The following is a 114,972-nucleotide window of genomic DNA, read 5'->3' on the forward strand; positions in this document are numbered from 1 at the left end:
GTAGACCACCACGGCGCCCAGCACGGGGCCGAGGATGGTGCGGTAGCCGCCGAAGATGGCCGCCACGATCGGCAACGTCACCCACAGGCTGTTGAAGGCGTAGTCCGGCTCCAGGAAGTTGATGTAGTGGGCGTTGAAGGCGCCGAACAGGCCTGCCATGAAGGCCGACACGAGCAGCATGGCGCCTTTCAGCAAGGTGCTGTTGACGCCGACGACGCGCGTGGCGTCTTCGCTGTCGTGCATGGCGCGCAGGGCGATGCCGTAGTGGCTGGCGCGGATGCGGCTGTAGGCAAACGCGCAGCACACCACCAGGGTCAGTACCACCTGGTAGGCGCCCGTCTTGCTGGCCAAGTCGAAGCCGAAGACGGTGGGCAAGGTCGGGATGTTGTTGATGCCGCCGGCGCCGCCCGTCACGGAACTCCATTCCGTGGCCAGGATGCGGAAGATGTGGGCGTAGGCGAGGATGGCCAGCGCAAAATACGGCCCGCGCAGGCGCAGCACGGGCAGCATGATGACGGCGGCGATGGCCGCCCCCGCGCCGCCCAGCAGCATGGCGGCAAACACTGGCAAGCCCAGTTTCACGGTAGCGAGGGCGGAGACATATGCGCCCACGCCGAAGAAGGCCGCATGGCCGAAGCTGACCATGCCGCCCAAATTGCCCAGCAGGGCCCAGGACATGGCCACGCCGCCGATGATCAGGGCCGCCACCACCATGCTCATCACATACTGGTTGCCGCCCAGGGCCAGCGGCACGGCGATATAGGCGGCCAGCAGCAGGCCCGCCGTGGACATCAGTGAAGTACGGCTCATCCGCGCCTCCGTTGTGCGCCGAACAGGCCGTTCGGCATGATGAACAGCACCAGCAGGAACAGCACCATGCCGGACAATTCCTGCAACGCGGAGCTGGCCAGGGTGACGGTCAGCGCTTCGGCCACGCCCAGCAGCACGGCGGCGAGCAGCACGCCGGGGATGGAGCCGATGCCGGCCAATACCGTGATGATGAAGGCTTTCACCGTCAGCGCGCCGCCGTAGGCGGGCTGGATCACGCCATAGCTGAACAGGGCCACGCCGGCAAAGGCGGCCAGGATGCCGGCGACTAAAAAGGAAACCAGTTCCGTGCGGCCCGGGTCGATGCCCATCAGCTTGGCCGCGTCGCGGTTGCTGGAGACGGCGCGCACGGCGCGGCCATACCAGCTGGTGGACAGCCAGCGCCACAGGGCCGCCATCAGCACCAGGCTGACGCCAAAGAAAATCACTTCGCTGCGCATGCTGAAAAACGGACCGATCTCGATGCCTTCCTGCAGCCAGCTCGACGAGGTCGAGCGGATGTCCGCCTTCCATACGAGCAGGATGAAATTGGTGAGGATGACGCCGATGCCATAGGTGAGGATCAGCGAATTGATTTCGCGGTCTTTCTTGATGCGGCTGACGATCAGGTACACGCCCACGGATGTGAGGCTGACGATCACCAGCGCGATGGGAATGGCGAACATGGGCCCCAGGCCCAGGCCGGATTCCACGCTGTAGGCGATGTAGGCGGCCAGCAGCACCAGTTCGCCGTGCGCCAGGTTGATCACTTTCATGGTGCCGAAGACCAGCGCCAGTCCCAGTGCGATCAGGGCGTAGGAGCCGCCCTGCAGCAAGCCAGAATACAAGGCTTGCAAGATTAATTCTGTCATGACGTCATCCCGTCAGGCTTTCCTGGCGCATCGCGAAGATGCACCAGGACCGCCGTTTATCGGTGCACGCCCGGCAGGCGTGCGCGTGTGCAGCGGGAGGCTGCCTACCAGGGCAGGGCTGGATAGGCCAGCTTGCCCGTGGCGTGTTCCTTCGGCCAGACGATCACCACTTTCTTGTCCTGGTGCTGCGCCATGCGGTGCACGAAATTCTGGTTGTCGCCATTGGCGGCGAACTGCACCCGGCCGATCAGGGTTTCGCGGTCCGTCTTGCGCATTTCCTCGGCCACGCCGCCTTTCTTGAGCGTGCCCTTGTCGGCCGCGCGCGCGATGGCTTCGAACAGCAGCATCGATTGCACATAGCCGAACTGGCCCAGGTAGTCCGGCTCCTTCTTGTACAGCTGCTTGTAGGCGTCGCTGAAGGCCTTGCCGTCGGCTGTCTTGAATTCCGTGGGGAAGGGTAGCAGGGCCGTGCCGAACACGTTCGGCATCAGGTCGGGGAAGTCGGCCGCCATTTTCGGCGTGGCCAGCGACCACACGCCCACCATGGCCTTGATCTTCGGCTTCAGGACGCGGGCGGCGCGGATGATGCCCACGTAATCGTTTTCGTAGCCGACCATGGCCACCACTTCCGATTTATCCTGCAGCTTGATCTTGTTGATGATGGGCTTGAAATCGGTAATGGCCGGGTCGAACGAGTGCGTCGTCACTTTCACGCCCTTGGCGGCCAGGGCCTTTTCCACGTCTTTCGCCAGGCCCGTGGTGGCGTCCTTGGTCGAATACACGATGGAGACGGACTTGGCGCCCACATCCTGCAGCAGTCCCAGCATGGCTTTTTCGTAGCCGGCCGTGTTATTGATGCGGAAAAAATTCTTGCGCCCGCTGGACACCAGGCTGTCGTCCACGCCGCCCGAGGTGATGTAGACGAGGCCCAGTTTATTCGCCGTGTCCGAGGCGGGCGAGATATTGTTCGAGCCATAGCCGCCCGTGATGGCCACCACGCCCTGGCTGGCCAGCTTTTCCACGGCGGCGATGGCCTTGGCGGGCGCCGATTCGTCGTCGACGGTGATGATCTTGATGGTGTGCTTACCGTTGGTCTTGTTGAATACCTCGGCCGCGACCATGATCCCTTCCTGCATGCCGGCGCCGACCCGCGCCAGGTTCCCCGTCAGCGGGATTTCCGCGCCGACCAGAAATTCGTCGGCGCTGGCCTGTGCCATCCAGGCGCTGGCAACCAGCGCTGCCATGGCGATGCGTGTATAGGTGCGTTTCATCGTGTCTCCTCCGGTGATGTGGCTTGGTTTTATTGTCTTGTCTGGTACAGCATGGTCAACTTATCGTGCATTCTGCGCCATTTGCCGCAGCTGCCCCTTTAAAATCTTGCCCGTGGCGGCCGCTGGCAGCGCTTCCATGACGATGATGGCGGATGGGCACTTGTACGGCGACAGGGTCTGTGCCAGCCAGGCCTGCAATTCTGCCACGCTGGCGGGCTGGCGCGGATCCAGTTCCACGTAGGCGATGACGTCCTCGTTGCCATCGGCGAGGGTGCGCCCCACTACGGCCGACTGCACCACGGAAGGGTGGGCGTTCAGCGCCGTTTCCACTTCCAGCGGATACACATTGAAGCCGGAGCGGATGATCAATTCCTTGGTGCGTCCGACAATGAACAGCGCGCCGTCCGCTTCTTGGCGCGCCATGTCGCCCGTATTGAGCCAGCCGCCGTCGCGCATGGTGGCCGCCGTCATGGCCGGTTCGCGGTAATAGCCTGCCATGACGTTCGGCCCGCGTATCCACAATTCTCCCGGCTCGCCCGGCGTCACATCCGTACCGGCCACGTCCACCACGCGCACTTCCACGCCCGGGATCGGCATGCCGACGGAATCGTCGCGGCGCGGCGCTTCCAGGCGGGTCTGGCTGATGGTGGGCGCGCTTTCCGTCATGCCGTAGCCATTGTGCAGCGCGGTACCCAGCAGCTTTTCCACGTCGCGCTTGAGCGATGGCGCCAGCGGCGAGCCGCCCGCATACGCAAAGCGCAGCCGCGTGGGCAGCGGCGTATCGGCTCCGCCCAGGGTTTGCAGCAGCTTGGCGTACATGGCGGGCACGCCCTGCACAATGGTCAAGCCGTCGTCTTTCAAGGCCGAGAGCAGGCCATCGACGGAAAAGCGCGGCACCAGATACAGCGCGGCGCCCGCATACAGGGTGCCCAGTGCCACCGAGGCCAGGCCGTACACGTGCGAAATCGGCAGCACGCCATACGCGCGGTCGCTGCGCGTCAGGCCCCGCAACGTGCTGGAGACGGCGGCGATGAACAGCAGGTTGCGGTGCGTGAGCATCACGCCTTTCGACTGGCCTGTCGTGCCCGTCGTGTAGATCAGCGCGGCCACCTGTTCGTTGCCGGGGACCGTGTCTTCCGCGATGGCGGCGTCGTTCAATTCGCCCGCCAGCAGCTCGCCCATGCCATCGACGGTGACAGGGCGGGCGCCGCGCCGCGCCGCATGCGCGGCCGCTTCCGGCGATGCGCCGGCCAGGAACAGCACGCGCCGCGCGGAACTGTGCGCGGCGATGGTATCGATCTCGCGCGCCGACAGCCGCGCATTGACGTTGACGATCCACGCGTCGATGCTGGCGGCCGCGAAGATCAGCGCCACCTGCAGCGCGCCATTTTCTCCCACCACCATCAGGCGGTCGCCGGCGCGCACGTCGAGGTTGCGCAGCAGCTGCGCTGCACTTTCCACACTGTGCTGCAGCTGCGCGTAGGTCCAGCTGTGGCCACCTTCATGCAGCGCCGGCGCGTCCGGCGCGCGCGCGGCCCAGTAGGCAGGGATGGCCGACAGGCGCGCCGGCAAGCCGGCCAGCAGGGTGGGGATGTCCATCGCGGCCTCCTTCACTTTTGCGCTGCCTTGATCATGTTGCGGGCGATGACGATCTGCTGGATCTGCGTCGTGCCTTCATAGATGCGGAACAGGCGCACGTCACGGTAGAAACGCTCGGCCGCGTATTCGCTGATGTAGCCGGCGCCGCCGTGGATCTGCACGGAGCGGTCAGCGACCCTGCCGCACATTTCGGAGGCGAACAGCTTGCAGCACGATGCTTCCGTCGAGATGTCTTCCTTGTTGTCGCGCCGGCGCGCCGCGTCGAGCACCATGCTGCGCGCCGCGTAAATCTCCGCCTTGCTGTCGGCCAGCATGGCCTGGATCAGCTGGAATTCCGCGATGGGCTGGCCGAACTGCTGGCGCTCCATCGCATACGCGAGGGCGTCGGCCAGCATGCGCTCGGCCGCACCCACGCAGACGGCGGCGATGTGCAGCCGGCCTTTGTCGAGCACTTTCATGGCCGTCTTGAAGCCCACGCCTTCCTTGCCGCCGATGATGTTCGCGGCCGGCACACGGCAGTTTTCAAAGATGACGTCGCAGGTATGTGCGCCTTGCTGGCCCATTTTTTTATCAATCTTGCCCAGCGAGAGGCCGGGCGTGTCCTTTTCCACGATGAAGGCGGAAATCGCCGAGGCGCCCCGCTTGACGGGATCCGTGCGGGCCATCACGGTAAAAATGCTCGCTTCGGGCGCGTTGGTGATATAGCGCTTGCTGCCGTTGAGGATATAGAAGTCGCCGTCGCGCACGGCCGTCGTGCGCAGGGACGCGGCGTCGGAGCCCGATCCCGCTTCCGTCAGGGCGAACGAGCCGATGATCTCGCCCGCCGCCAGCTTGGGCAGATAGTATTGTTTTTGCGCTTCCGTGCCGTCGATAACGATGCCTTGCGAGCCGATGCCGTTGTTCGTGCCGATCAGCGAGCGGAAGGCGGGCGAGGTGCGGGCGATTTCGAAAGCGACCCTGACTTCCTCTTCCATGCTCAGTTCCAGGCCGCCGTAGGCTTCCGGGATGGACAGGCCGAACAGGCCCAGTTCGCGCATCTGCGCCACGATGGTGGGCGGGATGGTGTCCGTTTCGGCCACCAGCGCCTCGTTCGGCACCAGCACTTCGCGCACGAAACGGGCGATGCTGTCGAGCAGGATGTTCAGGGTTTCTTCGTCGCGTATCATCGGTTTCCTCGGCGCTTTGATTTGAACTGTCGTTGAGAGGGGGCGCGCAGTCTAACCGCGGCCCAGGTTTTTTTCCACTGTCTTGACCAGGGCGACCAGGCGCGGTCCCAGATCCGATTCGAGTTTTTCGCGCGACAGCAGGAAGGCGGGGCCGCCGCAATTGAAGGCCATCACCTGTTCGCCATCGGCACCCAGCATGGGCACACCCACGGCGTGCACATCGTTCTGCCATTCGCCGGCCGAGATGCAAAAGCCCCGGTCCTGGTAATCCTTGAAGCCTTGTTCGATACCGGCCTTGATGCGCGGCCAGCGTTCCGTCTCGTGCACGCGCGCATGGTCCATCAGGTAGTCGCGTTCGGCCTGCGGCAGGATGCACAGCAGGGCCTTGCCCATGGCCGTCGTCATCAGGGGGATGCGCGAACCGACGTCGAGGCGCAGGGTGACGTTGGCGCTGCTGCGGCACGTTTCCACGTACACCATGCTGAGACGGTCGCGCGTGCCCAGCGAAACGGAGGCTTGCGCATGTTCGGCCAGTTCTTCCATCAGCGGGCGCGCCATCTTGCGCACATCGAGGTTCGACAGCATGCGGTAACCGAGAGCCAGCACGCCGGCGCCCAGCTGGTACTTGCCCAGGCTGTCCGAATAATTCAGGTAGCCGAGTTTGGTGAGGGTATAGGTGAGGCGCGAAATCGTCGGTTTCGGAATGCCCGTGCGCCTGGCCATGTCCGCATTCGACAGGAACACTTCGCCGGGGCGAAAGCAGCGCAGTACTTCCAGCCCGCGCGCCAGCGCGTTGACGAACTGGCGGTCCTTGCCTTCCTCGTCATCGCTGAAGACGATGAGTTCCGGATCTGCTGCGGTCTGAATATTTGTCATATTTGCATTCATTTTCAGGCTCCCTGGAAATCAGTTTGCCTAGCCAAAATCGACGTGTCAACCGTTTTGTGAAACATTCGTTCGCACAGCGAAATGCTGCGCTGCATGAATTTTTCTCGGAAAATTGACCTGCGCAGGCGTTTTGGCGCTTGTCGCTTGAGCCTCGTTATATACGTCTGTATATTGCGCTGTTGGGTGACGGCCGCCGCAAGAGTGGCCGCTTTTTTGAGTATCGCTATATGAGACTCTATATAACGACAGTGGAAAGATCGAAACGATGTTGAAACAGGTATTGGCAGGCGCCGTGATGCTGGCGCTGGCGCACATGGCACAGACGGCGCGGGCGCAGCAAATGGCGGGCAACGATGGCGTGGATGCTGCGGCGCCGTTCGTGCTGGGCACGGTGACGGTGATCGGCCAGCGCGAGCAGGCAGGGCAGATGGAACAGCAGGTGGGGTCGCAAGTGAGTCGCGCCGAGATGCGCCGGTTCAACCGCGACAACGTGGGCGATGCTCTGAATTTGCTGTCCGGCGTGTCGCTGTCGACCAATGCGCGCAATGAGAAGACTGTCGCCATCCGCGGCTTCGACTCTCGCCAGGTGCCGCTGTACATCGACGGCATTCCCGTCTACGTGCCGTATGACGGCTATGTCGATTTCAACCGCTTCACCACCAGCGACCTGGCCGCCATCCAGGTGGCCAAGGGCTACAGCTCCGTGGCCTACGGCGCCAATACCCTGGGCGGCGCCATCAACCTGGTGTCGCGCAAGCCGTCCGCGCGGCTGGAAGGCGATACGTCCATCGGTTTCGGCTCGGGCAGCGAACGCCAGGTGTCGGCCAACGTGGGCACGAACCAGGGCCTGTGGTATCTGCAGGCGGGCGTGTCGTACATCGACAGCGACGGCTTTCCCCTGTCGTCGGATTTCCGCCCGACGGCCACGGAAGACGGCGGCACGCGCAACAACGCCTACCGCAAGGATCATAAACTGTCGTTCAAGGTGGGCTACACGCCCGTGGGCGGCGGCGAATATGCACTCAGCTACTACAAGCAGCATGGCGAGAAGGGCCAGCCGCCATCGACGAATCCCGTCGGCGCGCGCTACTGGCAATGGCCGTACTGGAACAAGGAAAGCGTGTACTTCGTCTCGCAGACGCGCCTGGGCGACACCGAGCGCCTGAAACTGCGCCTGTACCACGACAGCTATGACAATGAAATCACCTCCTACACGAACGGCAGCTACGCGACCCTGAAAACCAGCGGCCAGGGCAGCGTCAGCGGCGGGCGCAGCATCTATAACGACCGCACGAACGGCGGCGCGGTGGAGCTCGAATCGTTCCGCCTGGCCGCACACAGCCTGCGCTTTGTCGCCAGCTACAAGGCCGACGAGCATCAGGAACTCGACGCCAAGGGCGTGCGCACCACCTGGTACAAGGATGCCCTGTGGACCCTGGGTGCGGAAGACAGCATTGCCCTCGATGCGGCGACGGAACTGTCGCTGGGCGTGTCGCGCAATGCACTGCGTCCGGACACTGTCTACAGCGCCGGCAACGCGTATACCTTGCCGGAGAATCAATCGGCCACGGACATGCAGGCGGGCCTGTTCCACAAGATCGGTACTGACGCGAGGGTGTACGCCACGGTGGCGCGCAAGTCGCGCCTGCCGACCCTGAAGGACCGCTACTCGCAGCGCCTGGGCACGTATATTGAAAACCCGAACCTGCGCGCCGAGGAAGCGATGAATTACGAGCTGGGTTACCAGGCCAGCATGCGCGGGCTGGCGCTCGATGCCGCCCTGTTCTACAGCGACGTGAAGGACAAGATACAGAGCGTGGCGAATGTGGCGGGCGTACGCGCGCAGATGCAGAACGCGGGCAGGGCGCATATCAGCGGCGCGGAGCTGGGCTTGCGCGGCAGCGCCGGCGCGTGGCTGGACTTCGGCGGCAACTACACCTACACGGAAATGAAGAACGTCAGCGACCGCGCCATCCGCCTGACGGACGTGCCGCGCCACAAGCTGACGGCGCACGCCGTGCTGCACGCGGCGCGCCAGCTCGATGTGGTGGCCATCGCGGAAGCGAATAGCGGGCGCTGGGTCTCGAACACCCTGGAACTGGGCGGCTTTGCCACCGTCAACCTGAAGGCCGTGTACCGCCCCTTGCCGGCCTTGACCCTGGAAGCGGGCGTGAGCAACCTGGCTGACCGCAACTACGCGCTGGCCGACGGTTTCCCCAGCGCGGGGCGCACCTGGTTGGCCAATGCGCAATACCAGTTCTGATTTTTTGATTGTTCCATGAAAGGACACAGCATGTTGAAGAAAATATTCCTTGGTTTTGCTTCGGCCGCCCTGCTGGCGACGGCGCCCGCATGGGCCGGCCCGGCGCCGGCGCGCGAGCATATGAGCCATGCGCTGACCGTGACGGGCAAGGTGGCAACGCCGTTGACCCTGACAGTGGCCGACCTGCGCCAGCTGCCGCCGGCGAATGGCGGCGAGCTTGCCGTCACGCGCCATAACGGCGACAAGGCCGAGACCATTACCAGTTACAAGGGCGTGCGCTTGCGCGATATCCTCGACAAGGCGGTGCTCGACGCGCCGGGCCACAACGACGTCAAGAAGCTCGCCATCATCGCCACGGCCACCGATGGTTACGCGGTGGTGTTTTCCTGGGCCGAGCTGTATAACGCGCCGGCCGGCGAGGGCGTGATCGTCTACTACGAGAAGAACGGCAAGGCGCTTGACGAAAGCGATGGCGAGATCGCCCTGATCTCGGCCAGGGATATCCGCACGGGTCCGCGCCACGTGAAGTGGTTGAACCACATCGAGGTGCGCAAGCTGGTGGAGTGACGCGCAGCTGATGGAAAAAACGCGCCGTGGAGCCATCCCCGGCGCGTTTTTTTTATGCCGCCAGCGCTTGCCGCATGGCTTGGCCCGCCACGTCGAACAGGCCGCGCGCCGCTGGCGTCAAGCCCAGCATGTGCATCGACGCATGGATCATGCCGTCGAGCTGCACGCATTGCGCCGCCACGCCGTCGTCGCGCAAATACCGCGCATAGGCTTCGCCTTCGTCATGCAGCGGGTCGTATTCGCACACGAGCACGGTCGCCGGCGGCAAGTCCTTCAGCGAGGCGGCCCGCAGGGGCGCCGCGTAGGGCTGCGCGCCATCAGCCGGCTCGTTCAGGTAGGCCGACCAGCAAAAGCGCATGGCTTCCCGTGTCAGCGAATGGCCTTCCGCATAGCGCTGGTAGGATGGCGTGTCGAAGGCGAAATCGAGCGCCGGGTACAGCAGCAGCTGGTGCGCCAGCGCGGGACCGGCCTGGTCGCGGGCCATCAGGGCCGCTGCCGCCGCCAGGTTGCCGCCCGCGCTGTCGCCGCCCACGGCCAGCCGTTTCACGTCGATGCCCAGCGCCTCGGCATGGTCCGCGACCCAGCAGAGCGCCCGATAAAAATCATCGAGCGGCACGGGGAACTTGTGCTCAGGCGCCAGCCGGTAGTCGACGGAAAAGACCACGCAGCCGGTGGCGTTGGCCAGCGCGCGGCACGGATTGTCGTACAGGTCCAGCGAGCACAGACACCATCCTCCCCCATGCGCAAAGACGATGGCGGGCAAGGGCTGGCCCGTGTCCGCGCCGGCCGGCACATAGGCGCGCACGGTCAGCGCATGCTCGCCGGGCAGCACGTAGTCCTTGATCGACGCGACGTCTTCCAATGGTCCGTGCAGCTGGCGCAAGCCCGTTTCCGTGGCGGCGCGCAAGTCCGCCAGCGAGGCGGGCTGCGGCGCATCCTTGCCCTCGTCCAGCCAGACGGCGATCAGCGGGTCGAGGCTCATGCGGGTGCTCCGGCCAGGAAGGGCAGCAGGTGGGCGATGAACGCTTCCGGCTGTTCTTCCATGATGAAGTGGCCGCATTCGGCGACGATGGCGCCCTGCAAAATATCGGCCTTGCCCTGCATGGTCAGCAGGGGCGCGTCATTCGTCGCATGGTCGGCGCCGATGGCCAGCACGGGCATGGCCAGGCTCTTTTTCGCCCGCTCCAGGTTTTGCCGGATGGTTTCCGGAATGGCGCGGTAGTAGGCGAAACCGGCGCGCAGGGCGCCCGGCGTGGCATAGGCGTCCGCATACACGTCGACGGCCACCTTGTCGCGGCGGTACGACCAGCGGTCCAGGATGAAGCGGATGTATTCGCGTTCCTTGCCGGCCGTGAGCATCTCCGGCAAATCGAGCACCTGGTTGAACATGAAGTGCCACAGGAAGATGTTGTCGGACGGCGCGACAAAAATCGGCGGCGCCGGCGCCAGGCCTGGAATGACGGCTTCCGTCAGCGCCAGTTTCGTCACGGCCTGCGGGAAATCGCTGGCCAGCGCATAGCCGACCCACATGCCGATATCGTGGCCGACGACGTCGTACTGCGCATGGCCCAGGGCCAGCATGGCGCGGTGCAGGGTGGCGGCAACGGCGCCCGTGTCATAGCCGCCGGCCGGGCGTTCCGAGTGGCCGCTGCCGGGCGGATCGATGGCGATCGCCTGGTAGCCGTTGGCCGCCAGGGCCGCCATCACATGGCGCCAGGCATACCAGGTTTGCGGCCAGCCGGGGATCAGCAGCACGGGTTTGCCTTCGCCGGCGATGACGCAATGCAGGCGCTGGCCGTCGATGCGGACGTAGTCGTGGGTGTAGCTGTCTTGATTCTGATGCATGGTGTTTCCTTGTTAGTTGTGCTCGATGCCGAGCAGGGTATTGATCTGCTGCGCGCTGACGGGGGCGCCGGCGAAGTCGTCGAAGATCTTGTCGGTCACGGGAATGATGTGGGCATTGATGAAGGCCACGCCTTCGCGCGCGCCCACTTCCTGGTCCTTCAGGCAGCATTCCCATTCCAGCGTGGCCCAGCCCGCGTAATCGTTTTGCGCCATCTTCGAGAAGATCGCCTTGAAGTCGACCTGGCCATCGCCCAGCGAACGGAAGCGCCCGGCGCGGTTTTCCCATGACTGGTAGCCGCCATAGATGCCTTGCCGCCCCGTCGGATTGAACTCCGCATCCTTCACATGGAACATGCGGATGTGGTCTTTATAAATGTCGATGAATTCCAGGTAGTTCAGCTGCTGCAGCACGAAGTGGCTGGGGTCGAACAGCATCTTGCAGCGCGGATGGCGGCCCACGCGCTCGTAGAACATCTCGAAGCTGATGCCGTCATGCAGGTCTTCGCTCGGGTGGATTTCGTAGCACAGGTTGACGCCCTGCTCTTCGCACACGTCGAGGATGGGCAGCCAGCGGCGCGCCAGTTCGTCGAAGGCCGCTTCGATCAGGCCGGGCGGGCGCTGCGGGAACGGGAACAGGTAGGGCCAGGCGAACGAGCCCGAAAACGTGCCCATGTCGGTCAGGCCCAGGCGCTTCGAGGCCATGGCCGCCAGTTTCACTTGCTCGATGGCCCACTCGGTGCGCGCCGCCGGCTGGCCGTGCAGGTGGGCCGGCGCAAAGCTGTCGCACAGCGCGTCATAGGCCGGGTGCACGGCCACCAGCTGGCCGAGGATGTGCGTCGTCAGTTCGCTGATGACCAGGCCATGGCTGGCCAGCATGGCAACGAGGTCGTCGCAGTATTGCTGGCTATGGGCCGCTTGCGCCACGTCGAACAGGCGTGCATCCCAGGCGGGGATCTGCAGGGCCTTGAAGCCCATGCCGGCCGCCCACTCGGCGATGGCGGGCAGGGTGTTGAAGGGCGCCGTGTCGGCGGCGAATTGTGCCAGGTGCAGGCTTGGTCCTTGGATGGTTTTCATATCGGCTCCTATTGTTTGTCGATCGACAAAGAATAGGCGAAATTTTCCCTTCGGTCAAGCCCGTGATGCAAAATAAATCGGGAACGCGCCGTGGGCGCCAGGCGTTATACTGGCCGCCACTTCGCAAGCAGAGGATCAAGATGGCAGGAAGACCGAGGGAATTTGACCGCGCGCTGGCGCTGGCAAAAGCGCGCGACGCGTTCTGGACGCGCGGCTATGAAGGCGTATCGATGGCTGACCTGGTGGCGGCGCTGGGCATCGCCTCGGCGCGCATCTATGCGGCGTTCGGCTCGAAGGAACAGTTGTTCCGCGAAGCCGTGGAATTGTATGAAACGGGCGAGGGCGCTTTTGCCGTGCATGCGCTGGCGGCCAGCCTGAATGTGCGCGACGCCGTGGCGCGCATGCTGGAAGAAGCGGTGCTGCTGTACACGCGTAGCGGCCAGCCGCAAGGCTGCATGGTGGTCACGGCCGCCACGAATACGAGCGCGGAAAACGCGGGCATCGCCGACTGGCTGGCGCAGCACCGCCGCGCACGCACGCAAGCCGTCATCGAACGCCTGCGCGCGGCGCAGCTGGCGGGAGAATTAAAAGGGGAGGCGGACGTGCAGGCGCTGGGCGACTATTATGCGGCCTTGCTGCATGGCCTGTCGGTGCAGGCGCGCGACGGCATTCCGGCCGAACGGCTGCTGGCGCTGATTGCGCCGGCGATGGCGCCTTTGGTGCTGGAAATGCAAAAACCAGACTAGCGTGTCGATAGTCGCCGTGGATGTTTGCTGCCTCAGGTCTTGACGTCGATCAGGCTGCCCAAAGCCTGGTCGGCTGCCTTGACGACATTCGCCGATAAATTAAAACCGGCCTTGTAGACGAGGTTATCCGTCAGCTCGGAAGCGAGGCCCACGCCGTTCGGCCGGCTTTCCGCCGCCTTGGCGGCATTCGCGTTGGCGCTGCTGACGCTTTCGCTGGCGGCCAGCTTGCGTCCTTCGACAGACAGGGTAACGCCAGTGCCGGCCGGGCTGGCTTCCTGGAACTCGGCTTGTTGCGGCTGGAAGCCCGGCGTGTTCGCATTGGCGATATTGTTGGCGGCCACATCCAGCGCGCGCTGGTTGGCGGTCAGCCCCGAGGTACCGGTGGTGAGGGCGGATATGGACATGGCAACTCCTTCAGAATGCACCCAGTTTACTCCCGCCAGCGGGAAAAGTGGTTGGTGCAAGGCAACATTTTTTCACGCGGGTGGTTGCCGCAAAAAATAGGTGCATCACGTAATTTTTTTATATTGTTCTGTGGCATTTCGCTGCCTAGACTGGCAGGGAAGTCATCCACGGAGTCCGCCATTTTTCACCTGTTTAGTCCTCTTTTCCTGGGTTTTCTGCTCAGTCTGCCTTGCCTGTCCCTGAAAGCCCAGCTTGCCCATTCGTCACTGCCGCTCGATGTGCGCCTGAACGAGCAGGTCATCATGGTGCCGGCCGGCGATGGCTTGCGCGAGATGCTGGAAACGACGGTGTTCCGTCCAGCCGGCCCCGGCCCGTTTCCCCTGCTGCTGATGAATCATGGCAAGCAGGCCGGCCCGGCCCGGCTGCAGGCGCGCGAGCGCTTCATCTATATGGCGACCGAATTCGTGCGCCGCGGCTATGCGGTGATGCTGCCCATGCGCGCCGGCTTTGCGCGTTCCACGGGCGCCTACCGCGATTTCGGCTGCGACATGCTGGGCAACGCCCAGAGCCAGGCGCGCGACATGCTGGCCGCGCTGGCCTATGCGCGCCGCCAGAGCTGGGTCGACCAGGAACGCATCGTCGTCGCGGGGCAGTCGTATGGCGGCATGGCGGCACTGGCGCTGGCCACCCGCGTGCTGCCCGGCGTGCGCGGCGTGCTCAATTTTTCCGGCGGCTTGCGCGTCGACATGCCCGGCTGCGACTGGCAAGGGGCGCTGGCCAAGTCCTTCGCCACCATGGGCGCCTACAACCACATTCCCAGCCTGTGGCTGTATGGCGCGAATGACTCGTATTTTTCGCCGGCCCTGGCGCGGCGGCTGTTCAATTCCTTTACCGGATCGGGCGGCCGGGCGCAATTGCTCGCCTATGGTCCGTTTAAGCGCGACGCGCACCTGACCCTGGGCAGCCGCGACGGCGTGGCCGTGTGGTTGCCCGCCACCGAGCGCTTCCTGCGGAAGATCGGCATGCCGGTGCGGCAGGTCTATCGCGTGGCCGAGGCGCCGTCGCCGCCCGCCACGCATTTCGCGCCGCAGGACGATATCGCCGCCGTGCCGTATCTGGAAGAGCAGGGGCGCGCCGCCTACCGCGTCTTCCTGGAGAAAACCGCGCCGCGCGCCTTTGCCCTGTCGGCCAGCGGCGCCTGGGGCTGGGCCGAGGAGGGTGAAAGCCCCGATGTGCGCGCGCTGGCCTCGTGCCAGCGCCGGAGCAGCCTGCCGTGCCAGCTGTATTCCGTCGATGAAAGCGTCGTTTGGCCGGTCGCCGGCGCCAGCGCGAGCGCCGCCGGCGGCGCGCAATAGGCGGGCTGCGCACGATAGTTGTCGCCGAAACGGGGGATGGGCGAATATACTAGGCGAAAAGGGAGGCGTTGCGCTTCCCGTCCGCCCTTATCATCAGCGAGAATTCACCCTTATGGCGTCATCCCCAGAAAACCTCAGCATGGCCGTGTTTTGCGACTTTGAAAACGTCGCGCTTGGCGTGCGAGATGCAAATTACGAAAAATTCGATATCAAGCCCATCCTCGAACGCTTGCTGCTCAAGGGCAGCATCGTTGTCAAGAAGGCCTATTGCGACTGGGACCGTTATAAAAGTTTCAAGGGCACCATGCATGAGGCAAACTTCGAGCTGATCGAAATTCCCCATGTGCGCCAGTCCGGCAAGAATTCGGCCGACATCCGCCTGGTGGTCGATGCGCTGGACCTGTGCTACACCAAGGCCCACGTCAACACCTTCGTCATCATCAGCGGCGACTCCGATTTTTCGCCGCTCGTGTCGAAACTGCGCGAAAACGCCAAGCAGGTGATCGGCGTGGGCGTCAAGCAGTCGACCTCCGACCTGCTGGTGGCCAACTGCGACGAGTTCATTTTCTACGATGACCTGGTGCGCGAGAGCCGCCGCACGGCCGCCAAGCGCGACGCGCGCGAAAGCCCGGCTGCTGCGGCCAAGCGTTCGCCTGACGAGGAAGTGCGCCGCAAGGAAAAGTACGAGTCGCGCAAGACGGAAGCGATCGAGATGGCTGTCGAAACCTTCGACGCGCTGGTGTCCGAACGGGGCGACAGCGGCAAGATCTGGGCCTCGATGCTGAAGGAAGCGATCAAGCGCCGCAAGCCCGATTTCAGCGAGTCGTATTACGGTTTCCGTACCTTCGGCAACCTGCTGGAAGAAGCGCAGACGCGCGGCTTGCTGGAATTTGGCCGCGATGAAAAATCGGGCGCCTATGTCTACCGCAGCAGCGGCCTGGTGGCCGTACCCGCTGCCGTGAACGGCGAAGCCGCCAGCGAGGCCATCGTCGCCGGCGAGACGGGCGTGACGGCGGAAGAGGGCAATCAGCGCGAAGGCGGCAGCCGCCGCGATTCGCGCCGCAATGGCCGTGGCGGCCGCAAGCAGAACGAACAACGCCGCGGCGAGTCCGCGCCACAGGCTTTCGTGCCGGTGGCCGACGCGGAAACAGTCGTCGTCGAGCAGTATGCGCCGGCGCCGCAGCCGCAAGCGCAGCACGAGGTAGCCGAGGTGGTGGAGCCGGTGGTCGAGCTGGCGACGGAAGAAGGCAACGCCAAGCGCGGTTCGCGCCGCAATGGCCGCGGTGGCCGCAAGAATGGCGATGGCGGGCGTGAAGCGCGTGCCGAAGTTGTCGCCGTCGAGGTGGCGCCGGTGGTCGAAACCATGCCGGAGCCTGTACCTGAGCCTGTACCTGAGCCGGTAGTGGAAGCGAAGCCGAAGGCCAAGCCGCGCACGCCGGCCCGCAAGGCGGCAGCGGCGAAGAAACCGGCCAAGAAGGCGGCTGACGTCGTGGTGGAAGCCGCACCTGTCGTTGAAGCGGCGCCGGTGGAAGTGGCCGTTGTGGCCGAGGACAAGCCAGCCAAGGCGCCGCGCAAGACGCCGGCGCGCCGTCCTGCACGCAAGAAGGCGGAAGAAGCTTGATTGACACCCCCCAAGCAGGTACTGGGGTCGGACCCTCAGGGTCCGACCCCGGCCTTTCTATTGGGGTGAAGTTGCGTCACCTGGTCCCCAAGCGTGTACGATGAGCCTGTCTTTAACGCGGCAGGCGGTGATGCATGTATTACGGTGAACGCTTCAACAGCATTTCCCATACGGTGGGCGCCGCGCTGGCGGCCATCGGCGGCGTCATCCTGATCGTCGTGGCGGCCCGCACGGGCGATGCCTGGAAAATCGTCAGCTGCAGCGTGTATGCGGCCATGCTGCTCACGCTCTACCTCACTTCCACCCTGTACCACAGCGTGCGCGGCAAGGCCAAGGCCGTGCTGCAGCGGCTCGACCACTGCGCCATCTACCTGCTCATCGCGGGGACCTACACGCCATTCATGCTGGTGACCCTGCGCGGGCCTTGGGGCTGGTCGCTGTTCGGCGTCGTGTGGGGCCTGGCTCTGCTTGGCATCGTGCAGGAATATGTGTACGCGAAAGGCGCGCGCATCCTGTCGCTGGTGATTTACGTGGCCATGGGCTGGCTGATCGTCATCGGCATCAAGCCGCTGCTGGCGGCGCTCGAGTGGAATGGCTTCCTGTGGCTGGTGGCAGGCGGCCTGTGCTACACGGGCGGCATCGCTTTCTATGCCACCGACCACAAGCTGCGCCATGGCCACGGCATCTGGCACCTGTTCGTGCTGGCCGGCAGTAGCTGCCATTTTATCGCCATTTTGTTCTACGTTGCCTGACGTTGGCTGCTGCCTTCACTGTTGCCATGATTCCATTATAATGGCGCGATATGTGAAAATAGCGCAACAATGCGGCAATAATAAGGCAACAATGGATATCAATTCGGACGACCTGAAAATTTTCGTCACCGTGATCGACAGCGGCACCCTGAGCGCGGCCGCCGTGCACCTGGGGCAAACCACCTCGGGCGTCAGCCGCGCCCTGTCGCGCCTGGAAGACAAGCTGTCCACCTCGCTGCTGACGCGCACCACGCGGCGCATGGAGCTGACGGAAGAGGGGCAGCTGTTCCTGGACAAGGCGCGCGCCATCCTCGCGTCGATGGAAGACGTGGAAGAGTCGATCCGCATCCGCCGCCAGAAGCCGGCCGGGCGCCTGTCCGTCGATGCCGCCTCGCCCTTCATGCTCCATTGCGTGGTGCCCCACGTGGCGGAATTTCGCGCCATGTACCCGGACATTCGCCTGGAGCTGACCAGCAACGACCAGATCGCCGACCTGCTCGAGCACCGCACCGACATCGCCATCCGCATCGGCGCCCTGGTCGACTCGACCCTGCATGCGCGCCCCCTCAGTGCCAGCCCGCTGCACGTGCTGGCCACGCCCGCCTACCTGGCGCGCCACGGCACCCCGGCCACGCCGGAAGCGCTGTCCGGCCATGCGCTGCTGGGCTTTGCGCAATATGAACTGGGCAATAGCTGGCCGCTGCGCCACGAAGCCGGCAACAGCCTGCAGATCGTGCCCGCGCTGGCCGCGTCCAGCGGCGAAACCCTGCGCCAGCTGGCCCTGCACGACCAGGGCATCGTCTGCCTGTCCGACTTCATGACGAAGGACGACATCGCGGCCGGCCGCCTGGTGCAGGTGCTGCAGCCGTTCTATACGGGCTACCGCCAGCAGATCCACGCCGTCTACTACCGCAACACGCAACTGGCGCAGCGCATCAGCTGCTTCCTCGAATTCCTGCAACAGAAGCTGTAAGGCCGGGCATGAAGGCCAAGAGCATGGAGTGCCCCACCTGCGGCGAATATGGCGACCTGCTGCACGCAACGGTCAAGAAGACGGGGCAGGCGGTGATCGTTTGCACGGAGTGCGACTTGCTGTGGATGCATCCGCAACAGGATATCGATCCGGCCCGCGCGCTCGACGTGGCGTCGTTTCTCGAGCAAGCGGGCATTGAGCCCGATTGGCAGGAACTGCAATTGGGTGCCAGGGTGCCGCCGCCGGCTACAGCATGACGTGCGTTTCTTCCGCCCGCAGCAGCGCTTCCACTTCGTGCGCGGGCAGTGGCCGGCTGAAGTAAAAACCTTGCGCCTCGTCGCAGCCATGGCGGCGCAGGTAATCGAGCTGCTCGGCCGTTTCCACGCCCTCGGCCACCACGCGCAGCTTCAAATTGTGCGCCAGGGCGATGATGGAAACGACGATGGCCGCATCGTCCGCGTCGCGCGCCACGTCGCCGACGAAGCTGCGGTCGATCTTCAGCACGTCGATGGGGAAGGTGCGCAGGTAGGCGAAGCTGGAATAGCCGGTGCCGAAGTCGTCGATCGACAGCTTCACCCCCAGCGCCTTCATGTCGTGCAGCTGGCTGACGGCCAGCGCCACGTCGTGCATGAACAGGCTTTCCGTCAGTTCCAGCTCCAGGCAGGCGGGTGGCAAGCCCGTTTCCAGCAGCACGTCGGCGATCGACGCCACCAGGTTCGGCTCGTTGAACTGGCGCGCCGACAGATTCACGGCCAGGCGCAAGGTGTCCAGTCCCGCCGCATGCCAGCGTTTTACCTGCGCGCACGCTTCGCGCATGACCCAGGCGCCGATCGGCACGATCAGGCCCGTGTCTTCCGCCAGCGCGATGAAGCGCTGCGGCGCCACCATGCCCAGGTCGGGGTGCTGCCAGCGCAGCAGCGCTTCCACGCCGACGATGCGGCCGCTGGCCAGGTCCACCTGCGGCTGGTAATGCAGCACGAACTGCTCGCGTTCCAGGGCGTTGCGCAGCGCCGTCTCGATGCGCAGGCGCTCCAGGGTGGCCTGGTTCATGGCCGTCGTGTAGAACTTGATGTTGTTGCGGCCCTGTTTCTTGGCGCAGTACATGGCGATGTCGGCCTGCTCGATCAGGTTCTGCGTCTCGCCATTCAGGGTCACGTCGCCGGGCGCGTCGTAGCGCGACATGTCGTAGACGGCCACGCCGATGCTGCAGGTGACGAAGAATTCCTTGCCATCCAATAGCACCGGCTGCGCCACGGCATCCATCACGCGCTGCACGATGGCGCCGCTGAGCACTTCGTCCGCCTGTTCGCACAGGATGGCGACGAATTCATCGCCCGACAGGCGCGCCACCGTATCGCTTTCGCGCAGGCTGGCCTGCAAGCGCGTGGCGATGGTTTTCAGCAGCAGGTCGCCAGCCTTGTGGCCCAGGCTGTCGTTGACGAACTTGAACCGGTCGAGGTCAATCAACAGCACCCACAATGCGCGGTTCTTGCGGCGCGACAGGGCCATCGCCTGCGCCAGGCGGTCGCGCAGCAGGGCGCGGTTGGGCAAGCCTGTCAGCACGTCGTGGTGGGCGATGTGCTGGATTTGCTGCTCGGCCAGCTTGCGTTCCGTGATTTCCGAACCCGTGCCCCGGTAGCCGCGAAATTCGCCCAGCTCGTTGAATAGCGGTTCGCCATTGATGCTGAACCAGCGCAGCTGGCCATCGCGGTCCTGCATCGCATATTCGAGGTTGGAAAAGGGCAGGTGCGCTTCCAGGTTGGCGATATGCTGCTTGCCCCAGCGCGAATTGCGCATCTCTGCATTGTTGTCCCAGCGGGTCAGGCCGATGAAGCGTTCCAGCGGCATGTTCGACTTGTCCGTGAAACCGCTGGTGATGTGGGTGAAGCAGAAGTTGGCATCCTGTTCCCAGTACCAGTCCGAGGACAGGGCCAGCAGGCGGCGGAAGCGCTTTTCGCTCTCCTGCAAGGCGCGCTCCGTGCGCTGGCGCGCCCGCACGTCGGCGCTGAGCAGCTCGTTGCTGCGTTTGAGGTCGGCCGTGCGCTGCTCCACCAGCAGTTGCACGCGGCGCGAACGCTGCGTCAGCGACTGCACGAAGGCGGCCGTCAATACGCTGAACAGCAAACCCGTGATCAGGGTAAACAGGGAGCCCAGATGGTCGGCCAGGAAGGGGCGGGGATGGGCCACCACGCGCACGTGCCAGGGCCGGCCGGCGGAAGCGAAGGCCCGGTCATAATGGCTGTGGTAGGCAAAGTGCAGCCAGCGGGGCAGCGACTCCCAGGCGCCGCCCGGTTCGTCGGCCGGCGCCTGGCCATGCCGGAAGATCAATTGGCGCGGGTCGGCGCCGGCATCGGCGTAGACGCTCAGTTCAAGCTGCGAGTCGCCCAGCAGGTCTGCGCCGGCGAGGATTTTCTGCACCAGTTCCCCGGCGCGCACGATGACCGCCGTATCGCCGATCAATGCCGTGCGCCGCTGCTGTACCGTCTGCAGGGGCACGCCGTGGCGGTACACGGGGCGCACGATGACGAAGCCCTGCTGCGGTCCCTGCGCCAGGGCCAGCAGGCCGGTGGCGGTGGTCTGGCCGCTGACGATCGCCTGTTCCAGCGCGCGCGCCAGCACGCCGTTCGGGCTGACGTTCAGGCCGAAGGCGGGGCGGTTGCCCTGCAACGGTTCGAGGTAGTCCACCACCAGGTAGCTGGCGCGCGTCGTGGCGGGCACGACTACGCCATCGCGCATTTCCGTCATGGCGTAGTCGGGCACGATGCGCCGCAGCTCGGCCTCGAATGCCGCGCGCTGCGCATGCGGCACGATGCGGTGGAAATTGAAGGCCTGGATGAACGGGTGGCGCTGCAGCAGCGGCGTGGTGAAGTCGTGGAACTGTTCCCGTGTGACGGGCACGACGGCGGCAAACAGCTGGTTCGTCGTGGTCAGCACCTCGACGGCATCGTCGAGTCCCTGCTCGATGGCGGCCACCCTGGCGCTGGCGCGCTGCTGCAGGCTCAGGCTCATCTTGTCGTATTCGAGCTGGCTGATGGCGGCGAACAGCACGGCCGTCACGCTGAGGCCGCAGGCAAAGGTCAGCGCGGCCGCGGCAGAAATCGACAATGGCAGGCGGCCACGCAGCATGGTTTTTCCTATCTCACTTCATGGATACATGGGTTCGGCGGCGCCTGCCGGCCCCACGCAGGCCGTAGTTTGTCATAAACCACATCCATCATGCTGATTTTGCACCAAATCACTGCTAATAAGCAACAATATCTATGACCGGGGAGGGCGACTTTCAGTCGCTGCCCGCGCCTGACTGGCGGCGCACACGCCACAATTGCCAGGCCGGCAGCCAGCGGTTCAGGAAAGCCAGGCCGGCCATCCGCCGCCAGCGCACCAGGCGCACCACGCGCACGGCGCGGCCGTCGGCGCCTTGGCCTTGCTCCGGCTTGGCGGCGAAGATGATGCGGTTATTGCCCGCGATGCCATCGAAGTGGCACACGGCACCGCGGAAGGTGAGCATCAGGCGCGCCAGCATGGCAGGGTAATGCTCGTCATAACTGAACAGATTGGCCACCAGCACGCCGCCGGGCAGCAGCGCGCGCAGGCAGTCCGCATAGAAGCGCGCGCTGCCCAGTGCCGGCGGCAAGCCCGTTTCGTCATAGCCGTCGAGCAGCAGCACGTCGGCGCAGCCCGGATGCTGGCGGATATAGCTGACGGCATCCGTCTCGATGATGCGCAGGCGCGCGTCGTCGGGCGGCAGCATGAACTGCTCGCGCAGGGCGATCACGTCGGCGCGCAATTCCAGCACGGTGATGCGGGTGTCGGGCAGGTGGCGGTGGCAGAATTTCAGCAGCGAGCCGCCACCCAGTCCCACCATCAGGATATGCCGCGGGCGCGGCACGAACAGGGTAAAGCACATCATGGCGCGCGCATAGCGCAGCAGCAGATGGTCGGGGCGCGACAGCAGCATTTCGCTCTGGATCATGCCGGGCTGGAATTCCAGGCGGCGCCGGTCGCCACAGGTATGCACCTGCGGGGCAAGTGGGGTGGTGCTTCTGTTTTCCGGCATGGGACGACTTCGCTGAGTGGACTGGGGGAGATGCTTTGTTGCATTCAGAGAAATCTGATAAGCTCCCGTGAGCATACCCGATTAATCCGCGCCGAGCATGCGTATATGTAGATGTATACGGCGCGCGGCGGCACGGCCGCGCAGTCGGGCACCATGGAGACAAGCATGTTTTTGGATCACCCCATTATTACGGCGACGAACAGTTTTACGGAGCCTGACCGCATCGAGCGGCTGACGCGCGTGTATGGCTACGCGGCGGCGCTGGCCGACCAGGCCGACAATGTCGGCTTCATTGAAAAAGTGGCGCAGATCCACGACCACAAGGGCACCCTCATCGTGTTCTGGCACGAGGCACCCAGCGACGTGGAAAAGCAGTATTTCGTGCAGGCGTGGGCCAGCAAGGTCGGCGACGGCAGCACCAATGTCGAGCACGAAATCTGACCTGGCGCGCCGCGCCTGCGCATCGATAGCCTAGCCCATGGATATCAAGACCCTGGTACTGGCCCTGGCGCTCGGCAACCTGAGCCTGTGCGCGGCCCTGTTCTTCTTCGAGTACGAACGCAAGAAGTCGCTCAGCATGTCCACCTGGGCGGTGGCCAAGCAATGCCAGGCCGTGGCCTGGTGCCTGCTGTACTTCCGCGGCGTGCTGCCCGATTTCCTCTCCATCTTGCTGGGTAACAGCCTGCTGTTTGCCGGCATGGCGCTCGATGCGGGCGCGCTGTGGCAGGCGGCCGGGCGCAGCGGCTGGCGCCGTTATGTCTTGCCGGCGCTGGGGCTGTCGGTGACCCTGTTTGCCGCCTGTTACCTGTTCGATGTGGCGCCGCTGCTGCGCAGCGCCGGCGGTTCGCTGATCGTGGCCGGTTTCTTCCTCGCCGGCGTGGCCGCCCTGTGCCTCAAGTGGCGCGAGGCGAGCATGCTGCGCCGTTTCCTCGTCGTCAGCATGGGCCTGCTGTCGCTGCTGATCGCCGCGCGCGGCGTGCTGGCCGCCGCCGTCCCCGATTTTGACGCGGAGCTGCTGCAGCTGGCCGGTTTTGGCGCCCTGTACCTGATGATGCTGACGAATGCTTTCGGCTATCTGCTGCTGTCGCGTGAAAAACTGGGCGGCGAGCTGGCGCGCCTGGAAGTGCTCGATGCGGCCACGGGCGTGCCGAACCGGCGCGGCTTTTACCAGGCGCTGGCGCCATGGATGGCACTGGCGCGCCGGCCTGGCTTGCCGACGGCGCTGGTGGTGCTCAATATCGATCACTTTAAAAGAGTCAACGACAGCTATGGCCATCCGGTGGGCGATGCGGTGCTGAAAACCATCGTCGACACGTGCCGCCAGCAGTTGCGCGACAGCGACCTGATGGGCCGCCTGGGCGGCGCCGAATTCGCCATCCAGCTGCCGCGCACGACCCTGGCCGATGCGCTGATGGTGGCCGAGCGCATCCGCGCCGCCGTCGAAGTGCTGCCCGTCAAGACGGAGCGCGCCGTGCTGCAGCTGACGGCCAGCCTGGGCGTGACGACCATCCGCGCCGAAGACAGCACCGTCAGCCTGTTCAAGCGCGCCGACGAGGCGCTGCAGGCGGCCAAGCAGGCGGGCCGCAACAGGGTGGTGGAAGCGCAGGGTGCCAGCACCCTGGACATTTAATTCATCCCAAGCCCGCTTACTTCTTGCGCGAGCCGAGCCAGCTGGGTTCCTTGCCGCATTCCTTGGGCAGGAACAAGGCATCGAGGCCGGGATCGCAGCGATGGTCAGGCGCCTTCATCGGTTCGACGGTCAGCCATTCGCTCTTGGGCAGGATCTTTTCTTCGCGTGGTTCCACGGGCGGCGCGGGCGGCAGGCTGTCTTGCCACCTTGGCTCTGCGGCAGGCGCGGGCGCGGTGGCCCAGTTCGCGTCGACCTGCGCTGGCGGTGTGTCCGCGTGTGCGGCGGCGCTCAGCAAGCTGCCCGCGAGGATGAATGCACGCATGGCGGCGCTGTGTACGGAAATCATGGTCTGTCCTTGGTCTGTGCCGCGAGGGCGGGCCTGGCATTATGAAGCCAGCTGGAAGCAAAAACACAAGAAAATTGCAACGGCATGTTACCAAAGGGACTATAGTTACTGGTATCAAGCAGGTGCATCACAGCAATGCGCTCGAACGATGAGCAAGGCGCGGGGCGCCGCTACCCGAACGTGTGCATTCCCTAACTTTCATTTAAGCTAAGCAAGTTATGCTATCGAGCGCACGCCAGGCTGCCCTGTGCCGTCCGCACCGCAGTTCCTCTTTCTTACTCTTGCCAGGCCCATAATGAAAATGCTCAAATCCCTGCCTGTATGGCCGCTTGCCGCCCCCGTTGCCGGCTGGCTGTTCCTGTTCGGTTCCACCTTCAATGTCGGCGGCGCCTACCAGATACTGCTGGTGGCTGGCCTGATCGGCAGCGTGCTGGCCGCCGTGTACCACGCGGAAGTGGTGGCCCACCGCATCGGCGAACCGTACGGCACGCTGGTGCTGGCGCTGGCCGTGACCTTGATCGAGGTGGCGCTGATCGTCTCGCTGATGCTGGCCGGCGGACCGGAAACGACAGGGCTGGCGCGCGACACCGTGTTTGCCGCCATCATGATCATCCTGAACGGCATCGTCGGCATCTGCCTGCTGCTGGGCGCCGGGCGCCACAAGGAGCAGACCTTCGGCCTGCTGGGCGTGAGCGCCTCGCTGGCCACCCTGGCGGCGATTGCCGTTTTGACCCTGGTGCTGCCGAACTACACCTCGAGCGCCGCCGGTCCCTTCTACAATTCCAGCCAGCTGATCTTCATCGCCGTCATTTCCCTGGTCCTGTACGGCACCTTCGTGCTGGTGCAGACGGTGCGCCACCGCGATTACTTCCTGCCCAAGGAAGCCGTCGGCGATGAAGAGGTGCATGCGGCGCCGCCCACGGCCACCGTCGCCTGGGTCAGTGCCGGCGCGCTGCTGGTGTGCCTGGGCGCCGTGGTGCTGCTGGCCAAGTCGCTGGCGCCCGCGCTGGAGACGGCGATTGCCGCCATGGGCGCGCCGAAAACCCTGGTAGGCATCGTCATCGCCGCCATCGTGCTGCTGCCCGAAGGCCTGGCCGCCGTGCGCGCCGCGCGCGCGAATCGCCTGCAAACGAGCTTGAACCTGGCGCTCGGTTCCGCGCTGGCCAGCATCGGCCTGACGATTCCCGCCGTGGTGGTGGTGTCGCTGGCCACGGGCCTGACGATTACCCTGGGACTCGACATCAAGTCGACGGTGCTGTTGCTGCTGTCGCTGATGGTGGCCACCCTGTCGCTGGGCACGGGCCGCACCACGGTCATGCAGGGCACGGTGCACCTGGTGATTTTTGCGGTCTATCTGTTTACCACTATCGTCCCATAAGCACCGCGGCTGGTCGCCGTTTTGTCACAATCCTGTCACGCCGCTGTCATACGATGAGGGTAGTGTGGTAGGATTTTTAAATCGTTTAAATGATTTATATAGTTTAGCAACTGAGTTTGCCAACTTTTTCAGTTGGCACAGTAATGACAAGACAAGAGGCCAGTATGTATGCAGCGGTGGACCTGGGGTCCAACAGTTTTCGTTTACACGTCGGCAAGCATGATGGCGACACGATCCGCGTGGTCAAGAGCGTGCGCGACCCGATACGCCTGGCCGCTGGCCTGGACGCCAATGGCGACCTGACCGAAGCGGCCATGCAGGGCGCCCTGGCTTGCCTGCAGCGCTTTCGCGCCATTCTCGCCGGCTTCGAACTCGATGCCGTGCGCGTGGTGGCCACATCGGCCATGCGCGTGGCGCGCAACGGCGCCGTCTTCCTGCCGCTGGCCGAACAAGCCATCGGCCATCCGATCGAGATCATCTCGGGCGAGGAAGAGGGGCGCTTGATCTACATGGGCGTGGCCAATGCGCTGGCCATTCCCGGCGAACGCCGGCTGGTGATGGATATCGGCGGCGGCTCGACCGAACTGATACTGGGGCGCGGCAACGATATCGAACGGGTCGAGTCGTTCAGCCTGGGCACGGTCAAGCAAAGCCTGTCGTTCTTCATCGGCGGGCGCATCGACGCGCCGTCGTTCGAGGCGGCCATCCTGTCGGCGCGCAGCCATTTCGAGGATGCCGCGCCGCCGTACCGTCCGCAGCACTGGAAGACGGCCTACGGCTCTTCCGGTACCATCCGCACCATCGCCGACATCATCGCCCGCAACAAGCTGGGCGACGGCTTGCTCACGAGCGCCAGCCTCGATGCGCTGGCGCGCCGTTTCATTGAACTCGGCCACACCAGCCGCATCGACATGCCCGGCTTGCGCCCCGACCGCGCCAGCACCATCGTCGGCGGCCTGGCCATCTTGATCGGCCTGTTCCGCGAACTGGCTATTCCCGCCATGACGCCGATCGAGGCGGGCTTGCGCATGGGCGTGATGTGGGATTTGTACCTGCGTTCGACCAAGCGCGACCGCCGCGAACAGTCGGTGCAGGGCTGCATGGAGAAATTCCATATCGACCAGCAGCGCGCCGGCAGGGTGGCGGAGCAGGCGCTGGCCATGTATGCGCAGCTCAAGCCCACGTCCGACGCCTTGGTGAAATGCCTGCGCTGGAGCAGCCTGCTGCACGAAGTGGGCCTGGCCGTGTCGCAGACGGGCTACCACAAGCACGCCTCCTACATCGTGGAAAACGCCGACTTGCCCGGCTTTACCACGCGCGAACAGAAGACCATGAGCCGGCTGATCCTGGCGCAGAAGGGCAACTTGCGCAAGATCGGCGAAGTGCTGTCCGACCCCGATTTCGCCAAGGCCGTGCTGGCGCTGCGCCTGTCGATCTTGCTCATGCATGCGCGCATCGAAGCCGATTTCAGCGAACTGCGCCTGCGCATGAAGAACCGCATCGAACTCGATATCAAGCGCGGCTGGGTCGCGCACCATCCCACCGTGTCGTTCTGGATCGAGAAGGAGCAGGAATTCTGGGATGAGGTCGGGGTCGATTTCACCATCCGCGCCAGTGTCTGATTGGTCATGCCGTGCGCATGACTTGATGTGCAGCAAGCAAGATTTTAAAAAACAGTATATATTGTTTATATTATTTATTAAATTGGAGAATCCATGACCAAAACTGCCCCAGCGAAAAAAGCCGACAGCGCGCCCGTATCGATGTTCCCTACCAGCGCCTCGATCAATGCGGCTGCGGCCAAGGCGGCACCGGCCGCGAAGCCCGCCGCTAAACCAGCTGCTAAACCAGCTGCGAAAGCAGCCGTCAAGCCAGTGGCAAAAGCCGCCGTCAAGCCGGCGGCAGCCAAGCCAGCGGCGGTCAAGCCAGCCGTGGCCAAGGCGCCAGCCGCCAAACCGGCAGCGAAGGCTGCCGTTGTCAAGCCTGCGGCCAAAGCCGTCGTTAAAGCCGCCGTCAAACCGGCAGCCAAGCCAGCCGTGAAAGCTGTCGCCAAGCCGGCGGCCAAACCTGCGGTGAAAACCGTCGCCAAGCCGGCCGCGAAAGCCGCCGCCAAACCGGTATCCAAGGCGGCCGCCAAGCCTGCGCCAGCGAAAAAAGCACCGGTCGCCAAGGTCGCCGCCGTCAAGGAAAAAGCCCGCAAGCCGAAACTGGTGCGCGACAGCTTCACCATGCCGGAAGCGGAATACGAAGTCCTGGGCCAGGTGAAAAAAGCCTGCCTGAAGGCCGGTTTCGAGATCAAGAAAAGTGAATTGCTGCGCATCGGCGTGGCGCTGATCAGCCAGATCGACCTGGCTACCCTGCAAAACGTGCTGGCCGGCTTGCCGCAGCTGAAAACGGGCCGTCCGAAGAAGGATTGATGGCGCGGGCAGGGGCCGCCCCCTGTCTGCCCGTTCTGGTTTACCATGGGGCCTGTGCTAGTTCCCCCATGGTTGCCATGTCAGAAGATACAGAGATCGAACGCGCCGGCTTTGTCGAGCGCGCCATTGTCCGCCACCAGGCGGGCATTTCTACCCCAGCCATCGACCACGTCGCCGAGGAAATTCCCGTCGCGCTGGTCTTCAATGGTATTTCCCATGTCGTCATGATGGCCACCCCGCGCGACCTGGAAGCGTTTGCCTACGGCTTCGCGCTGACGGAAGGCGTGGTCGCATCCGCTGGCGCCATCTTCGATTGCGAAGTGTTCCTGCGTCCTGATTCCGCCGAAGTGGCTTTGAGCATCGCCCAGGAAGATTTCGTGCGCCTGAAGGACCGGCGCCGCCAGCTCACGGGCCGCACGGGCTGCGGCGTGTGCGGCATCGACAGCATCGACATGCTCGATTTGCGGCCCGCAGCGCTGCCGCCGGCGCTGATCCACGTCGACCTGCCGGCCGCGCTGGCGCGCGCATCAAGCGGCTTGCGAGCACACCAGGCGCTGATGCGGGAAACGGGCGGCGTGCACGCGGCTGCGTGGTGCACGCCCGATGGCGATATCGCGCACGTATTCGAGGATGTCGGCCGTCACAATGGCCTGGATAAACTGATCGGCCATTTGGCACTGAGCGGGGCGGACATGCGGCGCGGCTTCGTCTTCCTGTCCAGCCGCGGCAGCTACGAGCTGGCGCGCAAGGCGGCGCGCATGCAGATACCGTTGCTGGCGACGATCTCCGCGCCCAGTTCGCTGGCCATTTCCATCGCCACGCAGGCGGGCATGAAGCTGGTGGGTTTCTGCCGCCAGGATGCGTACGTCGATTACACGCCCGGTATCAGTATTTAGGCAGCACTGCGCTGCAGCAGCACGGGGACGGACTTCGACGTGGGCGTGCCGGCGCCGTCGGCCGTGCTGGCCAGCGGCACCAGCGCGTTCGTCTCCGGGTAATACGCGCCCAGGCAGCCACGCGGGATGTCGTAGGCCACGAGCCGGAAGCCGTCGGCGCGGCGCGCCACGCCATCGTCCCAGGCGCTGACCAAGTCCACCAGGTCGCCATCGGCAAAGCCCAGCATGGCGATATCTTCCGCGTTGGCGAAGACGACCTTGCGCGTGCCGTACACGCCGCGGTAGCGGTCATCCATGCCGTAGATGGTGGTGTTGTACTGGTCGTGCGAGCGCGTGCTCATCAACACCATCAGGCGCGCGCCATGGCGCTGTTTCGCGCGGTGCAGCGGCGTGTCGAGGTCCAGCGGGGCGACGAGGAAGCTGGCCTTGCCGCTGGCCGTCTTCCACACGCGTTCGCGCGACGCCACCGTCAGATGAAAGCCGCCCGGCTGCGCCACCCTGGCGTTGTAGTCGTAAAAGTCGTCAAATACCTTCTCGATATCGTCGCGGATGCGCGCATAGTCTGCCGCATACGCGCGCCAGTCCACCAGGCTGCTCCCCACGGTCGCTTCGGCCATGCCGGCCACGATGGCCACTTCCGAGCGCAGCTGCGGCGAAGCGGGCGCATTGCGGCCGTACGAGATATGCACCATGCTCATCGAGTCTTCCACCGTCACGCCCTGCGCCACGCCGTGCTGCAGGTCGATCTCCGTGCGCCCCAGGGTGGGCAGCAGCAGCGCTTCCTTGCCGATGACCAGGTGGCTGCGATTGAGCTTGGTAGCCACCTGCACCGTCAGCGCGCACTGGCGCAGGGCGGCAAAAGTGAGCGGCGTGTCCGGCGTGGCCGCGGCAAAATTGCCGCCCAGCGCGATGAACACCTTGACCTCGCCGCGCTGCATGGCTTCGATGCTGGCCACCACATCGTGGCCATGCGCGCGCGGCGGCTCGAATCCATATACCTGGCCCAGGCGGTCGAGGAAGGCCTTGGTCGGCTTTTCCTCGATACCCACCGTGCGGTCGCCCTGCACGTTCGAGTGGCCGCGCACGGGGCACAGCCCGGCGCCCGGCTTGCCGATCTGGCCGCGCAACATCATCAGGTTCGACAGCATGCGGATGGCCGCCACGCTGTGCTTGTGCTGCGTCAGTCCCATGCCCCAGGTGGCGATGATGCGCTGACCCTTGACGAAGATGTCCGTCAATGCCTCGAGCTGCGCGCGCGCCACGCCCGATTCTTTCAGCAGCAAGTCCCAGCTTTCGGCCCGCAGGTCGGCGCGGAAGGCGTCGAAGCCGCTGCAGTGTTCCGCGATGAAAGCGTGATCGACGACGGCGGGCCTGCCTGCCGCCAGCGCCGCATCGTCATGCTCGACGACGCGCTTGGCGACGGCCTTGATCAGGGCGAAGTCGCCGCCCAGGGTCGGCTGCACGAACAGGCCGGCCAGGCGCGTGCTGCCCAGGGTCGCCATTTCCAGCGCGCTTTGCGGGTCCATGAAGCGCTGCAAGCCCCGTTCGCGCAGGGGATTGATGGAAACGATGCTGCCGCCGCGGCGCGCGCAGTCGCGCAGTTCGCCCAGCATGCGCGGGTGGTTGGTGGCGGGATTCTGGCCGAAGATGAGGATGGTGTCGGCCAGTTCGAAATCGGCCAGGGTCACCGTGCCCTTGCCGATGCCCACCGTGGCCGGCAAGCCGCGGCTGGTGGCCTCGTGGCACATGTTGGAGCAGTCGGGGAAGTTGTTGGTGCCGTACAGGCGCGCCATCAGCTGGTACAGAAAGGCCGCCTCGTTGCTGGCGCGCCCCGACGTGTAGAACGCGGCCTGGTCCGGATCGGGTAGGGCGCGCAGGTGGCGCCCCACGAGGGCGTAGGCTTCTTCCCAGGCGATCGGCACGTAGCGGTCGCTGGCGGCGTCGTACACCATCGGTTCGGTCAGGCGGCCATGCTGCTCGAGCGCGTAGTCCGACTGTTGCAGCAGCTGGGTGACGGTATGGCTGGCAAACAGTTCCGGGCCGGCGCGCCGGCTGGTCGCTTCGGCGGCGACGGCCTTGGCGCCGTTTTCGCAAAAGGCAAACGTGGAAGCGTGGTCGCGGTCGGGCCAGGCGCAGCCGGGGCAATCGAAACCGTCCGGCTGGTTTTGCGCCAGCAGCGCTTTCAGATTGCCGGGCGCGACCCGCTCCTGGCGCAGGCTGATGGCCACGTGTTTCAAGGCATCCCAGCCGGCTGCCGGCTTGGTGTAAGGCGTGATGTGTGGTGGGTCCTGGTCTTTCATCATGTCTTTCGGCTGGGCGAGTGTGGTAATTATGCACGATCCCCGAATGACATTGACTTGCGTCATGGAAATGACATTCGGCTGTCATTTTCCTGACATATTAGACAAGTACGCTGGAGTCGTCTTGATCACAGGGGGATGAAACCATGCAGAACATAATCGCATCAAACGAAGCCAAGGCCCGGCCGGTCCAACTGGTGCTGAGCCAGGCCACGACAGCGGCGGAAGTGCGCGAAGTCCAGCGTTTGCGCTACAAGGTGTTTATCGAGACCATGGGCTTGACGTCGCTGGCCAACGCCGATGGCCTCGACAGCGATGAATTCGACGCGCACTGCGACCACCTGATCGTGCGCGACGCCGATACCCTGAAAGTGGTGGGCACCTACCGCGTGCTGAGCGCGGCCAAGGCGGCCAAGATCGGCCGGCTGTATTCGGAAAACGAGTTCGACCTGAGCCGCCTGAAGAACCTGCGCGGACGCATGGTCGAAGCGGGCCGCGCCTGCATCCACCCGAAATACCGGGGCGGCAGCGTGATCATGCTGCTGTGGTCCGGTCTGGCCGAATACATGCGCCGCGAGCGCTGCGACTACCTGGTCGGCTGCGCCAGCATCAGCCTGGCCGATGGCGGCCATAACGCCGTCGCCGTGTACCAGGCGCTGGCCGAAAAGCACATGGCCCCAAGCGAGTACCGCGTCACGCCGCACCTGCCTTTCCCCATCCACCAGGTGGAAGCGGCGCACAAGCCGCAGGTGCCGCCGCTGATCAAGGGCTACCTGCGTTCGGGCGCCTGGATTTGCGGCGAACCGGCCTGGGACCCTGATTTCGAAAGCGCCGACATGTTCATGATGATGCCGCTGGCGAATCTGGACGAGCGCTATGCGCGCCATTATGGCGTGGTGCCTGGCTAAGGGCGGGAAGCGAGGACTGCAGCTGGCCGGCCAGCGCCTGCACGGCGCTGCGCAAGCCGGTGTCCGCGCTGTCGGGCGGCAGCAGTTCGAGCAGGAAGCGCAGCGGCGCCGTGATCGCTTCGGGTTCGCCGATGCTGCCGTGGCGCCGCACGGCGTCGTGATATAGCGCCAGGAAGGCGGCGCGCGCGGGCGCGTCGAAAGGCTGGCCGTCCGGCACCTGCCACAGGGCCGCCAGCAGGGCGGCGCGCACGGGGGCGCCGGCATCGATGGCGCGGTGTTCGTCCGCGTGGCGCTGGCGCGCATAGGCGATGGCGTCGTGCAGCAAGTCGCCCAGCTGGGGATCGAGCGCGCGCCAGGCGCTGTCGTCGGCATGGGCTTTCAGCAGCAGGGCGCCCGCCAGCACCTGGAAAATGAGGTCGCAGTCGGCCACGCCGCTGCGCCGCCGCGCTTCTTCCAGCGCGGCCAGGCAGGCCTCCGTCATGCCGCGCAGGGCCGGCGTGCCGGAGCTTCCTTCGCCGCAGGCCAGACGCGCCTGCAAGGCCCAGTAGCGTCCCAGCAGCGCCAGGCGTTGCGCCGTGGGCGCCAGCGCCACCAGCAGGTCGATATGCTGTTTTCCGTCCTGCAGCAACTGCCGGCCTTGTGGCATATCCGGCACGGCAGGCACTTCGATGCCGGCGCCCGCATCGAGGCCGCACAGGGCGGCGCCCTGGCGTATCTCCAGTTCCGCCCAGTGCGCCAGCGCGCGCAAGCCCACCTTGCCGTCGGCCGCGCTGTGCGCCGCCCGGTAGTGTTCGATGGCGCGCAGGGTGTTTTCCAGGCCACCGAGGCCGGCCCGCGTGGCGGCCATGTTTTCGCGGATGTCGGCGCAACCGAAGAAGCGCGCGCGCACGGCTTCCTCGATGCTGCCCAGCTTTTCCTCGATGGCCGCGCGGCGCGCAGGATCGGCGCCCGCCAGGCGCGCGTGCAGGGTTTCCAGGTCGGCCAGCAGGTGGCCGTGGTAGTGGTAGTCGGGCGCTTGCCAGGGCCGGCTCTGGGTGTTCGGGAAGCGGTAGCGGTCGTCGCCATACGCCTGGTAGGCGCCCCAGGTGTTCGATGCCGGGAACTGCAGGTACGCCGCTTCGCGCGCCAGGCGCACGGCGTCGCCGAAGTATTCGCCGCTCAGCATGGCGTGATAAAAGCTGTGCGCGAAGATGCTGGCCGCCTGGTCGTCGATGCGCCAGCCGGCAGCGATCACCGCCTGCGAGCCCATTTCAATGAAGGCCGTGGCCAGGCTGGCGGCCAGTTTCGACCATGGCGCGATGGCGTCGGGGCGCATGTCGCCCAGGTGGCAGCAATTGATGAAGACGAATTGCGGCACGCGTTTGAGCTTGCCCACCTGCGCCGCCGTCAGCCGCGTCTTCGGCCCCAGCACCAACCCTGTATGGGCGATGCCGGGGCCGGCCACTTCGCCGTGGCCGGCCAGGTGAATGGCGAAATAGCGCTCGTCGAACAGATGCACCAGCACGCGCTGCGCCTGCGGGCGCAGCAGCTCGCGCACCTGGTAGCCGTACGCGCCGAACATGCGCGCCACGTCCTGCGCCTCGGCTTGCGCGGCGGGCAGCTCGGGCAGGCCGGAATCGGTATCGCCGATCACCAGCACGCTGTTGCTGGGCGGGCTGACGGCGGACGGCTGCTCGCGCAGGCTGGCCAGCTGGCGCACCATGCCGATGCGTGTCGACAGCGGGCTTTCCTCGCTGCCCGCCTCGTCGCGCATCAGCTCCCACGGATAGATGGCGGCGCTCTGGTCGACAGCCAGGATCAGGCCGCGCATCTCGGGGATGGCCGCCTTCAGGCCATTGGGCAGCATCAGTTCGTACAGGGCGCGCGACAGGCCCGGCTGGTCGGTGGTGTTGTCGGTGGCGTCCATGATCAGGCCATCGACGGCTTGTCGCTGGTTCGGTTCCTCGTCGACGCTGTTGTGGGCGCGGTCCGTCAGCACGGTGAAGCGCAGGGCGCCGGAGAGATCCGCGGCGACGATCTGCACGCGGCGCCAGCCATTGTCGCCGCTCAGGCTGGGCAGGATGCGCCGGTAGCCGCCCGGGCTGTGGCGGATGCGCTGCTCGAACGTGAAGCTGCCCTGGTAGCGCGCCTCGGCCATGATCTGCTCGATGGCCATGGCGGCCGCGATGGCGCGCGCCTCCGACTGTTCGTAGATGGCGATATGGCCGATGCGGCAAGCCATGCCCGCGTCTTCCAGGCGCCGGTTGGCGCTGCGCGCGCCGTCGAGCAGGGCGCGGGCGCACAGGGCGATGCTCAAGCCGCCATAGCCGGAACCGGACAGCAGGCTGGCCACGCGCAAGCCGTGTTCGCCCATCGGCGGCGCGGCTACATGGCCGGCGGCGCGCACCTGCAGGCAGACGCACGCGTATTCGAGCAGGCCGCCGGCAAAGGCGCGCGCCAGTTCGCCCGGCGTCAGTTCGCCCAGCGCGCCCAGGCCGATGACGATGGCGCCGCCGGGCCGGCGCGCCGCATCGGGCTGCAGCACCACCAGGGCGGAGTCGGGGCGCTGCGGAAAGCGCCCCAGCGCGTGGATTTCCTGTAGCTTGCCGGCCAGCAGGCGGTCCAGGAAGCTCATGCTGCCGCGCAGCGATTCGGACGCGTAGCAGCCGCTCATGACGGGCGCGTCGGCCGAAGCCATGCTGCCGTGGATGACGGATAGGCTCAGCTGCGGCGCGCGGCTCTCCGGTGCGCTGGCGGGGCCGGCGGCGCCGATGGCCGCGTCGAGCAATTCCTGCGGCTGCGGGTACAGCGGCGTAGCGTCGGGGACATACGGATGGAAGCGGGGCGGGACGCCGCCAGGCGCGTGCGGCGGGTGCCGCGGCAGGGAGGTCCCCTGGCCGCTGTCGAGCAGCTGCGCGATGGCCGGGTAGTAGTCCTTTTGCAGCAGCAGGTCGCCATGCGCCACCGGCAGGTAGCAGGCCGCCACGCCGTCCGGCACCGCGCCTTGCCAGGCCGTGCGGCCATCGCCGTCCGGTGACCAGGCGGTCTCGATGCCGCCGTCGCGCAGGCGCAGCGCCACCGGCGTGTCGGCGCAGCCGGCCAGGTAGCTGCAATGGCGGGCGTCGAGCGGGGCCGCTTGCAGCAGGGCCACGGTGGCGCGCGCCGCGGCCAGCGCCTGGGCCTCTGGCGCCTGCCAGCCGCCGGGCAGGCCCGCTTGCCCGTCGCCGGCGGCCAGCTGCGCCCAGGCGGCGGCGTCGAAATAATCGATGCCGCCCCCCGCCTGCGGCCACGGCAGCATCTCCAGCACGCCGGGAAAGGCGCGCACGAAGCCGAGAAACTGGCGCCGCGTGTGCTTCCAGCCTATCCAGCACGCTAGCATCTGCACCAGCCGGTCGCGTCCCAGCAGCACTTGCACCATCGCCTGCGTGCCACGGTTGGCCGTGCCCACCTGCAGCAGGCGGCTGCCGGGCAGGGCGCCGAAGCGCTGCCAGCGGTCTTTCAGGGCCAGGCGCGCCACCAGCCCGCCCATGCCGTGGGCCACGATGCGCAGCGGCTGGCCGCGCTGTTCGGCGTCGCCCATGGCCTCGTCGAGCACGGGCAGGAAGGCGCTGCCGGAATGCTGCAGCGAGAGGCGCCAGTCATAGGCAAAGGGCCGCACTTCCTGGCTTTGCGCGAGGAAGCGGGCAAACGGTTCATAGCAGGATTCGATCCAGCCGGCGCTGACGATGTGCGGCTGGCCCACGGCCAGGCGTTCGATGCGCCCTTCGACCAGGTTGACGGGGTCGAACCAGATGCGGTTGCTGCCCACTTGCAGGTGGCTGCCCAGCATGTCGGGCAGCAGCAGCACGATGGGCGCGTGCGCGCGCCGTTTCGGCACTTCGCCGCCGCGCCCCAGCGCGCCATGTTCCATGCCGGCCAGCGGCTGGTAGCCGGTTTCGTCGCCCGTGAGCGCCTGCACGGTGGCCAGGCTGGACGGCGCGCGCGCGAAGTAGTTCAGGTGGTGCGTCTGCGGCCCGCGCAGCAGCAGTTGCCGCACCGGCATGCTGCGCGTGGCGCCGCCGGCCATCGAGGCGCAATTGACCACCAGGTCGTTCTGCCCGCCGTACAGCTGTTCGCCCAGGCAGTCGCCCAGCCAGCCCAGCAAGCCATCGCCGCTGCAGGCGCCGGCCAGCACATGCAGCGGGCTGGCCACGCGCACGTCGGGCGCGTTGAGCAGCGCCACCAGGGGCGAGTCGGGCATCATCGCTTCCAGGCCAGGCAGGATGCGCGCGTCGCAGCGCTGCTGCACCACGGCCAGCAGGAATGCCACGGCGCCATCGGGAACGTCGTCCTGCAGCAGCAGGTTGAACATCACGCTGGCCCAGCGGTCCAGCCGGCCCGACATCAAGGTGGTGCCGCGCGCCGGGCAGGCCACGCGCACGAAGCGGGCGATGCGGATGGCGCGTTTCTTCAGTTCCACGCTCAGTTCGCGCAGGCGCGCCGCATCCTCGTCGTAGCCGCTGCGGCCGCCCAGCCGTGCCTGCGCCGTGAAGTGGTCGATATCGTGGCTGTTGAACGCTTCGCCACCCACCGTGTTTTCGCTCAGCCGCTCCAGGCCGTCGCCGGCCAGGTCGACGGCGCCGCGGCTGTCGATGCGCTGTGCCCGCGCCAGCAATTCACCCACCAGGCCGCCGCGCGAATGGGCCAGCAGGTGCAGCAAGGCGCCGTGCGGCAACTGGCGCACGAGGGCCAGCGCATTCTGGATGGGGCTGTCGCTGAGGCTGCGGTGCTCAAAGCCATAGATGCGGTTGCCGTACTGCGCCGCCAGTTGCGGCGCCAGGCCGTTGCGCCACAGGCCGCCAAAGCTGCGCTGGGTCGATGAGGCCGTGCCGTGCAACAGCAGCAGCACCGGTTCCGGCCCGGCGGGCAGGCTGGCGACGGCCGTCATGTTGCCGGCCTCGATGCCGCAGCGGTACAGGCCCAGGCGTTGTTCCAGCTGGCGGTCCTGGAAGGCGCCCGCCGCCGCCAGCGCCGTCATGGCGGCGGCGCCGCAGCGGTACACGCGCACGGCCCGCAGCATCCAGGCGCCCAGGCCGTCGCGGCTGGCGCCGGGCGGCTGGCGCGCCGCCTGCGGGCGCAAGGCCAGTCCCACTTCGATGCTGGCGGGGGCGCCGTCGCGCGCCGCCGTGGCCGGTCCCAGGTAGCGTGGCAGGTCCAGGTTGCCCGCCAGCAGCGAACTGCCGTCGCACAGCAGCAGTTGCACCACGTCGGACGGGCCGATATCGAGGTCGATGCGGCAGCTGCCGATGCCGCGCGCGCTGGATAGCACATGGGTCTGGCCATGCCAGCCGGGCGCGGCGGGGCAGTCGCCGGCATTGGCGAGGGGATCGCGCGTGAGCGTCAGGCGCAGCACGGGCGGCGCAAGAGGATCGCTGGACATGCGGTTGGGATCGCTGGTTAAAAGCAGACCTTGATGCCTGCGCGGACTATGCGTGTTGTGTCAGATCAAGTGTGAGTGGAAATGCTGGCTGGCGGGGCAATGCAGGGTGAAGGCGGGGAGGGTGTGGAACTGGGGCGGGAGGGCAGAGAAACGGTCAGCATGGTTTGGGCTGGGTCTCTTCGCTATCGTGCTCGGATGTTGTGCGGTGAGCGAACTGCGCGAATTTCATGGCAAAAGTTCATGGCGCCGGGAACCTGGGTGCCTGGCATGGCATTACAACAGCGGTTATATCAATGGACTGGCGTGGCGGACAATTCCTTCAGTTCGCGGATGGTGATGTCCGATTTTTCATGCATGCGCAATAAAATCGTTGCACCGACCGACAGTTTGCCGTGACGAATCTTGCTGATGATGGGGGGCTGGACTTCCAGTACACGGCACAGTTCCGCATCATTTTTCAGGTTCATCTTCTCGATCAGGGTATCGAGCAGCTTGTTGGGCACAAAACTCGATGGTTCGAGCGCACGCGCCCGGTTCATCGCCTCAATCATTTCCAGCTTCTTTTGCCGAACGTTCATTTACTCCTCCTTCAGGTTATGCAAGGGACGAGACCACTTTGACGCGGTCCCGGCTATAGTTCGTCATCGCAGTACGGCTGTCTGGGTGACGTAGTACAACATTCGCGTTACAACATTGATAACCAGGCAAGTGTTTAAATAATACTACGATAACAAAACTTGTGACAGATGGTCAGTTAAATTAACTGATTGTTTGATCAGTTTGGTTGACGATTGTTGTATTTTGTAGTCCGCTTTTCGTCAGGATCATGGTCCGGTCTGCCATTTCGGCGGCGGCCAGCGAATGCGTGACCATGATCGCGCAACTGCCGTTGGCCTTGATTTCGGCGCGCAGCAATTGCAGGATGCTGTGCGCCGTGTCCGGGTCGAGGTTGCCGGTGGGCTCGTCGGCCAGCACCAGTGCCGGCTTGTGGACGAGTGCGCGGGCAATGGCCACGCGCTGCATTTCGCCGCCGGACAATTGCTGCGGAAAGTCGCCGCCGCGCCCGCCCAGGCCGACCGCCTCGAGCATGCTGGCGGCACGCTCCTGGGGCAGTCCGTTGAGCAGCAGCGGCAGGGCCACGTTTTGCAGCAGGGTCAGGTGCGGCAAGACGTGGAAGGCCTGGAAAATAAAGCCCATGCGGGCGCGACGCAGCCGGGTGGCGGCGGCGTCATCGAGGCTGGACATGGCAATGCCGTCCACCAGGATAGGGTGCGCTTCGGCACCCGCGTCGGGCGTATCGAGGCCGGCGATCAGGTTCAGCAAGGTCGACTTGCCCACGCCCGAGTCACCCATGATGGCGATGAATTCCCCGGCCTTGAAGCGGCAGGAAATGTTGGCCAGCACGGGACGGGCATTGGCATAGGACTTCGACAGATGGCGCAATTCGAGCATGGTGTTAACGGCTATCGTAAAGGGAGGCACGCGGGGGAGAGGGGGGCCTGGGAACTGCAAAGGGGCGCGGATTGTTTGGCCGGCAATGTGTAGTATACGACAGGCTTATGCTTTTTGCTTGGTAATACCACTTTTGTGTGGTTCCTGCGGCAGACGGCGCGCATCGACCTTAAGTTACCTGCCGCACGGCTGGCTTGCGCGGATTCCGCTATGATGAGAAAAAGTCATCGGCAGAGGCGCCCGCAAACCGCTGCGGCAGGGGCGGTGCGCCCGGTGGCTGACCGTGCAAGCCCTTCGTGAACCTAACATTGACGACGCCAGCCCATGACCATGCCACTTGCGCAACAGCAGTCCGATTTCCGTCCCGCCAGCCACGCCAGCGCGGCCAGCGCCACTCCTGCCACGATAGCCGAGATCAGCAGCGGCCTGCTGGCGCGCGATGCCTGGACGTCGCCCAAGTACCTGTACGACGCGCTCGGCTCCAAGCTGTTCGAAGCCATCTGCGCCTTGCCCGAGTACTATCCGACGCGCACGGAAGCGGCCATCTTCGCCCGCCATGGCGCCGAGATCGCCCACGCCGTGGGGCCGGGCAGCACCCTGATCGACCTGGGCGCGGGCAATTGCGCCAAGGCCGCCAGCCTGTTCCCTCTGTTGCACCCGGCCCAGTATGTGGCCGTGGATATTTCCTACGATTTCCTCAGCGAATCGCTGAGCCGGCTGCAGCAGCGCTTTCCGCACATCGAGATGACGGGCCTGGGCCTGGATTTTTCCAGCCGCCTGGACTTGCCCGACAGCGTGCGTGAGGCCCGGCGATTGTTCTTCTATCCCGGCTCGTCGATCGGTAATTTTGCGCCCGAGCAAGCAACCGCCTTTTTGCGCCGCCTGCGCGCGAATGCGGACGGCGATGGCGGCCTGCTGATCGGCGTCGACCTGATCAAGGACGACGCCATCCTCGACGCCGCCTATGACGATGCGCTGGGCGTGACGGCCGCCTTCAATCTGAACATGCTGCGCCACGTGAACGGGCTGATCGGCGCCGACTTCGACGTGCGCGCGTGGCAGCACCACGGCTTTTTCAATGCCGACGAGCGCCGCGTCGAAATGCACCTGGAAGCGCGCAGCGAGCAGTTTGTCCATTGGAAAGGTGGCCAGCGGCATTTCGCGAAAGGCGAGCGCATCCATACTGAAGACAGCTATAAGTACACGCGCGCGGCCTTTGTCGGCTTGCTGGAACAGGCCGGGTTTTCCACCGTGCAAGTCTGGACGGATCCGCAACAGTGGTTTGCCGTGATTTATGCGCGGGTCATCAGGGACTAAGAAGGGAACAGATGCTGATCGATCATTACCATCAAGTGCGCCAGCATTCTCTGCGGCTGGCCGAGCCCCTGTCCGACGAGGATTGCGGCGCGCAATCGATGCCGGACGCCAGTCCCGTGAAATGGCACCTCGCGCATACCACCTGGTTTTTCGAAACGTTTATTCTGGAAAGCATGGAAGCGGCGTTCGCGCCATTCCACCCGGCCTTCCGCGTGCTGTTCAACTCCTATTACAACGGCGTGGGCGAGAAGCACCCGCGCGCCCAGCGTGGCCTGCTGACGCGCCCCGGCATGGACGTCGTGCGCGCCTACCGGATGGATGTCGATGCGCGCATCGGCCGCCTGCTGGCGGGCGAACTGGCGCGCGAGGAGCGCGAACGGCTGACCATGCTGCTGGCGCTGGGGCTCGAACACGAGCAGCAGCACCAGGAATTGCTGTTGACGGATGTCAAGCACCTGCTGGCGCAGAGCGCCCTGTTTCCTGCCTACCTGGATCGCATGGATAGCGCGGCGCCATCAGCGCAGCAAGCCGCGCAGCCCACGGCCTGGCTCGCCTTCGACGGCGGCCTGGCGCAGATCGGCCATGCGGGCGACGGTTTTTGCTTTGACAATGAATTGCCGCGCCATCCGCAATACGTGGCGCCGTTCGAACTGGCCAGCGCGCTGGTGACGAATGGCGAGTACCTGGCCTTCATCGAGGCGGGCGGCTACCGCACGGCGCATTGGTGGCTGGCCGAAGGCTGGGACTGGGTGCGCAGCCAGCAGCTGGAATGCCCGTTGTACTGGCAGCGCGACGAGGCGGGGCAATGGCAGGAATTCACTCTATATGGTTTGCATAGGCTCGACCTGCAGGCGCCGGCCACGCATCTGTCCCTGTTCGAGGCGGACGCCTATGCGCACTGGGCCGGCGCGCGCCTGCCGACGGAAGCGGAATGGGAAGTGGCGGCGCAAGGCGTCGCGCTGCAAGTTGGCCAGCTGCATCCGGCCGCCGGCGCACCGGGAACAGGGTTGCGGCAAATGTTCGGCCATTGCTGGCAGTGGACCAGCAGCAGCTACGCGCCGTATCCGGGCTACCGCACGGCGCCCGGGGCGCTCGGCGAATACAACGGCAAGTTCATGCTGAACCAGTATGTGCTGCGCGGCTCGTCGTGCGCCACGCCGGCCGGCCATGCGCGCGCCAGCTACCGCAATTTCTTCCCGGCCGGCGCGCGCTGGCAATTTTCCGGCATCCGCCTGGCGCGCCAGGTGGAATAACTTAGTGCAGGCGCGGGACGGCGGCTGCGTCAGGGCGGGGCGGCGCCTTGGCGGCAGTGTTCTGTTCCAGCTTGAACTGGCTGACGAGGGTTTCCAGTTCGCCCGCCTGTTCATGCATGGCTGCCGCCGCCGCGGCCGCTTCCTCGACGAGGGCCGCGTTTTGCTGCGTCGTCTGGTCCATCTGCATGATGGCCGCATTGATTTGCTCGATGCCTTCGCTCTGCTCGTGGTTGGCAACGCTGATTTCACCGACGATGGCGCTGACCCGGCCCACGCTGGCCACTACTTCATCCATCGTGGCGCCGGCCTGGCTGACCAGTTGCGCGCCCTGGCCGACCCGGCTGACGGAGTCGGCGATCAGTTCCTTGATTTCTTTCGCCGCCGCCGCCGAGCGTTGCGCCAGGTTGCGCACTTCGGACGCCACCACGGCAAAGCCGCGGCCTTGCTCACCTGCGCGCGCCGCTTCCACCGCCGCGTTCAGTGCCAGGATATTCGTCTGGAAGGCGATGCCGTCGATCACGGCGATGATGTCGACGATCTTGCGCGACGAGGCATTGATGGCATCCATGGTGCCGATCACTTCCGCCATGGCCGAGCCGCCGCGCTGGGCGATGGCCGATGCCGAGCGGGCCAGGCTGTCGGCCTGGCGTGCATTGTCGCTGTTGCTGCGCACGGTGCCCGTCAGTTCGATCATCGACGAGGCCGTCTCTTCCAGCGCGCTGGCTTGCGCTTCGGTGCGGGCCGACAGGTCGGCATTGCCGCTGGCGATCTGGCTCGACGCCACGGCTATCGTGCCCGTGCCGCCGCGCACCTGCCCCACCAGGGTGGCCAGGTTGGTGTTCATGTCGCGCAACGCCTGCAGCAGCTGGCCCGCTTCATCCTTGCCTTCGGCCACGATTTTGCTGCTCAGGTCGCCTGCGGCCACGGCTTGCGCCACGCGCAAGGCATAGGCGATGGGCGTGGTGATCGAGCGCGTGACCCGCCAGGCAAAGAGTACGCCCAGCAGCAGGGCGGCCGTGCCCAGGCTGGCCATCAGCACATTCGCTGCGGAAATATTCTGCTTGATTTGCTGGCCGCCATGCACGACCACCCCGCGCTGGATTTCATTCAGGCGGTTCACCGTCTTTTGCAATTGGTTCAGGGCGGGCAGGGTGTCGTCGCGCACATGCACGGCCGCTTCCGCCCGCTGTCCCGCCACCAGCAGCTTGTCGGCCTGGCTGAACGACACGACATAGGCCTTGCGCTGCTGCTTCAGGGTGGCCAGCAGTTCCTTGCCTTCAGGCAGCACGATCAGACGGTCGAGCACGACCAGCGCATCGGTGATGGTGGCCTTGTTGGCATCGATTTCGCCGTGGATGGCGTTGGCGCGGGCCGGATCTTCATGGATGAACAGTTCCAGCACCAGTGCCGCGTTCGAACGCGTGGTGCTGCGGATGGTGGCGATGGCGTCGGCCTTGGCCCAGTCTTTCTCGATGATGGCTTCGCTGAGCGCGCCGATCTTGTCGAGCCGGAAAAGGCCCGTGCCTACCAGCACTGCCATCAGCAACAGCACCACGCCAAAAGCGGCGCCCAGGCGCACGCCTATCTTCATATCCGTCAATTTCATACTGATTCCCTCGGTAGCTAATGATCTGTCTCCGGTGGTCTTGTTATGCAACGATTATACGGTTGGCGATACCTGATTTGCACTACTAATTGCCCAATAGAAATGAAAAAGCGGCACGGCGATCAAGCCGTACCGCTTTTTCTCCCTATGAGGGATGCCCTGGCCGTGCTCAGGCGGCGTTGGCAGCCACGTCGGCCTCTGTTGTTTTTTCAGCGTCCGTCTGCTTGATGCGGCGGTTCACGGCCGACAAGACAGCCTTGAACGAGGCGGTGACGATATTGCTGTCGATGGCGGCGCCGAACAGGGTCGGGCCGTTGTCGAGGCGTAACTCCACGTAGCAAGCCGCTTGCGCGTTGGCGCCGGAGCCGATCGAGTGCTCATGGTAGTCCATCAGCTTGATGTCGAGACCGAGGGCGTTGACGAAGGCATCGATGGGGCCGTTGCCGCCGCCTTGCAGGGCCAATGGCGTCTGACGGTGCGACAGGCTGATGTCGATCTGCACGGATTCGTCGCTGCTCGTGTCTTCCACCATGCGGTGCGAAGCGTAGGCGTATGGCGCCGTCTGCTCCAGGTATTCCTTCTGGAAGATTTCATGGATATCCTGCGCGGCGATTTCGCGGCCCGTGGCGTCGGCAACGGCTTGCACGGCGCGCGAGAATTCGATCTGCAGACGGCGCGGCAAGACCAGGCCGTATTCCTGTTCCAGCAAGTACGCCATGCCGCCCTTGCCGGACTGGCTGTTGACGCGGATCACGGCGTCATAGCTGCGGCCCAGGTCGGCCGGGTCGATCGGCAAGTACGGCACTTCCCAGATGCTGTCCGGTTGTTGCTTGGCGAAACCTTTCTTGATCGCATCCTGGTGCGAGCCGGAGAATGCCGTAAACACCAGATCGCCCGCATACGGGTGGCGTGGGTGGACGGGCAGCTGGTTGCACTCTTCCACGCACTTGCGCACGCTGTCGATGTCGGAGAAATCGAGGCCCGGATGCACGCCCTGCGTGTACAGGTTCATCGCCAAAGTCACCAGGTCGACGTTGCCCGTGCGTTCGCCATTGCCGAACAAACAGCCTTCCACGCGGTCGGCGCCCGCCATCACGGCCAGCTCGGCCGACGCGACGGCCGTGCCGCGGTCGTTATGCGGATGCACGCTGATGATGATGGAATCGCGGCGCGCCAGTTTGCGCGACATCCATTCGATCTGGTCCGCGTACACGTTGGGCGTGCTGCATTCCACGGTCGATGGCAGGTTGATGATCATCTTGTTGGCCGGCGTCGGCTTCCAGATGGCGCTGACGGCGTCGCAGATATGCTTGGAGAAATCGAGTTCCGTGGTGGAAAACGATTCCGGTGTGTATTCAAAGCCCCATTCCGTTTCCGGATGCTGCGCCACCAGCTGTTTTACCAGGGTGGTGCCGGTGGTGGCGATATTCGTGATTTCCTCGCGCGACATGCCGAACACGACTTTGCGGAACACGGGCGCCACGGAGTTGTACAGGTGGACGATGGCGCGCTTGGCGCCGACGACGGATTCCACCGTGCGGCGGATCAGCTCTTCGCGCGACTGGGTCAGCACGATGATGGTGACGTCGTCCGGGATGCGGCCCTCATCGACGAGCTTGCGCACGAAGTCGAAATCCGTTTGCGATGCCGACGGGAAGCCCACTTCGATTTCCTTGAGGCCGATGGCGATCAGCATGTCGAAGAACCGCAGCTTCTTTTCCGCGCTCATCGGCTCGATCAGCGACTGGTTGCCGTCGCGTAAGTCGGTGCTCATCCAGATAGGCGGTTTGCTGATGATCTGGTTCGGCCATTGACGGTCGGTCAATTTAACTGGAGGAAAGGCGCGGTATTTGGAAGCTGGGTTTTGCAACATCATGATCGGGTACTCCTGAAGATAGGGGGAAATCAATGGTTGTGGCGCAAGCTTGCCGGGCGGCCACGCAACACTAGGCCAGGCAAGCGATCGGTAGCGATAGCGGTGCAGCGACGATGCCAGCGGGGGCGGTCGCAGGGGAAACTATGTGTACGAATGGGGATGGTGCAAACATCATCAAACCTTCCAGGGTTTTTGAAACACGCCGGCGTGTGGCCAGGCGAAGCAATGCGGCAAACTTATGCGCGTGCTAGGTGTAGTCGCGATAGCGACAGCAGGGAAGGGGATGGATGTTTGAAGGAGGACATGCACTTAATGTAAGGGAGGTTGGGGCGGGCTGTCAAGCGTTTCCTGGCGTCACGTTGTGTCAAGCGTAATGCACTTGCGCGGCCAGGTCCGGCATTTCCTGCGCCATGCGCGCCAGGATGCGCTGCAGGATGGCCGCTTCGTCGGGCAGCCGTGCGGCGAAGGCTGGCCAGCCGCGCAGCTCCAGTTGTTGCGGCATGTCCACCAGGCCCGTGACGGCGTCCCAGAACGCATCCCAGTTCATGCCGTAGAAGGAAGGAAAACCCAGCGCGGCGGCCAGCGCCGCATGCAGTTGGCGCGGCGAATTGATATCGCTCAAGTCGATCGTGACAAGGGCTTGCCTGCTCACAGTATTCCCTTGAGCAAGTTCTGCAGGTTTTCCCGCATGCCGCCGACCACCGTTTCGTGCCGCGCCAGGATGGCGGGCGCGTCCTTGAAGGGCGCCGGGTCCAGATACAGGCGCGGCAAGTCGGCCACGGCCACGCCGCGTGGGCCGCCGCGCAGGATGTCGTCCGCATGCTGCTGGATCGAGTTGACGGCCGCCTGGATGCGCGGCGTCGCGGAGGCGGCCAGGCAGGCGGCCAGCGCGGCGTCGAGGTCGGCGCGCGCGGGGGCTTGCGGCAGCACGGGGGAGGCGATCTGTTCCAGCGGCGACATGTTGACGGCTGGCTTGCGGTACGCGAGCAGGGTATCGAGCGCCATCAGCCGGTGCGCGCCGCCGCGCTGCAGCCAGTCCAGGATGCGTGGCCACGGCGTGCCCAGCAGTGCCGCCGCCACGCCCCATTGTCCCGCCACGGGCGAGCCCACATTGGCGTCGATCCAGGCGAGGGCGGCCGGATTGCCCGTGTAAGCCAGCAAGGTGGCGTTCGACGAGCGCAGCGCGGGCGCCTGCGTGGAGAGGATGGCGGTCAGCCAGGCGAGGGCGCCATCGGGCTGCTGCTGCGATAGCTGTTGCGTAAATGGTTCGCTCAGGGCGCGGCTGTCGGCAAATTGGTGTTCTGACATATTAATTGGAGGAAAGTAAAAACCAGGCGCCAGTCTAGCAGTGGTCTGCTGGATGGGGCGGCGCGCACGAACATTGTCAGCATAAACATTTAAGACAGCCTTCAGTGCAGGCAGCCCCGCTTGCGCTACAATCGGCTCTCCTTTATTGCCACTGCCGCGCGCGGTTCCCCCTCTCCACCATGTTCCCTAAACGCCTGACCTTGCTTGCCCTGGCCGCCTTTGCGCTGGCCGGCTGCGATACCACCGCCCCGAAACCCGTTCAAGTATTGACGCCACCCGAACCCATTGTCGTCACGCCGCGCAAGATCAAGATCGGCCTGGCGCTGGGCGGCGGCGCGGCGCGCGGTTTCGCGCATATCGGCGTGATCAAGGCGCTCGAATCGCAGGGCATCGTCGCCGATATCGTCACCGGCACCAGCGCCGGCAGCGTGGTGGGCGCCATGTATGCGGCGGGTAACTCCGGCTTTGCCCTGCAAAAGATGGCGTTCGACATGGACGAGGCGGCCATTTCCGACTGGGCCTTGCCCCTGTTCGGCAAGTCCTCCGGCGTGCTAAAAGGCGAAGCGCTGCAAAGCTATGTCAACAAGGCCGTGGGCGGCGTGCCGCTGGAAAAGCTGAAGATTCCCTTCGGCGTGGTGGCGACCGATTTGAAAAATGGCCAGCCGATCCTGTTCCAGCGCGGTAACACCGGCATGGCCGTGCGCGCCTCGTCGGCCGTGCCCGGCGTGTTCCAGCCTGTGACGATTGCCGGCCACACCTATGTCGATGGGGGCCTCGTCGCTCCCGTACCCGTGCGCTTTGCGCGCGACATGGGCGCCGATTTCATCATCGCCGTGAATATCTCGTCGCAAACGGATACCCAGAAGGCCATCAGCTCGATGGAAGTGCTGATGCAGACCTTCGCCATCATGGGCCAGCGCATCAACCAGTTCGAGCTCAAGGATGCGGACGTGGTGATCCAGCCCAGCTTGGGCACGATGAAGGGCAACGATTTCAACAGCCGCAACCAGGCGATCCTGGCGGGCGAGCAGGCGACCTTTGCCGTCATGGCGCAGCTCAAGCAAAAGCTGAAAGCCAAGCGCGAGCAGTAGGGGGTAGCGCCGTCGCGCATTTCGTATACAATTTTGATTCAACATAACAAGGATGCACCATGCAATCGAAACCGATTTTGACCCTGGACGACGTAAAGAAAATCGCTGCCGCCGCCGAAGCGGAAGCGGTCAAGAATAACTGGGCGGTCACGATCGCCATCGTTGACGACGGCGGCCACCTGCTGTGGCTGCAGCGCATGGATGGCGTGGCGCCGATCTCGTCGCACATCGCCCCATCGAAAGCCAAGACGGCCGCACTGGGTCGCCGCGAATCGCGCATCTATGAAGAGATGATCAATGGCGGCCGCGTGTCGTTCCTGAGCGCACCGGAAATCGACGGCTTGCTCGAAGGCGGCGTGCCCATCGTGTTCGACGGTCATTATGTGGGCGCCGTCGGCGTCTCGGGCGTCAAGTCGGCGGAAGATGCGCAAATCGCCAAAGCAGGCATCGCTGCTTTGACGGCCTAAGTAGTAGCCGCAATTACAGAACAAGCCGCCCCGCGCAAGCCGGGCGGCTTTTTTCATGGGGCGCAGTTTTTATGTTGCCATGCAAAAAAATGCCGCCGATTCTGAATTTTCTTCCTTGTGGAAAAGCTTCCTTTTGGTTATAATTCAAAGGTTTAGCCAATCACACATATACCGTAGCGACTACCCATCCCCTCATTCAAAATGACCGTTGAAACACCCTGAGTGCATCTGGCTCGGGTAACTAGGCGGTCGGTCTGACGTGGCGCAGCTACGGTAACTTTATCAGGAGTTGCCCTTGCCGCCATTTTTTTCTGGCCCTGCCGTTCCAGCCATATTAGCGCTTGCTGATGGAACGATCTTTAAAGGTTTTTCGATCGGTGCCGCCGGTCATACCACGGGCGAGGTTGTTTTCAATACCTCCATGACCGGGTATCAGGAAATCCTTACCGACCCAAGCTATTGCCGCCAGATGGTCACCCTGACCTATCCGCATATCGGCAATACGGGCGTCAATCCGGAAGACGTCGAATCTTCCAAGGTACACGCCGCTGGCCTCATCATCCGCGATCTGCCTTTGCTGGCATCCAATTTCCGTTCCACCCTTTCCCTGTCCGACTACCTCAAAGCTGAAAATATCGTCGCCATCGCCGGCATCGATACACGCAAGCTCACGCGCATCCTGCGTGAAAAAGGTGCGCAGGGCGGCGCCATCCTCGTCGGCACGCAAGGCAACGAGCCATCCGCCGCACAAGCGCTGGAACTGGCCCGCTCCTTCCCCGGCCTGGCCGGCATGGACCTGGCCAAGGTGGTGTCGAGCAAGGATGCCTACGAGTACCGCGAAACGGAATGGACGCTGGGCGAAGGCTATGGCCAGCTGGCCGACGCGGACGCGAAATACCACGTGGTCGCCTTCGACTACGGCGTCAAGCGCAACATCCTGCGCATGCTGACGGCACGCGGCTGCAAAGTCACCGTATTGCCGGCGCAAGCGACGGCCGCCGATGCCCTGGCGCTGAATCCGGACGGCATCTTCCTGTCGAACGGTCCCGGCGATCCGGAGCCGTGCGACTACGCCATCGCGGCAACCAAGGAACTGATCGAAAAGGGCATCCCGACCTTCGGCATCTGCCTCGGTCACCAGATCATGGCGATCGCTTCCGGCGCGAAGACGCTGAAGATGAAGTTCGGCCACCACGGCGCCAACCACCCGGTGCAAGACCTGGAAACGAAACAGGTCTTGATTACCTCGCAAAACCACGGTTTCGCAGTCGACGCGGCAACCTTGCCCGCGAACTGCCGCGTGACCCATGAATCGCTGTTCGACGGTTCCCTGCAGGGCTTTGCCCGCACGGACAAGCCGGCCTTCTGCTTCCAGGGCCACCCTGAAGCGTCGCCGGGCCCGATGGATGTTGCTTACCTGTTTGACCGCTTCATCAACCTGATGGCTGCGGAGGAGAAAAAGAAAAATGCCTAAACGTTTAGATATCAAAAGTATTCTGATTATTGGCGCTGGCCCGATCGTGATCGGCCAGGCCTGCGAATTCGATTATTCCGGCGCGCAAGCGTGCAAGGCCCTGCGCGAAGAGGGCTACAAAGTCATCCTGGTCAACAGCAATCCTGCGACCATCATGACGGATCCGGAAATGGCCGACGTGACCTATATCGAACCGATCACCTGGTCGGTCGTTGAACGCATCATCGCCAAGGAGCGTCCTGACGCGATCCTGCCGACGATGGGCGGCCAGACGGCGCTGAACTGCGCGCTGGACCTGTTCAATAATGGCGTGCTGGCAAAATACAACGTCGAGCTGATCGGCGCATCGCCGGAAGCCATCGACAAGGCGGAAGACCGTTCCAAGTTCAAGGACGCGATGACCAAGATCGGCCTCGGTTCGGCCCGTTCCGGCGTGGCGCACTCGATGGAAGAATCGTGGGCCGTGCAGCGCACGCTGGGCTTCCCGACCATCATCCGCCCATCGTTCACCATGGGCGGTTCCGGCGGCGGCATCGCCTACAACGAAGAAGAATTCGAAACCATCTGCAAGCGCGGCCTGGAAGCATCGCCGACGAAAGAGCTGCTGATCGAAGAATCGTTGCTGGGCTGGAAAGAGTACGAGATGGAAGTGGTGCGCGACAAGGCGGACAACTGCATCATCATTTGCTCGATCGAAAACCTCGACCCGATGGGCGTGCACACGGGCGACTCCATCACGGTGGCGCCTGCGCAAACGCTGACGGACAAGGAATACCAGATCATGCGCAATGCCTCCTTGGCAGTGCTGCGCGAGATCGGCGTCGACACCGGCGGCTCGAACGTGCAATTCTCGATCAACCCGGTCGATGGCCGCATGATCGTCATCGAGATGAACCCGCGCGTATCGCGTTCGTCGGCCCTGGCATCGAAAGCGACTGGTTTCCCGATTGCAAAAATCGCCGCCAAGCTGGCCGTCGGTTTCACCCTGGACGAGCTGCGCAATGAAATCACGGGCGGCGCCACGCCGGCCTCGTTCGAACCGTCGATCGATTACGTCGTCACGAAGATCCCCCGTTTCACGTTCGAGAAATTCCCGACCGCCGACCACCACCTGACGACGCAGATGAAATCCGTCGGCGAAGTGATGGCCATCGGCCGTACCTTCCAGGAATCGTTCCAGAAAGCCCTGCGCGGCCTGGAAGTGGGCGTGGATGGCATGAACGAAAAGACCAAGGACCGCGAAAAGATCGAAGAAGAACTGGGCGAGCCTGGTCCTGAGCGCATCTGGTACGTGGGCGACGCGTTTGCCCAAGGTTTCACCCTGGAAGAAGTGCACCAACTCACCAAGATCGACCCATGGTTCCTGATCCAGATCAAGGAAATCGTCGACCTGGAACTGTGGCTCGACACGCAGAAACTGGAAAACCTGGACAAGAACACCCTGTACAAGTTGAAACAGAAGGGCTTCTCGGACCGCCGCCTGGGCTTCCTGCTGCAGACGACCGACACGGCCGTGCGCCAGCAGCGCCATGCGCTCAACATCCGTCCCGTCTACAAGCGCGTCGACACCTGCGCAGCGGAATTTTCGACCGACACGGCGTACATGTATTCCACGTACGACGAAGAGTGCGAATCGAATCCGACCGACAAGAAAAAGATCATGGTGCTGGGCGGTGGCCCGAACCGTATCGGCCAGGGTATCGAGTTTGACTATTGCTGCGTCCACGCGGCCCTCGCCATGCGCGAAGACGGCTACGAAACCATCATGGTCAATTGCAACCCAGAAACGGTTTCGACCGACTACGATACCTCGGACCGCCTGTACTTCGAATCCTTGACCCTGGAAGACGTGCTGGAAATCGTCGCCATCGAAAAACCGGTGGGCGTGATCGTGCAGTACGGCGGCCAGACGCCATTGAAACTGGCGCTGGACCTGGAAGCGAATGGCGTGCCTATCATCGGTACGTCGCCCGACATGATCGATGCGGCCGAAGACCGCGAGCGTTTCCAGCAAATGCTGCACAAGCTGGAACTGCGCCAGCCGCCTAACCGCACCGCGCGCACGGAAGCCGACGCCCTGGCGCTGGCGCAGGAAATCGGCTACCCGCTGGTCGTGCGTCCTTCGTACGTTCTGGGTGGCCGCGCCATGGAAATCGTCCACGAGCAACGCGACCTCGAGCGCTACATGCGCGAAGCCGTCAAGGTCTCGCATGATTCGCCGGTGCTGCTGGACCGCTTCCTGAACGACGCCATCGAGTGCGACGTCGATTGCATCTCCGACGGCGAAACGACGTTCATCGGCGGCGTGATGGAACACATCGAACAGGCTGGCGTCCACTCGGGCGACTCGGCTTGCTCCTTGCCACCATATTCGCTGGCGCCGGAAACCATTGAAGAACTGAAACGCCAGACGGCGCTGATGGCCAAGGGCTTGAACGTGGTCGGCCTGATGAACGTGCAGTTCGCGATCCAGAAGCAAGAGATCGATGGCGAAATGAAAGACGTCGTCTTCGTGCTGGAAGTCAATCCGCGCGCTTCGCGCACCGTGCCTTTCGTCTCGAAAGCCACGGGCCTGCAACTGGCGAAGATCGCCGCGCGCTGCATGGTGGGCCAGTCGCTGGCGTCGCAAGGCATCACGCAGGAAGTCGTGCCGCCGTACTTCAGCGTCAAGGAAGCCGTGTTCCCGTTCGTCAAGTTCCCTGGCGTGGACACCATCCTGGGCCCTGAAATGAAATCGACGGGCGAAGTCATGGGCGTGGGCCTGACGTTCGGCGAAGCGTTTGTGAAATCGCAACTGGGCGCCGGCGTGAACCTGCCAAAATCGGGCAAGGTCTTCATCAGCGTGAAAGCGTCGGACAAGCCGCGTGCCGTGCAAGTGGCGCGTGACCTGGTCGAGTCCGGCTTCACCGTGGTCGCCACCAAGGGTACCGCCGCCGTGATCGCTGCTGCCGGCATCGCCGTCACGCCAGTGAACAAGGTGATCGAAGGCCGTCCGCACGTGGTCGACATGATCAAGAACCATGAAATCGTGCTGGTGATCAACACCGTGGAAGAAAAGCGCAGCGCCATCGTCGATTCGCGGGCCATCCGCACCTCGGCCCTGGCATCGCGCGTGACGACCTACACCACCATCGCGGGCGCGGAAGCGGCCGTCGAAGGCATCCGCCACCTGGATGAGCTGCGTGTGTACGATTTGCAAGGCCTGCACAAGACCTTGAACTAAGTGCGTTTGCAGTGGCCGCCGTTAGGCGGTACACTGCATGCTTATCAACCACAGAGTTCCGTGCAGAGCAGCGCGCGGCCTCTGTGGTTTTCACTTGGTAAGTCCGTTAACCGTGGCAAAACACGGACAACGGCGCCGATAACTAGCAGATAGTAGAGATAACATGACCTCAGTCCCATTGACCAAATACGGCGCAGAACTCTTGAAAGAAGAGCTGCATCATTTGAAGACCAAGGAACGCCGCATCGTCATCGATGCGATCGCCGAAGCGCGTTCGCACGGAGATTTGTCGGAAAACGCCGAGTACGATGCCGCCAAGGAACGCCAGGCCTTCGTCGAAGGCCGCATCGCCGAGCTCGAAGGCAAGCTGGGTGCAGCGCAAATCATCGACCCGACCGCGCTCGACGCGGAAGGCCGCGTGGTATTTGCCTCGACCGTGAACCTGGAAGACCTGGAATCGGGCCAGAAAGTCACGTACCAGATCGTCGGCCTCGATGAAGCCGACCTGAAAATGAACAAGGTTTCCGTGACGTCCCCGATCGCCCGCGCGCTGATCGGCAAGTACGCCGGCGACGTGGTGGAAGTGCAGGCGCCGTCCGGCCCGCGCGAATACGAAATCCTGGAAGTACTGTACATCTGATGCTGGGCCGCGTGCGCATCCTCGTTGCCACCCTGTGGGCCGGCAGCCTGTGGACCATCGGCTTCATCGTGGCGCCGACCCTGTTTGGCACCCTGAGCGACCGCGTGCTGGCAGGAAATATTGCCGGCAGCATGTTCCGCGCCGAGGCCTGGCTGTCCATCGCCTGTGCGCTGGTGCTGCTGGCCTTGCTGCAATGGGCTCCCGGCGCGCTGGAACTGAAGCGCCGGCGCCTCTTGGCAGCGCTGGTGCTGTCGATGCTGGTGTGCGCGCTGCTCAGCCATTTCGGCATCTCGCCCCTGATGGCCGAACTCAAGGCGCAGGCGCCGTCGGGTATCATGGACGAGGCCATGCGCAGCCGCTTCGGCATGCTGCATGGCGTGTCGACCCTGATCTTTGCCGTGCAGAGCTTGCTGGCGGGCGTGCTGATCTGGAAACAGCAGTAATCGCCTCGGGTGTTGTCGGATTACGCGCTGCGCGCTAATCCGACCTACATGACATACGTAGGTCGGATTAGCGAGGCCGCAGGCCACGCGTAATCCGACAATCGCCGGCGTGTGAATATCGTAATAGCAATAAAAAAGCGGAGCAGGGAATATCCCGTGCTCCGCTTCTTGTTTCAAGCCCGGCCGCCTTGCGGTTGCCGGGTGAACAGGCTTACTTGCTGCCCAGTGCGCTTTTCTTGGCGCTTTTCTGACGTGGCTTGGCACGCTTGATGGAACCGCCTTCGGTAACGCGCTCATTGCCCTTGATCATGACTTTCGTCACGCTCGGGCGCTTGGTGCCGCTGGCGCTGGCCTTGACGATGGTCACTTCGCGCATGCCTTTGCCGGCGCTGACCTTCTCCTTAACCACTTCTTTTTTCGGACGGTAGATTACCAGCAGTTTGCCAATATGTTGTACCGGGGCGGCGCCGAGATTGCCGCAAATCGTATCGTACATTCCGACGCGCGCTTCGCGGTCGTCGCCGAACACGCGGACTTTAATCAGGCCGTGCGAATCCAGGCCAAGGTCGATCTCTTTGAGGACAGCAGGTGTCAAGCCCGCTTCGCCAATAATGACGATAGGCTTCAGCGCGTGTGCTTCGGCGCGCAGTGCGCTGCGCTCTACGGGTGTAAGTTTTAGCATAATAATATTTAGTAATTCCCTTAAAAGCAGTATTCTACGCGAATGGCAAAGAAGAAATTAAACAAAAACTGGTTGCACGACCACATAAATGATCCTTATGTGAAGTTGGCGCAAAAAGAGGGCTACCGCGCCCGGGCAGCATACAAGCTCAAAGAAATCGATGAAGACGAGAAACTGATCAAACCTGGCCAGGTGATTGTCGACCTTGGTTGTACTCCCGGCAGCTGGGCCCAGTATACGCGGCGCAAGCTGGCCGGCAAGGACGGCGGCGGGGTCAATGGTACCCTGATTGGCCTGGACATGCTGGAAATGGAGCCGATCGCCGATTTCCATTTCATCCAGGGCGACTTCCGCGAAGCGCGCGTGCTGCGCCAGCTGGAAGTGGTGTTGCAGGGCCGCAAGGTCGACCTGGTCCTGTCGGACATGGCGCCCAACCTGTCGGGCATCGCCACGGCGGATGCCGCGCGCATGGAGCACTTGATCGACCTGGCCATCGAATTTTCGCAATTGCACCTGAAGCCGTCTGGCGTGCTGCTGGTGAAATGCTTTAAAGACATGGGTTTCAGCCAGATCGTGGAGAAATTCCGCGCTGAATTCAAGGTCGTGGTGCAGAAAAAGCCCAAGGCCAGCCGCGATAAATCGTCGGAAATCTTCCTGATGGGCCGTGGAATCAAGAATCCGCTGAAAAATGCCGTGGAAGAAGATGATTCCGCCCTTGATATTTAAGCGGGAATCCGCACATGGGAACGAGAAGTGCAGTAGCGTCTGATGGCATAAAAGCCTAAATTGTTTATACTGCATTTTTTTGCGTGAACGCGATTTTTTCGCGCGCACGGATCGGCGGGCTTTGGCACGGCCCGCTTATTGCGAGTAAAATCGTGTTTCTAGCTATAGGTAAAGAGATGCGCACTGCATCCAAGGAGTCTTCGTGAATAACATGTTTTCCAAATCTGCCATCTGGGTAGTCGTATTGCTGCTGTTGTTCATGCTGTTCAAGCAATTCGACAGTCATGGCGCCACAGGCGGCAGCAAGGCCATCGCTTATTCCGATTTGCTGGATGAAGTCAAAGCCAAGCGCGTCAAGGATGTCGTGATCGAAGGTTCGTCGATCACCGCCAAGCTGATGGACGACACCAAGGTGCGTACCACCGCCACCAGCCTCGACAAGGGCCTGATCGGCGACCTGCGCGACAATGGCGTGCATTTCGATGTGCGTCCGCCCGAGGAAGCGTCTTTCCTGCAAACTATTTTTGTTTCCTGGTTCCCCATGCTGCTGTTGATCGGCGTCTGGGTCTTCTTCATGCGTCAGATGCAAGGCGGCGGCAAGGGCGGGGCATTCTCGTTCGGCAAGTCGAAGGCGCGCATGATGGATGAAGCCAGCAACACCGTCACCTTCGCCGATGTCGCCGGTTGCGATGAAGCGAAAGAAGAAGTCAACGAAGTGGTCGACTTCCTCAAGGATCCGAGCAAATTCCAGAAACTTGGCGGCCGCATTCCCCGCGGCGTGCTGATGGTCGGTCCTCCGGGCACGGGTAAAACCCTGCTGGCGCGCGCCATCGCCGGCGAAGCCAAGGTGCCGTTCTTCTCGATTTCCGGTTCCGACTTCGTGGAAATGTTCGTCGGCGTGGGCGCCAGCCGCGTGCGCGACATGTTTGAAAACGCCAAGAAACACTCGCCGTGCATCATCTTCATCGACGAGATCGACGCTGTCGGCCGTCACCGCGGTGCCGGCATGGGCGGCGGCAATGACGAGCGCGAACAGACCTTGAACCAGTTGCTGGTCGAGATGGACGGTTTTGAAGCGAACTCCGGCGTGATTGTCGTGGCCGCCACCAACCGCGCCGACGTACTCGACAAAGCCTTGCTGCGTCCAGGCCGTTTCGACCGCCAGGTGTCCGTCGGCTTGCCCGATATCCGCGGCCGCGAGCAGATCTTGAACGTGCACATGCGCAAAGTACCTATCGGTACCGACGTGAAAGCCGATATCCTGGCCCGCGGTACCCCCGGTTTCTCGGGTGCGGACCTGGCCAACCTGGTCAATGAGGCAGCCCTGTTTGCCGCACGCCGCAGCAAGCGCCTGGTGGAAATGGCTGACTTCGAGGACGCGAAAGACAAGATCTACATGGGTCCTGAGCGTAAATCGATGATCATCCGCGAGGAAGAGCGTCGCAATACGGCTTACCATGAGTCCGGTCATGCCGTCGTTGCCAAGTTGCTGCCGAAGGCTGATCCCGTGCATAAAGTCACGATCATGCCGCGCGGCTGGGCCCTGGGCCTGACCTGGCAGCTGCCGGAACACGACAACTTGTCCGCCTACAAGGACAAGATGCTGGAAGAAATTTCCATCCTGTTCGGCGGCCGTATCGCCGAAGAGATTTTCGTGGGACAAATGTCCACCGGTGCGTCGAACGACTTCTCGCGTGCCACCAAGCTGGCCCGTTCCATGGTGACCCGCTTCGGCATGTCCGACAGCATGGGCGTGATGGTCTACGAAGACAGCGAAAACGAAGGTTTCTTCGGTGGCGCCACCAAGACGATCTCGGAAGCGACCCAGCAAAAGGTCGATGCTGAAATCCGCAACATTCTCGACAAGCAATATGCTTTGGCGCGCACTTTGCTGGAAAGCAACCGCGACAAGGTCGAAATGATGACCAAAGCCTTGCTGGAATGGGAAACCATTGATGCAGAGCAAATCAACGACATCATGGCCGGCCTGGAGCCGCGTCCACCGAAAGTCATCCCGCCACGCCGCAATGCGGGCGGTGATAGCGGCACGGGCGGCATCTCGCCAAACGTGACGGCACCAGCCTGATAACGGCCGCCCCGACCGGCGGCGCGCAATCAAAAGGGTAAGGAGCAATCCTTGCCCTTTTTCGTTGGCGCGCCAGATTTTCCTGACGACTACAAAGATTCACATGCGACACTATTTGCAATTCGGCCGTTTCGGCTTCCACCTGCAGGGCACGCAAGCGCTGGTGATGGGCATCCTGAACATCACGCCCGACTCGTTTTCCGATGCGGGCCAGTATCAACACTTGGAGTTTGCCATTTCGCGCGCCGAGCAGATGATACTCGACGGTGTCGACATCATCGACATCGGCGGCGAATCGAGCCGTCCCGGCGCGCCGCCGCTGCCGCTGCAGGATGAGTTGCAGCGCGTCATGCCGGTGCTGTACGCCTTGCGCGACTGCGGCAAGCCCCTGTCCGTCGATACGTACAAGCCGGAAGTGATGCGCGAAGCCATCCTGGCGGGCGCCGACATGATCAACGACATCAACGGTTTCCGCGCGGCCGGCGCCATCGATGCCGTGCGGGACAGCGATTGTGCGCTGTGCATCATGCACATGCAAAGCGTGCCGCAAACCATGCAGGATCAGCCTCAATACGAAGACGTGGTGCGCGAAGTCATCGACTTCCTGCGCGAACGCATCGACACGATGACGGCGGCCGGCATCGACCGCGAACGCCTGTGCGTCGATCCCGGTTTTGGCTTCGGCAAGACGGTGGAACAGAACTATGCCTTGCTGCGCGCCACGCGCCAGCTGCGCAGCGAACTGGACCTGCCTGTGCTGGCCGGCCTGTCGCGCAAGTCGATGATCGGCGCCGTCACGGGGCGCCCCGTCGAGCAGCGTCTGGCCGGCAGTGTTGCCGGTGCGCTTGCTGCGGTAGCACAAGGTGCGGAAATTATCCGTGTGCATGATGTAGCTGAAACCGTCGATGCACTGAAGGTCTGGCGCATGGCGCACTGAGCCTGTAAGATTCATTATAAACAACAAAAAGAGAAATACTATGACGCGTAAATATTTTGGTACCGATGGCATTCGTGGCCTGGTGGGCACGGCGCCGATTACCCCCGATTTCGTCATGCGCCTCGGCTATGCTGCCGGCAAGGTGCTGGCCAAGTCGCAAGGCGGCAAGACCCGTCCGACGGTGCTGATCGGCAAGGACACGCGCATTTCCGGCTACATGCTGGAAGCGGCGCTGGAGGCGGGCCTGTCGGCCGCCGGCGTGGATGTGATGCTGGCCGGCCCCATGCCGACGCCGGCAATCGCCTATTTGACGCGGGCCCTGCGCCTGTCGGCCGGTGTCGTCATTTCCGCTTCGCACAATCCGTATCATGACAATGGCATCAAGTTCTTTTCCGGCCAGGGCACCAAGCTGCCCGACAGCGTGGAACTGGAAATCGAAGCGGCGCTCGACGAACCCATGGCTTGCGTGCCGTCGGACAAGCTGGGCCGCGCCAAGCGCCTCGATGACGCCCAGGGTCGCTACATCGAATTTTGCAAGGGCACCTTCCCGAACGAGCTGGACTTGCGCGGCCTGAAGATCGTCGTCGATTGCGCGCACGGCGCCGCCTACCATATCGCGCCGCACGTCTTCCATGAACTGGGCGCGGAAGTCATCGCCATCGGCAACAAGCCCGACGGCTTCAACATCAATGCGGGCTTCGGCGCCACGGCAACCAAGGCCATGGCCGAAGCCGTCGTCGAGCATGGCGCGGACCTCGGTATCGCCCTTGACGGCGACGCCGACCGCCTGATCATGTGCGACGCCACCGGGCGTCTGTATAACGGCGATGAATTGTTGTACGTCATGGTCAAGGACCGCCTGGCGACAGGCGCCGTGGCCGGTGCCGTCGGCACCTTGATGACGAATATGGCGCTGGAAGTGCTGTTCAAGCAGCAGGGCATCGGCTTTGCGCGCGCCAAGGTGGGCGACCGCTACGTGCTGGAAGTCATGAAGGAAAAAGGTTGGATCCTGGGCGGCGAAGGTTCCGGCCATTTGCTGTGCCTGGACAAGCACACGACGGGCGACGGCATCGTCTCCGCGCTGCAAGTATTGTCCGCGCTCAAGCGCAGCGGCCAGAGCCTGCAGCAATGCCTGGCCGAGCTGGTGTTGTTCCCGCAAACCCTGATCAACCTGCGCGTGGCGCCCGGTTTCGACTGGCAGAAAAATGCCGCCATGGTGGCCGAGAAGGAACTGGTCGAGGCCGAGCTGGGCGAGACGGGCCGCGTGCTGATCCGCGCTTCGGGCACGGAACCGCTGATCCGCGTAATGGTGGAAGCGAAAGACAAGGAGAAGGCCGAGTCGATGGCGCGCCGCATCGCCGATAAAGTGACCGCGTGACAGGCAGGAACCGATAGTTATTTCCATCTAATTCGTCTATGGCAATTGACGAAATTGGGTGGGGGCGTTATTATCTTGTCTTCGGAGTGTGGCGCAGCCCGGTAGCGCACCTGGTTTGGGACCAGGGGGTCCAAGGTTCGAATCCTTGTACTCCGACCAAAGTCATAAGCGGGCTGTCAGAAATGACAGCCCGTTTTCTATTCCGCGCTGGCATTTCATTGCTGGCGCGCATGGATTAAAATACTGCACCTCTCCGCCCATCGTTCAACGGATAGGACAACGGTCTTCTAAACCGTGAATGGGGGTTCGATTCCCTCTGGGCGGACCAGTTTCATACTGGCCACGATCATGCGGCGGCAAACTGCCGCAACGCAGCTCCTCTTTCCCTCCATTCGGTTTTCGCGCAGCTGCTCACGGCTGCGCAAACAGTACCACGCTCAGCAAATACAGCAGTGGCGCCGCGCACAGCAGCGCCGAGCATGCCGAAATGATTTTTCTGTTGGCCAGTCGGGCCAGGCGCAGCCGTTCCCGCACGGGCAGGTGCTGGCGGAGCACCTTGCGTGCGCGTGGCTGAAACGGTTGTTCATGCATGGGGACTCCCTCGTCGGTCGGCAGTGGATGCCGCCAAGCATAGCGAGGGGAGTCTAAAAATAGTGTAAACAGTGGGCCTGGCGCCGCAAGTGCGGCGTAAACAGGCCGTGCGTGTGGAGGGCGGCAGCGGGCGCTGGTGCGCCGCTGCCGTTCATGCGGCTTACTTTCCTTGGCGGCGGCGTGCCAGGAAGCCCAGCAGGCCCAGGCCGGCGAGCAGCATGGCATAGGTTTCAGGTTCCGGCACGGCGGAAATGAAGGCCCTGTAGTTGCTCAGATCCTTGGGCAGGCCCGCCACCGTGAAGGTGGTGCCGGCAGCCACGGGTGCGGCCCAGTGGAACACCAGTTCGCCCTGGCCGAAGTGGATGGCCAGGTAGTCATAGGCGGCCGCGCTCGTATAGGAATTGACACCGCCACTCAAGCCTGCCGTGGTGCCGGCAGTGCAGCCCGAGGTGGCGTTGTCGCAATACGAGACGGCGGCGCCCAGGCTGGTGCCGAACACGCCATTGATATAACCCTGGATGTCCGAGGGACTCTGTGGTACCAGGTTATCGTCATAATATTTCACCTGCAGTGCCGGCGATGGTGAATAGGTGACGGTGCTGCCGGCGATGACGAAACCGCTGGCCGGACCCACATCCACCCAGGTGGCCGCTTGCGCCGCACTTGCCAGTACAGTCATTGCGGCCAGCATGGATGCCTTGATGGCAATGCTCTTTATGCTTTTCATGAAAATCCCCTTGTGCTTGAGACAGTCGCTTCATATTGTCGGGACGCGTCCCTGCATGCCGGGGAAGTCATCCCATTGCCCGTTTTAGCTGCTTTTACCTATTTCCTGCGCGTAGTGAATACGCATATGAAAGCTTACTCTTGATATAAATTAATACAATTTTAATAATTCTATTGGTTGGCTTGACAACATCGTATATGGCTATGTTTGGCTGTGCCAGCGATAGCCATCATGAGGTTGGGGAATGGCGTGACAAGGGCGCCAGTTTGTGCTGGCGGCGTCTTGCTTTGGGGAAGGGGGGGGGCGTCAGTCGCTGTTGTTGCTGACGCCAAACAGGCGATCCTTGGCGTTGAGCAGCTTTTGCACCTTGGCGCCCATTTTCATCAGCTGCGCCATCGATTCGGGCGACAGGCGCTGCAAGTCGTCGAACCAGGTGTTGGCCAGGTCGACCAATTCATACATTTCGCGCATGCGCTCCTGCGCATACTGGTCCACGGGTTCCGTGGCCGGCGTCAGCAGCGATTCGCGCAGCACCGTCAGGGTGGGCGCCACTTCGCGGCGGCGGCGCTCGGCGGCCACCACGCGGAAGATTTGCCACACATCGCCCAGCGAGGAAAAATACTCGCGCCGGTCGCCGGGGATGCGCGACTGGCGTATCAAGCCCCAGCCCTGCAATTCCTTGAGGCCGATGCTCACGTTCGAGCGTGAAAAACTCAGGTGTTCCGCGATTTCATCCGCGTGTAAAGGATGCTCCGCGACAAACAACAAGGCGTACACTTGCCCCACCGTACGGTTAAAGCCCCAGCGGCTGCCCATCTCGCCGAAATGGCTGACGAAGGTCAGGATCAGCGGCGTCATTTGGATATGTTGAGTTTTCATAATTATCTGAATTTTTTCACGCCACACCCGCAGGGTCAATTGATATATGTCATGTTTCGCAGTATTATACAAAATATCGAATTTACAGAAAATTCTGAAAACTCAAGAAGTATAGAAGATGCCGACCACGCCCTTGTCCTTGCCCCGCTTTATTCTTCCCCGTGTCGCCAGCCTGGCGCAGGGCGGTGCCGCCTTGCTGTGGCTGCCACAAGCGGCCTTGCTGGCCTGGGCCGTGCAAGCCATGCAGGGCGGTGCGCCCTGGCGTGCGGCCCTGCTGCCGGCCGCTGGCGTGCTGCTGCTGGGTGTGCTGCGCGCCGGCTGCGAAGCGTGGGGCGCGCGGCGCATGTATGCGGCGGCGCGCGAGCACCTGTCGACCTTGCGCGCGCAAGTGGCACAGGCGCTGGCGCAGCGTTCGCCGCTGGACCGCCAGCGCGCCCAGTCGGGCCAGGCGGCCAGCATCATCGCCGAACAGGCCGAAGCCATCGTGCCGTATCTGGTGCGCTACAAGCCGGCACGCTGGAAAGTCATGCTCGTGCCGCTCGTGATCCTCGCCGTGGTGACGCCGCTGTCGTGGATCGCCGCCTTGATCCTGCTCATCGCCGCGCCCCTGATTCCCGTCTTCATGGCCCTCGTCGGCATGGGCGCGCAAGCGGCCAGCCGCGCGCAGATGGTGGAGATGGGCAGCATGAACGCCTTTCTGCTGGACCGCCTGCGCGGCCTGGCCACCTTGCGCGCGCTCGACGCCGTCGACGCCACGGCTGAACGGCTGGACTCCTCGTCGCAATCCGTGCGCCGGCGCACGATGGTGGTGCTGCGCATCGCCTTTTTGTCGTCCGCTGTGCTGGAACTGTTTTCCGCGCTGGGCGTGGCCATGGTGGCCGCGTTTATCGGTTTCTCCTTGTTGGGCAGCATCAATTTCGGCACCTGGGGCCGGGAACTGAACCTGGGGCAGGGCTTGTTCATCCTGCTGCTGGCGCCCGCGTTTTTCGAGCCCTTGCGCGAACTGGCCGCCGTCTGGCATGACAAGGCGGCCGGCGAAGCGGGCCTGGCCGGCTTGCACGACCTGGCGGGCGAGGGTGTGCCCCTGCCTGGCGCGCAGGTACTGCCTGCCGCCGTCTCCGCCGCCGCCATGGCGGTGGCGGCACCGCCCGCCGTGGAGCTCCGGCAATTGCGCTTTGCCCATCCCGGCGAGGCCCCCGTGTTCGACGGTTTCGACTTGAAGGTGCTTGCCGGCGAGCATGTGGCCCTGCTGGGCGCCAGCGGCGCCGGCAAGACCACCTTGCTATCCTTGCTGGCCGGCTTGCTGCCCGCCAGCGGCGGAGACATCCGCATCGGCGGCGTGCGCCTGACCGACAGCACGGTCAATACCTTGCGCCAGCGCATGGCCTGGATGGGGCAGCGCCCGCACGTGTTTGCCGCGTCCGTCAGCCAGAACGTGACCCTGGGCCGCGTTGGCGCGAATGCTGCGCAAGTGACGCAGGCCCTGCATCTGGCTGACCTGGCTGCCGTGGCGCAGGCGCAGCCGGCCGTCATGCTCAGCGATGGCGGCCAGGGCTTGTCCGGTGGCGAAGCCGTGCGCCTGGCCCTGGCCCGCGTGGCCCTGCATCCGCATGCCGACCTGCTGCTGGTCGATGAACCGACGGCGCACCTGGACAGCGAAACGGCGGCGCGCGTGACGGATGCCTTGCTGGCACTGGCGAAAGGCAAGACGATGATCGTCGCCACACACGACCCCGTGCTGGCTGGCCGGCTGCAGCGCACGGTGCAGGTCGATGCCCGGGTCCTGGTACAGGAGCAGCAGGCATGAAAAATTCACTGATACGCAACCCCGTCCTGCGCCAGTTGCTGCTGGCCCAGCCCGGCAAGCTGATCGGCGGCGCCTTGCTGGCGGCCCTGACGGCGGTGTCCGGCATGGCCTTATTGGGCTTGTCCGGCTGGTTTATTACCGCCACCTCGATCGCCGGCCTGCATGCGTCCACCGCGATCCTGTTCGACGTGTTCGGCCCGTCCGCCGGCATCCGCCTGCTGGCCATCGGCCGCACGGGCTCTCGCTATGCGGAGCGCCTCGTCACGCACGACGCCACGTTCGCCGCGCTGGCCAGCATCCGCGTGCGGCTGTTCCGTGGCTGGTCGCGCCCGGAAGCGGCCAGCCGCCTGCTGCGCCAGCCCGCCAAGCTGCTGTTCCGCCTGACGGCCGATATCGACGCGCTCGAATCGCTGTACTTGCGCCTGCTGGTGCCCACCTTCACGGCCTTGTGCGCGGCCTTGCTGGCTGGCGTGGCGCTGGGCGCGATGCAGTGGCAGCTGGGCCTGGGCCTGGCCGCATGGCTGCTGGCCGCCGGCGGGGGCATCAGCTGGATCGTCGCGCAACGCGCCCGCCGTCCCGCCATCGTGCGTTCGCGCGCCATTGAAAAATTGCGTTCGGGCACTATCGACCTGGTGGCGGGCCAGACTGACCTGGTGATGGCGGGACGCATCGACGCCCAATGCGCGGCGCTGGCGCAGATCGACCGCTCGCTGGCGCAAGCCGATTTTGCCCTGCTGCGCCTGGAGACGGCTGCCGGCGCCGCGTATGGCGTGGCGGGCAGTGCGACCCTGGCTGGCGTGCTGCTGGCCGTGGCCGCGCTGCTGGAGCAGCAGGCGCTGAACGTGCCGCTGGCGGCCCTGGCCCTGCTGATCGCCCTGACGGCCGTGGAACCGTTTGCGGGCTTGCGCCGCGGCGCGCTGGAAGCGGGCCGCATGCTGCTGGCCATGCGGCGTCTGGCGCCGCGCCTGGATGGATACGATGTACCGCCGCCGCCCGCCGACGCGGCTCCCGGCTTGCGCCTGGAACGCGTGAGCGCCGCCCATGCGGGCAGCCATGTGGCCATCTTGCATGACGTATCGCTGCACATCGCGGATGGCGAGCGCGTGGCCTTGATCGGCCCCAGCGGCGCGGGCAAGTCCACCTTGCTGGCCATCGCCGCGCGCGAACTGGCGCCGCTGTCGGGCACGGTGGCCGCGCCGCGCGCCTGCCTGTTTACGCAGAAGACGGAATTGTTCCAGGACAGCTTGCGCGACAACCTGCGCCTGGCGGATCCGTCCGCCAGCGATGAACGCCTGTGGGAAGCGCTGCAGGCAGCCGGCCTGGACGACGAAGTACGGGCCTTCGCGGACGGCTTGGGCACCATGCTGGGCGAGGGCGGCCTGGGCTTATCGGGCGGCCAGGCGCGGCGTTTGGCGCTGGCGCGGCTGTTCCTGCACGAGTCGACCTTGTGGCTGCTCGACGAAGCGACGGAAGCGCTGAATGCGCAGACGGCAAGCGACGTCCTGCAGCGCCTGCGGATGCGCAGCGAAGGGCGCAGCTTGCTGATCGCAACCCACTTGCGGCGCGAAGCGGCGCTGGCGGACCGGCTGCTGCGCATCCGCGACGGCCGCATCGTCGAAGAGCTGCGGCGCGGCACGGATGGCTTCGAAGCGGCCCTGGCGGGCTTGCGGGGGGATTAACAAGAACGGAGACAGGCGGTACTGCAGGCCAGCCTGAAGGCAGCGGAACCAATCGAATCGCATCAGATAGATACCAAGTTTACAATTACAGTAGGGAAACACCAAGGAAATCATATGGACTTCGATATTGTCGCTTTATCCAGACTGCAGTTCGCGCTGACAGCTCTGTACCACTTTATATTTGTTCCGCTGACGATCGGCCTGTCAGTGATCCTCGCCATCATGGAGACGGTTTATGTGATGACGAACCGCCCCATCTGGCGCGACATGACCAAGTTCTGGGGTGTCTTGTTCGGCATCAACTTCGCCATGGGCGTGGCGACGGGTATCGTCATGGAATTCCAGTTCGGCATGAACTGGAGCTATTACAGCCATTATGTGGGCGACATTTTCGGCGCGCCGCTGGCCATCGAGGGCTTGATGGCCTTCTTCCTGGAAGCGACCTTCGTCGGCCTGTTCTTCTTCGGCTGGGACAAGCTGTCGAAGCGGGGCCACCTGGTCACGACCTGGCTGGTGGCCATCGGTTCGAACTTCTCGGCCCTGTGGATCCTGATCGCCAACGGCTGGATGCAAAATCCCGTCGGCGCGGCCTTCAATCCGCAAACCATGCGCATGGAAGTGACGGATTTCGGCGCCGTGCTGACGAATCCAGTGGCACAGGCGAAATTCGTGCACACGGTGTCGGCCGGCTATACGGCCGCTGCCATCTTCGTGCTGGGTATTTCTGCCTGGTATTTGCTGAAGGGCCGCCACGTGCAGCTGGCCAAGCGCTCGATGACGGTGGCCGCCTCGTTCGGCCTGGCCGCCTCGCTGTCGGTGGTGGTGCTCGGTGATGAAAGCGGCTACCTGTCGTCCGAGCATCAAAAGATGAAGCTGGCCGCGATTGAAGCCATGTGGACCACGGAGCCGGCCCCGGCCGCCTTCACGGCCATCGGCTTCCCAGACGCGAAAGCGCGCGAAACGCATTACGCCGTGCACATCCCGATGGTCATGGGCTTGATCGGCACGCGTTCGCTGACGACGGAAATCCCTGGCATCGAGCAACTGGTCGACCGCGGCGAGCTGCTGATCAAGGATGGCATCAAGGCGTATGACGCGCTGCAAACCATCCGCGGCGTGGCGCCGGGCAGCCCCGTGCCGCAAGAGGCGAAGGACATGTTCGAGTCGAAAGGCCAGTCCATGGGCTATGCCCTGCTGCTGAAACGCTACGTCGACGATCCTCGCCAGGCCACGCCCGAGCAGATCCGCAAGGCCGCGCTCGATACCGTGCCGCCCGTGGCGCCCCTGTTCTGGTCCTTCCGCGTGATGGTGGGCCTGGGCATGTTCTTTATCTTGTTGACTGGTACGTTCTTCATCCTGTCGACGCGCCGCACCCTGGACAAGCACCGCTGGCTGCTGAAGCTGGCCGTGTTCGCCATCCCGCTGCCGTGGGTGGCCATCGAGGCGGGCTGGATCGTGGCCGAAGTGGGCCGCCAGCCGTGGGTGATCGAAGGCGTGCTGCCAACGGCCGTGGCCGTATCGAACCTCGGTGCCTCGACCTTGCTGATCACGATTGCCGGCTTTGCCGCCATCTACACGGTGCTGTTGATTATCGAAATGAAGCTCATGCTCAAGGCCATCCGCAAGGGGCCGGAAGAGAAGGCGCCGGCCCCCGTGCCAGCCCCCGCTGCCATTCAGACTCAACGCGCCTAAGGAGGGCCAGACCATGATTTTGCATGAAATGATTTCTTACGAAACACTGCGCCTGATCTGGTGGCTGCTGATCGGCATCTTGCTGGTGGGCTTTGCCATCACGGACGGCTTCGACCTGGGCACGGGCATCCTGCTGCCCTTCGTCGGCAAGACGGACCTCGAGCGCAGGGTCGTCATCAACAGTATCGGTCCCGTGTGGGAGGGCAATCAGGTGTGGCTGATCCTCGGCGGCGGCGCCATCTTTGCCGCCTGGCCGCAACTGTACGCCGTCTCGTTCTCGGGCTTTTATCTGGCCATGTTCGTCATCCTCGTGGCGCTGATCGTGCGTCCCGTGGCCTTCAAATTCCGCAGCAAGCGCGAAGATCCGCGCTGGCGCGCCCGTTGGGATGCGGCCCTGTTCGTGGGCGGTTTCGTGCCGGCCCTGATCTGCGGCGTGGCCATCGGCAATGTGCTGCAAGGCGTGCCGTTCCGTTTCTCGCCAGACATGCACATCTTCTATGACGGCAGCTTCTTTGCGCTGCTCAATCCGTTCGCCCTGCTGTGCGGCCTCGTTTCGGTCGCCATGCTGGTGATGCACGGCGCCACCTGGCTGCAGCTGAAAACGGACGGCGCCGTGGCCGAACGGGCGCGCCGCTACGGCAGCGTGGCGGCGATCGCGACAGTGGTGCTGTATGCGCTGGCCGGCGTGGCCCTGTGGCTGTGGGTCGATGGCTACCGCATCAGCAGCACGGTGGTGGTCGACGGTCCGTCGAATCCGATGCTGAAAACGGCGGAAGTCCACGTGGGTGCCTGGTTCCTCAATTTTGCCGCCCATCCGTGGACCTGGATCGCCCCAGCGCTGGGCCTGCTTTGCCCGCTGCTGGCCTTCGCCTTCCAGCGTGCGCGCCGCGAAGTGCCGGCCTTGCTGGCCAGCGCGGCCGGCATCGCCGGCATCATCCTTGGCGTGGGCGCGGCCATGTTCCCGTTCATCCTGCCATCGTCGATCGACCCGCGCGCCAGCCTGACGGTGTGGGATTCCTCGTCCAGCCACATGACCCTGTTTATCATGCTGGTCGTCACGGCCGTCTTCATTCCCCTCATCGTGGCGTACACGACGTGGGTATATAAAGTGCTGTGGGGCAAGGTTGATGGAAAAGCAATTGAAGACGACAGCGGTCACGCCTACTAAGAAACAACGAAAGGATATAACTATGTGGTATTTCGCCTGGATACTGGGACTTCCGCTGGCGGCGACTTTCGCCGTGCTCAACGCGATGTGGTATGAAATCGCCGATGGCGACACGACGCCCGAGCAGTACCGCGACACGCCGAAATAGGAAGGTGTCGGCTTGACTGGCCCCGCCCCGTGCGCATGCATCGGGCGGGGCTTTTACTTTTATCACAGCAAAATGAATTCGCCGCGGATGCGCAGCTTCATGCCGCGCGGCGCATCGGCGCCCGCCGCCACGGCCCAGGCCGTGATCCATTGCGCGCAGCGTTCCCGTTCGGCCGCATCGTGCAAGCGTTGCAGGCGTGCACCGGCCCGGTCGATGCGCTGGGCCAGATACAGGCGCTGATCCATGGGATCCGTCTTTTTGCTGTAGTGCTGCATGGCTTTTCCTTCCCGCGTGGCAACTTCATTCGTCATGGCATAGCCATGTACGCGCGGGCGGGGCGGCCGGATTCAGTTTCGGCAAAAAAAAGCCACCGCAAGGGTGGCTGATGGGGGAGGTGCCTTCAGGAGGGCGTCTTGCCGGCCGGTTTTGGGGTGGCAATGGCGATCGGGTCGCTGGCCGGAAAGCTTTCCTTCAGCGCTTCATCGAGCGCTTCCTCCGCATGGCTTTCATTGGCCGGCGTGGGCGAATCGCGCTCCGGTGGCGGGGCGGGTGCGGTGGCGGCGTTGGTGCTCGAATGCATGATGATCCCCTTGCGGTGGTGCGCCAGGCGGCCGGAATGGCCGTCGCGCGTGCTGATGCTTCCAGCCTAGCACATCGCGCAAAAAAGGCGCGCCCGCTGCGCCTGCCGACGGGGATGATGGCGGCGTCTGCTACACTGCGCTCCACTTTTATCGACGGAACCGCCATGACCTCCCTTTCCTTGCCGTACCGCGCCACCGCCTTTGACGCCTGTGCCTGGCTGGCTGAACAGACGGGCACGCCTTGGACCCTGGCACGTTTGCTGGAGCAGGGCGGCTTGCCCTACGTCTGGCTCGATTACAGCGAAGAATGGGCCGAGCTGTTCCATGACGGCGTGACGCGCTATGCGGCACCCGTCGTGTTCATCGGCGACAAGGAGCACCTGGCCTCGGGCGCCGATGACGTGTGGCTGCGCTTTACGCGCGACTCGGGCAACATCGCCATCGAGCTGAAGGCGCCGGGACTGCGCGTGCCGGTCGATGGCTTGCACTTCCAGGAGCGCGATCTGTTGCGTTTGCTCAAGGAACTCCAGCATCCACAGCCGGACCCGGCCGAAGCTGAAAAAGCGGCGCCGGCGGTCTTGCCCAGCGCCTTGAAGGGCCTGGACCGCGAGCAGATTTTGATTGCCTTTGCCGGCGTGGGCAAGATCGACCTGGACAAGGGATTGGCCAGCGGCGTGGGCATCTTTGGCGACGATGGCGCGCGCGTGCGCAAGAATTCGCGCGGCGGCAAGAACAGCCACCTGTGGCATCCGGTGACGTTGGCGTTCGGCTTGCACGATGTGCACCGCGTGCCGATGGCGCACCTGAAGAAGGCCTTCGCCACGCAACCATTGCTGCGCGAATGGAAGGCGGACTGGCTGGAATCGCTGCGCTTGCTGGGCGAGTAATAATATTGAATCGAACCCGCCACGCCTCGTGATGCGCGGTAGCCACGGCGGCGTCTTGTGTGGCGGCATCAGCCTTTCGATACTTTATTCACTCTCCTCGATTCTGCCACCGCATTGCGTATAGCACGCTCTGTAATCTGCCTCGCATTGCCACGTTCCAGCTGTGTTGGAGGAACAATATTGCCGTTTCTTCGAGCACAGTTCCCGGTCAGCATCTGTTTTCGCAACTGCCAGGCAAATGGAGACGGTACTGACGTTCCTCATCTCACAAGCCTGTACCTGGGCCGCCGCAACTTGCTCTTTGCCTGCGATGCATATTTGTTGATTGGTCCCGCAGCTCGTCACGCATTGACGGCCCGCGTCGGAGTCCGGGGGAATAAAGCGATAGCTGGTGCAGCCGGCCAGACTGATGGCGAAACAAATCGCCACAGCAAGGCGTGACAAGAAGGAATTGTGGAATTGCAAGGTACGCATGCTTGAAAAGGGCTTTCCCGTGTCGATGAATGGGGTTGAATATCGTATATGTTGATATTCTGACAGGCGATCTTTTCACGAACAATGCACTGCAATAACTGTTACATCTTAGCGGGTGGAACTGCCTCTGGATAACGGTGCTGTGCGAGCGAGAAGCCGGGCAGTTTTACAGTTCGATCGGCGCCACCTCGGTGCCGATATCGGGCGCCGCGTAATGCATGCTGAAATACACGAAAGCGCCGATGTTGATGGCGACCGTGATCCAGAACGCGATGCGGAATGAACGCTTGCTGGACTTGTGGCGCAGCCATTGCTGCGCCAGTATGGCGCCCGGCCAGCCGCAAAACAGTCCCAGCAGCAACAGGGTGCGTTCCGGCGTGCGCCAGCGTCCCTGTTTTGCGGCGGACTTGTCGATCGCATAGGCAACGAAACAGCTCAGGCTCAGCACGCCATACACGAGGGCGACCAGGGCGGGAATGTGGAAAAAGAAAGTGGCCAGCAAATACAGAACAACAAAGAACAGGATGACAAGGTAGGGCATATGATGTGTTTGCTTGAGCGCGGGGCGTGAGTATCCCACAAGGGGAGCGATGCTGCAGCTTAAAACAAACAGCCTTGCGCCGTATCGATGTGCACGGCGCGGCGGCGGGCGTGGCCCGTTTTCAGCGCTTCGCGGTCGCTGGACAGGGCGATGCCTTCCAGGGCCAGCAAGGTTTCCTTGGCATGCAGGCCGCCCGCAAAGCCCGTCAACTCGCCCGTGGCGCCGATGACGCGATGGCAGGGGGCGATGATGGAAATGGGATTCTTGCCGTTGGCGGCACCCACGGCGCGCACGGCGGCGGGACGGCCGATCTGGCGCGCGATCTCGCCATAGCTGCGCGTCTGGCCGTACGGTATCGTCAGCAGCGCACGCCACACTTCCTGCTGGAATGGCGTGCCGGCAAAATCGAGCGGCACGTCGAATTGCTGGCGCGTGCCGGCGAAATATTCCGCCAACTGGCGCGCCGTTTCCTGCAGCACGGGGCAACTGTCATCGACGCGCATCGCGCCCAGACGCACGCGGTTGGGCTTGTCGTTTTCCCACAGGATGGCGGTCAGGGCCGCGCCGCGCGCCACCAGGGTCAGCTCGCCCACGGGCGAGGGCACCACGATGCAGTCGTATTCCATGTTTGTTCCTTGATCAGATGGCGCCAGTTTAGCAGGATGGCGGCAGCGTGCATGTCGTCTGCACGATCGCGTGTAGGATAACCTTTTTCGGCCCGGAGAATGTGCTTTGACGACGATCCCTACCTATGACGATATCCGCGCGATTGCCGCGCGGCTGGTGCGACAGCAATATCCCACGGCCGTGGCGGCCATCATCGGCGGCTCGTTCGCCACGGGCCGGCAGACGCCCAGTTCCGATATCGACTTGCTGCTGCTGTTCGACCACCTCGACTGCGCCTGGCGCTCGACCATCGTGGCCGAAGGGCGCACGGTGGAACTGTTCGCGCATGACGTGGCCACGTTCACGTATTTTTGCAAGGAAATCGATGCACCGGGCGGCACGGTGCCGCTGGCGAGGATGGTACTGGAAGGCGAGAACATCGCCGCGCCCGGACCGCAGCACGCGCAACTGCTGGCGCTGGCGCAAGCCATCGCCGCCGCCGGGCCGCCCGTGCTCGATGTGGACAATTTGCAGCGGCGCCGCTACGCCATCACCACCTCGCTGGAAGACCTGGTCGACAGCCGTCACCCGGGCGAGGCGCTGACCGTTGCCTGCCAGTTGTATCCGGCGCTGGCCGACCTGCACTTGCGCGCGGCGGGACAGTGGAGCGGCGAGGGCAAGCACCTGTTTCGCCGCCTGCTGGCGTTCGACGCCTATATCGCCGGGCAACTCGATGGCGCGCTGCGCCTGGTGGCGGCCGACTTGCCGGCCGGCCAGCATGCGTTCGGGCAGGTTGCCGCCGCCGTGCTGGCGCCGGTCGGCGGCCCCTTGCTCGATGGCTTTACCTTGCCAGCGCCCGCGCACTGGCGCAGCGCGCCGCAGTAACTGTCCCGCCAGGGGGATTTACTGCTGCGGCCAGCGCTGCGGATAATGCCTCTTGATGTAGTCGGCGACGGCCTTGACATCGGCATAGCCGGCATTGCCGCGCCAGGCGGTGTACATGAAGCCGTTGACGCCCGTTACGCCATTGCTTTCCGCCTGCGCCAGCGCCTCCATCCAGGAATGCACATTGCCGGTGTCGAGGGCGCTGTCGTCGTAGTAGCCGGCGATCATTTGCCGATGCCCGAGGCCATGGAAGAATTCCAGCGATGCCTTGCGCTTGGCGGTCCCTTCATCGCTCCAGTTGACGATGACCGTTGTCGTCTTCAAGCCTTCCCATGAGTTGCTCACGTCACCGTTGACGGCCCAGTATTTGGGAATGGCGTTCATCTTCGGATCGAACATGTCATTCCAGACATACAGTTCCAGATTCGGGTACGCTTGCAGCAGGGTTTCCTGGTGTTTCTCGATCATGTGCGCCAGGTATTTTCCAGCCGTGATGTTGCCGCAGGCAGGATCCCAGTTGAGTACCCGGTTTTCATCGTAGTAGAGGAAGAATTTCGTCGGGCCGTCGAGCAGGCCGTGGATATTGTCGTAATACTGTTTCTGGATATCGAAGAATTTCTGATAGCAGGCGCTGGCCGGCGTACTCCACATGGAGGTCATGTTCTGCGCCGACTGGTAGGCTGATACGTGCAGGATGGCGCCTTCGCCGATGCTGCTTTGCGCGGGAAGGTTCAGCGCTTCCGTGCCAACGACATAATCGAGCGACTCCACATACGTGATGCTGCCGTCTTCCGACTTGACCGTGACGGGCAAGGTCGCGGGATTGCGCCGTATCGTATGGGCCAGGCCGATCTGTTTGATGTCCAGATCATCGAGCCAGACGGCGCCAGCCTGTAGCAGATTCACTTTCCAGCTGCCGATATACAAATACGTCAGGGGATTATTCCCTGTATTGAAGTCCAGATTATATTGTTTCCAATCCTGCGTGCCGGCCAGTGTGTTGCCGCTGCCATTCCAGGCGCCATTTTGTGTACCCCAGCCCAGTCCAGCGTTGGCATTCGAATACATTGGCGCCTTTGCCGTGGGATCGGTAATCTGTATCCTGAATGCGGCGTCGGGATGGTAGTTTTCAGTCTTGACCCAGAACGATGCGCGATAAGCGGTGTTCGGGCGCAGGTTGCTTAACTTGCGGTGCAGCCGGGCCATATTGCTGTCTCCAGCCTTGCTGAATTTAATCGAGCGCTGGCCCGTGTGCGCGACCGTATTGTCGACAACGCTGTTGCCTGCCGTTTTTTCAAACAATTCCCATGCCGGGCTGCTGTTTTCAAAACCGGGATCGTCAATGGCAGACAGGCCGACAGGCACCGCGCGCCTGCCTTGTACGATAAACGGCGTATCGATGGTCGGCAAGGCCTCGATCAAGTCCGGCGCGGCACTGACGGGCACTTCCGGGCCGCCGCCGACCGGTATCAATTCGATGCCGTTATCCTTGGCCGTCTGCACCACCAGGGCGAAATTGGGGAAGTAATTGGGATATTTTGCCGCCGTGGCGGGATTGAGCATGGCCACATAGGAACCGCTGCCGCCCGCATTGAGGGCGATGCCGTTATAGCCCTCCGCCTTGGCGACATGAATCAGCTCGATGACCTTGTTGAAACTGGCATCGGCCGTGGAGGCTGCTGCCGTAATATTGCCGCCGTAATAAATCCAGCGTTTTTCAAAGCAGTTCGTGCAAGCTGGCGCTGCCGCGTTTGCGGAAAGCACCGGCAGCACGCCGGCGCATAACAGCGCCAGTGCCGTCCAGACAGCCGTCTTTTTCATTTCCATCAGATATCCCTGTTTTAAATTTTTGATAATATCAAAAAATCATTAACGCAAGGACGTGTTCATGGCTGATTGTTGCCTATTTCAATTCCATATTAATGAATGCGCTATCGCGCAGATCATTGCCATTCACGGCACGGCGGACAGGGCTTCGTCCGCCGTGCTGGCGCCGGCGATGCGCTTATTTAAAACGCCGTGCGCACGGCCAGGCTGATGTTGCGCGGTTCGCCCCAGAACACGCCGTCGAAGAAGCCCACGTTGCGGTAGTACTTTTTATCGAGCAAGTTATTCACGTTCAACTGCACGCTGGCATGCTTGCTGAGCGCATAGCTGGCCATGGCGTTGACCAGTGCATAGCCGGCCTGCGGGATATCCGTGATCGTGCCCGATGGCGGGCGGCCGTACCACGATTCACTGTAGGTGGCGCTTTGCGCCGTCATGCTGGCGCCCGCTTTCAGGCCAGCCAGGCTGCCGTCGAAGCGGTAGCTGGTGGCCAGGCGCAGCAAATGGCGCGGCTGCGTGGTGGCGGCGCGGCGGCCATCTGCCTCGGCCGCGTGCAGGTAGGTATAGCCGCCGCTCGCTTCCCAGGCGGGCGTGATCTGGCCGGAGACGTCGAATTCCACGCCCTTGGCCGTCACGCCGGCGCCATTGGCCACCATGGCCTGGCCGCCGTCGGGCAGCAAAAAGCCGGGCGGCACCGTGCGGTCGAGTTCCGCCAGGTTCTTTTTCTTCGTGTGGAACAGGGCGGCCGATGCATTCAGCTTGCCTTCATAGAACTCGCCCTTGATGCCCAGTTCCGCATTGTCGCCCGTTTCCGGCGCCAGGAACTGGTTGTTGCGGTCCTTGCTCGATTGCGGGTTGAACAGCTGCGTGAAGCTGGCGTAGGCCGAAAATTGCTTGTTGATGTCGAACACGGCGCCCACATACGGCGTGACTTCATTGCGCGTTTCCACGAAGTCGCTGTTGTCCGTGTGCACGCCTCGCGTATCGTAGTTGCGCGTATCCGTGCGGTACGTGCTGCTGCGCGCGCCGATGATCAGGTGCAGCGGGTCGGCCAGGCTCAAACGCGTGGCCACATAGCCGCCCGCCAGGCGCGTCACGGTTTCCGTGTGCGAGCCGTCAGGGTGGAACACGGGGCGGGGGATGTTGCCCGTCCAGCTGCGGTAATCGGGGATGAAGTCCGGGTAATTGATTTCCGCTTCGCCGCCCAGCGAGCGCGAGCGCTGGTTGCCTCCGTTCCAGCCGACGATGGCCGTGTGCTTGCGTCCCAGCAAGGTGAAGGGACCGCTGGCGTACACGTCGAAATTGTCGCTGTTCTTCTTGCCTGCGCCCCAGGCGCCCGTCCACAGGCGCATGCCTTCACCGGTAGCCGGGTCGGGATGGCCCGCGCCCGCATAGGCGACGGTGGTGCGGTTCGTGCTTTCCGTGCGCGCATAGCCCAGGTGCATATTCCAGTTGCCGGGCAGGCGCTGGTCCAGCGATGTGAATAGCGTGTGCTGCTTGTTGGCCCAGGTGCTCCATGGCGTCGTGAAACTGGTGTTGCGCGGCAAATTGGCCAGGCTGCCATCTGCGTTCCAGTACGGCACGGCGCCCCAGGTGGCGCCCGTGGGCTTGTTGTCCTGGAAATCGACGCCGGCCGTCAGCAGGGTGCCGGGGCGCACGTCCGCCTCGACGATGACCATGCCGACCGTCTTGCGCTCGTGATACATGTCCAGGTAGGAATCGCGTTTTTGCCAGGCCAGGGCTGTGCGCGCACGCACGCTGCCCTCCGCGTTCAGCGGCGTGGAGAGGTCGGCCTCGACGCGCTGGTCATCCCAGCGGCCCATGATCAGGCCGGCGCTGGCCTGGAATTCCTTCGTCGGCCGCTTGCGTATCATGTTGATGGTGGCCGACGGGTCGCCCGTGCCGCCCATCAGGCCGGTGGCGCCGCGCACGACCTCGATGCGGTCATACAGGATCGTGTCTTGCAATGGCGCATTGCCGCCGCGCGCCATGCCGTCGATCTGGATATTGTCGATGCCGAAGCCGCGCGCATAAAAGGTCGTGCGCTCCGTATCGTTCTGGCCCACCTGGATGCCTGTCGTCTGTGCCAGCGCCTGGTCCAGGCGCACGGCGCCCAGGTCGTCGAGCAGCTGGCGCGTGATGACGCTGACCGATTGCGGCGTTTCGCGCAAGGACAGGTCCATGCGCGTGGCGCTGCGCGCTTCGCCCGCCGTGTATGACTGCGTGCCTTCCGTGGTAGCCGTCGACTGGCCCAGCACGGTGACGGCTGGCATGGTGACGTCGGCCGCAGCGGCGTCGGCAGCCTGTGCCGGCAGGACCACGCCGGCGGCAAGGCTCAGCAGGGCGATGTGCAGCAGGCGGGGGAGGGGGCGCAAGGCGGGCTGGTGCGAAGAAGAAAATACGGTAGTCGATTGCATCATTTTCCTGGAATATTGTAGTCGTGTGTTTTCCTATCTCGTCTGGCGAGGTGCGCAGTAGCTGGGGGGATGGCGTGATGCTGGCCCGTGGTCTGGCTTGGATAGCAGTTCCACCGCAAGGCCCGGCGCGGTCGGGCAGTGGAAAAGAAGGACGCGCGATTCCCGTCACTTTCGTGAATAAGAATCATTATCAATATAGGCGATATTTGCCAAATAATCAAGCGTGCGCACCAAAAGAGTGCAGACAGGAGTGCAGGCAGACCCGGGGCGGCGCATCGGCGGGCCTTCTGCGATAATGCAGGCGCTGATAAAATATTTTCCTCATTGAAAGAAATGCATGCGTACATGGATCGCTTGTGCCGGATGGTTGTGTGTCGTGTCGCTGGGCCAGGCCCAGGAACACGCGCCGCCGCCGGCTGTTCCCGCGCCGCTGCAGAGCGCCAGCGTGCCCGCCGCCGTATCGCCACCCCTTGCGCCTGCCACGCCTGTCATACCCGCCGCGGCACCGGTATCGGCACCGGCGGCAAGCGCAGACGATGCCTTGCCACCGCAAATGGTGACGATCACGGCCAGCAGCGACGCCAAGGCGCCGCGCATCCGTTTCACGGCTTACCGCGAAAGTTATCTGACGGCCAGGAAAGTGTGGCAAGTGTCGAGCGGCAGCGTGGTCATGGCCCTGCGCCTGATTCCGGCCAAGCTGAGCGCCACCATCGACGACGTGCGTGTGGCCTTGCAAGGCAATGGCGCGCCTGTGCCGATCAAGGTCTCCAGCGGCGGGGTGTTTGTCGTGCCGCTCAACGATGACATCGCCGCGCAGGACGGCACTTTCCTGGTGAACAAGGGCAGGGGGGAGCTGACGGCGAATATCGTCCTCCAGCCGTCTGTGGCGCGCGATGCCTGGAACGTCACGCGCGTGGGGCAGGTCTTGCAGGACGCCAGGCGCGCCGTGCGGGCCATCACGCCATGGTACAAGCGGCCGTTCGCCAGCGATGTGCAATCGCTGGCGTTTTGCGCGGCCGAGCGGGGCAGCGCCTTGCAGTTGATGGATGGCGAGCAACTGATCGCCACCTTGCCCATGAACGAGTCGGCCGTCAACGACATCAACCAACCCGTGTTTTGCAAGATTTTCGACGGCGAAGACAAATACCCGGGACACTACCGCGTCGTCATGCCCGAGCAAGCCACGGTGCTGCTGCTGTAGAGGTCAGTTTGGCTGGCGCTGCACCATTTCCAGCGCCGCCGCCAGGGCCAGATCCATCGTGGCCTGGTGGAAGATCAGCCATTGCGGCAAGAGCGACAGCGCATGGCGGCCCTGTTCCAGGTCGCCTTCATCGACGGCGGCCCAGGCATGGTGCAAGCCGCTGAGCACGCGCGCATGCTGTTCGCGGTGGTTGGCCAGCGAAGGAAAGGCGATCTGCTCCATCAAATCCTCTTCCTCGCGGAAGTCGCGTTCGACGGCCGCGATCAGTTCGCGAAACGCCACGCTGAAATGCTGGTCGCCCAACTGCTGCAGCCGCGCCAGCTCCTGAAACAGCGCCTCATGCGCCTCGTCGATGACGGGAACCCCCAGCGCCATCTCATCCTTCCAATGCGATTTACCCATGCCGATACTCCAGGTTAAGTCCGTCACGGTGCGAAGCGGACTGTTCCAGTTTGGGCGCAGCAAAGGTGGAAATCCATGATCTGGATCAAAAGTACGGCGAAGAGGGGGAGCAAATCAAGGCAAAAATAAATGGGAGGAGAGAACAAATCCCCACCCGCAATCAAGCGGTTTTCATCGATGCGACGTGTTACCGAGCGCCGCTGAAAAACGCCGCTGGCAAGGCGCCGCGCCGAAGGCAGTACGAATGTACGACGAGGCACGGCAACGCAGTCAGCGACGTTTTCTCAGCCGCGCGTCTTATTGTTCTCAGCCGCGCGTCTTATTGCTTAGGCCAGTGGGCCCACATGCCTTGCGCATCGACATTCGGCACCTGCAATTGCTGCCCGGCGGACGTTTGCATCGTATCCCTCAGCACGAGGGGCACGAGCATCAAGGCCGACAGGGCAAGGCAGGCCAGCACTTTGAGCGTCAACATGGTCGTCTCCTGATGAGCCGGTGGCGGCGCGGGGTTGCGGCGCCTGCCGGTCACTTCAATCGCGTACGCATATCTTTATTCCATGCTTGCAGTTTAGCCCACCTGGTCGTAACTTCAACTTATTGCTGTGATGCACCGCACCAGTTCGCACGTTGCCAGGGGCTATTTCGCCTTGCGCCCGCGTCGTGGCTTGCCTGCCGGGGGCAGGAAGGAATCGAACCACACTTGCGTCAATTGCCGCGTATTTTTCGCCGCTTCGCGCTTGACGGCGGCCGTCGCATGGCCGCGCGCCGTGTTGGCGATGCGGTTGGCGGCGCTCAGGTACATGCTCATCCAGGGGTTTTTCATGGCTAGCCTCGCAGACTGTGGGTGGGGCGGCACGGATATGTCTCCATGCCGCCATGCCGCTACTGTAGTCCGATCGCAGGCGCTGACTGTGCGCCTGCCCACATAGCCGGGCGGCGCCGGGGGCGGGCTGATGTAGATCAATACACGTCGCGACGGTAGCGTCCGGCCGCCAGCAAGGCATCGAGTCCCTCCTGGCCCAGTACTTCTTGCAGTACAGCATCGATTCCTGTGGCCATGCCTTGCAGGCTGCCGCACACGTAGACGATGGCCCCTTGCGCCAGCCAGTCGCGCAGTTCGCCGGCGCTGGCGCGCAGGCGGTCCTGCACGTATTGCCGTGTTTCACCATCGCGCGAAAAGACGCGGTCCAGGCGCGCCAGGTGGCCAGCGTCCAGCCAGCCTTGCAACTCTGCGCCGCAGATACTGTCAAAAGCTTGCTGGCGCTCGCCGAACAGCAGCCAGTTGCGGGCCAGTCCCGCCCGCTGGCGCGCGCGCAAATGCGCACGCAAGCCGGCCAGGCCGGAACCGTTGCCGATGTAAATGCAGGGCACGTCGACCAGGGCGGGCGCGAAGGCGGGATTGGCTTGCAGGCGCAGGCGGATGCTGGTGTCCAGCGGGGCGAAGCGCGTGAGCCAGCCGGAACAGACGCCATAGCCCTGGTTGTCATCGCCCGCATGGCGCTCCTGACGCACGAGCAATTGCAGTTCGCCATCGGATGGCAGCGAAGCGAGCGAATAGCTGCGCGGCGCGTGATGGGCACTGCCTGCCTCGCCATCGCTGCCGTCCGCATTGCATGGGATGATTTCCGCCAGCGCGCCCGCTTCCCAGGTGGCATCGGCGGGGCCCGTCAAGGTGATTTCATGCAGTTCGCCGCCTAGGCTGCCCGGGTTGAGCAGCACGCGGCGCGCCAGGCGCCACTCGGCATATGACGCTTCTTCCTGCACGCCGATGGCGTCGATGGCGCTGCCGCTGCAGCGGGCCAGCGCTGTGGACCAGCTGGCCAGGGCGGCGGGGTCGTGCTTGTCCACTTCGATTAGCGGGAACAGGGGCGTGGCGCCCAGCGCCTGCAATTGTTGCGCCAGCGCATGGCCAAAGCCGCAGAAGGCGCTGTAATGGCGGTCGCCCAGGGCCAGCATGCCGAATTCCAGGCCCGCCAGCGGCGTGTCGGAGGTGGCTTGCAGCAGGCGCGCGAAGCGGCGCGTGCCATCCGGCGCCTCGCCTTCGCCAAAGGTGCTGGCGACGATCAGGGCCCGTTCGTACTGGCGCAATTGCGCGGGATCAAACTGGTCCAGCGATTGCACGTTGACGGCCACGCCCGCCTGCTGCAGGGCGCGCGCGCTTTCCAGGGCCAGGCGCTCGGCCTGGCCCGACTGGCTGGCGTAAGCCACCAGGGTGGGCAAGCCCGTGTTCGCCTGGTCCGGCGCACCGGCGCCCAGCATGGCCCGCTGCGCCTGCACGGCCCGTTTCGCCTTGCGGCGGCCCAGGTACAGCATCCAGCCCGTGATGGCGAACAGGGGCAGGCCCAGGCTGGCCAGGGTGACGATGATGCGGCCCGGCAAGCCAAAATACGTGCCCATGTGCAGCGGATAAATGATGTTGACGAGGCGCGAACCCAGGGCCTGCTGGCTGTACGGTTCGTTTTCCGTCACCGTGCCGTCGGCCAGCAGGATGCTCATGCGGCTGCGCGCCCGCTCGTGCGGCGCGTCGCTGGCCAGCCACGTGAATTGCACGGCTTCGCCGGCGCGGGTCGGCATGCGCACGCTGGCCAGGATCCAGCCGGGGGCATGCTGCTGGAAGCTGCTCCAGGCCGGGCCGATGTCGACGGCCGGTATTTCCTTCTTCTCCTTGGACTGTCCTTTCTTGCCGGGCGCCTGGGCCTGTGCCATCCTTGGCGGCTTGCCGGCCCAGGCGTCGATATTGTCGCGCACCACGTCGTAGCTCCAGTAAATGCCCGTCAGGGTCAGCGCCACGTAGACGACCAGGCACCAGGTACCGGCCACGGCGTGCAGGTTCCACAGGAAGGAGCGGCCTTTCAGGGCAGGGTCGAAGGTCAGCCAGGTGCGCCAGTCCAGCGGACGGCGGGGCCAGCGCAGATACAGGCCGGACAGGGCCAGGCCCAGCAGGCACAGGGCCAGCGCGCCCGCTACTTGCCGGCCCGGATCGCGGGGCAAAAGCAGCCAGCGATGCAGCGATTCCGTCCACTCGAAAAAGCCCGCCCCCGTCAGTGCCGGCTGGGTCGCTCCCGTGTACGGGTGGACATAAATGGATTCGCCGCGCCGCTGGCCATTCTTCGGTGCGAAGAATAAACGAGGCGCCGCGCCCGCCTCCGCATACATGGTGATCGAGGCCACGCGCTGGCCGTGTTCGGCAGCGGCAATGTTGCCCAGCTGGCCAGGCGTCAGCGGCGCGCGGCTTTCCACGGCGACATGGCGCACGCCGGGGTTCATGAGGTCCAGCAATTCATCCTTGAAGGCCAGGGTGGCGCCGCTCAGGCCTATGATCACCAGCACCGTGCCGGCCGTGATGCCGATAAACCAGTGCAATTGAAACCACACCTGCTTCCAGCTCCAGTGCCAGCGCCGCCGTTGCGGGGTGGCGGCAGGCTGGCGCTGCTGTTGGCGGGTCTCCGGCGCCTCGTCGGCGCTGGTGCGCAGCTGGGGTTGTGGCAGGGAGGAGGTGGTCATGGCGGCTTTCGATAGCGCCGCCATGCAGGGCGTCAGACATGGCGGGGAAGAAGGAAGGCTGACATATTAACGCAAACGAGAATCATTCGCAAATGATGGCGCACTGGCACTGTTGCGCAAAATGCCCGCGCCAGGCCGGGATGATGCTTTTGATAATTTACATCGTCGTGAAATTGTGTGAAAATGAAAATCATTCTCATTCGTGATGCAGTGCTGACCCACTTGACCGGCAAGTATGGCAGCCCCTTTGTCTGTTTGCCCGTGTCCACCATTTCTCCCTCCCTCGATAGCTTTAGCGACCTGTACGCCAGCCACCATGGCTGGCTGTATAACTGGCTGTGGCGCAAGCTCTGTTGCCGCGACGGTGCGGCCGACCTGGCGCAGGACACCTTCGTGCGCATGCTGGCGACGCAGTCGGCGGACAGCCTGCGCGAACCGCGCGCCTACCTGAGCACGGTGGCCAATGGATTGCTGGTCAATCACTGGCGTCGCCTGACCCTGGAGCGCACGTTTCTGGCGGCCCTGGCCGGCCGTCCCGAAATGACGGCGCCGTCGCCCGAAGAGCGGACACTCGTGGTCGAAGCCCTGTGCCGCATCGACGCCATGCTCGATACCTTGTCGCCGCGCGCGCGCCAGGCATTTTTACTGGCGCAGCTCGACGGCCTGACGTATGCGCAGATCGCCGGCCAGCTGGATGTATCCGAACGCATGGTGAAAAAATACATGGCGCAAGCCATGCTGCAATGCATGCTGTGCATGGATGATGCCGCCTAAGCCAGGCGCCGCCATGCCGCCGGCCGACTACGCCATCTTGCAGGAAGCGGCCGAATGGTTCGCCGTGCTGCGCGGCGAAGACGCCGATCCTGCCGACCAGCAAGCCTGGGAGCGCTGGCATGCCAGCTCTCCTGCCCACCGCGCCGCCTGGCGCCGGGTGGAAGCCGTCAGCGCCGAATTTCGCCAGCTGCCCGGCGAGCCGGCGCGCCAGGCGCTCGACGCTGCCGGGCCGCGCCAGAGCGATGCCCAGCGCCGCAGCCTGGTCAAGGGCTTGCTTGCACTGTGCCTGACGGCCGGTACGGGTGGCGCCGTGCTGCTGCGGCGCGATACGCGCAGCTGGGTCGCCAGCCTGCACGCGGGCGAAAAAACGCCGCTCGGCGCCATCCGCCAGCTGGCGCTGGCCGACGGTTCGCAACTGTGGCTGAACACGGCAACGTCCCTCGACATCGATTACAGCGACACGCTGCGCCGCATCGCCCTGCATGGCGGCGAAATCTATCTCGCCTCCGCGCGCGACAGCCGCCAGCCGGCGCGCGCGCTCGTGGTCGACACCGTGCACGGCCGCCTGCGCGCGCTGGGCACGCGTTTCAGCGTGCAGCCGCAGGGCGATGCCACTTTGCTGGCCGTCTACGAGGGCAGTGTCGAGGTGTCGCCCCGCGATGGCGGCGTGCCGCGCATCGTGCCGGCCGGCCAGCAGGTGCGCTTTGGCGACGGTTTTATCGGCGAGCCATACGCCGCCGACCCGAACGGGGCCGCCTGGATCGAGTACCGCCTGCAACCGGAGCAGATGCGGCTCGATGATTTCCTCGCGCAACTGTCGCGCTACCGCCGCGGCCACCTGGGCTGCGCGCCCGAAGTGGCCCATTTGCGCCTGGTGGGCAGCTATCCGCTGGCGGACACGGACCGCATCCTGGCGGCGCTGGAAGCGACCTTGCCCGTCAGGATCAACCGCGTGCATGACTGGTGGGTCACGGTGGAAGCCCAGTTGCCCAGTCAAAACAGTAAATAAGAATATTTCTCAAAACTGGTTCCCTTTTTGAAAAGTTGTTTGGCAAGGTAGAAGTAACTTGCTCAACATCAATAAGGAATGCCGTGCCGTCGTACCCCGTCTCCCTGCCGTTTGCCCGCCGTCTGCTGCCGCTGTCCCTGGCTGCGGCGCTGCTGGCCGTGCCTGCCATGCATGCCATGGCAGCGGCGGCGGAAGAGACCGTGCACAGCTTCCGCATCGCCGCCGCGCCCCTGGGCCAGGCGCTGCGCCAGTTTGCGGGCCAGGCGGGAATCTTGCTGTCGGCCGAAGGTGGCTTGACGCAGGGCAAACGCAGCGCCGGCTTGAACGCCACCGTGGCCACGGGCCAGGGCTTGCAGCAATTGCTGGCAGGCACGGGCCTCGTGGTCGTGCAGTTGCCGGACGGAAGTTACATCGTGCGTCTGGCGCCCACGCCCCTGCGCGCCGACCTGGACGGGGAGGGCGCCGGTTTGCAAGTGCTGGCGCCCGTCACCGTGCAGGGCAGCGGCGACGATGGCTACCGCCGCGCCAGTTCTTCCGCCGCCAGCCGCAACGATACGGCCTTGCATGACACGCCGCAGGCCGTCAGCGTGGTGAGCCGCGAATTGATACGTGACCAGGACATGCGCACCCTGGCCGATGCCATGCGCTACATGCCGGGAGTGGGCATGGCCGCAGGCGAGGGCAACCGCGATACGGCGGTGATGCGCGGCAACAGCTCGACCTCGGATTTCTATCTGGACGGCATGCGCGATGACGTGCAGTACTACCGCGATTTCTACAATATCGAAGCGGTCGAGGCCATCAAGGGGCCGAACGCCCTGGTCTTCGGCCGCGGCGGCGGCGGTGGCATCATCAACCGGGCCACCAAGCAGCCACAATGGACGAACGACGGTGAAGCGAGCGTGAGCCTGGGCGCCTGGCGCAACCGGCGCGCCGCGCTCGATGTGCAACAGGTCTTCGGCGGCGATGTCGCCGTGCGCGTCAATGCCATGGCGGAAAACAGCGATTCTTTTCGCCAGGGCGTCAACGTGCGCCGCAGCGCCGTCAACCCCGTCGTGGCCTGGCGCTTGTCGCCGCGCACTACCGTGGTGGCCAGCTATGAACATTTTCGCGACGACCGGGTGACGGACCGGGGCCTGCCTTCTTACCAGGGGCGGCCGTTCGACACGGACCCGTCCACGTTTTTCGGCATCGCCGGCAGCAGCCCGTCGTGGGCGTATATCGATGCGCTGGGCGTGACCTTCGAACATGATCTGGGCGGTGGCGCAAGCCTGCGCAACCGCACGCGCCTGGCCGATTACGACAAGCTGTACCAGAACGCCTTTCCCGGCCCCGTCAGCGCCGATGGCGGGAGCGTGACCGTGCTGGCGTACAACAGCGCCACCAGGCGGCGCAACCTGTTCAACCAGACGGACGTCGAGTGGACAGTCGATAGCGGCAGCGTGCGGCACCGGCTGACGGCGGGCGGGGAACTGGGCCGCCAGACGACGGACAATCTGCGCAACACCGGCTATTTCACGACCCTGGGCGACAACGTCACCCACATCAGCCTGCCTACATCGCATCCCGTGACGGACTTGCCCGTCACTTTCCGCCCCAGCGCCACGGATGCGGACAACCATGGCGTGGCCGATACGGCCGCGCTTTATCTGCAGGACCAGCTGCGTTTCAGTGCCCGCTGGCAGGCGGTTGCCGGCATGCGCTACGAGCGCTTTGCCGTCGATTTCGTCAACAAGCGTACTGGCGCGCGCATCGCCCGCACGGATACGCCGTGGTCGCCGCGCGCCGCCCTCATTTACCAGCCCGTGCCCGCGCTGTCGCTGTATGCCAGCGTCAGCCAATCCTTCCTGCCGCGCGCGGGTGAACAGCTGGCATCGCTGACGCCCAGCAATGCCGTCTTCGAGCCGGAGCGTTTCCGCAACGTGGAGCTGGGCGTCAAATGGGAGGTGACGCCGCTACTCTCCGCCAGCGCGGCCGTGTACCGCCTGGAACGCAGCAATGTGGCCGTTACCGATCCCGCCGATACGACGCGGGCGATGCTGGTCGATGGCCAGCGCAGCGAGGGCCTGGAACTGGACGTCAATGGCAAGGTCCAAGCTGGCTGGAGCATCGCCGGCGGCTATGCGTGGCAGCGCGCCGTGCTGACGGCCACGCAGGCGACGACGGCCGTGGAGGGCGCCACGGTGGCGCATGTGCCCAGGCACAGCCTGTCGCTGTGGAACCGCTACGATTTTTCGCCCGCCTGGGGCGCCGGCCTGGGCGTGATCGCCCGCAGCGCCGTGTACGCCTCGGTGTCGAATACGGTGGTATTGCCCGGCTTTACCCGTGTCGATGGCGCCGTCTACTTCAAGCCGCAGGGAAATTTTCAGCTGCAGCTGAATGTGGAAAACCTGTTCAACAGAAAATATTTTGCCTCCGCCCACAGCAACGACAACATCGCGCCCGGTTCGCCCCGGGCCTTGCGCATGACGGCGCTGTGGCGGTTCTAGTTTTGTCGTACCCAAGCAATCAACGAGCCAGCCAACTGCCGGGGGCAGTAGCCAGCCAATTTATTCCATCCGATACATTGAAAGATAGCGATGACATCGAAAGACCAAGCGGGCGTTACCATCCGCAGCCGCAAGCACCACACCACTTCCACGCCGCGCATGCATGGCACGGCCCTGGCCGCGTTTGCCACCCTGGCCATGCCGCTGGCGCTGCACGCGCAAACGACGGACAAGCCGCAGCAGTTGCAGGAAGTCAAGGTCGTGGGCACGGCTGACCGCCTGATCCAGGCGCCCGTCAAATCGGCCAACGACAAGCTGACGGCGCCGCTGCTGGACACGCCGAAATCCGTCACCGTGATTCCTGCTGAAATCATTTCGCAAACGGGCGCCGTCTCGCTGACGGATGCGCTGCGTACCGTGCCGGGCATCACCATCGGCGCCGGCGAAGGCGGCAACCCCGTGGGCGACAATCTGTTTATCCGCGGTTACAACGCGCAAACGGATACGTATATCGATGGCATCCGCGACACGGGTTCGCAATCGCGTGAAATCTTTGCGCTGGAACAAATCGAAGTCGTCAAAGGCCCGAACTCGGCCTACGGTGGACGCTCGTCCGCAGGCGGCGGTGTCAACCTGATCAGCAAGACGCCGAAAGCGGAAGACTTCACCAACGCCACCGTCGGCCTGGGCAGCGCCAAGTACCGCCGCGCCACGGCGGACGTGAACCGTGTGATCAGCGACGACGTGGCCGTGCGCCTGAACGTGATGGCGCACGACGCCCACGTTGCCGGCCGCGACTTCATCAATGGCGACCGCTGGGGCATCGCGCCATCGATCACCTTCGGCCTGAAATCGGCCACGCAGGCGACCCTCAGCTACTACCACATGCAGTCGAGCGAATTGCCCGATACCGGCTTGCCGTTCAACAACCCGTTCTCGTCGGGCGCCAACGTGTCGAAAAACGGCAATGGCACGCCCGTCAACGTGCCGCGCGACACCTTCTATGGCCTGGTGAACCGCGATTTCCGCGACACGCAGAGCGATATCGGCACCATCGACGTGCGCCATGACTTCGGCAACAAATTGATTTTGCGCAACGTGACCCGTTACGGCAAGACCAGCAACGACTACGTGTGGACCCAGCCCGACGATTCCAAGGGCAACACCATGCTGTACGGCACCGTCTGGCGCCGCGCCAACACGCGCACGACCGATACGGATGCGCTGGCCAATGCGACCAGCCTAGGCGGCGAATTCCTGGCCGGCGGCGTGAAGCACACCTACACGGTGGGCCTGGAAGTCGGCCGCGAGGAAACGGATCGCAGCTCGTACATCTTCAAGCCGGGCACGAACAACTTGCTCAACGGCACCACCGCCTGCCAGACCTCGGGCGCCGCCACCGGCTACAACTGCGCCCCCTTGCTCAACCCGAACGCCAACGACCCATGGGTCTACACGCGCACGGTGTCGCCGGCACGCACGAACATCGTCACCAACACGCGTTCCGTGTACGGTTTCGACACCATCGAGTTCACGCCGCAATGGCTGCTCAACGTGGGCATCCGCTGGGATGACTACAAGAGTTCGCTGAACACGCCGCAATACACGCTCGACGGCAAGACCACCGCCGCCACCAGCGCCAATGTGCACGCCACCTTCGCCAGCTACCAGGCCGGCCTGGTGTACAAGCCATCGACCAACAGCAGCGTATATGTTTCCTACGGCACCTCGTCCACGCCACCGGGCAATGATGGCGGCGACGGCATCGACGGCTTGACGGTCGCCATCCAGAACTTGAAGCCGCAAGAAAGCAAGAGCTTCGAGCTGGGCACGAAATGGGAAGTGCTGCCGGGCGGCCGCCTGTCCGTGAGCGGCGCCTATTTCCAGAGCGACATGAGCAATGCGCGCGTGACGGCACCGGACGGCACTACGCAAAACGTGGGCGACAAGCAAGTCAAGGGTATCGAGCTGGGCGTGAGCGGCAACATCACCAAGGAATGGTCGGTCTTCGGCGGCTACACCCACCTGAACGCCATCGTGGAAAACAATGGCTATGTCACGAATGGCGTGATCAATGGCGTGACGCAATACGCGCCGTCGCCGTACAACGGCAACCAGTTCCCCACCACGCCGAAAAACAGCGCCTCGCTGTGGACCTCGTACCTGGTCACGCCCGCCATCACGGTGGGTGGCGGCGTGAACTACGTCGATAAAGTCTATGCGAACGTGGCCAACAACAAGTTTGCCCCGGCTTACACGCGCTTCGACGCCATGGCCAGCTATGTGGTCAACCGCAATGTGACCCTGCAGCTGAACATCCAGAACCTGACGAACAAGCTGTACTTCGACAAGGTTTCCTCGCCGCACTACGCTGGCGTGGCCCCTGGCCGTTCCGCAACCGTGACGGCCAACATCAAGTTCTGATGTTCGCCCGTTTGATGTAGCACAAGGCGCCGCACCCGGCAGATCGGGGCGGCGCTTTTTTTCATTTTCCGGTTCCCTTTTGACGTTCTCACTTGGCAAAGTAGGGAGAGCAGAACGCACAAGCGGAGAATCCCATGCAAGACATTCAATACCAGGGCGATGGCCGCGTGTTCGAGCGTTTGCGCGCCGTGCGCCTGCGCCCGACCAGCGCGCGCATCTGTATCTTGCAAGTGCTGGCCGGCACGCAGCGGCAAGCGATGAATGCGGAAAGCATTTATCAGCAACTGCTGCATATCGGCATTGCCGTCAGCCTGGGCACGATTTACCGCGTGCTCAAGGAAATGGAGCTGGCCGGCTTGCTGCTGCGCGAGCGCGAAGCTAGCGCCAGCGGCAACAAGGCGCGCTACCTGATCAAGCCGGACCAGGTGGAGACGGACAGTTGCTACCTCGTGTGCAGGGTGTGCGAACGCAGCGTGCTGGTGCAGGATGCGTCGCTGGTGGAACAGCTGCGCCAGACGGCGGTGGCGCACGGCATGGACATCGGCGCCAACGTGATTTCCGTACAGATGCGCTGCAGCCAGTGCGCCGGGGAAGCGCAAGCGGGGCGGGGCAAGCCCTTGCGGGCCGCCTGACGGCGCCGCCTTTTGATGCGGCGCAACATTGCGGCAAGGTCATCCTCCTCCTCGCCGCGCGCATTAGGCGCTACAATAGGGAATCTCTTTATTCTCCCTGACTCGTCTTCTGCTGCCATGACCACTTCCACACCGAATCTCGTCGTCACCCCATCCGCCCACCCCTTGTCCGACGCCGAACGCGCCGCGCGCATGGTCAATCCCGCCTTCGGCCGCATCTTCACTGACCACATGGTGGTGATTCCTTACCGCGACGGAAAGTGGCAGCAGGGCGAATTGAAGGCCTACGGCCCTTTGACGCTGGACCCGTCCGCGTCGTCCCTGCATTACGGCCAGGCCATCTTCGAAGGCTACAAGGCGTTTGCCCAGCCGGACGGCAGCATCAAGACCTTCCGTCCGGAACAGAATGCCGAGCGCTTCAACCGCAGCGCCGCGCGCCTGGCCATGCCGGCCATTCCTGTCGAGCTGTTCCTGGAAGCGGGCGACGCGCTCATTTCGCAAGACCGCAACTGGGTGCCGAAGAACACGGGCGAGAGCCTGTACATGCGTCCGCTGATGATCGCCACCGACCCGTACCTGGGCGTGCGTCCATCGGAAGAATACCTGTTCGTGCTGTTCGCCTCGCCAGCCGGCGCCTACTTCCCGAAAGGCGTGAAACCCGTCACCGTGTGGATCAGCGAAGACTTCGTGCGCGCCGCGCCGGGCGGCACCGGTGAAGCCAAATGCGCGGGCAACTATGCGGCCAGCCTGATGGCCCAGTCGCAAGCGCAAGAGAAGGGCTGCGACCAGGTTGTGTGGCTGGACGCCGTGCACCGCGAATTCATCGAAGAAATGGGCGGCATGAATTTGTTCTTCGTTTACAAGGATGGCGAGAAAGTCACCGTCGTGACGCCGGAGCTGACGGGCACCTTGTTGCCTGGCATCACCCGCCGCAGCCTGTTGGAAATGGCGAAAGACCTCGGCTATGCGACGGAAGAGCGTAAATTGTCCGTCCAGCAATGGCGCGACGACATCGCCTCGGGCCGCATGACCGAAGTGTTCGCCTGCGGCACGGCCGCCGTCATCACGCCCGTGGGCGTGGCCAAGGCCAATGGCTTTGAAATGACCATCAACAACAATGAAAACGGCGCCGTCACCCTGGCCCTGCGCGAAGCGTTGCTGGGACTGCAGCATGGCACGGCGGCTGATACGCACGGCTGGATGCATAAAGTTTGCTAAGTTGATGGTGTAATTTCCATACCGCGCCGGCACTCAGTTGCCGGCGTTTTTATATCTTGAAGGAAACTCGATGAAAATCCGCTCTGTCTTGCCCGCGCTGGCCGCCGTGTTCCTCAGCCTTCCCTTTGGTGCCGTCCACGCGGCCGACGCCACGTGCGCCATTCCCCGCAACGTCAGCTACTACGATTACGACGTCAAGCCGTCGGACGAGAAAAACACGTGCTACAAGCAAAGTACCAACGTACCCACCGATTACTTCATGCTGGCGCTGTCATGGTCCCCAGGCTTTTGCGACAGCCAGCGCCGCCGTGGCGCAGTGTCGAAAAAGGCCGCCTTCCAGTGCGCCGAGAGCAACCAGTTCGGCTGGATCGTGCATGGCTTGTGGGCGCAGTCAGCCAATCCGGCTACCTGCGAAGACATTTCCGTGACGCCGCCGCGCAAGACGGAACTGCACCCGCGCTATTGCAAGGGCAATCTGCCGAAGCTGGCGCCGTCCGACATCCTGCCCTACATGTGCATGCAGCCGGGTGAAGCCTTGCTGCAGGGTGAATGGGAAAAGCATGGTGCCTGCGATTTCGATACGGCCAAGGAATATTTCGAAAAGGAACGCGAACTGTTCCAGGCCTTGAAGTTGCCGGATTCCACCATGCCAAAGAACGAGCTGTTCCAGTGGATGAAGCAGCATAACCCGCAACTGAAGGGCCGCTGGCTCGGCTATGAAAAGCATTCGGGCGAGTTGCGCATCTGCTATTCGAAAGACTTCAAGGTCATCGACTGCCAGAAGTAAGCTGGCCTGTCCTGCAGGTTTCTTACATACATGTTAGTGTATTGTCCGGATCAGCAAGATGAACAGGTAGTATATGCAGCAGTCTATGCGGCAGCAAACGCAAGCCGTGATGGTGGGCGAGGACGGCTTGCCGCCCGGCGCCCGTGCATGGGCCATGCTGGCGCTGGCCATCGGCGTGGGCATGGCCTCGCTCGATACGGCAATTGCCAACACGGCCTTGCCGGCCATCGCCAGCGAACTGCACACGACGCCGGCCGCCTCCGTCTGGATCGTGAATGTGTACCAGCTGGCCATGGTGGCGACCTTGCTGCCGTTTTCCGCCCTCGGCGAAATCGCCGGCTACCGGCGCGTATTCATCTCCGGCATGTTTTTATTTACCCTAGCTTCGCTCGCTTGCGCATTGGCCTGGTCCTTGCCTTCGCTGGTGGTGGCGCGCCTGTTCCAGGGCGTCGGCGCCAGCGCCATGATGAGCGTCAATACGGCGCTGCTGCGTGCCCTGTACCCTAAACACTTGCTGGGCCGCGCGTTCGGCAACAATGCGCTGGTGGTGGCTGTCGCGTTCGCCATCGGCCCCACGGCCGCCTCCTTGATCCTGGCGACGGCGTCGTGGCCGTGGCTGTTCGCCATCAATGTGCCGCTGGGCGTGGCCGGCTTCTTCCTCGCCAGCCGCATGCTGCCGGCGACCAAACTTTCCGGGCATACCCTCGATGCGCGCACGGCGCTGTACAACGTGGGCGCTTTCGGCTTGCTGATCCTGTTGTTTGGCGATGCCGCCCATCACGCGGCCCTGTCGACCTTGCTGCCGGAACTGGTGGCGGTAGTGATCTTCTTTATTTTGCTGCTGCGCCGCCAGGCGGGGCACGCAGCCCCGATGCTGCCGATCGACCTGTTTCGCCGTCCATTATTCCTGCTGTCGTCGCTGACAGCCATCTGCACGTTTGCCGCGCAAGGGCTGGCCTTCGTCTCGCTGCCCTTCTATTTTGAGGTCACGCTGGGCCGTTCACCCGTCGAAACGGGCTTTTTGATGACGCCGTGGGCCGTGCTGGTGGCCGTGATGGCGCCTGTCGCCGGGCGCCTCAGCGACCGCTATTCGCCGGGCGTGCTGGGCGGCATCGGCCTGGCGGCGCTGGCTGGCGGCTTGCTGACCCTAGTGTGGATACCGGCCCACCCCAGCGTATTCGACATCGGCTGGCGCATGGCCTTGTGCGGCATCGGTTTCGGTTTCTTCCAGGCGCCCAATCTGAAAGCCATCATGGGCAGCGCGCCGCCCGAGCGGGCCGGCGGCGCCAGCGGCGTGGTGGCCACGTCGCGTCTGATCGGGCAAGCCACGGGCGCGGCGCTGGTCGCGTATTGCTTCACGGTTTCCGCCACGCGTGGCACGACATATGCGCTGTGCCTGGCGGCAGGCTTCGCCGCCGTGGCCAGCATCGCCAGCTTCTCGCGCTTGGTGGTGGCGCAGCCGGCGTGGTTGCAAGGCAAGCGCGACTGACAGGTACAAATCAGACGTCGATGGCCTTGTCCGACTGCATGCGCTTGCGCAATTCGAACTTCTGGATCTTGCCCGTCGACGTGCGGGGCAGGGGGCCGAAATAAATGGCTTTCGGCACCTTGAAACCGGCCAGGTTGTTCTTGCAGAAGGCGATCAATTCCGCTTCCGTCACCGTGCCGCCTTCGCGCAGCTCGACGAAGGCGCATGGCGTCTCGCCCCATTTTTCGTCGGGCTGGGCAATGACGGCGGCGGCCAGCACCTGCGGATGGTGGTACAGCGCGTCTTCCACTTCCACGCTGGAAATGTTTTCTCCACCGGAAATGATGATGTCCTTGCTGCGGTCCTTCAGCTTGATATAGCCGTCCGGATACATGACGCCGAGGTCGCCCGTGTGGAACCAGCCGCCCGCGAACGCTTCCTGCGTCGCCTTTTCATTTTTCAGATAGCCCTTCATGCAGATATTGCCGCGGAACATGATCTCGCCGATCTGTTCGCCGTCGGCCGCCACCGGCTGCATGGTCTCCGGGTCCAGCACGGCCACGGCGCTTTGCAGGTGGTAGCGCACGCCCTGGCGCGACTTCAGCACGGCCCGCTCTTCCTGCGACAGGGCCGCCCACTCGTCCTGCTCGGCGCAGATGGCGGCCGGGCCGTACACTTCCGTCAAGCCATACGAGTGGATCAAGTCAAAACCCATGGCTTCGATCTTCGCCACCATGGCGGCCGGCGGCGGTGCGCCAGCCACCATGCCGCGCACGGTCCAGTCGATTCCGTCGCGCCAGTTGGCGGGCGCATTGGCCAGCGCTGCATGCACGATGGGCGCGGCGCAATAGTGGGTGATGCGCAATTCGCGCATCAGGTCGAACACGAGTTTCGGTTCGAACTTGCGCAGGCACACGTTGACGCCGGCCCGCGCGGCCACGGTCCACGGGAAGCACCAGCCATTGCAATGGAACATCGGCAAGGTCCATAAATACACGGCATGCTTGGGCATGTCCCACTCTAATATATTCGACAGCGCGTTCAACGCCGCGCCGCGGTGGTGGTAGACGACGCCTTTCGGGTCGCCCGTGGTGCCGGACGTGTAGTTCAAAGCGATGGCGTCCCACTCGTCCGCAGGCGGCTGCCAGTCGTAGTCGGGGTCGCCGCTGGCCAGCAAGCTTTCGTAGTCGAGGTCGGCAAATGCTTCCACTTCCGGTCCCAGCACATCGTTGACCTGGATCACGCGCAAGCCGGGAATCTGCGCCGCCATCTGGCGCGCCAGCTCGGCAAATTCCGTGTCGGCCAGCAAGACCTTGGCTTGGCCATGGCGCAGCATGAAGGTCAGGGAGGCCAGGTCGAGGCGGATATTCAGGGCGTTGAGGACGGCGCCGGCCATGGGGACGCCAAAGCTCGCTTCCACCATGGCGGGCGTGTTCGGCAACATCACGGCCACCGTGTCGCCCGTGCCCACGCCCAGCTTGATGAGGCCGGAGGCGAGGCGGCGCGTGCGCGCATAGGTTTCGCCCCATGTCTGGCGCACGGCGCCATGTGCAATTGCCAGGCGATTGCCATATACTGCCGCTGCCCTGGCGATATAGTCGAGCGGGGTGAGGGCGGCGTAGTTGGCGCTGTTTTTGCCGAGGCCGGTGTTGAAATCAGCTGTCATGCTTGTCTCCTGGTAAAAGAATCTTGTAGCTCCCTGTTTCGGGATTGATACCGGTTAGCATAGCACCGGCGCTGGAAAATCACTGTCATCTTAGTGACAACTGCGGTGACAACTGACGAGTGACAACTGAAGGATGGAATGGATAGCAACGATAGTGTAGACCGTGCCGTGCCCGAACTCGACAGCCACGACTGGTTCACGGCCCTCAATACCAGGCATCAAGCCCTGTTGCGCGCTGGCAGCGTGATCCGGCATTTCGAGGCGGGCGCCTTCATCACGCGGCGCGGCGAACCGTCGGCGCACTGGATCGGCGTGCACACGGGCTTGATCAAGCTGGCCGTCTACAACGCCGATGGGCGCGGCGCCACGTTTTCCGGCGTGCCGGCCGGCGGCTGGTGCGGCGAGGGCAGCGTGCTCAAGCGCGAACTGCGCCGCTACGACGTGGTGGCCGTGCGCGCATCGCGCATCATCCTCGTGCCGGTGGACCTGTTTCATCTGTTGCTGGCCGAAAGCCTCTCCTTCAATGCCTTCGTCATCCGCCAACTGAACGAGCGTATGGGGCAATTCATCGCCACCATCCAGAACCAGCGCCTGCTGGCCGTCGATGCGCAAGTGGCGCAAGCCATCGCGCAGCTGTTCCACCCCATGCTATACCCGCGCACGTCCAGCGTGCTTGAGCTGTCGCAGGAAGAAATCGGCTTGCTGACGGGTATTTCTCGCCAGCGGGTGAACCAGGCGCTGGGCCATCTGGCCGAGCTGAACCTGATCAGCATTGCCTACCAATCCATCCGCGTCGTCGACCTGGACGGCTTGCGCCGTTATGGCGTGGCGTCGCTGTGATGACAGACCGGACGCGCGATGTGTGGCATGCTGGCGGTTCGTTCACCACCTTGACCTGACGCATGGCCCTCGTTTCCGATCATCCCTTGCACCTGCTGGGCTTGCGCTTTCCGCTCCGGCTGCGCGTCACCGTGCGCCAGGGCTTTGTGACCTTGCACAATGAAATCACCACCAAGAAACTGGCCAGTGGCGACAGTTTCGTCGTGCCCGCTTTCCTGCGCTTTGCCTGCGACGTGATGCCGGGGCGGGGCAAGCCGGCCGTGTTCACCCTGGCGCTGGAAGGCGATGAGCCCGATGGCGGACACGGCGGCGGCAAGCGCTGGAGCCAGGCGCTGGCGCAGCACATCTTCGATACGCCGCAAGGCAAATGGACGGCTGCGCGCCTGGCGACCCTGTGGCAAGTGACGCCGCACAAGGCCAGGGCGCGCCTGTTTTCCGAAGGCGAGGCATTGCTCAGCCTGGTGCGCGAACAGCGCCTGGCGCACGCGCTGCACACGGCGGCGCAAGCGGATGCCGATGGCGGGCACGGCGAGCGCGACCTGGCGCAAGTGGCGGCCGGCTCCGGCTTTGCCTCGATCCCCGCGTTTTGCGATGCCTGCGTGGACGTGGCGGGCGTGCGCCCCAGCCTGTTCCTGCGCGGCCAGGCGGGCGCGCCTGCGCAACGCGATAGCCAGACTCCGTTATAATCGGGGCCATGGGATCATTATTGAAGCGCAAACAGTGGCATATGTGGTTCGCCTGCTTGGCGATACTGCTCAATGCGCTGTCGCCATCCCTGTCGTATGCGTTTGCTTCGCTGCATGCGAACGCGAACAATGCCGCCGTCGAGATTTGCTCGGCCAGCGGTGCCGTCTACACGCAAGCGGATCTGGCGCCAGCCGCCAAATCCACCACTGATTCCGTGCTGCACCACATCGAGCATTGCCCGTTCTGCATGAGCCATGCGGGTAGTGTGGCCTTGCCTCCGCCGACCTTGTCTCCGCTGCCCGTGATCACGGGCCACGACCTGTATCCGCCATTGTTTTACCAGGCGCCGCAGGCCCCGTTTGCCTGGCTGGTCGCCAGCCCGCGCGGCCCGCCTTTGGCTGCCTGAACACACCCGTCACGCCTTCCACGTCTTAACTGTATCCACTACGCCCATCGGGCCAGAATGCCATGAAACGTCGTCTTTTTCTTCTCGCCGGTACGGCGGGATTGCTCACGCTTGCCGCTTGCGAACCCGCGCCGAAACCCCATTACAACGGCCTTGACTTGACGGGAGGCGATTACAAGCCCGACTTCAAGTTGAGCGGCCCCGACGGCAAGGTCTACACCCTGGCCGATTTCAAGGGCAAGTATGTGATGGTCTTCTTTGGCTTTACGCAATGCCCGGACGTGTGTCCGACAGCCCTGTCGCGCGCGCTGGAAATCCGCCAGAAACTGGGGCCGGATGCCGATAAGCTGCAAGTGATCTTCATCAGCATCGACCCCGAGCGCGACACGCCCGAGCTGCTGGGAGAATACATGCGCGCCTTCGACCCCAGCTTCCTGGGCTTGCGCACGGACCCGCAGGCGACGGCGCAGACGGCCTTCAATTACAAGGTCTTCTACCGCCGCGTGCCGAGCGGCAGTTCCTACACGATGGACCATACGGCCATCAGCTATGTGCTCGATGCCGAGGGACGCATGCGCCTGGGCTTGAAACACCAGTTGACGGGCGACGAGTGCGTGCAGGATATCAAGACCCTGATGAAATCGAAATACACCTTATAACCATACCGAGGAATGATCATGATCCATTTGAAAACCCTGCTGGCCACGGCCCTGGCCGTGCTGTCCTTCTCCGCCGCTGCCCAGACTGCCGTGCAGATTACCGACCCGTGGGTGCGCGCCACCGTGCCGCAGCAAAAAGCCACGGGCGCCTTCATGCAGATCACGGCGCCGAAAGCCATGCGCCTGCTGGAAGTGCGCTCGCCCGTGGCCGGCGTGGCGGAAATCCATGAAATGAGCATGACGGACAATATGATGCGCATGCGCCAGGTCAAGGAAATCGCCTTGCCAGCCGGCAAAGCCGTCGAACTGAAACCGGGCGGCTACCACGTGATGCTGCTGGAACTCAAAGGGCAGGTGAAGGCGGGCGACAAGATCCCGCTGACCCTCGTCGTCGAAGGCGAGGACAAGCGCCGCGAAACGATCGAAGTCAATGCCGTGGCCCGTCCGCTGGGCGCCACCTCGACGTCATCCGCGATGCCGGCGATGAAGCACTAAGCGACGGCAGTGCCCTTGCAAAGCCCGGTTCGCCGGGCTTTTTTGCGTCCATTTGAAAATTAAACAGCTGTTTGATACAATGCTGAATAATATTAAACAGCTGTTTAAGTGATGGGAATGGCATGACAGAAGAAGTCGAAACGGCGCGCACGCGCATCCTGCAGGCGGCGGTCCAGCTGTTTGCCGACGAAGGCTACAAGCTCGCGTCCGTGCGCAGGATCTGCGAGGCGGCCCACGTCAACGTGGCGATGGTTAACTATTATTTTCATGGCAAGGAAGAGCTGTACCTGGCCGCTTTCGACCATGCGCGCGCGCTGGCGCGTGCCACGGCCGCTGCCGTACCGGAGGCAGGCCCGGCGGCGGCCGTGGCGCCCGTGGAACAGTTGCGCCTGGCGATACAATCGATGGTCTTCGACATGCTGCGTCCGGGAGCGGCTTCGCTGTTCAGCCGCCTGGTGGCGCGCGAATTGATCGAACCCACGTCCGCCATCCACATGCTGGCAGACCGCGATGTGCGCGCGCACCATGCCCTGTTTACAGGCTTGATCCGTGGCGTGGTGGGCGAGGCCATGCCGGCGGACGTGCTGCAGAAATGCGTGTTCAGCGTGATCGGCCAGGCCGTGTTCTATGCCCGTTCGCGCATCGTGCATGAACTGGTGGCGCCGGAAATTACCTATGACGAGACTGGCACTGCCAGCATTGCGCAGCATGTCGCCGCGTTCTCGCTGGCGGCCCTCGACGGCTTGCGCCGCCAATATGCTGTGCAGGCGGGCGCATGAAAGCGCGCAACCTGACCCTGGTGCTGGCCGGGCTGGCCATGCTGGGCCCGTTCGCCACCGATACCTTCCTGCCGTCGTTTCCCGCGATCGGCACGCATTTCGACGTCAGCAGCGTGCTGGTGCAGCAGACCCTGAGCGTCTACCTGGCCGCCTATGCCTTCATGACCTTGTTTTACGGCACCTTGTCCGATTCGTTTGGCCGCCGTCCCGTGATTCTCGCCTCGCTGCTGATCTTTGCCGTGGGCTCCATCGGCGCCGCGTTTGCCCCCAGCTTTGGCTGGCTGCTGTTCTTCCGCGGCATGCAGGGCGCCTCGGCGGGGGCGGGCAGGGTCATCGGCCAAGCCATTGTGCGCGACAGCCTGTCGGGCGCGGCCGCACAGAAGATGCTGGCCAATATCATGATGGTGTTCGGCATCGCACCCGCCATCGCCCCCATCATCGGCGGCTGGCTGCACGTGGCGTATGGCTGGCAATCGACGTTCGTGTTCACCTTTTCCGTCACGGTGCTGTTGTTGCTCGCCTGCCTGAAAGGCTTGCCGGAAAGTTTAGCCGTCGAGCAACGTCAACCTTTTCACCCAGGCAACATCGCACGCAATTACTGGCTGGCCTTGCGCCACCGGGCGTTCCTGCTGCGTTCGCTGGCCGTGGCCTTTGCGTTTGGCGGCTTTGCCCTGTACATCGCCTCGGCCCCGCATTTCATCCTGGAACTGCTGCACCTGCCGGAAACGGCCTTCGGCTGGATGTTCATCCCCATGGTGGCGGGCCTGGTGGGCGGCTCGGCGCTGTCGGGCAAGCTGGCCCATGCGGTGAAAAGCGCCGTGCTGGTGCGCTGGGGCTTGCTGGCCATGGCGGCCACGGGCGCGCTCAATATTGCCTACAACCATTGGTTCGCGGCCAGCATCCCGTTCGCCGTCGTGCCCGTGATGCTGTACGCGTTCGGCATGTCGCTGGCCTTGCCGGGCATGACCATGTCGACGCTCGACATTTTCCCGCAGATGCGGGGCTTGGCTGCCTCCTTGCAAAACTTCGTGCAAATGCTGGTGTTTGCGCTCGTGTCCGGTTTTGTCGCACCGGTGCTGTTCGACAGTGCGTTCAAGCTGGCGCTGGGGCAGGCCTCTGCCGTGGCGCTGGCCGCGTTTTTCTGGTGGCTGGGCACGCGCCAGGACGCGGCGCAGGGTGTGATGAGCGTTGCCAAAACGGCATGAGCCGAGTTTGAAAAGGTAGGCATGCTTCCTGCTTTGTTACACTGTGACAATCAGACCCACGCTGCGGGCACAGCAGCACGCGCGCCGGTCTAAGCAGTTTTGCAACTTTACCTTTGGCTATCATGCACTTGATTAACTCCAGTTTGAACCACGCCTTGCGCGTGCCGCTGGCGGCGGAAATCCATTCGCGGCCGTTTTTGCAGCTCGACGCCCCCGAGCTGATCACCCATCTGGCCGTGTATAAAGATGACAGCGCGGCGCCCGGTGCATCGAATATGGCCGCCCAGCATGCCACCCTGGCGGCCCTGTGCACGCATTTCGGCGTCACGCCGCCCGCCGCCGAAGCCAAGTATTTTTATTACGACTTTGGCCGTTTCCGCCTGAAATGGGAATGCCACACGGAATTTGCCACGTTTACCTTCGCCGAGCATCCGGGGCAGGCCTTGCCCCTGGAGCAGGCGTTCGAGCGCATGCCTTTGGCGCAGTTGCCGCAGCAGTGGCTGGCGGGCTTGAAGGGCAAGCTGATGGTGGCGGCGCACGTGGTGCTGGAGCAGGCGACTGAACCAGCCGAAATCTTCATGCAGGGCTTGTCGCGCGTGTTCGAGGGCAATACCCTGGCCGGCAGCAAGGTATTGCAGGGCGGCGAATTGTGGACGGATTTCACCATCCAGTCCGATGGCTTCAGCCGTTTCGTCATCCGCGATGCGGGCATGCGCTCGCAGCAGTCGGGGCGCCTGGTGCAGCGCGTGCTGGAAATCGAAACCTACCGCATGATGGCCTTGTTGGGCTTGCCTTACGCCATGCAGGCGGCGCCATCCTTGAATGCCATCGAGAACGAACTGGCGACCCTGGCCGCCGCCATGGTCGACACGGACGACGCCCCGGGCCTGGTCAAGGCCGACGAGGGCGTTGCCGAGCAAGCCTTGCTCGACCGCATCACGCGTTTGGCGGCCCGCATTGAAAAGCTGTCGCTCGACAATAGTTACCGTTTTTCCGCGTCGAAAGCCTACATGGGCCTGGTCAAGGCGCGCATCGACGAGTTGCGCGAAGTGCGCATCGAAGGCATACCCACGGTCGAGGAATTCATGGATCGGCGCCTGACGCCCGCCATGAACACGTGCGAAGCGATGGCCAGCCGCCAGGAAGCGATGGCGCAGCGCATCGCCAACACGAATGACTTGCTGCGCACGCGCGTTGGCATCGTGCAGGAATTGCAGAACCGGCAAATCCTGCAATCGATGAACGCCCGCGCGGCGCAGCAGCTGCGCTTGCAGCAAGCGGTGGAAGGCTTGTCGGTGGCCGCCATTTCCTATTATGTGATCGGTCTGTTCAGCTACACGGGCAAGGCGGCCAAGGTGATGGGCTTGCCCGTGAATCCGGAAATCCTCGTCGGCGCGCTGGTGCCGTTCGTGGCCGCCGCCGTGTGGCTGGGACTGCGCCGCATGCACCACAAGCTGCACGCTGACTGAACAGGACGACATCGCGCTGTCATTTTTGCTATCTTTCAACATTCGACCGTCAGGTGTTGTTGAAAGGAAGTAGAGTGCCAGCGAATGTTGCCGATGTTGTCAGTGAGTATGTTTCTAAGCGCACGCTTGTCGATGAAGCGAGGCAACGTCAATTCAATGCGCCTGTCGGCGACGAAGATGTACTGGTTGGCGGGCAATTATTGCCGCTATCTACTTCCAGGATCGACGACAGTATCTTGCAAACGGTCAGCGATCTGTCCGAGCTGGACCGCTTGCCACGGCTGATGCGCCTCGCCACCCGCCACGGCACCCCTGAACTGATGGAGTATGTGGCCCGGCATCCCTTCCTGCATGAACTGAGCTGGCAATCGTCCACCGTCAGCGAGCTCGATTTCAGCCAAGGCAATCTGGCGCGCCTGAACGTGGACTTGGGTGGCGTCACATGCCTGAAGCTCAATCCGGTGCTGCATTCCCTCGCCTTGCGCGGCGCGCCATCACCCGGGCTGCGCATGGTCGATGGCTATGACGGGCAGTTTCTGGCCCTGGCGTGCGAGCAAGACGTGCCGCCGTTCTCCGGTCTCGACCGGGTCGCTGATTTGTCGCTGGTCAATGTGCGCGAACTCGACCTGGCGGCGCTGGCGCAGCGCTTTCCCGGGCTGCGGCAGTTGCGCATATGGGGTAAGCCGGGCATGCTTGCCCATCTGCCCGCCATCGCACAACTGAAACAGTTGCAGACGTTCACCGCTGACAATCTGTTCGGCTACGGCGCCGACAATGTTCCGTGCGCCGCTCAACTGCCCCAGCTTTCCACCTTGTCGATGAGCAGCCTGCCTGCCGACGCTGCCAAGGCCATCCAGGCCAACTTCAAGCAGGCGGCGGCACAGGGACTGGATCTGCGCATTACCAAGCCGCGCAAGCCGGAATGGCTGGCGGAAAACCTGCTCAATCCCTTCCGTGACTGGGACGGCCGTGCCAATATTTCCGCCGCCCAGGCGAAAAAGGCGGCGCAAGCCTACAAGCAGCTGTTGGCCGGCAGCCGCGTGATTGATGCGGCGATGGACGCCGCCAGCGTGGCCAAGGCGCTCATTGCGATGATTGACGAGTATGTCGGCGTGTTCAACCAGATCGACCGGCGCGCCCGCATGATCGAAACGGTGGAGCGCGAAGAGATCGGCACGGCGCTGGCAAGCCTGTTGGCGCAGCTGATGCGGCAATTGGGGCAACGCGGTATGGCGGTGGTCGATGAGGCGGCGCTGCTGCAGCGGTTCGATGAGCTGCGCGAATTCTAGCGTGAAGACGGAGCATCTTGCCCTGCCAGGATGGCGCCATAATTAAAAAGGAAAATTTGAGTGTTAGCAAATGTCGGAGATATCTACAGTGTGTTTTCAGTGGAGCTGCAGCAGTATGTGGCTTGCCAGGTCACCCGCATCAAGGATGCATCCTCGTCCAGGCCGGTAGCTGCCGTGCTGGAGCTGGACTGGACCGGTGACGCCTTGCCCGATGCGGCGGCCGTGCAAGCCATGCGGCCGCTGCTGTGCGATTATTTCTTCTGGAATAATCGCCACGATCACTGCTATGCCACGGCGAACGTGCCGCCTGGCTATACGCTCGTTGGCAATGTCGCGCCGCTGGTGGATGTGGAAGTCAACAGCTACCGCAGCGCCTGGTACGTGGGCGACAGCGTGCTGCGCCAGCGCAACTGGGAGCGCATTGATCCGCTGCGGCGCCAGCGGTTCAAGGCCGCGTCGGACGAGCGCGAGGTGACGTTGGGCGGCCAGGTCTTCCGCCAGGACGCGACGAAAATCAATGACAGCGTCTTGCAGGCGCTGGGCGACGTGTCCGAGCTGGAGCAACTGCCTTGCCTGATGTCGATCGAGACGGGCAATGGCACGCAAGCCTTGATGGAGTTTATCCAAGGCAATCCCTTCATCAATGAGCTGGACTGGCAATCATCGACGGTGCATGCGCTCGACTTCAGCGGCAGCGGCTTGAACCGCCTGATCCTGCAGCCCGATGGCGTCACCAGCCTCGTCTTGAACGAAGGCTTGAGCCTGCTCGCGCTGCGCAGCGCGCCATCGCCGGCGCTGCGCATCGACGATGGCGCCGACGGCCGCCACCTGACACTGCAGTGCACGCACGCGCTGCCGCCGTTCCACGGCCTCGGCCAGCTGGGCGGCCTGTCGCTGATCGGCATGAAGGACGTTGACCTAGCGCAAGTGGCGCAGCGCTTTCCCCATCTGACCTCGTTGCGCATCTGGGGCAAGCCTGGGCTGGCGTCGCAGATGGCCAGCCTTGCGCGGCTGACCCAGCTGCGGACGTTCACCGCCTATGACCTGTTCGGTTTCACGGCGGAGGAATTTCCATCGGCCACGCAATTGCCGAAGCTGTCCGCCTTGTGGCTGACCAGCTTGCCTGCGGATGTCGCCAAGGCCATCAAGGTCGGCTACAAGACAGCGGCGGCGCTGGGACTGGACTTGTCGGTCACCAAGGCACGTAAGCCGGAATGGCTGGCGGAGAATCTGCTCAACCCCTTCCGCGACTGGGATGGCCGCGAGCATATTTCCCCCGCGTATGCGAAAAAGGCGGCGCTGGCCTACAAGAACATGCTGACCGTGACGCGCGGCATCGATGCGACCATGCAGGCGACGGCGCCGGCCGCCGCGCTGGAAACGATGGTCACTGCCTATGTGGAGGTATTCAACAAGATCGAGCGGCGCGCGAGCATCATCGAGACGGTCGAGCGCGAGGAAATCTACACGGTGCTGGCCGAGCTGCTGGCCCAGCTGCGGCAGCAATTGCAGCAAGCGGGCGGGCAGGGAGCCACGCTCGTCGATGAGGCGGCCTTGCTGGCGCTGTTCGACCGCTTGCGCGAATTCTAGGCCAGTCCAGTAGTCTAGAAAAAAAGTTCTAGACATTGAGTTCTAGACTGGGTATTCTAGCGGCATGTTAAAAAATACCTCCACTCCCCATCCCACGGCCGCCGAACTGGACCTGCTGCGCATCCTGTGGCAGCGCGGTCCGTCCGACGCCCGCGCCGTGTATGACGCCCTGGCCGCGGAGCGTGCCGATGCCAGTTACGCCACCGTGCTGCGCCAGTTGCAACTGATGCATGGCAAGGGCTTGCTGAGCCGCGATGAAAGCCAGCGGCCGCAGCTGTATGCGGCCGTCGAAGCGCAGGAAAAGCTGCAAACGAGCTTGCTCAAGGACTTGATCGGCAAGGTATTTTCCGGTTCCGGCAAGGCGCTCGTGCTGACGGCGCTGCGCGAGCACGTGAGCGACGCGGAACGCCTGGAAATTGAAAAAATCCTGCGCAGCAAGGATGGTGGCGCGCCATGAACCTGGACCTGGGCATAGAGTTGGGCAACCTTGTCCCTGCGCTGGGCTGGGTCTTGCTGTGTTTTGTCTGGCAGGGCTTGATCGTCGGCGCCGTCTCCGCTGTATTGCTCTGGCTGCTGCGCCACGCCAGCGCGCGCTGGCGCTATGCCGTGTGCGCGCTGGCGCTGCTGCTGTGTATATGCATTCCCGCCGTCCACCTGCTCGCGCTCCTGTCCGGCACATCACTGGCCCAGCTGCCGATGGCTGCGCCGCCCGCCTGGCGCGCCGCGCTGCAAGCGTGGATGCCGGCCCTGGTGCTGGCCTGGAGCGCCGGCGTTGGCCTGATGAGCTTGCGCCTGTGCCTGGGCCTGGCCTGGGTCGGCAAGCTGCGCCGCCAGGCTGTGGCGGCCCCGGCCATCTGGCAGGCGCGCCTCGATGCGCTGGCGCTGCGCATGGGCTTGCGCGGCAGTCGGTCAGTGCCGCTGAAGCTGCATGCAGGCCTGGCCAGTCCCGTCACGGTGGGTTTCTGGCGCCCCGTCATCCTGCTGCCGGCCGCCTTGCTGAGCGGCATGCCCGTCGCCCTGCTCGAAGCGCTGCTGGCGCATGAACTGGCGCACGTGCGGCGCTGGGATTACCTGGTCAACCTGTTGCAAAGCGTGGCCGAGGCGCTGCTGTTCTTTCACCCCGTCGTCTGGTGGCTGTCGGCGCGCATGCGGGCCGAGCGGGAACAGGTGGCCGATGCCCTGGCTGCGCAAGCGCTGCAAGACCCGCAGCAGCTGGCCACGGCGCTGCATGCGCTGTCCCTGCACGCTGCCGCACCGCAGCATTCCCGCTTGCTGATGTCGGCACGGGGCGGGGCGTTGCTCACTCGCATAGAACGCCTGATGGCGCCAGGGCTGGATACGGCCGGCTGGAAACTGGCCGTACCCGCCTTGTTGCTGGCCTGCGCCACCCTGTTGCTGCAGACGCAGGAAAAGCCCGCAGTCAGCGGGGCGATGCTGGCCGAGGCTGCCGCCGGCATGCTGGTCTTGCCCGTCAGCGCGAAACACATGCTGGTGTTCGATGACGCCAGTGGCAAGGTGTTGATGGCGAAGGATGCGGACGCCGTCGTGCCCATCGCCTCGATCACCAAACTGATGACGGCCATGGTGGTGCTCGATGCGGGGCTCGATCCCGATGAACAGTTGCGCATCGTGCGCGCCGATGGCGATGCGTCGCTGCAGCGCCACAGCCTGCTGGCCGATGGCGTGGCTGTGACGCGCGGCGCGCTGCTGCAACTGGCCCTGTTGCCGTCCGAAAACCGCGCCGCCGCCGCGCTGGCGCGCACCTATCCCGGCGGCAACATTGCCTTTGCGCAAGCGTTGCAAGCGAAGATCCGCCACCTGGGCTTGCGCCGCACCACCTTGACGGACCCCGTCGGCAGTTCTCCCGCGAATACGTCCACGGCCAGCGAGGTGGCGAAGATCGTCGCGGCGGCCGCGCGCTATCCGGACATCGCGCGCATCACCAGCCATCCGCAGGCGAGCGTGGCCGTCAATGGCAAGACGCGCACCTTGCACAACACCAATCCGCTGGTGGGCGGCAAGGGCTGGGACATTCTGCTGTCCAAGACGGGCAGCAGCAACGAGGCGGGCAGTTGCCTGACGATGCGCATGCGCAGCGGCGGCAAGCACGTCACCGTGGTGCTGCTGGACGCCGCCGGCGCGCAGCGGCGCTCGCTCGACGCCGGACACATCCGCGACACCCTGGCCGGGAGCCCAGGCCGCATGCATTGATACCCCCCCCGGGCGCGCCAGTGCGGGCGCCCATCTTTTTACACTCTGGAGATGAAGATGACACTATTGGCGAAGTTAATGCTGGCTACGGTTGCGACCATGGCGGCTGGCACGGTGCAGGCGAAGACCCCCGCACCGGTGCAGGATAAACCTGTCGATTGCGATAATTGCAAGGAATGGAATGCGCCCGTCAAGCCGTTCAATATCTATGGCAATAGCTGGTATGTGGGGACGGCCGGTTTGTCCGCCGTGCTGGTGACGAGTCCGCAGGGCCATATCCTGCTCGACGGCGCGCTGCCGCAATCGGCGCCCCTGATCGTGGCGAACATCAAGGCGCTGGGCTTTCGCATCGAGGATGTGAAATACATCCTCAATTCGCATGCGCATTGGGACCATGCAGGCGGCATTGCCGCGCTGCAGCGGGCCAGCGGCGCCACCGTGATGGCCAGCGCAGCGGCCGCCCCGGTGCTGCAAAGCGGCACCAATGGCAAGGATGATCCGCAATACCAGGCCAATCCCGTCGTGCATGTGGCCAAGGTGCGCAAGGTCAGCCTGGTGGGCGAGGGCGATACCGTCAAGGTGGGCCCAGTGACCTTGATGGCCCACATGACGCCGGGCCACACGCCTGGCGGCACGACGTGGACCTGGACCTCGTGCGAAGGCGACCGCTGCCTGGACGTCGTGTATGCGGACAGCCTGAACCCGTATGCGAGCGGCGATTTCCGCTATACAGGCAAAGGCGCGGGCAAGGGTGGCACGCCTGACATTTCGGCCTCGTTCGAAGCGAGTATCGCCAAGGTGGCCGCCTTGCCATGCGACATCATCATCCCCGTGCATCCGGGCACGACGGACGTGCTGGGCAAGGCCGCCAAGCGCAGAGGCACGGACAATCCCCTGATCGATGCGAATGCTTGCCGCGCCTATGCGGCCGAAGCGGGCGGCTTGCTGGCCAAGCGCCTGGCGAAGGAACGGGGCGTCGCGTTACCAGCCGAAGTCAAGGACGCCGCGCACGCGCATTAAACGGTTTTACGCTGCCGCCTGCCGCTGTTTTTGCAGGCGTTTCAGGAACACCGTCATTTCCTTGACGGCTTGCAGGTCGCCTTGCTGCTGGGCCACAGTCACGCCCGTGGTCCAGGCCGCCTGCGCTTCGTCCAGCCGGCCAAGCTGGTGCAAGGCCTTGCCCAGCAGCTTCCAGGCGGCGGAATAGCCGGGCTGCTGCACGGTGGCTTGCGCCAGGTGCAGCGCCGCTTGCTCGGCGTCATTGTCTTTCAGGCAGGCGTCGCCCAGGCCAAAGCGCAGCAGGGCGTTGTCGCGCCCCTGCGCCAGCAGTTTTTCCAGATTTTCACGCATTCCCGGCCTCATCAATATGCAAGTTTATTCTTGCATATTAACGCTTCGGCGCGCGGGAAACAAGCCGGCGTTCAATCCTCCACATCCACCACCAGTTTGCCGCGCGCGCTGCCGTCGATCTGCGCCGCATGCGCATCGTGCGCCGTGCGCAAGGTAAAGCGGCGCGGGTCGAGCCGCACTTGCAGCTTGCCCGCCTCGATCAGCTTGTTGGCTTCGCGCAGGATGGCGCCATGGCGCGCATGGCCCTGGCCGCTCAACAGGGGCAGCAGGGTAAACACGCCCGAATAGCTGGCCGCGCGCGCCGTCAGCGGGCTCAGCGCGAACCTGCCCCAGCCGAGGCAGCTGACGACGTGGCCGCCGTAGATGCGTGCCGCCTTGAAACTGGCGTCCAGGGTAGCGCCGCCCACCGTGTCGTAGACGATGTCGAAGCCGGCGCCGCCCGTGTGTTCGGCCACGTAGTCATCCACCGTGCTGGTGCGGTAATCGATGAAGCGCGCGCCCAGCGCCTCGATGGCAGCGCGGCTGGCCGCGCTGCCCGTGGCATACACTGTGGCGCCAAGGGCGACGGCCAGCTGCACGGCCATGTGGCCCACGCCGCCCGCGCCGCCATGCACGAGTACGCTGTCGCCCGCCTTGACATGGGCGCGGTCGACCAGCCCTTCCCAGGCCGTGATGAAGACGAGGGGCAGGGCGGCCGCTTCGCGCATGCTCAGCGCTGGCGGCACGGGCGCCAGCAGGGCTGCGTCGAAGACGCCGTACTCGGCCAGCGAGCCCTGGATGCCGCCGATGCCGCCGGCCATGCCATAGACTGTTGCGCCCATGTGAAAAGTCGTCACGCCATCGCCCACGGCCGCCACCGTGCCGGCCATGTCGATGCCGAGGATGGCGGGCAGGCGGGGCCGGGCGTGCGGGGCGGCGCCGGCGGCGATCTTCGTGTCCAGCGGATTGACGCCGCTGGCGGCGATGCGCACGAGGACTTGGCCGGGACCGGGCTGCGGTACGGGCAAGTTGGTCATGCTCATGGGGGCGGCAAAGGTGTTGAGGACGAGGGCTTGCATGGGATCTCCTGTGGTTGATGCCCCAGTCTAGGCGGGGACGGTCCAAAGAAAAATGGGGCGCATCCCGATGCACTATTTCAGTATCGTGGATAATCGCCGGAATCAAGGAACTCACAGGAGACCGGCATGGACAGGCTGGAAGCAATGCACGTGTTTTGCGCCGTGGTCGAGGCGGGCGGCTTCAGCAAGGCGGCGCAGCGCCTGGGCATTTCCACGTCGTCCGTGACCAATCAGGTGGCGGCGCTGGAAAAGCATTTCGGCGTGCGCCTCTTGCAGCGCACCACGCGCAGCATGTCGCTCACGGCCGAAGGCCGGCAGTGCCATGCGCAGGCGCGCCAGGTGCTGGCCGACATGGCGGCGCTGGAAACGAGCTTGCTGCAGGCGGCCGAGCGGCCATCGGGCAGCTTGCGTGTGGACATGCCCAGCAGCATCAGCCGCAACCTGGTGGCGCCCGCCTTGCCCCGCTTTACCGCCGCCTATCCCGACATTTCCCTGCGCCTGACGGTCAGCGACCGCCTGGTCGACATGGTGGAAGAGGGCATCGACGTGATGCTGCGCATCGGCGAACCGCAAGATTCATCGCTGGTGGCGCGCAGCCTGCTGAACATGGATTATCTGTGCTGCGCCTCGCCCGCCTTTGTCGCCCGGCATGGCATGCCGCGCACGCCGCAGGAACTGGACCAGTTTGCCTGCCTGCATTTCCTGTACCCGAAATCGCGCCAGGTGCGGCCCTGGCTGTTCCAGGCCGGCGAGGGCGATGCGGCGTATGCGCACACGCCGCCGGCCGCCTTGGCCTTCGACCATATCGAATCGATGATCGCCGCCGCCCAGGCCGGCTGCGGCATCGTGCAGGCCTTGTCCGTCTCCGTGTTGCAGCCCTTGCGCGAAGGGACTCTGGTGCCCGTGCTGCAACCGTTCCGCACGCGGGGGCCGGATCTGTGGGCGCTGTTCCACCCGCGCCAGCTGCGCGCGGCCAAGGTGCAAGTGTTTGTGGAGTTCCTGGCGCAGATTTTTCACGAAGGCTTTAATGAGAATTGATTATCAATTATAATGCAAGCCTATTGCATTGAATTGTCCATTGTCAGGAATCCCATGTCCGTGTTTTTACGCCGCCCTGTGGCGCTTTTGCTTGCCGCCGCCAGTCCCCTGGCGCTGGCAGCTGACCCTGCTGCCGACAAGCCCGACGCGCAGGACGTCGTCACCGTGAAGGCCGAGCGCCAGCATTACCGCAGCCTGTCCGCCACGGGCGCCACCAAGACGGATGCCTTGCTGATGGACTTGCCGCAAAGCGTGCGCGTGCTGACCGGCGACTTGCTGCGCGACGCCGGCGTGACGACCCTGGCCGGCGCGCTGGACCTGGCCAGCGGCATCGCGAAGCAAAGTCCGCTGGGCGGTTTGTGGGACAGCTACGCCATGCGCGGCTTTACGGGCGACCCGAATTTCGGCTCCGACTACATGGTCAACGGTTTCAGTTCCAGCCGCGGCTACAACGGCATGCGCGACGGCGGCAATACGCAGGCCATCGAAGTGCTGAAAGGCCCCGCTTCGGCCCTGTACGGCCGGGGCGAGCCGGGCGGCACGGTGAACATCACGACGAAGAAGCCGAAATTCGCGCCCGAGTACAGCGCCGATGTGTCGCTGGGCAGCTTCCAGACGCGCCGCGCAGCTTTGGATTTGACGGGACCGCTGAGCGACACCATCGCCTACCGCCTGAACGCGGCGCATGAAGAAGGGCACAGTTTCCGCGATACCTTGAAGGTCGAGCGCAGCCTGTTTGCTCCCTCGTTTCTGTGGCTGCTGGGCGAGCACACGACCGTGTCGTATGAAATCGAAGCGGTGCGCCAGCGCGCGCCGTTCGACCGCGGCGTGGTGGCCGTGAACGGCAAGCTGGGTCTTGTCCCCGTCTCGCGCTTCCTGGGCGAGCCGGGCGACGGCCCCATGACGGTCAAGTCGCTGGGGCAGCAGCTATTCATCCACCACGCGCTGTCGGAAGACTGGACGGTGCAGGCAGGGGCTTCCTACCGCGACAGCGAATTGAGCGGTTATTCGACCGAGGCGAACAAGCTGCTGGCCGATGGACGCACCCTGAACCGCCAGCGCCGCCACCGCGATTTCTCCGCCACCGACGTGTCGGCCCGCGTCGAAGTGCTGGGCAAGTTCAGGACGGGCGCGCTGGCGCACGAGGTGCTGGCCGGTGTCGACGCCTATCATTTCGACGACCACCGGGTGCAGCTGCGCCGCAATCCTTCGGCCGCGAATGCGTATGCCATCGACATCTTCAATCCCGCGTATGGCGGCAGGGCCGATCCGCTGGCCCTGTCCATCGACACGCAGGAAGGGCAAAAGGCGCGCGGCCTGTATGCGCAGGATCAACTGGATCTGGGCGCGCAATGGAAGGCGCTGGTCGGCGTGCGCCACGATACGTACACGCAGGACGTGACGAACAATCGCTTGAACGTGAGCAACCGCCAGTCGCTGTCGGCCACGAGTCCCCGCGCGGGACTCGTCTACCAGCCGACGAAGGCCTGGTCGCTGTATGCAAGCGCGGCCAAGGGCTTCCGCCCCAACAGCGGCATCAGCATCGCCAACCAGGCTTTCCCGGCAGAGCGCAGCCGCTCGTATGAACTGGGCGCCAAGCTGGAAACGGGCAAGCTGACGGGCACCGTGGCCGTGTACGACATCCGCAAGAGCAATGTGCTGACGACGAATCCCGCCAACACGGATTTCGCCATCGCGGCGGGCGAAGTGGGCAGCCGGGGGCTGGAACTGGACGTGTCGGGCGAAGTGGCGCGCGGCTTGCGCGTCTCGGGCGCCTATGCCTACACCAACGCCACCGTCACGCGCGGCGACAATACGATAGTGACGGGCAGCCGCTTCGCCAACGTGCCGCGCCACAGCGCCAATCTGCTGGCCACCCAGCAATTTGCGCTGGCCACGGGCACGGCCAGCGTGGGCGGCGGCGTGCAATATGTGGGCGAGCGCCTGGGCGACGTGGCCGTCAGCAGCAGCTTTACCCTGCCGGCCTACACGACGGCCAGATTGCTGGCATCGTATTCGCCCAACGCACAATTGCGCCTGGCCCTGAACGTGGAAAACCTGTTCAACCGCAGCTACTATGCGAGTTCGTATAGCCAGCTGTGGGTGGCGCCGGGGGCGGAGCGCACGGTGACCTTGCATGCCCAGTACCGTTTTTAAGCAATCACTATGACATCGACTTCTTCTGCCACCCTGCGCACCCGCATCGCCGTCATCGACGTGCTGCGCGGCCTCGTCATGCTGATCATGCTGTTCGACCATGTGCGTGAAACCGTCTTTTTACACCACCAGGTGAGCGACCCGATGGATGCGGCCAGTGTCGATCCGGCCCTGTTCTTCACGCGGCTGGCCGCCCACGTGTGCGCGCCCATGTTCGTTTTCCTGACGGGCTTGTCCGCCTGGCTGTATGCGCATCCGGCCGCCGGGCCCCGCAGCGCCACGGGCTTCTTGTTCAAGCGGGGCTTGCTGCTGGTGGTGCTGGAATTGGTGTTCGTCAATTTCGCCTGGAGCGGGGCGTTTCCGCCAGCCGTGCTGTATCTGCAGGTGATCTGGGTCATCGGCCTGGCCATGATGGCGCTGGCCGTGCTGCACCAGTTGCCGTTGAAAGTGCTGGCACTGTTGGGCGTGGCGATCATCGCGGGCCAGCATCTGTTCACGGGACTGCGCGCGGAAGAGGGCAGCTTTGCCCATGACGCTCTGACGGTATTGCTGCAACGGGGGTATCTGGTGGCGGACGGCGCCATGAAGATCAAGGTCAGTTATCCGTTGCTGCCGTGGATAGGCGTGATCGTGCTCGGCTATGCGGCCGGGCCCCTGTATGCGCGCAGTCGTTCGCCGGAGGGGCGGCGGCGCCTGCTGCTGGCGCTGGGCGCAGGCAGCTTGCTGTTGCTGGCCGTGCTGCGCGGTTGCAATATCTATGGTGAAACCCTGCCGTGGGTGGCGGGCGACACGGTCTTGCGCACGGCCATGAGCGTGCTGAACTTCACGAAATATCCGCCATCGCTGGACTTTTTGCTGTTCACCCTGGGCCTGGGGATGCTGGGCCTGGCCTGGCTGGAAAGCGTCGATAACTGGTTTACGCGGGCGTGCTCCACCTTTGGCGGCGCCCCCATGTTCTACTACTTGTTGCACCTGTATCTGCTGCTGCTCATCGGTATCAGCTTGACGGCCGTGCTCGGTGCCAATCATGGCAACCGCTATGGCGTCGAGCACATCTGGCAAGTCTGGCTGCTGGCCTTGCTGCTGATGCCCGTGCTGTATTTCCCTTGCCGCGCGTTTGCCAATTACAAGCGTTCGTCGCAGCAGGCGTGGGTGCGCTACTTCTGAAGCATGCCTACTTGCAGTACAGCCTATCGATGCTGTGGCTGGACGCCAGGTAATGCCGCGTCTGCCAACCGATGGCCACCCTGTAGGCGCACGGCGGATCGAGCGCCACGTTGACGGGGAAGCCGCCGTTGTTGCCTGATAAATGCGGCCCGCCCGCGGCGCCGCGGAACAGATAATTGCTCGGTGGTGGGGGCGGCGTGAAGCTGGCTGCCGGCAGCGGTGGCGGCGGGTGCTGGATGCCGTTGTTGTTGGAAATCGTGATATTGAAAAAGCGCAGATGCGGATGGTCGATCGTGTACAGGATATGCACGAGGCCGCCCGCGATGGGGTTGCAGGCATTGCTGCGCAGCTCTTCCAGGTCCAGTGCCACGATGACGGGCGAGTTGTCGAAGACGATGGAATCGAGCCCGTCCGTGGCCACCAGCGCCAGGGTATTGCCGTCGCGCACCTCGAAGTCCAGGCGGTAGCGGCGTATCGGTTCGCTCTCGGCGGCCGTCAGGCTGCGGCCCGCGTCGAGGATGGGCAAGCCGCCCGGCAGCTTGGCCGGATGCAGGCTGGTGATGGCCGGCGTATTCACGGTCAGCAAGTCAAACGTGCGCAGGAAGATGCTGGGCGCCACGTTGACGACGGCCGTCGTGCCGTCGCGCATGTCCACGGTGACGGGCTTGCCGTCCACGCGTATCCAGCCGCCAGGCTGCAGATCGCCCGCGTCGATGATGACGGGCGCCGAATCGCCGAGACCCAGTCCATTTGTATAAAACACATAGCCGACGTGTGTGCCGAGGATTTGCGTGAGCGGCGCCAGGCTGGCGGGTGCCACCGTGGGGATGGCTGCCGGGTCGTCGCTGCCGCCGGGCCAGGACCATTCGCCGATCAGGAAACGGTATTCCAGCGGGTTGGCGGGAATGGCGCTGTTGCGCAGCGGGCAATTGCCCTTCAAGGCGACACCGCCGGCGAACACATACGAGGCTCCGGCGCCGCCCGCATAGCCTTGCGCGGAAAAGCCGGCCAGCGAGGGAAACGGGTGGATGTCGAAGATTTCCACCTGCTGCCAGTGGGGCACGCCTTCCACGTCGGGCGGCAAGACGTCTTTCGAACACAGTTCCACGCAGAAGCAGTGGCCCACGTTTTCGCGCCCCGGCTGGCGTCCGTTGGCTTGCGTTTCCGACAGGATCGTCACGCTGCCCAGCTGCGCCGTGAAATACACGTCTGGCCCGCTGGCGAATTCCACGTTGATGAATGGCGAGAAAGGCGTGAGCGTGAAGTCCGACGTCAGGTAATCGATGCGGAAGCGCCCGCTGGCGTCCGTCACCGCCACTCCCAGCGCATCATCCTGTAGCCAGTCCGCGTCGAACGCGCGCACGGTGGCGCCGGCGATCGGCGCGTGGGGCGCGTCGCAGGTGCGCAGCCGGCCGCAGATGGTCCAGGCGCCGAAGCGGGCGCGCACCAGGCACCAGAAGCGTTGCGGCAGGCAATAATCCCAGACGGCGAGGAAATCGTTCTCGACCTGGCGCCAGCGGGGCTGGATGGTGGTGATGGAAAACTGCAGCGGCACGGGGTCTTTCGGTCCCGGCTTCAAATGCGGCACGGTGGGGCACAGGATATCGACTTCGACGGCCTCGCCCCGATAATCATCCTCCAGGGTAAAACTGTAGTTGCCATCGTCATCCGTGCGCGCTTCGGCCAGCAGGAAGGGCGCTTTCGCCTGCACTTCCTCGTCCGTGAGGATGGCGAAGGTTTCCTTGGCGCTGGCCACGGCCAGGGCCGTGACGTTTTGCGACTCGCGTGGCCTGTACAGGCGCACGAGGACGTGGGATAAAGCTTCAGGACACTCGGCACAGATCAAGCCGCACAGCTTGCCCCGCAGGATATAGGCCATGATGGCTCCCTTGCTGATGTGGACGGCGCACCGCTCGGAATGGCGGCGCTGTTACCAAGCTAGCAAATGGGCGGCCGACAGGATTGATCTGGCTTAAACCTGCTTTCTATTTAATCAGCGCCAATACTTCGCGGAAACGTGGATGCTTGCAATCGCGCAACCATTCGAAGGCCAGCATTTCCACCGTCACCAGATGAGCACCCAGCTTGCCCAGGCGGGCCAGCGCCGCGTCGCGGCTGGCGGCCTGGCGCGAGCCGACGGCGTCGATGGCGATGATGACCTCGTACCCCAGTTCCAGCAAGCCGATGGCCGTCTGCAGCATGCACACATGGGCTTCGCAACCCGTGACGACGATTTGTCTGCGTCCGGCGGGTAGCATGTCCTGCAAGCCGTCGGCACAGGCGCCGAAATGCGTCTTGTGCAAGGTCCGTTCGCACAGGGCGGCGATCTCTTCCACGTTCGGCCCCAGCCCCTGGCGGTTCTGTTCCGTGCCCAGCACGGGCACGTCGAGCAGTCGGGCGATCTTTGCCAGGCGCAGGTTTTGCGCCAGCACGAGGCCGGCATCGTGGATGGCCGGCATCAAGCGACCTTGCAGGTCGACAATGACCAGTACGGCCTGGTTTGCATCCATCAGCATGGCGTTCTCCTTATTAGTATCTGGCGACAGTGTAGCGCGCCGCAGTTTGCTCAAGTTGGCCAGCTGGGCACGGCTGTTTC

The 114,972-nt window shown here is 63.9% G+C and carries 100 protein-coding genes and 2 tRNA genes (2 of these 102 running past the window's edge); 61 read left to right on the forward strand and 41 right to left on the reverse strand.

Annotated elements, in window-relative coordinates; translation table 11 throughout:
* The 6 genes from BLT98_RS19250 to BLT98_RS19275 all read right to left on the reverse strand — a co-directional run.
* A protein-coding gene (locus BLT98_RS19250; protein ID WP_092610560.1) for a branched-chain amino acid ABC transporter permease crosses the window boundary here: on the reverse strand, positions 1–810 show its 5' portion. Its footprint begins 153 nt before the window's first position; the window shows 810 of its 963 coding nt (coding positions 1–810); it begins with the start codon at positions 808–810; its stop codon lies beyond the left edge, outside the window.
* A complete protein-coding gene (locus BLT98_RS19255; protein WP_034757323.1) occupies positions 807–1,679 on the reverse strand; it encodes a branched-chain amino acid ABC transporter permease in 873 nt (290 codons plus the stop codon). Before BLT98_RS19255 ends, BLT98_RS19250 begins: the two co-directional genes overlap by 4 nt.
* Before the next feature lie 104 nt (positions 1,680–1,783).
* Positions 1,784–2,950: an ABC transporter substrate-binding protein gene (locus BLT98_RS19260; RefSeq protein WP_034782864.1), complete on the reverse strand. Its 1,167-nt coding sequence runs from the start codon at positions 2,948–2,950 to the stop codon at positions 1,784–1,786.
* 60 nt (positions 2,951–3,010) lie between these two features.
* Positions 3,011–4,549: a class I adenylate-forming enzyme family protein gene (locus BLT98_RS19265; protein WP_092610563.1), complete on the reverse strand. Its 1,539-nt coding sequence runs from the start codon at positions 4,547–4,549 to the stop codon at positions 3,011–3,013.
* Between the two features lie 11 nt (positions 4,550–4,560).
* Positions 4,561–5,715 carry an acyl-CoA dehydrogenase family protein gene (locus tag BLT98_RS19270; protein ID WP_092610566.1) on the reverse strand — a complete coding sequence of 385 codons (1,155 nt, stop codon included), beginning with the start codon at positions 5,713–5,715 and terminating at the stop codon, positions 4,561–4,563.
* A 51-nt stretch (positions 5,716–5,766) separates the two neighbouring features.
* The gene (locus tag BLT98_RS19275; protein ID WP_092610569.1) at positions 5,767–6,591 is read right to left on the reverse strand and encodes an IclR family transcriptional regulator; all 825 of its coding nucleotides are present in this window, start codon (positions 6,589–6,591) and stop codon (positions 5,767–5,769) included.
* Positions 6,592–6,868: 277 nt separating this feature from the next.
* On the opposite strand from BLT98_RS19275, the gene BLT98_RS19280 reads away from it, so the two are divergent.
* Positions 6,869–8,866 (forward strand): TonB-dependent receptor plug domain-containing protein, encoded by a 1,998-nt coding sequence (locus tag BLT98_RS19280; protein WP_092610572.1) that lies wholly within the window; start codon positions 6,869–6,871, stop codon positions 8,864–8,866.
* Positions 8,867–8,896: 30 nt separating this feature from the next.
* Positions 8,897–9,433: a molybdopterin-dependent oxidoreductase gene (locus BLT98_RS19285; RefSeq protein WP_170846430.1), complete on the forward strand. Its 537-nt coding sequence runs from the start codon at positions 8,897–8,899 to the stop codon at positions 9,431–9,433.
* Between the two features lie 52 nt (positions 9,434–9,485).
* Here BLT98_RS19285 and BLT98_RS19290 read toward each other — a convergent pair whose 3' ends face one another.
* Genes BLT98_RS19290 through BLT98_RS19300 form a run of 3 tightly spaced genes read right to left on the reverse strand, consistent with a single transcriptional unit; the run spans position 9,486 to position 12,352 of the window.
* The gene (locus BLT98_RS19290) at positions 9,486–10,415 is read right to left on the reverse strand and encodes an alpha/beta hydrolase (RefSeq protein WP_092610579.1); all 930 of its coding nucleotides are present in this window, start codon (positions 10,413–10,415) and stop codon (positions 9,486–9,488) included.
* The gene (locus tag BLT98_RS19295; protein WP_092610583.1) at positions 10,412–11,278 is read right to left on the reverse strand and encodes an alpha/beta fold hydrolase; all 867 of its coding nucleotides are present in this window, start codon (positions 11,276–11,278) and stop codon (positions 10,412–10,414) included. The genes BLT98_RS19290 and BLT98_RS19295 overlap by 4 nt, the downstream gene beginning before the upstream one ends.
* A gap of 12 nt (positions 11,279–11,290) precedes the next feature.
* Positions 11,291–12,352 carry a sugar phosphate isomerase/epimerase family protein gene (locus BLT98_RS19300; protein WP_092610586.1) on the reverse strand — a complete coding sequence of 354 codons (1,062 nt, stop codon included), beginning with the start codon at positions 12,350–12,352 and terminating at the stop codon, positions 11,291–11,293.
* A gap of 140 nt (positions 12,353–12,492) precedes the next feature.
* On the opposite strand from BLT98_RS19300, the gene BLT98_RS19305 reads away from it, so the two are divergent.
* Positions 12,493–13,098, forward strand: coding sequence for a TetR/AcrR family transcriptional regulator (locus BLT98_RS19305; protein ID WP_092610589.1), 606 nt, complete (start codon positions 12,493–12,495; stop codon positions 13,096–13,098).
* A 32-nt stretch (positions 13,099–13,130) separates the two neighbouring features.
* Here the strand turns inward: BLT98_RS19305 and BLT98_RS19310 are convergent, their stop codons facing one another.
* Positions 13,131–13,502 carry a flagellar basal body protein gene (locus tag BLT98_RS19310; protein WP_092610592.1) on the reverse strand — a complete coding sequence of 124 codons (372 nt, stop codon included), beginning with the start codon at positions 13,500–13,502 and terminating at the stop codon, positions 13,131–13,133.
* A 279-nt stretch (positions 13,503–13,781) separates the two neighbouring features.
* On the opposite strand from BLT98_RS19310, the gene BLT98_RS19315 reads away from it, so the two are divergent.
* From BLT98_RS19315 to BLT98_RS19335, 5 genes are all read left to right on the forward strand, one after another.
* Positions 13,782–14,858 carry a dienelactone hydrolase family protein gene (locus BLT98_RS19315; RefSeq protein WP_244517583.1) on the forward strand — a complete coding sequence of 359 codons (1,077 nt, stop codon included), beginning with the start codon at positions 13,782–13,784 and terminating at the stop codon, positions 14,856–14,858.
* Positions 14,859–14,970: 112 nt separating this feature from the next.
* Complete coding sequence (locus tag BLT98_RS19320; RefSeq protein ID WP_092610596.1) at positions 14,971–16,479, forward strand: NYN domain-containing protein; 1,509 nt, start codon at positions 14,971–14,973, stop codon at positions 16,477–16,479.
* 134 nt (positions 16,480–16,613) lie between these two features.
* Complete coding sequence (locus BLT98_RS19325; protein WP_034782847.1) at positions 16,614–17,231, forward strand: PAQR family membrane homeostasis protein TrhA; 618 nt, start codon at positions 16,614–16,616, stop codon at positions 17,229–17,231.
* A 91-nt stretch (positions 17,232–17,322) separates the two neighbouring features.
* Positions 17,323–18,204, forward strand: coding sequence for a LysR family transcriptional regulator (locus BLT98_RS19330; protein WP_092610599.1), 882 nt, complete (start codon positions 17,323–17,325; stop codon positions 18,202–18,204).
* A gap of 8 nt (positions 18,205–18,212) precedes the next feature.
* On the forward strand, positions 18,213–18,461 hold the full coding sequence (locus tag BLT98_RS19335) for a hypothetical protein (protein WP_092610602.1): 249 nt from the start codon (positions 18,213–18,215) through the stop codon (positions 18,459–18,461).
* Here the strand turns inward: BLT98_RS19335 and BLT98_RS19340 are convergent.
* Positions 18,451–21,330: a bifunctional diguanylate cyclase/phosphodiesterase gene (locus BLT98_RS19340; protein WP_092610605.1), complete on the reverse strand. Its 2,880-nt coding sequence runs from the start codon at positions 21,328–21,330 to the stop codon at positions 18,451–18,453. The genes BLT98_RS19335 and BLT98_RS19340 overlap by 11 nt on opposite strands.
* Before the next feature lie 154 nt (positions 21,331–21,484).
* Entirely contained in the window at positions 21,485–22,261 is a 777-nt protein-coding gene (locus BLT98_RS19345; protein ID WP_070259038.1) for a spermine/spermidine synthase domain-containing protein, read from the reverse strand.
* 165 nt (positions 22,262–22,426) lie between these two features.
* On the opposite strand from BLT98_RS19345, the gene BLT98_RS19350 reads away from it, so the two are divergent.
* Both BLT98_RS19350 and BLT98_RS19355 read left to right on the forward strand, forming a co-directional pair.
* Positions 22,427–22,702: a hypothetical protein gene (locus BLT98_RS19350; protein ID WP_034782903.1), complete on the forward strand. Its 276-nt coding sequence runs from the start codon at positions 22,427–22,429 to the stop codon at positions 22,700–22,702.
* Positions 22,703–22,739: 37 nt separating this feature from the next.
* Positions 22,740–23,891, forward strand: a complete 1,152-nt coding sequence (locus BLT98_RS19355; RefSeq protein ID WP_034782841.1) for a GGDEF domain-containing protein — start codon at positions 22,740–22,742, stop codon at positions 23,889–23,891.
* Between the two features lie 16 nt (positions 23,892–23,907).
* Here the strand turns inward: BLT98_RS19355 and BLT98_RS19360 are convergent, their stop codons facing one another.
* Positions 23,908–24,237 (reverse strand): hypothetical protein, encoded by a 330-nt coding sequence (locus BLT98_RS19360; RefSeq protein ID WP_070279126.1) that lies wholly within the window; start codon positions 24,235–24,237, stop codon positions 23,908–23,910.
* 295 nt (positions 24,238–24,532) lie between these two features.
* Between BLT98_RS19360 and BLT98_RS19365 the strand changes: the two genes are divergently transcribed.
* The 4 genes from BLT98_RS19365 (at position 24,533) to fdhD (ending at position 28,928) form a co-directional block, all read left to right on the forward strand.
* Positions 24,533–25,615 carry a calcium:cation antiporter gene (locus tag BLT98_RS19365; RefSeq protein ID WP_070259032.1) on the forward strand — a complete coding sequence of 361 codons (1,083 nt, stop codon included), beginning with the start codon at positions 24,533–24,535 and terminating at the stop codon, positions 25,613–25,615.
* 164 nt (positions 25,616–25,779) lie between these two features.
* The gene (locus BLT98_RS19370; RefSeq protein WP_092610608.1) at positions 25,780–27,237 is read left to right on the forward strand and encodes a Ppx/GppA phosphatase family protein; all 1,458 of its coding nucleotides are present in this window, start codon (positions 25,780–25,782) and stop codon (positions 27,235–27,237) included.
* A gap of 93 nt (positions 27,238–27,330) precedes the next feature.
* The gene (locus tag BLT98_RS19375) at positions 27,331–28,032 is read left to right on the forward strand and encodes a hypothetical protein (RefSeq protein ID WP_170846431.1); all 702 of its coding nucleotides are present in this window, start codon (positions 27,331–27,333) and stop codon (positions 28,030–28,032) included.
* Between the two features lie 68 nt (positions 28,033–28,100).
* Positions 28,101–28,928, forward strand: a complete 828-nt coding sequence (gene fdhD / locus BLT98_RS19380) for a formate dehydrogenase accessory sulfurtransferase FdhD (RefSeq protein WP_092610611.1) — start codon at positions 28,101–28,103, stop codon at positions 28,926–28,928.
* Here the strand turns inward: fdhD and BLT98_RS19385 are convergent.
* A complete protein-coding gene (locus tag BLT98_RS19385; RefSeq protein ID WP_092610614.1) occupies positions 28,925–31,231 on the reverse strand; it encodes an FdhF/YdeP family oxidoreductase in 2,307 nt (768 codons plus the stop codon). The two genes, fdhD and BLT98_RS19385, sit on opposite strands and share 4 nt — an antisense overlap.
* Positions 31,232–31,374: 143 nt before the next feature.
* Between BLT98_RS19385 and BLT98_RS19390 the strand changes: the two genes are divergently transcribed.
* Positions 31,375–32,136, forward strand: a complete 762-nt coding sequence (locus BLT98_RS19390) for a GNAT family N-acetyltransferase (RefSeq protein ID WP_034786047.1) — start codon at positions 31,375–31,377, stop codon at positions 32,134–32,136.
* Here BLT98_RS19390 and BLT98_RS19395 read toward each other — a convergent pair.
* From BLT98_RS19395 to BLT98_RS19405, 3 genes are all read right to left on the reverse strand, one after another.
* A complete protein-coding gene (locus tag BLT98_RS19395; RefSeq protein WP_092610617.1) occupies positions 32,069–37,534 on the reverse strand; it encodes a CHAT domain-containing protein in 5,466 nt (1,821 codons plus the stop codon). The two genes, BLT98_RS19390 and BLT98_RS19395, sit on opposite strands and share 68 nt — an antisense overlap.
* A 290-nt stretch (positions 37,535–37,824) precedes the next feature.
* Positions 37,825–38,112 (reverse strand): hypothetical protein, encoded by a 288-nt coding sequence (locus BLT98_RS19400; protein WP_034786045.1) that lies wholly within the window; start codon positions 38,110–38,112, stop codon positions 37,825–37,827.
* A 181-nt stretch (positions 38,113–38,293) separates the two neighbouring features.
* A complete protein-coding gene (locus tag BLT98_RS19405) occupies positions 38,294–38,986 on the reverse strand; it encodes an ABC transporter ATP-binding protein (RefSeq protein WP_034786044.1) in 693 nt (230 codons plus the stop codon).
* A gap of 324 nt (positions 38,987–39,310) precedes the next feature.
* Here BLT98_RS19405 and egtD point away from each other — a divergent pair, with 324 nt between their 5' ends.
* Complete coding sequence (gene egtD, locus BLT98_RS19410) at positions 39,311–40,303, forward strand: L-histidine N(alpha)-methyltransferase (RefSeq protein ID WP_092610619.1); 993 nt, start codon at positions 39,311–39,313, stop codon at positions 40,301–40,303.
* 11 nt (positions 40,304–40,314) lie between these two features.
* A complete protein-coding gene (gene egtB / locus BLT98_RS19415) occupies positions 40,315–41,556 on the forward strand; it encodes an ergothioneine biosynthesis protein EgtB (protein ID WP_092610621.1) in 1,242 nt (413 codons plus the stop codon).
* Position 41,557: 1 nt separating this feature from the next.
* On the opposite strand, the gene BLT98_RS19420 is transcribed toward egtB, so the two are convergent.
* The 4 genes from BLT98_RS19420 to BLT98_RS29585 all read right to left on the reverse strand — a co-directional run bounded on the left by BLT98_RS19420 (position 41,558) and on the right by BLT98_RS29585 (position 46,346).
* Complete coding sequence (locus BLT98_RS19420) at positions 41,558–43,162, reverse strand: methyl-accepting chemotaxis protein (RefSeq protein ID WP_170846432.1); 1,605 nt, start codon at positions 43,160–43,162, stop codon at positions 41,558–41,560.
* 169 nt (positions 43,163–43,331) lie between these two features.
* Positions 43,332–45,038: a 2-isopropylmalate synthase gene (gene leuA / locus BLT98_RS19425; RefSeq protein WP_092610625.1), complete on the reverse strand. Its 1,707-nt coding sequence runs from the start codon at positions 45,036–45,038 to the stop codon at positions 43,332–43,334.
* Between the two features lie 364 nt (positions 45,039–45,402).
* Complete coding sequence (locus BLT98_RS29580) at positions 45,403–45,690, reverse strand: barstar family protein (RefSeq protein WP_092610627.1); 288 nt, start codon at positions 45,688–45,690, stop codon at positions 45,403–45,405.
* Complete coding sequence (locus BLT98_RS29585) at positions 45,687–46,346, reverse strand: hypothetical protein (protein WP_092610629.1); 660 nt, start codon at positions 46,344–46,346, stop codon at positions 45,687–45,689. Before BLT98_RS29585 ends, BLT98_RS29580 begins: the two co-directional genes overlap by 4 nt.
* A 179-nt stretch (positions 46,347–46,525) precedes the next feature.
* Between BLT98_RS29585 and BLT98_RS19440 the strand changes: the two genes are divergently transcribed.
* From BLT98_RS19440 to BLT98_RS19465, 6 genes are all read left to right on the forward strand, one after another.
* Positions 46,526–47,437, forward strand: coding sequence for a patatin-like phospholipase family protein (locus BLT98_RS19440; RefSeq protein WP_034786038.1), 912 nt, complete (start codon positions 46,526–46,528; stop codon positions 47,435–47,437).
* A 59-nt stretch (positions 47,438–47,496) separates the two neighbouring features.
* Positions 47,497–47,904 carry a GlcG/HbpS family heme-binding protein gene (locus BLT98_RS19445; RefSeq protein WP_034786036.1) on the forward strand — a complete coding sequence of 136 codons (408 nt, stop codon included), beginning with the start codon at positions 47,497–47,499 and terminating at the stop codon, positions 47,902–47,904.
* 295 nt (positions 47,905–48,199) lie between these two features.
* Positions 48,200–49,378, forward strand: coding sequence for a glutamine-hydrolyzing carbamoyl-phosphate synthase small subunit (gene carA / locus BLT98_RS19450; protein WP_092610630.1), 1,179 nt, complete (start codon positions 48,200–48,202; stop codon positions 49,376–49,378).
* Positions 49,371–52,601: a carbamoyl-phosphate synthase large subunit gene (gene carB / locus BLT98_RS19455; RefSeq protein WP_034786033.1), complete on the forward strand. Its 3,231-nt coding sequence runs from the start codon at positions 49,371–49,373 to the stop codon at positions 52,599–52,601. Before carA ends, carB begins: the two co-directional genes overlap by 8 nt.
* Before the next feature lie 163 nt (positions 52,602–52,764).
* On the forward strand, positions 52,765–53,241 hold the full coding sequence (gene greA / locus BLT98_RS19460; protein ID WP_034757428.1) for a transcription elongation factor GreA: 477 nt from the start codon (positions 52,765–52,767) through the stop codon (positions 53,239–53,241).
* Positions 53,241–53,684 (forward strand): DUF4149 domain-containing protein, encoded by a 444-nt coding sequence (locus tag BLT98_RS19465; protein ID WP_170846433.1) that lies wholly within the window; start codon positions 53,241–53,243, stop codon positions 53,682–53,684. Before greA ends, BLT98_RS19465 begins: the two co-directional genes overlap by 1 nt.
* 211 nt (positions 53,685–53,895) lie before the next feature.
* Here BLT98_RS19465 and BLT98_RS19470 read toward each other — a convergent pair whose 3' ends face one another.
* Complete coding sequence (locus BLT98_RS19470; RefSeq protein ID WP_010397237.1) at positions 53,896–54,366, reverse strand: YhbY family RNA-binding protein; 471 nt, start codon at positions 54,364–54,366, stop codon at positions 53,896–53,898.
* Positions 54,367–54,408: 42 nt separating this feature from the next.
* Here BLT98_RS19470 and BLT98_RS19475 point away from each other — a divergent pair, with 42 nt between their 5' ends.
* The 6 genes from BLT98_RS19475 (at position 54,409) to BLT98_RS19500 (ending at position 59,821) form a co-directional block, all read left to right on the forward strand.
* Entirely contained in the window at positions 54,409–55,092 is a 684-nt protein-coding gene (locus tag BLT98_RS19475) for an RlmE family RNA methyltransferase (RefSeq protein WP_034757436.1), read from the forward strand.
* Between the two features lie 202 nt (positions 55,093–55,294).
* A complete protein-coding gene (gene ftsH / locus BLT98_RS19480; RefSeq protein ID WP_034786027.1) occupies positions 55,295–57,178 on the forward strand; it encodes an ATP-dependent zinc metalloprotease FtsH in 1,884 nt (627 codons plus the stop codon).
* A gap of 103 nt (positions 57,179–57,281) precedes the next feature.
* Positions 57,282–58,115 carry a dihydropteroate synthase gene (folP, locus tag BLT98_RS19485; RefSeq protein ID WP_092611119.1) on the forward strand — a complete coding sequence of 278 codons (834 nt, stop codon included), beginning with the start codon at positions 57,282–57,284 and terminating at the stop codon, positions 58,113–58,115.
* Between the two features lie 40 nt (positions 58,116–58,155).
* Positions 58,156–59,493 carry a phosphoglucosamine mutase gene (gene glmM, locus BLT98_RS19490; protein ID WP_092610632.1) on the forward strand — a complete coding sequence of 446 codons (1,338 nt, stop codon included), beginning with the start codon at positions 58,156–58,158 and terminating at the stop codon, positions 59,491–59,493.
* A gap of 82 nt (positions 59,494–59,575) precedes the next feature.
* Positions 59,576–59,652 (forward strand) — tRNA-Pro (locus BLT98_RS19495).
* A gap of 94 nt (positions 59,653–59,746) precedes the next feature.
* Positions 59,747–59,821 (forward strand) — tRNA-Arg (locus BLT98_RS19500).
* Positions 59,822–59,904: 83 nt separating this feature from the next.
* Here BLT98_RS19500 and BLT98_RS19505 read toward each other — a convergent pair.
* The 3 genes from BLT98_RS19505 to BLT98_RS19515 all read right to left on the reverse strand — a co-directional run bounded on the left by BLT98_RS19505 (position 59,905) and on the right by BLT98_RS19515 (position 61,669).
* Complete coding sequence (locus tag BLT98_RS19505) at positions 59,905–60,084, reverse strand: hypothetical protein (RefSeq protein ID WP_034786023.1); 180 nt, start codon at positions 60,082–60,084, stop codon at positions 59,905–59,907.
* Between the two features lie 160 nt (positions 60,085–60,244).
* Complete coding sequence (locus BLT98_RS29590) at positions 60,245–60,811, reverse strand: PEP-CTERM sorting domain-containing protein (RefSeq protein ID WP_052140461.1); 567 nt, start codon at positions 60,809–60,811, stop codon at positions 60,245–60,247.
* A gap of 306 nt (positions 60,812–61,117) precedes the next feature.
* The gene (locus tag BLT98_RS19515) at positions 61,118–61,669 is read right to left on the reverse strand and encodes a GbsR/MarR family transcriptional regulator (protein WP_170846435.1); all 552 of its coding nucleotides are present in this window, start codon (positions 61,667–61,669) and stop codon (positions 61,118–61,120) included.
* Positions 61,670–61,808: 139 nt separating this feature from the next.
* On the opposite strand from BLT98_RS19515, the gene cydD reads away from it, so the two are divergent.
* From cydD to cydX, 5 genes are all read left to right on the forward strand, one after another.
* Positions 61,809–63,497: a thiol reductant ABC exporter subunit CydD gene (gene cydD, locus BLT98_RS19520; RefSeq protein WP_092610634.1), complete on the forward strand. Its 1,689-nt coding sequence runs from the start codon at positions 61,809–61,811 to the stop codon at positions 63,495–63,497.
* On the forward strand, positions 63,494–65,176 hold the full coding sequence (locus BLT98_RS19525; RefSeq protein ID WP_092610636.1) for an amino acid ABC transporter ATP-binding/permease protein: 1,683 nt from the start codon (positions 63,494–63,496) through the stop codon (positions 65,174–65,176). The genes cydD and BLT98_RS19525 overlap by 4 nt, the downstream gene beginning before the upstream one ends.
* 114 nt (positions 65,177–65,290) lie before the next feature.
* On the forward strand, positions 65,291–66,868 hold the full coding sequence (locus tag BLT98_RS19530) for a cytochrome ubiquinol oxidase subunit I (protein WP_070279141.1): 1,578 nt from the start codon (positions 65,291–65,293) through the stop codon (positions 66,866–66,868).
* 13 nt (positions 66,869–66,881) lie between these two features.
* Positions 66,882–68,036 carry a cytochrome d ubiquinol oxidase subunit II gene (gene cydB / locus BLT98_RS19535; RefSeq protein WP_092610638.1) on the forward strand — a complete coding sequence of 385 codons (1,155 nt, stop codon included), beginning with the start codon at positions 66,882–66,884 and terminating at the stop codon, positions 68,034–68,036.
* Between the two features lie 22 nt (positions 68,037–68,058).
* A complete protein-coding gene (gene cydX / locus BLT98_RS19540) occupies positions 68,059–68,184 on the forward strand; it encodes a cytochrome bd-I oxidase subunit CydX (RefSeq protein ID WP_070258990.1) in 126 nt (41 codons plus the stop codon).
* 62 nt (positions 68,185–68,246) lie between these two features.
* Here cydX and BLT98_RS19545 read toward each other — a convergent pair whose 3' ends face one another.
* Positions 68,247–68,495, reverse strand: coding sequence for a hypothetical protein (locus BLT98_RS19545; RefSeq protein WP_139144250.1), 249 nt, complete (start codon positions 68,493–68,495; stop codon positions 68,247–68,249).
* Between the two features lie 89 nt (positions 68,496–68,584).
* Positions 68,585–68,764 (reverse strand): hypothetical protein, encoded by a 180-nt coding sequence (locus tag BLT98_RS19550; RefSeq protein ID WP_034786014.1) that lies wholly within the window; start codon positions 68,762–68,764, stop codon positions 68,585–68,587.
* Positions 68,765–68,929: 165 nt separating this feature from the next.
* Here BLT98_RS19550 and BLT98_RS19555 point away from each other — a divergent pair, with 165 nt between their 5' ends.
* The gene (locus BLT98_RS19555) at positions 68,930–69,652 is read left to right on the forward strand and encodes a hypothetical protein (RefSeq protein ID WP_092610640.1); all 723 of its coding nucleotides are present in this window, start codon (positions 68,930–68,932) and stop codon (positions 69,650–69,652) included.
* Positions 69,653–70,292: 640 nt separating this feature from the next.
* Here BLT98_RS19555 and BLT98_RS19560 read toward each other — a convergent pair.
* Both BLT98_RS19560 and BLT98_RS19565 read right to left on the reverse strand, forming a co-directional pair.
* Positions 70,293–70,667 (reverse strand): DUF1294 domain-containing protein, encoded by a 375-nt coding sequence (locus tag BLT98_RS19560; protein WP_092610643.1) that lies wholly within the window; start codon positions 70,665–70,667, stop codon positions 70,293–70,295.
* 59 nt (positions 70,668–70,726) lie between these two features.
* Positions 70,727–71,293, reverse strand: coding sequence for a methylated-DNA--[protein]-cysteine S-methyltransferase (locus BLT98_RS19565; RefSeq protein ID WP_092610646.1), 567 nt, complete (start codon positions 71,291–71,293; stop codon positions 70,727–70,729).
* Between the two features lie 106 nt (positions 71,294–71,399).
* Between BLT98_RS19565 and BLT98_RS19570 the strand changes: the two genes are divergently transcribed.
* On the forward strand, positions 71,400–72,158 hold the full coding sequence (locus BLT98_RS19570) for a nucleotidyltransferase domain-containing protein (RefSeq protein ID WP_092610649.1): 759 nt from the start codon (positions 71,400–71,402) through the stop codon (positions 72,156–72,158).
* Positions 72,159–72,176: 18 nt separating this feature from the next.
* Here BLT98_RS19570 and BLT98_RS19575 read toward each other — a convergent pair whose 3' ends face one another.
* Both BLT98_RS19575 and BLT98_RS19580 read right to left on the reverse strand, forming a co-directional pair.
* Positions 72,177–73,985, reverse strand: coding sequence for a carbohydrate binding domain-containing protein (locus BLT98_RS19575; RefSeq protein ID WP_092610652.1), 1,809 nt, complete (start codon positions 73,983–73,985; stop codon positions 72,177–72,179).
* Between the two features lie 182 nt (positions 73,986–74,167).
* A complete protein-coding gene (locus tag BLT98_RS19580; protein WP_161789601.1) occupies positions 74,168–76,402 on the reverse strand; it encodes a TonB-dependent siderophore receptor in 2,235 nt (744 codons plus the stop codon).
* Positions 76,403–76,739: 337 nt separating this feature from the next.
* Between BLT98_RS19580 and BLT98_RS19585 the strand changes: the two genes are divergently transcribed.
* Positions 76,740–77,603 carry a hypothetical protein gene (locus BLT98_RS19585; protein WP_139179332.1) on the forward strand — a complete coding sequence of 288 codons (864 nt, stop codon included), beginning with the start codon at positions 76,740–76,742 and terminating at the stop codon, positions 77,601–77,603.
* A 3-nt stretch (positions 77,604–77,606) separates the two neighbouring features.
* Here BLT98_RS19585 and BLT98_RS19590 read toward each other — a convergent pair whose 3' ends face one another.
* From BLT98_RS19590 to BLT98_RS19595, 4 genes are all read right to left on the reverse strand, one after another.
* Complete coding sequence (locus tag BLT98_RS19590) at positions 77,607–78,005, reverse strand: bacteriohemerythrin (protein WP_034786005.1); 399 nt, start codon at positions 78,003–78,005, stop codon at positions 77,607–77,609.
* Positions 78,006–78,324: 319 nt separating this feature from the next.
* Positions 78,325–78,480: a hypothetical protein gene (locus BLT98_RS29245; RefSeq protein WP_161789600.1), complete on the reverse strand. Its 156-nt coding sequence runs from the start codon at positions 78,478–78,480 to the stop codon at positions 78,325–78,327.
* Positions 78,481–78,642: 162 nt separating this feature from the next.
* Complete coding sequence (locus BLT98_RS28875; RefSeq protein WP_099387374.1) at positions 78,643–78,828, reverse strand: hypothetical protein; 186 nt, start codon at positions 78,826–78,828, stop codon at positions 78,643–78,645.
* A 137-nt stretch (positions 78,829–78,965) separates the two neighbouring features.
* A complete protein-coding gene (locus tag BLT98_RS19595; RefSeq protein WP_092611125.1) occupies positions 78,966–81,509 on the reverse strand; it encodes a PepSY domain-containing protein in 2,544 nt (847 codons plus the stop codon).
* A 183-nt stretch (positions 81,510–81,692) separates the two neighbouring features.
* Here BLT98_RS19595 and BLT98_RS19600 point away from each other — a divergent pair, with 183 nt between their 5' ends.
* The 8 genes from BLT98_RS19600 (at position 81,693) to BLT98_RS19635 (ending at position 92,331) form a co-directional block, all read left to right on the forward strand.
* Positions 81,693–82,283, forward strand: coding sequence for a sigma-70 family RNA polymerase sigma factor (locus BLT98_RS19600; protein ID WP_092610660.1), 591 nt, complete (start codon positions 81,693–81,695; stop codon positions 82,281–82,283).
* Complete coding sequence (locus BLT98_RS19605; RefSeq protein WP_244517585.1) at positions 82,270–83,292, forward strand: FecR domain-containing protein; 1,023 nt, start codon at positions 82,270–82,272, stop codon at positions 83,290–83,292. The genes BLT98_RS19600 and BLT98_RS19605 overlap by 14 nt, the downstream gene beginning before the upstream one ends.
* An 83-nt stretch (positions 83,293–83,375) precedes the next feature.
* A complete protein-coding gene (locus tag BLT98_RS19610; protein ID WP_092610665.1) occupies positions 83,376–85,781 on the forward strand; it encodes a TonB-dependent siderophore receptor in 2,406 nt (801 codons plus the stop codon).
* 90 nt (positions 85,782–85,871) lie between these two features.
* Positions 85,872–88,205, forward strand: coding sequence for a TonB-dependent receptor (locus BLT98_RS19615; protein ID WP_244517588.1), 2,334 nt, complete (start codon positions 85,872–85,874; stop codon positions 88,203–88,205).
* Positions 88,206–88,339: 134 nt separating this feature from the next.
* Entirely contained in the window at positions 88,340–88,837 is a 498-nt protein-coding gene (locus tag BLT98_RS19620) for a Fur family transcriptional regulator (RefSeq protein WP_092610668.1), read from the forward strand.
* A 117-nt stretch (positions 88,838–88,954) separates the two neighbouring features.
* Entirely contained in the window at positions 88,955–90,055 is a 1,101-nt protein-coding gene (locus BLT98_RS19625) for a branched-chain amino acid aminotransferase (RefSeq protein WP_092610671.1), read from the forward strand.
* Between the two features lie 70 nt (positions 90,056–90,125).
* Positions 90,126–90,842 carry a ribonuclease T2 family protein gene (locus BLT98_RS19630; RefSeq protein WP_211615015.1) on the forward strand — a complete coding sequence of 239 codons (717 nt, stop codon included), beginning with the start codon at positions 90,126–90,128 and terminating at the stop codon, positions 90,840–90,842.
* Between the two features lie 73 nt (positions 90,843–90,915).
* Entirely contained in the window at positions 90,916–92,331 is a 1,416-nt protein-coding gene (locus BLT98_RS19635) for an MFS transporter (protein ID WP_092610674.1), read from the forward strand.
* Between the two features lie 10 nt (positions 92,332–92,341).
* Here the strand turns inward: BLT98_RS19635 and BLT98_RS19640 are convergent, their stop codons facing one another.
* A complete protein-coding gene (locus tag BLT98_RS19640; protein WP_092610677.1) occupies positions 92,342–93,976 on the reverse strand; it encodes an acyl-CoA synthetase in 1,635 nt (544 codons plus the stop codon).
* Positions 93,977–94,114: 138 nt separating this feature from the next.
* Between BLT98_RS19640 and BLT98_RS19645 the strand changes: the two genes are divergently transcribed.
* The 13 genes from BLT98_RS19645 to bla all read left to right on the forward strand — a co-directional run bounded on the left by BLT98_RS19645 (position 94,115) and on the right by bla (position 106,626).
* On the forward strand, positions 94,115–94,816 hold the full coding sequence (locus BLT98_RS19645; RefSeq protein WP_092610680.1) for a Crp/Fnr family transcriptional regulator: 702 nt from the start codon (positions 94,115–94,117) through the stop codon (positions 94,814–94,816).
* 62 nt (positions 94,817–94,878) lie between these two features.
* The gene (locus tag BLT98_RS19650) at positions 94,879–95,502 is read left to right on the forward strand and encodes a helix-turn-helix domain-containing protein (RefSeq protein ID WP_092610683.1); all 624 of its coding nucleotides are present in this window, start codon (positions 94,879–94,881) and stop codon (positions 95,500–95,502) included.
* Between the two features lie 41 nt (positions 95,503–95,543).
* The gene (locus BLT98_RS19655; protein WP_092610686.1) at positions 95,544–95,909 is read left to right on the forward strand and encodes a DUF2946 domain-containing protein; all 366 of its coding nucleotides are present in this window, start codon (positions 95,544–95,546) and stop codon (positions 95,907–95,909) included.
* Positions 95,910–95,971: 62 nt separating this feature from the next.
* A complete protein-coding gene (locus tag BLT98_RS19660) occupies positions 95,972–96,568 on the forward strand; it encodes an SCO family protein (protein ID WP_070279155.1) in 597 nt (198 codons plus the stop codon).
* Positions 96,569–96,586: 18 nt separating this feature from the next.
* Positions 96,587–97,063 carry a copper chaperone PCu(A)C gene (locus BLT98_RS19665; protein WP_170846436.1) on the forward strand — a complete coding sequence of 159 codons (477 nt, stop codon included), beginning with the start codon at positions 96,587–96,589 and terminating at the stop codon, positions 97,061–97,063.
* Positions 97,064–97,185: 122 nt separating this feature from the next.
* Positions 97,186–97,842: a TetR/AcrR family transcriptional regulator gene (locus tag BLT98_RS19670; protein WP_092610689.1), complete on the forward strand. Its 657-nt coding sequence runs from the start codon at positions 97,186–97,188 to the stop codon at positions 97,840–97,842.
* On the forward strand, positions 97,839–99,047 hold the full coding sequence (locus tag BLT98_RS19675) for a multidrug effflux MFS transporter (RefSeq protein WP_092610692.1): 1,209 nt from the start codon (positions 97,839–97,841) through the stop codon (positions 99,045–99,047). The genes BLT98_RS19670 and BLT98_RS19675 overlap by 4 nt, the downstream gene beginning before the upstream one ends.
* 122 nt (positions 99,048–99,169) lie before the next feature.
* Positions 99,170–100,516, forward strand: coding sequence for a DUF3422 family protein (locus BLT98_RS19680; RefSeq protein WP_092610695.1), 1,347 nt, complete (start codon positions 99,170–99,172; stop codon positions 100,514–100,516).
* 74 nt (positions 100,517–100,590) lie between these two features.
* Entirely contained in the window at positions 100,591–101,805 is a 1,215-nt protein-coding gene (locus tag BLT98_RS19685) for a hypothetical protein (RefSeq protein ID WP_170846437.1), read from the forward strand.
* A gap of 60 nt (positions 101,806–101,865) precedes the next feature.
* The gene (locus BLT98_RS19690) at positions 101,866–103,395 is read left to right on the forward strand and encodes a hypothetical protein (RefSeq protein WP_092610701.1); all 1,530 of its coding nucleotides are present in this window, start codon (positions 101,866–101,868) and stop codon (positions 103,393–103,395) included.
* Between the two features lie 64 nt (positions 103,396–103,459).
* Positions 103,460–103,852, forward strand: a complete 393-nt coding sequence (locus tag BLT98_RS19695) for a BlaI/MecI/CopY family transcriptional regulator (protein WP_034757543.1) — start codon at positions 103,460–103,462, stop codon at positions 103,850–103,852.
* A complete protein-coding gene (locus BLT98_RS19700; protein WP_092610704.1) occupies positions 103,849–105,606 on the forward strand; it encodes a M56 family metallopeptidase in 1,758 nt (585 codons plus the stop codon). Before BLT98_RS19695 ends, BLT98_RS19700 begins: the two co-directional genes overlap by 4 nt.
* Positions 105,607–105,684: 78 nt before the next feature.
* Positions 105,685–106,626, forward strand: a complete 942-nt coding sequence (gene bla / locus BLT98_RS19705; RefSeq protein WP_244517590.1) for a subclass B3 metallo-beta-lactamase — start codon at positions 105,685–105,687, stop codon at positions 106,624–106,626.
* A 6-nt stretch (positions 106,627–106,632) separates the two neighbouring features.
* Here bla and BLT98_RS19710 read toward each other — a convergent pair whose 3' ends face one another.
* Entirely contained in the window at positions 106,633–106,956 is a 324-nt protein-coding gene (locus BLT98_RS19710) for a tetratricopeptide repeat protein (protein WP_092610707.1), read from the reverse strand.
* A 71-nt stretch (positions 106,957–107,027) separates the two neighbouring features.
* On the reverse strand, positions 107,028–108,014 hold the full coding sequence (locus tag BLT98_RS19715; RefSeq protein WP_092610710.1) for a zinc-dependent alcohol dehydrogenase family protein: 987 nt from the start codon (positions 108,012–108,014) through the stop codon (positions 107,028–107,030).
* 126 nt (positions 108,015–108,140) lie between these two features.
* Between BLT98_RS19715 and BLT98_RS19720 the strand changes: the two genes are divergently transcribed.
* From BLT98_RS19720 to BLT98_RS19730, 3 genes are read left to right on the forward strand one after another with little or no spacing between them, the layout of a single operon-like run.
* Positions 108,141–109,052: a LysR family transcriptional regulator gene (locus BLT98_RS19720; RefSeq protein WP_092610713.1), complete on the forward strand. Its 912-nt coding sequence runs from the start codon at positions 108,141–108,143 to the stop codon at positions 109,050–109,052.
* Positions 109,053–109,106: 54 nt separating this feature from the next.
* Positions 109,107–111,209 carry a TonB-dependent siderophore receptor gene (locus BLT98_RS19725; protein WP_092611143.1) on the forward strand — a complete coding sequence of 701 codons (2,103 nt, stop codon included), beginning with the start codon at positions 109,107–109,109 and terminating at the stop codon, positions 111,207–111,209.
* A 9-nt stretch (positions 111,210–111,218) separates the two neighbouring features.
* Positions 111,219–112,376, forward strand: a complete 1,158-nt coding sequence (locus BLT98_RS19730; RefSeq protein ID WP_170846438.1) for an acetyltransferase domain-containing protein — start codon at positions 111,219–111,221, stop codon at positions 112,374–112,376.
* Positions 112,377–112,383: 7 nt separating this feature from the next.
* Here BLT98_RS19730 and BLT98_RS19735 read toward each other — a convergent pair whose 3' ends face one another.
* From BLT98_RS19735 to BLT98_RS19745, 3 genes are all read right to left on the reverse strand, one after another.
* Positions 112,384–114,255, reverse strand: coding sequence for a transthyretin-like family protein (locus tag BLT98_RS19735; RefSeq protein ID WP_092610719.1), 1,872 nt, complete (start codon positions 114,253–114,255; stop codon positions 112,384–112,386).
* A gap of 106 nt (positions 114,256–114,361) precedes the next feature.
* Entirely contained in the window at positions 114,362–114,892 is a 531-nt protein-coding gene (locus tag BLT98_RS19740; RefSeq protein WP_092610722.1) for an isochorismatase family protein, read from the reverse strand.
* Positions 114,893–114,942: 50 nt separating this feature from the next.
* Positions 114,943–114,972: the 3' end of a LysR family transcriptional regulator gene (locus BLT98_RS19745; protein ID WP_034788899.1), read on the reverse strand. It continues 888 nt past the right edge of the window; the window shows 30 of its 918 coding nt (coding positions 889–918); the start codon falls outside the window, past its right edge; it ends in the stop codon at positions 114,943–114,945.

It is taken from the genome of Janthinobacterium sp. YR213, assembly GCF_900099875.1.
Taxonomy (GTDB): Bacteria; Pseudomonadota; Gammaproteobacteria; order Burkholderiales; family Burkholderiaceae_D; genus Janthinobacterium; species Janthinobacterium lividum.

Coding starts and splice junctions, on each gene's coding strand:
- BLT98_RS19255 (WP_034757323.1), bottom strand. CDS start 1,679: ATGACAGAATTAATCTTGCAAGCCTTGTATTCTGGCTTGCTGCAGGGC.
- BLT98_RS19260 (WP_034782864.1), bottom strand. CDS start 2,950: ATGAAACGCACCTATACACGCATCGCCATGGCAGCGCTGGTTGCCAGC.
- BLT98_RS19265 (WP_092610563.1), bottom strand. CDS start 4,549: ATGGACATCCCCACCCTGCTGGCCGGCTTGCCGGCGCGCCTGTCGGCC.
- BLT98_RS19270 (WP_092610566.1), bottom strand. CDS start 5,715: ATGATACGCGACGAAGAAACCCTGAACATCCTGCTCGACAGCATCGCC.
- BLT98_RS19275 (WP_092610569.1), bottom strand. CDS start 6,591: ATGACAAATATTCAGACCGCAGCAGATCCGGAACTCATCGTCTTCAGC.
- BLT98_RS19280 (WP_092610572.1), top strand. CDS start 6,869: ATGTTGAAACAGGTATTGGCAGGCGCCGTGATGCTGGCGCTGGCGCAC.
- BLT98_RS19285 (WP_170846430.1), top strand. CDS start 8,897: ATGTTGAAGAAAATATTCCTTGGTTTTGCTTCGGCCGCCCTGCTGGCG.
- BLT98_RS19290 (WP_092610579.1), bottom strand. CDS start 10,415: ATGAGCCTCGACCCGCTGATCGCCGTCTGGCTGGACGAGGGCAAGGAT.
- BLT98_RS19295 (WP_092610583.1), bottom strand. CDS start 11,278: ATGCATCAGAATCAAGACAGCTACACCCACGACTACGTCCGCATCGAC.
- BLT98_RS19300 (WP_092610586.1), bottom strand. CDS start 12,352: ATGAAAACCATCCAAGGACCAAGCCTGCACCTGGCACAATTCGCCGCC.
- BLT98_RS19305 (WP_092610589.1), top strand. CDS start 12,493: ATGGCAGGAAGACCGAGGGAATTTGACCGCGCGCTGGCGCTGGCAAAA.
- BLT98_RS19310 (WP_092610592.1), bottom strand. CDS start 13,502: ATGTCCATATCCGCCCTCACCACCGGTACCTCGGGGCTGACCGCCAAC.
- BLT98_RS19320 (WP_092610596.1), top strand. CDS start 14,971: ATGGCGTCATCCCCAGAAAACCTCAGCATGGCCGTGTTTTGCGACTTT.
- BLT98_RS19325 (WP_034782847.1), top strand. CDS start 16,614: ATGTATTACGGTGAACGCTTCAACAGCATTTCCCATACGGTGGGCGCC.
- BLT98_RS19330 (WP_092610599.1), top strand. CDS start 17,323: ATGGATATCAATTCGGACGACCTGAAAATTTTCGTCACCGTGATCGAC.
- BLT98_RS19335 (WP_092610602.1), top strand. CDS start 18,213: ATGAAGGCCAAGAGCATGGAGTGCCCCACCTGCGGCGAATATGGCGAC.
- BLT98_RS19340 (WP_092610605.1), bottom strand. CDS start 21,330: ATGCTGCGTGGCCGCCTGCCATTGTCGATTTCTGCCGCGGCCGCGCTG.
- BLT98_RS19345 (WP_070259038.1), bottom strand. CDS start 22,261: ATGCCGGAAAACAGAAGCACCACCCCACTTGCCCCGCAGGTGCATACC.
- BLT98_RS19350 (WP_034782903.1), top strand. CDS start 22,427: ATGTTTTTGGATCACCCCATTATTACGGCGACGAACAGTTTTACGGAG.
- BLT98_RS19355 (WP_034782841.1), top strand. CDS start 22,740: ATGGATATCAAGACCCTGGTACTGGCCCTGGCGCTCGGCAACCTGAGC.
- BLT98_RS19360 (WP_070279126.1), bottom strand. CDS start 24,237: ATGATTTCCGTACACAGCGCCGCCATGCGTGCATTCATCCTCGCGGGC.
- BLT98_RS19365 (WP_070259032.1), top strand. CDS start 24,533: ATGAAAATGCTCAAATCCCTGCCTGTATGGCCGCTTGCCGCCCCCGTT.
- BLT98_RS19370 (WP_092610608.1), top strand. CDS start 25,780: ATGTATGCAGCGGTGGACCTGGGGTCCAACAGTTTTCGTTTACACGTC.
- BLT98_RS19375 (WP_170846431.1), top strand. CDS start 27,331: ATGACCAAAACTGCCCCAGCGAAAAAAGCCGACAGCGCGCCCGTATCG.
- fdhD (WP_092610611.1), top strand. CDS start 28,101: ATGGTTGCCATGTCAGAAGATACAGAGATCGAACGCGCCGGCTTTGTC.
- BLT98_RS19385 (WP_092610614.1), bottom strand. CDS start 31,231: ATGATGAAAGACCAGGACCCACCACACATCACGCCTTACACCAAGCCG.
- BLT98_RS19390 (WP_034786047.1), top strand. CDS start 31,375: ATGCAGAACATAATCGCATCAAACGAAGCCAAGGCCCGGCCGGTCCAA.
- BLT98_RS19395 (WP_092610617.1), bottom strand. CDS start 37,534: ATGTCCAGCGATCCTCTTGCGCCGCCCGTGCTGCGCCTGACGCTCACG.
- BLT98_RS19400 (WP_034786045.1), bottom strand. CDS start 38,112: ATGAACGTTCGGCAAAAGAAGCTGGAAATGATTGAGGCGATGAACCGG.
- BLT98_RS19405 (WP_034786044.1), bottom strand. CDS start 38,986: ATGCTCGAATTGCGCCATCTGTCGAAGTCCTATGCCAATGCCCGTCCC.
- egtD (WP_092610619.1), top strand. CDS start 39,311: ATGACCATGCCACTTGCGCAACAGCAGTCCGATTTCCGTCCCGCCAGC.
- egtB (WP_092610621.1), top strand. CDS start 40,315: ATGCTGATCGATCATTACCATCAAGTGCGCCAGCATTCTCTGCGGCTG.
- BLT98_RS19420 (WP_170846432.1), bottom strand. CDS start 43,162: ATGAAATTGACGGATATGAAGATAGGCGTGCGCCTGGGCGCCGCTTTT.
- leuA (WP_092610625.1), bottom strand. CDS start 45,038: ATGATGTTGCAAAACCCAGCTTCCAAATACCGCGCCTTTCCTCCAGTT.
- BLT98_RS29585 (WP_092610629.1), bottom strand. CDS start 46,346: ATGTCAGAACACCAATTTGCCGACAGCCGCGCCCTGAGCGAACCATTT.
- BLT98_RS19440 (WP_034786038.1), top strand. CDS start 46,526: ATGTTCCCTAAACGCCTGACCTTGCTTGCCCTGGCCGCCTTTGCGCTG.
- BLT98_RS19445 (WP_034786036.1), top strand. CDS start 47,497: ATGCAATCGAAACCGATTTTGACCCTGGACGACGTAAAGAAAATCGCT.
- carB (WP_034786033.1), top strand. CDS start 49,371: ATGCCTAAACGTTTAGATATCAAAAGTATTCTGATTATTGGCGCTGGC.
- greA (WP_034757428.1), top strand. CDS start 52,765: ATGACCTCAGTCCCATTGACCAAATACGGCGCAGAACTCTTGAAAGAA.
- BLT98_RS19465 (WP_170846433.1), top strand. CDS start 53,241: ATGCTGGGCCGCGTGCGCATCCTCGTTGCCACCCTGTGGGCCGGCAGC.
- BLT98_RS19470 (WP_010397237.1), bottom strand. CDS start 54,366: ATGCTAAAACTTACACCCGTAGAGCGCAGCGCACTGCGCGCCGAAGCA.
- BLT98_RS19475 (WP_034757436.1), top strand. CDS start 54,409: ATGGCAAAGAAGAAATTAAACAAAAACTGGTTGCACGACCACATAAAT.
- folP (WP_092611119.1), top strand. CDS start 57,282: ATGCGACACTATTTGCAATTCGGCCGTTTCGGCTTCCACCTGCAGGGC.
- glmM (WP_092610632.1), top strand. CDS start 58,156: ATGACGCGTAAATATTTTGGTACCGATGGCATTCGTGGCCTGGTGGGC.
- BLT98_RS19505 (WP_034786023.1), bottom strand. CDS start 60,084: ATGCATGAACAACCGTTTCAGCCACGCGCACGCAAGGTGCTCCGCCAG.
- BLT98_RS29590 (WP_052140461.1), bottom strand. CDS start 60,811: ATGAAAAGCATAAAGAGCATTGCCATCAAGGCATCCATGCTGGCCGCA.
- BLT98_RS19515 (WP_170846435.1), bottom strand. CDS start 61,669: ATGACGCCGCTGATCCTGACCTTCGTCAGCCATTTCGGCGAGATGGGC.
- cydD (WP_092610634.1), top strand. CDS start 61,809: ATGCCGACCACGCCCTTGTCCTTGCCCCGCTTTATTCTTCCCCGTGTC.
- BLT98_RS19525 (WP_092610636.1), top strand. CDS start 63,494: ATGAAAAATTCACTGATACGCAACCCCGTCCTGCGCCAGTTGCTGCTG.
- BLT98_RS19530 (WP_070279141.1), top strand. CDS start 65,291: ATGGACTTCGATATTGTCGCTTTATCCAGACTGCAGTTCGCGCTGACA.
- cydB (WP_092610638.1), top strand. CDS start 66,882: ATGATTTTGCATGAAATGATTTCTTACGAAACACTGCGCCTGATCTGG.
- cydX (WP_070258990.1), top strand. CDS start 68,059: ATGTGGTATTTCGCCTGGATACTGGGACTTCCGCTGGCGGCGACTTTC.
- BLT98_RS19545 (WP_139144250.1), bottom strand. CDS start 68,495: ATGACGAATGAAGTTGCCACGCGGGAAGGAAAAGCCATGCAGCACTAC.
- BLT98_RS19550 (WP_034786014.1), bottom strand. CDS start 68,764: ATGCATTCGAGCACCAACGCCGCCACCGCACCCGCCCCGCCACCGGAG.
- BLT98_RS19555 (WP_092610640.1), top strand. CDS start 68,930: ATGACCTCCCTTTCCTTGCCGTACCGCGCCACCGCCTTTGACGCCTGT.
- BLT98_RS19560 (WP_092610643.1), bottom strand. CDS start 70,667: ATGCCCTACCTTGTCATCCTGTTCTTTGTTGTTCTGTATTTGCTGGCC.
- BLT98_RS19565 (WP_092610646.1), bottom strand. CDS start 71,293: ATGGAATACGACTGCATCGTGGTGCCCTCGCCCGTGGGCGAGCTGACC.
- BLT98_RS19575 (WP_092610652.1), bottom strand. CDS start 73,985: ATGGAAATGAAAAAGACGGCTGTCTGGACGGCACTGGCGCTGTTATGC.
- BLT98_RS19580 (WP_161789601.1), bottom strand. CDS start 76,402: ATGCAATCGACTACCGTATTTTCTTCTTCGCACCAGCCCGCCTTGCGC.
- BLT98_RS19585 (WP_139179332.1), top strand. CDS start 76,740: ATGCGTACATGGATCGCTTGTGCCGGATGGTTGTGTGTCGTGTCGCTG.
- BLT98_RS19590 (WP_034786005.1), bottom strand. CDS start 78,005: ATGGGTAAATCGCATTGGAAGGATGAGATGGCGCTGGGGGTTCCCGTC.
- BLT98_RS29245 (WP_161789600.1), bottom strand. CDS start 78,480: ATGTTGACGCTCAAAGTGCTGGCCTGCCTTGCCCTGTCGGCCTTGATG.
- BLT98_RS28875 (WP_099387374.1), bottom strand. CDS start 78,828: ATGAAAAACCCCTGGATGAGCATGTACCTGAGCGCCGCCAACCGCATC.
- BLT98_RS19595 (WP_092611125.1), bottom strand. CDS start 81,509: ATGACCACCTCCTCCCTGCCACAACCCCAGCTGCGCACCAGCGCCGAC.
- BLT98_RS19600 (WP_092610660.1), top strand. CDS start 81,693: ATGAAAATCATTCTCATTCGTGATGCAGTGCTGACCCACTTGACCGGC.
- BLT98_RS19605 (WP_244517585.1), top strand. CDS start 82,270: ATGATGCCGCCTAAGCCAGGCGCCGCCATGCCGCCGGCCGACTACGCC.
- BLT98_RS19615 (WP_244517588.1), top strand. CDS start 85,872: ATGACATCGAAAGACCAAGCGGGCGTTACCATCCGCAGCCGCAAGCAC.
- BLT98_RS19620 (WP_092610668.1), top strand. CDS start 88,340: ATGCAAGACATTCAATACCAGGGCGATGGCCGCGTGTTCGAGCGTTTG.
- BLT98_RS19625 (WP_092610671.1), top strand. CDS start 88,955: ATGACCACTTCCACACCGAATCTCGTCGTCACCCCATCCGCCCACCCC.
- BLT98_RS19630 (WP_211615015.1), top strand. CDS start 90,126: ATGAAAATCCGCTCTGTCTTGCCCGCGCTGGCCGCCGTGTTCCTCAGC.
- BLT98_RS19635 (WP_092610674.1), top strand. CDS start 90,916: ATGCAGCAGTCTATGCGGCAGCAAACGCAAGCCGTGATGGTGGGCGAG.
- BLT98_RS19640 (WP_092610677.1), bottom strand. CDS start 93,976: ATGACAGCTGATTTCAACACCGGCCTCGGCAAAAACAGCGCCAACTAC.
- BLT98_RS19645 (WP_092610680.1), top strand. CDS start 94,115: ATGGATAGCAACGATAGTGTAGACCGTGCCGTGCCCGAACTCGACAGC.
- BLT98_RS19650 (WP_092610683.1), top strand. CDS start 94,879: ATGGCCCTCGTTTCCGATCATCCCTTGCACCTGCTGGGCTTGCGCTTT.
- BLT98_RS19655 (WP_092610686.1), top strand. CDS start 95,544: ATGTGGTTCGCCTGCTTGGCGATACTGCTCAATGCGCTGTCGCCATCC.
- BLT98_RS19660 (WP_070279155.1), top strand. CDS start 95,972: ATGAAACGTCGTCTTTTTCTTCTCGCCGGTACGGCGGGATTGCTCACG.
- BLT98_RS19665 (WP_170846436.1), top strand. CDS start 96,587: ATGATCCATTTGAAAACCCTGCTGGCCACGGCCCTGGCCGTGCTGTCC.
- BLT98_RS19670 (WP_092610689.1), top strand. CDS start 97,186: ATGACAGAAGAAGTCGAAACGGCGCGCACGCGCATCCTGCAGGCGGCG.
- BLT98_RS19675 (WP_092610692.1), top strand. CDS start 97,839: ATGAAAGCGCGCAACCTGACCCTGGTGCTGGCCGGGCTGGCCATGCTG.
- BLT98_RS19680 (WP_092610695.1), top strand. CDS start 99,170: ATGCACTTGATTAACTCCAGTTTGAACCACGCCTTGCGCGTGCCGCTG.
- BLT98_RS19695 (WP_034757543.1), top strand. CDS start 103,460: ATGTTAAAAAATACCTCCACTCCCCATCCCACGGCCGCCGAACTGGAC.
- BLT98_RS19700 (WP_092610704.1), top strand. CDS start 103,849: ATGAACCTGGACCTGGGCATAGAGTTGGGCAACCTTGTCCCTGCGCTG.
- bla (WP_244517590.1), top strand. CDS start 105,685: ATGCTGGCTACGGTTGCGACCATGGCGGCTGGCACGGTGCAGGCGAAG.
- BLT98_RS19710 (WP_092610707.1), bottom strand. CDS start 106,956: ATGCGTGAAAATCTGGAAAAACTGCTGGCGCAGGGGCGCGACAACGCC.
- BLT98_RS19715 (WP_092610710.1), bottom strand. CDS start 108,014: ATGCAAGCCCTCGTCCTCAACACCTTTGCCGCCCCCATGAGCATGACC.
- BLT98_RS19720 (WP_092610713.1), top strand. CDS start 108,141: ATGGACAGGCTGGAAGCAATGCACGTGTTTTGCGCCGTGGTCGAGGCG.
- BLT98_RS19725 (WP_092611143.1), top strand. CDS start 109,107: ATGTCCGTGTTTTTACGCCGCCCTGTGGCGCTTTTGCTTGCCGCCGCC.
- BLT98_RS19730 (WP_170846438.1), top strand. CDS start 111,219: ATGACATCGACTTCTTCTGCCACCCTGCGCACCCGCATCGCCGTCATC.
- BLT98_RS19735 (WP_092610719.1), bottom strand. CDS start 114,255: ATGGCCTATATCCTGCGGGGCAAGCTGTGCGGCTTGATCTGTGCCGAG.
- BLT98_RS19740 (WP_092610722.1), bottom strand. CDS start 114,892: ATGCTGATGGATGCAAACCAGGCCGTACTGGTCATTGTCGACCTGCAA.